The organism is Wolbachia endosymbiont (group A) of Cydia amplana (assembly GCF_964028495.1).
Taxonomy (GTDB): Bacteria; Pseudomonadota; Alphaproteobacteria; order Rickettsiales; family Anaplasmataceae; genus Wolbachia; species Wolbachia pipientis.
The window spans coordinates 1,151,235-1,264,178 of record NZ_OZ034792.1 but is presented as its reverse complement, the minus strand read 5'-3'; the positions used below and the strand labels follow the sequence as shown (position 1 = coordinate 1,264,178).

Annotated in this window: 105 protein-coding genes, 6 tRNA genes and 8 pseudogenes (1 of these 119 cut by a window edge); 60 read left to right on the top strand and 59 right to left on the bottom strand. The window is 35.6% G+C overall.

Going from position 1 to position 112,944, the window contains the following annotated elements:
- The first annotated feature begins 403 nt into the window (after positions 1 to 403).
- Positions 404 to 1,222, top strand: a complete 819-nt coding sequence (locus ABWU40_RS06275) for a transporter associated domain-containing protein (protein WP_007549273.1) — start codon at positions 404 to 406, stop codon at positions 1,220 to 1,222.
- Between the two features lie 66 nt (positions 1,223 to 1,288).
- Here the strand turns inward: ABWU40_RS06275 and ABWU40_RS06270 are convergent, their stop codons facing one another.
- Both ABWU40_RS06270 and ABWU40_RS06265 read right to left on the bottom strand, forming a co-directional pair.
- Complete coding sequence (locus ABWU40_RS06270; RefSeq protein ID WP_233395610.1) at positions 1,289 to 1,633, bottom strand: hypothetical protein; 345 nt, start codon at positions 1,631 to 1,633, stop codon at positions 1,289 to 1,291.
- 14 nt (positions 1,634 to 1,647) lie between these two features.
- A complete protein-coding gene (locus ABWU40_RS06265) occupies positions 1,648 to 1,941 on the bottom strand; it encodes a hypothetical protein (protein WP_006280049.1) in 294 nt (97 codons plus the stop codon).
- Between the two features lie 133 nt (positions 1,942 to 2,074).
- Between ABWU40_RS06265 and purM the strand changes: the two genes are divergently transcribed.
- Positions 2,075 to 3,112 carry a phosphoribosylformylglycinamidine cyclo-ligase gene (gene purM, locus ABWU40_RS06260; protein ID WP_141456643.1) on the top strand — a complete coding sequence of 346 codons (1,038 nt, stop codon included), beginning with the start codon at positions 2,075 to 2,077 and terminating at the stop codon, positions 3,110 to 3,112.
- Here purM and purC read toward each other — a convergent pair.
- Positions 3,109 to 3,831 carry a phosphoribosylaminoimidazolesuccinocarboxamide synthase gene (gene purC, locus ABWU40_RS06255; protein WP_015589337.1) on the bottom strand — a complete coding sequence of 241 codons (723 nt, stop codon included), beginning with the start codon at positions 3,829 to 3,831 and terminating at the stop codon, positions 3,109 to 3,111. The genes purM and purC overlap by 4 nt on opposite strands.
- Before the next feature lie 74 nt (positions 3,832 to 3,905).
- Between purC and trmD the strand changes: the two genes are divergently transcribed.
- The 5 genes and pseudogenes from trmD (at position 3,906) to terL (ABWU40_RS06230) (ending at position 9,372) form a co-directional block, all read left to right on the top strand.
- Positions 3,906 to 4,616, top strand: a complete 711-nt coding sequence (trmD, locus tag ABWU40_RS06250) for a tRNA (guanosine(37)-N1)-methyltransferase TrmD (RefSeq protein ID WP_007549279.1) — start codon at positions 3,906 to 3,908, stop codon at positions 4,614 to 4,616.
- A complete protein-coding gene (rplS, locus tag ABWU40_RS06245; protein ID WP_006279489.1) occupies positions 4,600 to 4,977 on the top strand; it encodes a 50S ribosomal protein L19 in 378 nt (125 codons plus the stop codon). The genes trmD and rplS overlap by 17 nt, the downstream gene beginning before the upstream one ends.
- An 83-nt stretch (positions 4,978 to 5,060) precedes the next feature.
- Complete coding sequence (gene pstA, locus ABWU40_RS06240; RefSeq protein ID WP_353279181.1) at positions 5,061 to 6,311, top strand: phosphate ABC transporter permease PstA; 1,251 nt, start codon at positions 5,061 to 5,063, stop codon at positions 6,309 to 6,311.
- Between the two features lie 6 nt (positions 6,312 to 6,317).
- On the top strand, positions 6,318 to 7,115 hold the full coding sequence (locus tag ABWU40_RS06235; RefSeq protein ID WP_141456644.1) for a phosphoribosylformylglycinamidine synthase subunit PurQ: 798 nt from the start codon (positions 6,318 to 6,320) through the stop codon (positions 7,113 to 7,115).
- 793 nt (positions 7,116 to 7,908) lie between these two features.
- A pseudogene (gene terL / locus ABWU40_RS06230) lies at positions 7,909 to 9,372 on the top strand (phage terminase large subunit).
- 143 nt (positions 9,373 to 9,515) lie between these two features.
- Here terL (ABWU40_RS06230) and ABWU40_RS06225 read toward each other — a convergent pair.
- Positions 9,516 to 10,541, bottom strand: a complete 1,026-nt coding sequence (locus ABWU40_RS06225) for an LD-carboxypeptidase (RefSeq protein WP_015589333.1) — start codon at positions 10,539 to 10,541, stop codon at positions 9,516 to 9,518.
- On the bottom strand, positions 10,541 to 11,158 hold the full coding sequence (lipB, locus tag ABWU40_RS06220; RefSeq protein ID WP_141456645.1) for a lipoyl(octanoyl) transferase LipB: 618 nt from the start codon (positions 11,156 to 11,158) through the stop codon (positions 10,541 to 10,543). The genes ABWU40_RS06225 and lipB overlap by 1 nt, the downstream gene beginning before the upstream one ends.
- A gap of 251 nt (positions 11,159 to 11,409) precedes the next feature.
- Between lipB and ABWU40_RS06215 the strand changes: the two genes are divergently transcribed.
- From ABWU40_RS06215 to ABWU40_RS06205, 3 genes are all read left to right on the top strand, one after another.
- Positions 11,410 to 11,643 carry a DUF6290 family protein gene (locus ABWU40_RS06215; RefSeq protein ID WP_012673333.1) on the top strand — a complete coding sequence of 78 codons (234 nt, stop codon included), beginning with the start codon at positions 11,410 to 11,412 and terminating at the stop codon, positions 11,641 to 11,643.
- Positions 11,619 to 11,882, top strand: coding sequence for a type II toxin-antitoxin system RelE family toxin (locus ABWU40_RS06210; protein ID WP_080717643.1), 264 nt, complete (start codon positions 11,619 to 11,621; stop codon positions 11,880 to 11,882). The genes ABWU40_RS06215 and ABWU40_RS06210 overlap by 25 nt, the downstream gene beginning before the upstream one ends.
- Before the next feature lie 235 nt (positions 11,883 to 12,117).
- The gene (locus ABWU40_RS06205) at positions 12,118 to 13,311 is read left to right on the top strand and encodes a phage portal protein (RefSeq protein WP_141456646.1); all 1,194 of its coding nucleotides are present in this window, start codon (positions 12,118 to 12,120) and stop codon (positions 13,309 to 13,311) included.
- A 54-nt stretch (positions 13,312 to 13,365) separates the two neighbouring features.
- On the opposite strand, the gene ABWU40_RS06200 is transcribed toward ABWU40_RS06205, so the two are convergent.
- Complete coding sequence (locus ABWU40_RS06200) at positions 13,366 to 15,909, bottom strand: AsmA-like C-terminal region-containing protein (RefSeq protein ID WP_353279180.1); 2,544 nt, start codon at positions 15,907 to 15,909, stop codon at positions 13,366 to 13,368.
- Between the two features lie 3 nt (positions 15,910 to 15,912).
- Positions 15,913 to 17,400 (bottom strand): murein biosynthesis integral membrane protein MurJ, encoded by a 1,488-nt coding sequence (murJ, locus tag ABWU40_RS06195; protein WP_015589329.1) that lies wholly within the window; start codon positions 17,398 to 17,400, stop codon positions 15,913 to 15,915.
- Positions 17,401 to 17,550: 150 nt separating this feature from the next.
- On the opposite strand from murJ, the gene ABWU40_RS06190 reads away from it, so the two are divergent.
- The 11 genes from ABWU40_RS06190 to ABWU40_RS06140 all read left to right on the top strand — a co-directional run bounded on the left by ABWU40_RS06190 (position 17,551) and on the right by ABWU40_RS06140 (position 28,900).
- Positions 17,551 to 17,626 (top strand) — tRNA-His (locus ABWU40_RS06190).
- A gap of 187 nt (positions 17,627 to 17,813) precedes the next feature.
- Positions 17,814 to 19,736, top strand: a complete 1,923-nt coding sequence (gene mnmG, locus ABWU40_RS06185) for a tRNA uridine-5-carboxymethylaminomethyl(34) synthesis enzyme MnmG (protein ID WP_141456648.1) — start codon at positions 17,814 to 17,816, stop codon at positions 19,734 to 19,736.
- Between the two features lie 8 nt (positions 19,737 to 19,744).
- A complete protein-coding gene (locus ABWU40_RS06180) occupies positions 19,745 to 21,412 on the top strand; it encodes an aminopeptidase P family protein (RefSeq protein ID WP_015589327.1) in 1,668 nt (555 codons plus the stop codon).
- A 121-nt stretch (positions 21,413 to 21,533) separates the two neighbouring features.
- Entirely contained in the window at positions 21,534 to 21,899 is a 366-nt protein-coding gene (locus tag ABWU40_RS06175; RefSeq protein ID WP_064125381.1) for a hypothetical protein, read from the top strand.
- Positions 21,900 to 22,296: 397 nt separating this feature from the next.
- Positions 22,297 to 22,941, top strand: a complete 645-nt coding sequence (locus tag ABWU40_RS06170; protein WP_015589325.1) for an alpha/beta hydrolase — start codon at positions 22,297 to 22,299, stop codon at positions 22,939 to 22,941.
- A 5-nt stretch (positions 22,942 to 22,946) separates the two neighbouring features.
- Positions 22,947 to 23,753 (top strand): SDR family oxidoreductase, encoded by an 807-nt coding sequence (locus ABWU40_RS06165; protein WP_015589324.1) that lies wholly within the window; start codon positions 22,947 to 22,949, stop codon positions 23,751 to 23,753.
- A gap of 232 nt (positions 23,754 to 23,985) precedes the next feature.
- Positions 23,986 to 24,270 carry a transposase gene (locus tag ABWU40_RS06160; RefSeq protein ID WP_041573518.1) on the top strand — a complete coding sequence of 95 codons (285 nt, stop codon included), beginning with the start codon at positions 23,986 to 23,988 and terminating at the stop codon, positions 24,268 to 24,270.
- Positions 24,271 to 24,291: 21 nt separating this feature from the next.
- On the top strand, positions 24,292 to 24,633 hold the full coding sequence (locus ABWU40_RS06155; protein ID WP_141457343.1) for an IS3 family transposase: 342 nt from the start codon (positions 24,292 to 24,294) through the stop codon (positions 24,631 to 24,633).
- A gap of 238 nt (positions 24,634 to 24,871) precedes the next feature.
- Positions 24,872 to 25,036 (top strand): IS3 family transposase, encoded by a 165-nt coding sequence (locus ABWU40_RS06150; protein WP_081600771.1) that lies wholly within the window; start codon positions 24,872 to 24,874, stop codon positions 25,034 to 25,036.
- Between the two features lie 214 nt (positions 25,037 to 25,250).
- Entirely contained in the window at positions 25,251 to 27,827 is a 2,577-nt protein-coding gene (gene polA / locus ABWU40_RS06145; protein WP_353279179.1) for a DNA polymerase I, read from the top strand.
- Between the two features lie 50 nt (positions 27,828 to 27,877).
- Complete coding sequence (locus ABWU40_RS06140) at positions 27,878 to 28,900, top strand: hypothetical protein (RefSeq protein ID WP_015589322.1); 1,023 nt, start codon at positions 27,878 to 27,880, stop codon at positions 28,898 to 28,900.
- 36 nt (positions 28,901 to 28,936) lie between these two features.
- Here the strand turns inward: ABWU40_RS06140 and ABWU40_RS06135 are convergent, their stop codons facing one another.
- The 4 genes from ABWU40_RS06135 to ABWU40_RS06120 all read right to left on the bottom strand — a co-directional run bounded on the left by ABWU40_RS06135 (position 28,937) and on the right by ABWU40_RS06120 (position 31,314).
- The gene (locus ABWU40_RS06135; protein WP_141456649.1) at positions 28,937 to 29,716 is read right to left on the bottom strand and encodes an exodeoxyribonuclease III; all 780 of its coding nucleotides are present in this window, start codon (positions 29,714 to 29,716) and stop codon (positions 28,937 to 28,939) included.
- Positions 29,716 to 30,423 carry a uroporphyrinogen-III synthase gene (locus tag ABWU40_RS06130; RefSeq protein WP_353279178.1) on the bottom strand — a complete coding sequence of 236 codons (708 nt, stop codon included), beginning with the start codon at positions 30,421 to 30,423 and terminating at the stop codon, positions 29,716 to 29,718. The genes ABWU40_RS06135 and ABWU40_RS06130 overlap by 1 nt, the downstream gene beginning before the upstream one ends.
- 244 nt (positions 30,424 to 30,667) lie before the next feature.
- A complete protein-coding gene (locus ABWU40_RS06125) occupies positions 30,668 to 31,159 on the bottom strand; it encodes a hypothetical protein (RefSeq protein ID WP_015589319.1) in 492 nt (163 codons plus the stop codon).
- Between the two features lie 70 nt (positions 31,160 to 31,229).
- Positions 31,230 to 31,314 (bottom strand) — tRNA-Leu (locus tag ABWU40_RS06120).
- 62 nt (positions 31,315 to 31,376) lie between these two features.
- Here ABWU40_RS06120 and tldD point away from each other — a divergent pair.
- From tldD to ABWU40_RS06105, 3 genes are all read left to right on the top strand, one after another.
- Positions 31,377 to 32,795 carry a metalloprotease TldD gene (gene tldD / locus ABWU40_RS06115; RefSeq protein WP_141456651.1) on the top strand — a complete coding sequence of 473 codons (1,419 nt, stop codon included), beginning with the start codon at positions 31,377 to 31,379 and terminating at the stop codon, positions 32,793 to 32,795.
- A 55-nt stretch (positions 32,796 to 32,850) separates the two neighbouring features.
- Positions 32,851 to 32,991, top strand: coding sequence for a hypothetical protein (locus ABWU40_RS06110; RefSeq protein WP_153296798.1), 141 nt, complete (start codon positions 32,851 to 32,853; stop codon positions 32,989 to 32,991).
- 90 nt (positions 32,992 to 33,081) lie between these two features.
- A complete protein-coding gene (locus ABWU40_RS06105; protein ID WP_015589317.1) occupies positions 33,082 to 34,329 on the top strand; it encodes an IscS subfamily cysteine desulfurase in 1,248 nt (415 codons plus the stop codon).
- 34 nt (positions 34,330 to 34,363) lie between these two features.
- Here the strand turns inward: ABWU40_RS06105 and ABWU40_RS06100 are convergent, their stop codons facing one another.
- The 5 genes from ABWU40_RS06100 to ABWU40_RS06080 all read right to left on the bottom strand — a co-directional run bounded on the left by ABWU40_RS06100 (position 34,364) and on the right by ABWU40_RS06080 (position 39,095).
- Positions 34,364 to 35,263, bottom strand: a complete 900-nt coding sequence (locus ABWU40_RS06100) for an Rpn family recombination-promoting nuclease/putative transposase (protein ID WP_353279177.1) — start codon at positions 35,261 to 35,263, stop codon at positions 34,364 to 34,366.
- A 291-nt stretch (positions 35,264 to 35,554) separates the two neighbouring features.
- Positions 35,555 to 36,718: a 1-deoxy-D-xylulose-5-phosphate reductoisomerase gene (dxr, locus tag ABWU40_RS06095; protein ID WP_015589315.1), complete on the bottom strand. Its 1,164-nt coding sequence runs from the start codon at positions 36,716 to 36,718 to the stop codon at positions 35,555 to 35,557.
- A gap of 82 nt (positions 36,719 to 36,800) precedes the next feature.
- Positions 36,801 to 37,298 carry a hypothetical protein gene (locus tag ABWU40_RS06090; RefSeq protein ID WP_007548965.1) on the bottom strand — a complete coding sequence of 166 codons (498 nt, stop codon included), beginning with the start codon at positions 37,296 to 37,298 and terminating at the stop codon, positions 36,801 to 36,803.
- A 320-nt stretch (positions 37,299 to 37,618) separates the two neighbouring features.
- On the bottom strand, positions 37,619 to 38,320 hold the full coding sequence (locus tag ABWU40_RS06085; RefSeq protein ID WP_141456653.1) for an ABC transporter ATP-binding protein: 702 nt from the start codon (positions 38,318 to 38,320) through the stop codon (positions 37,619 to 37,621).
- Entirely contained in the window at positions 38,313 to 39,095 is a 783-nt protein-coding gene (locus tag ABWU40_RS06080; RefSeq protein ID WP_015589313.1) for an MlaE family ABC transporter permease, read from the bottom strand. Before ABWU40_RS06080 ends, ABWU40_RS06085 begins: the two co-directional genes overlap by 8 nt.
- 339 nt (positions 39,096 to 39,434) lie before the next feature.
- Here ABWU40_RS06080 and rpmF point away from each other — a divergent pair, with 339 nt between their 5' ends.
- Genes rpmF through ABWU40_RS06065 form a run of 3 tightly spaced genes read left to right on the top strand, consistent with a single transcriptional unit; the run spans position 39,435 to position 41,614 of the window.
- Positions 39,435 to 39,617 carry a 50S ribosomal protein L32 gene (gene rpmF, locus ABWU40_RS06075; protein ID WP_041573607.1) on the top strand — a complete coding sequence of 61 codons (183 nt, stop codon included), beginning with the start codon at positions 39,435 to 39,437 and terminating at the stop codon, positions 39,615 to 39,617.
- Between the two features lie 10 nt (positions 39,618 to 39,627).
- On the top strand, positions 39,628 to 40,665 hold the full coding sequence (gene plsX / locus ABWU40_RS06070; RefSeq protein ID WP_015589311.1) for a phosphate acyltransferase PlsX: 1,038 nt from the start codon (positions 39,628 to 39,630) through the stop codon (positions 40,663 to 40,665).
- Positions 40,658 to 41,614: a beta-ketoacyl-ACP synthase III gene (locus ABWU40_RS06065; RefSeq protein ID WP_141456654.1), complete on the top strand. Its 957-nt coding sequence runs from the start codon at positions 40,658 to 40,660 to the stop codon at positions 41,612 to 41,614. The genes plsX and ABWU40_RS06065 overlap by 8 nt, the downstream gene beginning before the upstream one ends.
- A gap of 735 nt (positions 41,615 to 42,349) precedes the next feature.
- Here the strand turns inward: ABWU40_RS06065 and ABWU40_RS06060 are convergent.
- From ABWU40_RS06060 to mnmE, 3 genes are all read right to left on the bottom strand, one after another.
- Complete coding sequence (locus ABWU40_RS06060) at positions 42,350 to 43,366, bottom strand: NAD(P)/FAD-dependent oxidoreductase (RefSeq protein WP_174516794.1); 1,017 nt, start codon at positions 43,364 to 43,366, stop codon at positions 42,350 to 42,352.
- 168 nt (positions 43,367 to 43,534) lie between these two features.
- Positions 43,535 to 43,622: transfer RNA gene (locus ABWU40_RS06055), tRNA-Ser, on the bottom strand.
- Positions 43,623 to 43,669: 47 nt separating this feature from the next.
- Entirely contained in the window at positions 43,670 to 44,998 is a 1,329-nt protein-coding gene (gene mnmE, locus ABWU40_RS06050) for a tRNA uridine-5-carboxymethylaminomethyl(34) synthesis GTPase MnmE (RefSeq protein WP_015589308.1), read from the bottom strand.
- Between the two features lie 222 nt (positions 44,999 to 45,220).
- Between mnmE and nuoI the strand changes: the two genes are divergently transcribed.
- The 4 genes from nuoI to infC all read left to right on the top strand — a co-directional run bounded on the left by nuoI (position 45,221) and on the right by infC (position 48,463).
- On the top strand, positions 45,221 to 45,703 hold the full coding sequence (nuoI, locus tag ABWU40_RS06045) for an NADH-quinone oxidoreductase subunit NuoI (protein WP_041573606.1): 483 nt from the start codon (positions 45,221 to 45,223) through the stop codon (positions 45,701 to 45,703).
- Between the two features lie 115 nt (positions 45,704 to 45,818).
- The gene (locus ABWU40_RS06040) at positions 45,819 to 46,034 is read left to right on the top strand and encodes a hypothetical protein (RefSeq protein ID WP_144054593.1); all 216 of its coding nucleotides are present in this window, start codon (positions 45,819 to 45,821) and stop codon (positions 46,032 to 46,034) included.
- Positions 46,031 to 47,932: a threonine--tRNA ligase gene (gene thrS, locus ABWU40_RS06035; RefSeq protein ID WP_141456657.1), complete on the top strand. Its 1,902-nt coding sequence runs from the start codon at positions 46,031 to 46,033 to the stop codon at positions 47,930 to 47,932. The genes ABWU40_RS06040 and thrS overlap by 4 nt, the downstream gene beginning before the upstream one ends.
- A gap of 12 nt (positions 47,933 to 47,944) precedes the next feature.
- Positions 47,945 to 48,463: a translation initiation factor IF-3 gene (gene infC / locus ABWU40_RS06030; RefSeq protein ID WP_015589305.1), complete on the top strand. Its 519-nt coding sequence runs from the start codon at positions 47,945 to 47,947 to the stop codon at positions 48,461 to 48,463.
- Positions 48,464 to 48,491: 28 nt separating this feature from the next.
- On the opposite strand, the gene nuoF is transcribed toward infC, so the two are convergent.
- Together nuoF and ABWU40_RS06020 are read right to left on the bottom strand one after the other, a co-directional pair.
- On the bottom strand, positions 48,492 to 49,754 hold the full coding sequence (gene nuoF, locus ABWU40_RS06025; protein ID WP_015589304.1) for an NADH-quinone oxidoreductase subunit NuoF: 1,263 nt from the start codon (positions 49,752 to 49,754) through the stop codon (positions 48,492 to 48,494).
- A 19-nt stretch (positions 49,755 to 49,773) separates the two neighbouring features.
- Positions 49,774 to 49,846 (bottom strand) — tRNA-Lys (locus tag ABWU40_RS06020).
- 327 nt (positions 49,847 to 50,173) lie between these two features.
- Between ABWU40_RS06020 and ABWU40_RS06015 the strand changes: the two genes are divergently transcribed.
- The 4 genes from ABWU40_RS06015 (at position 50,174) to ABWU40_RS06000 (ending at position 52,956) form a co-directional block, all read left to right on the top strand.
- Positions 50,174 to 50,249, top strand: a tRNA-Ala gene (locus ABWU40_RS06015).
- 206 nt (positions 50,250 to 50,455) lie between these two features.
- Complete coding sequence (locus ABWU40_RS06010) at positions 50,456 to 51,943, top strand: magnesium transporter MgtE N-terminal domain-containing protein (protein ID WP_015589303.1); 1,488 nt, start codon at positions 50,456 to 50,458, stop codon at positions 51,941 to 51,943.
- 109 nt (positions 51,944 to 52,052) lie between these two features.
- A complete protein-coding gene (locus ABWU40_RS06005) occupies positions 52,053 to 52,421 on the top strand; it encodes a hypothetical protein (protein WP_015589302.1) in 369 nt (122 codons plus the stop codon).
- Positions 52,422 to 52,524: 103 nt separating this feature from the next.
- Complete coding sequence (locus tag ABWU40_RS06000; protein WP_174516792.1) at positions 52,525 to 52,956, top strand: hypothetical protein; 432 nt, start codon at positions 52,525 to 52,527, stop codon at positions 52,954 to 52,956.
- A 77-nt stretch (positions 52,957 to 53,033) separates the two neighbouring features.
- Here the strand turns inward: ABWU40_RS06000 and ccmE are convergent, their stop codons facing one another.
- Genes ccmE through ABWU40_RS05960 form a run of 8 tightly spaced genes read right to left on the bottom strand, consistent with a single transcriptional unit; the run spans position 53,034 to position 59,982 of the window.
- Positions 53,034 to 53,426, bottom strand: coding sequence for a cytochrome c maturation protein CcmE (ccmE, locus tag ABWU40_RS05995; protein WP_141456659.1), 393 nt, complete (start codon positions 53,424 to 53,426; stop codon positions 53,034 to 53,036).
- Complete coding sequence (locus ABWU40_RS05990; protein ID WP_167482792.1) at positions 53,410 to 53,547, bottom strand: hypothetical protein; 138 nt, start codon at positions 53,545 to 53,547, stop codon at positions 53,410 to 53,412. The genes ccmE and ABWU40_RS05990 overlap by 17 nt, the downstream gene beginning before the upstream one ends.
- Positions 53,544 to 54,416, bottom strand: a complete 873-nt coding sequence (locus ABWU40_RS05985) for a biotin--[acetyl-CoA-carboxylase] ligase (protein ID WP_141456660.1) — start codon at positions 54,414 to 54,416, stop codon at positions 53,544 to 53,546. Before ABWU40_RS05985 ends, ABWU40_RS05990 begins: the two co-directional genes overlap by 4 nt.
- A 17-nt stretch (positions 54,417 to 54,433) precedes the next feature.
- On the bottom strand, positions 54,434 to 55,798 hold the full coding sequence (locus ABWU40_RS05980; protein WP_015589298.1) for an NADH-quinone oxidoreductase subunit N: 1,365 nt from the start codon (positions 55,796 to 55,798) through the stop codon (positions 54,434 to 54,436).
- Positions 55,795 to 57,237: a NuoM family protein gene (locus tag ABWU40_RS05975; protein ID WP_015589297.1), complete on the bottom strand. Its 1,443-nt coding sequence runs from the start codon at positions 57,235 to 57,237 to the stop codon at positions 55,795 to 55,797. Before ABWU40_RS05975 ends, ABWU40_RS05980 begins: the two co-directional genes overlap by 4 nt.
- Positions 57,238 to 57,240: 3 nt before the next feature.
- The gene (gene nuoL / locus ABWU40_RS05970) at positions 57,241 to 59,091 is read right to left on the bottom strand and encodes an NADH-quinone oxidoreductase subunit L (protein WP_015589296.1); all 1,851 of its coding nucleotides are present in this window, start codon (positions 59,089 to 59,091) and stop codon (positions 57,241 to 57,243) included.
- 4 nt (positions 59,092 to 59,095) lie between these two features.
- A complete protein-coding gene (gene nuoK, locus ABWU40_RS05965; RefSeq protein WP_010962953.1) occupies positions 59,096 to 59,404 on the bottom strand; it encodes an NADH-quinone oxidoreductase subunit NuoK in 309 nt (102 codons plus the stop codon).
- Positions 59,395 to 59,982 carry an NADH-quinone oxidoreductase subunit J gene (locus ABWU40_RS05960; RefSeq protein WP_015589295.1) on the bottom strand — a complete coding sequence of 196 codons (588 nt, stop codon included), beginning with the start codon at positions 59,980 to 59,982 and terminating at the stop codon, positions 59,395 to 59,397. The genes nuoK and ABWU40_RS05960 overlap by 10 nt, the downstream gene beginning before the upstream one ends.
- 224 nt (positions 59,983 to 60,206) lie before the next feature.
- Between ABWU40_RS05960 and ABWU40_RS05955 the strand changes: the two genes are divergently transcribed.
- Positions 60,207 to 60,620 (top strand): hypothetical protein, encoded by a 414-nt coding sequence (locus ABWU40_RS05955; RefSeq protein WP_015589294.1) that lies wholly within the window; start codon positions 60,207 to 60,209, stop codon positions 60,618 to 60,620.
- 100 nt (positions 60,621 to 60,720) lie between these two features.
- Positions 60,721 to 62,637, top strand: a complete 1,917-nt coding sequence (locus ABWU40_RS05950) for an ATP-dependent helicase (RefSeq protein ID WP_015589293.1) — start codon at positions 60,721 to 60,723, stop codon at positions 62,635 to 62,637.
- A 154-nt stretch (positions 62,638 to 62,791) separates the two neighbouring features.
- Here the strand turns inward: ABWU40_RS05950 and ABWU40_RS05945 are convergent, their stop codons facing one another.
- From ABWU40_RS05945 to ABWU40_RS05915, 7 genes are all read right to left on the bottom strand, one after another.
- Positions 62,792 to 63,004, bottom strand: coding sequence for a hypothetical protein (locus tag ABWU40_RS05945; RefSeq protein ID WP_065094389.1), 213 nt, complete (start codon positions 63,002 to 63,004; stop codon positions 62,792 to 62,794).
- A gap of 162 nt (positions 63,005 to 63,166) precedes the next feature.
- On the bottom strand, positions 63,167 to 63,388 hold the full coding sequence (locus ABWU40_RS05940; protein ID WP_022626388.1) for a hypothetical protein: 222 nt from the start codon (positions 63,386 to 63,388) through the stop codon (positions 63,167 to 63,169).
- Positions 63,389 to 63,413: 25 nt separating this feature from the next.
- Entirely contained in the window at positions 63,414 to 63,548 is a 135-nt protein-coding gene (locus tag ABWU40_RS05935; RefSeq protein WP_255324781.1) for a hypothetical protein, read from the bottom strand.
- Between the two features lie 33 nt (positions 63,549 to 63,581).
- Positions 63,582 to 63,785, bottom strand: coding sequence for an IS5 family transposase (locus ABWU40_RS05930; protein WP_007549940.1), 204 nt, complete (start codon positions 63,783 to 63,785; stop codon positions 63,582 to 63,584).
- Positions 63,786 to 63,876: 91 nt separating this feature from the next.
- On the bottom strand, positions 63,877 to 65,043 hold the full coding sequence (locus ABWU40_RS05925) for an aspartate kinase (protein WP_015589292.1): 1,167 nt from the start codon (positions 65,041 to 65,043) through the stop codon (positions 63,877 to 63,879).
- A 200-nt stretch (positions 65,044 to 65,243) separates the two neighbouring features.
- Positions 65,244 to 65,759 carry a hypothetical protein gene (locus ABWU40_RS05920; RefSeq protein WP_246039562.1) on the bottom strand — a complete coding sequence of 172 codons (516 nt, stop codon included), beginning with the start codon at positions 65,757 to 65,759 and terminating at the stop codon, positions 65,244 to 65,246.
- A 252-nt stretch (positions 65,760 to 66,011) separates the two neighbouring features.
- Positions 66,012 to 66,689, bottom strand: a complete 678-nt coding sequence (locus tag ABWU40_RS05915) for a hypothetical protein (protein WP_246039560.1) — start codon at positions 66,687 to 66,689, stop codon at positions 66,012 to 66,014.
- A 135-nt stretch (positions 66,690 to 66,824) separates the two neighbouring features.
- Between ABWU40_RS05915 and ABWU40_RS05910 the strand changes: the two genes are divergently transcribed.
- Positions 66,825 to 68,099, top strand: coding sequence for an APC family permease (locus ABWU40_RS05910; protein ID WP_141456681.1), 1,275 nt, complete (start codon positions 66,825 to 66,827; stop codon positions 68,097 to 68,099).
- Positions 68,100 to 68,312: 213 nt separating this feature from the next.
- Here ABWU40_RS05910 and ABWU40_RS05905 read toward each other — a convergent pair.
- From ABWU40_RS05905 to ABWU40_RS05895, 3 genes and pseudogenes are all read right to left on the bottom strand, one after another.
- Positions 68,313 to 68,628: pseudogene (locus ABWU40_RS05905) on the bottom strand (transposase).
- Between the two features lie 359 nt (positions 68,629 to 68,987).
- Positions 68,988 to 69,257, bottom strand: a complete 270-nt coding sequence (locus ABWU40_RS05900) for an IS110 family transposase (RefSeq protein WP_007552972.1) — start codon at positions 69,255 to 69,257, stop codon at positions 68,988 to 68,990.
- 320 nt (positions 69,258 to 69,577) lie between these two features.
- Complete coding sequence (locus tag ABWU40_RS05895; protein WP_015589289.1) at positions 69,578 to 70,030, bottom strand: hypothetical protein; 453 nt, start codon at positions 70,028 to 70,030, stop codon at positions 69,578 to 69,580.
- 140 nt (positions 70,031 to 70,170) lie between these two features.
- Here ABWU40_RS05895 and ABWU40_RS05890 point away from each other — a divergent pair, with 140 nt between their 5' ends.
- Positions 70,171 to 71,205, top strand: coding sequence for an aspartate-semialdehyde dehydrogenase (locus ABWU40_RS05890; RefSeq protein ID WP_010962945.1), 1,035 nt, complete (start codon positions 70,171 to 70,173; stop codon positions 71,203 to 71,205).
- Positions 71,206 to 72,018: 813 nt separating this feature from the next.
- On the opposite strand, the gene ABWU40_RS05885 is transcribed toward ABWU40_RS05890, so the two are convergent.
- A complete protein-coding gene (locus tag ABWU40_RS05885) occupies positions 72,019 to 72,513 on the bottom strand; it encodes a Smr/MutS family protein (RefSeq protein WP_012673308.1) in 495 nt (164 codons plus the stop codon).
- A gap of 92 nt (positions 72,514 to 72,605) precedes the next feature.
- On the opposite strand from ABWU40_RS05885, the gene rlmB reads away from it, so the two are divergent.
- From rlmB to ABWU40_RS05870, 3 genes are all read left to right on the top strand, one after another.
- Complete coding sequence (gene rlmB, locus ABWU40_RS05880) at positions 72,606 to 73,370, top strand: 23S rRNA (guanosine(2251)-2'-O)-methyltransferase RlmB (protein ID WP_015589288.1); 765 nt, start codon at positions 72,606 to 72,608, stop codon at positions 73,368 to 73,370.
- Between the two features lie 79 nt (positions 73,371 to 73,449).
- Positions 73,450 to 74,172, top strand: coding sequence for a Bax inhibitor-1/YccA family protein (locus ABWU40_RS05875; RefSeq protein ID WP_353279176.1), 723 nt, complete (start codon positions 73,450 to 73,452; stop codon positions 74,170 to 74,172).
- Positions 74,173 to 74,709 (top strand): cytochrome c oxidase assembly protein, encoded by a 537-nt coding sequence (locus ABWU40_RS05870; RefSeq protein WP_015589286.1) that lies wholly within the window; start codon positions 74,173 to 74,175, stop codon positions 74,707 to 74,709.
- 253 nt (positions 74,710 to 74,962) lie between these two features.
- Here the strand turns inward: ABWU40_RS05870 and ABWU40_RS05865 are convergent, their stop codons facing one another.
- Complete coding sequence (locus ABWU40_RS05865) at positions 74,963 to 75,664, bottom strand: ankyrin repeat domain-containing protein (RefSeq protein ID WP_227738557.1); 702 nt, start codon at positions 75,662 to 75,664, stop codon at positions 74,963 to 74,965.
- Positions 75,665 to 75,779: 115 nt separating this feature from the next.
- Between ABWU40_RS05865 and ABWU40_RS05860 the strand changes: the two genes are divergently transcribed.
- Positions 75,780 to 76,757 carry a quinone oxidoreductase family protein gene (locus ABWU40_RS05860; RefSeq protein ID WP_015589284.1) on the top strand — a complete coding sequence of 326 codons (978 nt, stop codon included), beginning with the start codon at positions 75,780 to 75,782 and terminating at the stop codon, positions 76,755 to 76,757.
- A gap of 348 nt (positions 76,758 to 77,105) precedes the next feature.
- Here ABWU40_RS05860 and ABWU40_RS05855 read toward each other — a convergent pair whose 3' ends face one another.
- The 3 genes from ABWU40_RS05855 to ABWU40_RS05845 all read right to left on the bottom strand — a co-directional run bounded on the left by ABWU40_RS05855 (position 77,106) and on the right by ABWU40_RS05845 (position 80,229).
- Positions 77,106 to 77,741 carry a transposase gene (locus ABWU40_RS05855; protein WP_081600764.1) on the bottom strand — a complete coding sequence of 212 codons (636 nt, stop codon included), beginning with the start codon at positions 77,739 to 77,741 and terminating at the stop codon, positions 77,106 to 77,108.
- Positions 77,725 to 78,054, bottom strand: a complete 330-nt coding sequence (locus tag ABWU40_RS05850) for a transposase (RefSeq protein WP_141456678.1) — start codon at positions 78,052 to 78,054, stop codon at positions 77,725 to 77,727. Before ABWU40_RS05850 ends, ABWU40_RS05855 begins: the two co-directional genes overlap by 17 nt.
- 252 nt (positions 78,055 to 78,306) lie before the next feature.
- Positions 78,307 to 80,229 (bottom strand): hypothetical protein, encoded by a 1,923-nt coding sequence (locus ABWU40_RS05845; protein ID WP_353279175.1) that lies wholly within the window; start codon positions 80,227 to 80,229, stop codon positions 78,307 to 78,309.
- Between the two features lie 155 nt (positions 80,230 to 80,384).
- On the opposite strand from ABWU40_RS05845, the gene ABWU40_RS05840 reads away from it, so the two are divergent.
- The 6 genes and pseudogenes from ABWU40_RS05840 to terL (ABWU40_RS05815) all read left to right on the top strand — a co-directional run bounded on the left by ABWU40_RS05840 (position 80,385) and on the right by terL (ABWU40_RS05815) (position 85,799).
- The gene (locus ABWU40_RS05840) at positions 80,385 to 80,600 is read left to right on the top strand and encodes a hypothetical protein (protein ID WP_006279848.1); all 216 of its coding nucleotides are present in this window, start codon (positions 80,385 to 80,387) and stop codon (positions 80,598 to 80,600) included.
- 82 nt (positions 80,601 to 80,682) lie between these two features.
- A complete protein-coding gene (hflK, locus tag ABWU40_RS05835; protein WP_006279849.1) occupies positions 80,683 to 81,717 on the top strand; it encodes an FtsH protease activity modulator HflK in 1,035 nt (344 codons plus the stop codon).
- Positions 81,718 to 81,719: 2 nt separating this feature from the next.
- Positions 81,720 to 82,592, top strand: coding sequence for a protease modulator HflC (gene hflC / locus ABWU40_RS05830; protein ID WP_015589224.1), 873 nt, complete (start codon positions 81,720 to 81,722; stop codon positions 82,590 to 82,592).
- Positions 82,593 to 82,595: 3 nt separating this feature from the next.
- A complete protein-coding gene (locus tag ABWU40_RS05825) occupies positions 82,596 to 84,089 on the top strand; it encodes a DegQ family serine endoprotease (protein ID WP_015589225.1) in 1,494 nt (497 codons plus the stop codon).
- A gap of 117 nt (positions 84,090 to 84,206) precedes the next feature.
- Positions 84,207 to 84,311: pseudogene (locus ABWU40_RS05820) on the top strand (WPE palindromic element domain-containing protein); the annotation flags it as partial.
- Between the two features lie 77 nt (positions 84,312 to 84,388).
- Positions 84,389 to 85,799 (top strand): annotated as a pseudogene (gene terL, locus ABWU40_RS05815) (phage terminase large subunit).
- 4 nt (positions 85,800 to 85,803) lie between these two features.
- Here the strand turns inward: terL (ABWU40_RS05815) and ABWU40_RS05810 are convergent.
- The 4 genes from ABWU40_RS05810 to ABWU40_RS05795 form a co-directional block, all read right to left on the bottom strand.
- The gene (locus ABWU40_RS05810) at positions 85,804 to 86,169 is read right to left on the bottom strand and encodes a hypothetical protein (RefSeq protein ID WP_285520314.1); all 366 of its coding nucleotides are present in this window, start codon (positions 86,167 to 86,169) and stop codon (positions 85,804 to 85,806) included.
- Between the two features lie 328 nt (positions 86,170 to 86,497).
- A complete protein-coding gene (locus ABWU40_RS05805; RefSeq protein WP_353279174.1) occupies positions 86,498 to 87,637 on the bottom strand; it encodes a hypothetical protein in 1,140 nt (379 codons plus the stop codon).
- 21 nt (positions 87,638 to 87,658) lie between these two features.
- A complete protein-coding gene (locus ABWU40_RS05800) occupies positions 87,659 to 87,886 on the bottom strand; it encodes a hypothetical protein (protein ID WP_353279171.1) in 228 nt (75 codons plus the stop codon).
- A 93-nt stretch (positions 87,887 to 87,979) separates the two neighbouring features.
- Positions 87,980 to 89,077, bottom strand: coding sequence for a hypothetical protein (locus ABWU40_RS05795; RefSeq protein ID WP_353279173.1), 1,098 nt, complete (start codon positions 89,075 to 89,077; stop codon positions 87,980 to 87,982).
- A 544-nt stretch (positions 89,078 to 89,621) separates the two neighbouring features.
- On the opposite strand from ABWU40_RS05795, the gene ABWU40_RS05790 reads away from it, so the two are divergent.
- The 3 genes from ABWU40_RS05790 to ABWU40_RS05780 all read left to right on the top strand — a co-directional run bounded on the left by ABWU40_RS05790 (position 89,622) and on the right by ABWU40_RS05780 (position 94,337).
- Positions 89,622 to 90,911, top strand: coding sequence for a hypothetical protein (locus ABWU40_RS05790; protein ID WP_410530041.1), 1,290 nt, complete (start codon positions 89,622 to 89,624; stop codon positions 90,909 to 90,911).
- A 93-nt stretch (positions 90,912 to 91,004) separates the two neighbouring features.
- Complete coding sequence (locus ABWU40_RS05785; RefSeq protein WP_353279171.1) at positions 91,005 to 91,232, top strand: hypothetical protein; 228 nt, start codon at positions 91,005 to 91,007, stop codon at positions 91,230 to 91,232.
- 21 nt (positions 91,233 to 91,253) lie between these two features.
- Positions 91,254 to 94,337, top strand: coding sequence for a hypothetical protein (locus ABWU40_RS05780; RefSeq protein ID WP_353279170.1), 3,084 nt, complete (start codon positions 91,254 to 91,256; stop codon positions 94,335 to 94,337).
- A 180-nt stretch (positions 94,338 to 94,517) separates the two neighbouring features.
- Here the strand turns inward: ABWU40_RS05780 and uvrB are convergent, their stop codons facing one another.
- A complete protein-coding gene (gene uvrB / locus ABWU40_RS05775) occupies positions 94,518 to 96,425 on the bottom strand; it encodes an excinuclease ABC subunit UvrB (RefSeq protein ID WP_141457217.1) in 1,908 nt (635 codons plus the stop codon).
- Between the two features lie 395 nt (positions 96,426 to 96,820).
- A pseudogene (locus ABWU40_RS05770) lies at positions 96,821 to 97,093 on the bottom strand (transposase); the annotation flags it as partial.
- A 133-nt stretch (positions 97,094 to 97,226) separates the two neighbouring features.
- On the opposite strand from ABWU40_RS05770, the pseudogene ABWU40_RS05765 reads away from it, so the two are divergent.
- The 3 genes and pseudogenes from ABWU40_RS05765 to ABWU40_RS05755 all read left to right on the top strand — a co-directional run bounded on the left by ABWU40_RS05765 (position 97,227) and on the right by ABWU40_RS05755 (position 99,511).
- Positions 97,227 to 98,048 (top strand): annotated as a pseudogene (locus ABWU40_RS05765) (IS982 family transposase).
- An 11-nt stretch (positions 98,049 to 98,059) separates the two neighbouring features.
- Positions 98,060 to 98,308, top strand: a complete 249-nt coding sequence (locus tag ABWU40_RS05760; protein ID WP_182309100.1) for a transposase — start codon at positions 98,060 to 98,062, stop codon at positions 98,306 to 98,308.
- 214 nt (positions 98,309 to 98,522) lie between these two features.
- Positions 98,523 to 99,511 (top strand): annotated as a pseudogene (locus ABWU40_RS05755) (IS630 family transposase).
- 230 nt (positions 99,512 to 99,741) lie between these two features.
- Here the strand turns inward: ABWU40_RS05755 and ABWU40_RS05750 are convergent.
- The 3 genes from ABWU40_RS05750 to ABWU40_RS05740 are packed head-to-tail and all read right to left on the bottom strand — an operon-like array spanning position 99,742 to position 101,507.
- Entirely contained in the window at positions 99,742 to 100,128 is a 387-nt protein-coding gene (locus tag ABWU40_RS05750) for a cytochrome c-type biogenesis protein CcmH (RefSeq protein ID WP_015589263.1), read from the bottom strand.
- Positions 100,112 to 101,152 carry a hypothetical protein gene (locus tag ABWU40_RS05745; protein ID WP_015589262.1) on the bottom strand — a complete coding sequence of 347 codons (1,041 nt, stop codon included), beginning with the start codon at positions 101,150 to 101,152 and terminating at the stop codon, positions 100,112 to 100,114. The genes ABWU40_RS05750 and ABWU40_RS05745 overlap by 17 nt, the downstream gene beginning before the upstream one ends.
- A 7-nt stretch (positions 101,153 to 101,159) precedes the next feature.
- A complete protein-coding gene (locus ABWU40_RS05740) occupies positions 101,160 to 101,507 on the bottom strand; it encodes a ferredoxin family 2Fe-2S iron-sulfur cluster binding protein (RefSeq protein ID WP_353279169.1) in 348 nt (115 codons plus the stop codon).
- Positions 101,508 to 101,736: 229 nt separating this feature from the next.
- Between ABWU40_RS05740 and ABWU40_RS05735 the strand changes: the two genes are divergently transcribed.
- The 4 genes and pseudogenes from ABWU40_RS05735 (at position 101,737) to tnpC (ending at position 106,207) form a co-directional block, all read left to right on the top strand.
- Positions 101,737 to 102,066, top strand: coding sequence for a hypothetical protein (locus tag ABWU40_RS05735; protein ID WP_227738555.1), 330 nt, complete (start codon positions 101,737 to 101,739; stop codon positions 102,064 to 102,066).
- Between the two features lie 12 nt (positions 102,067 to 102,078).
- Positions 102,079 to 102,351 carry a 30S ribosomal protein S15 gene (rpsO, locus tag ABWU40_RS05730; protein ID WP_006279944.1) on the top strand — a complete coding sequence of 91 codons (273 nt, stop codon included), beginning with the start codon at positions 102,079 to 102,081 and terminating at the stop codon, positions 102,349 to 102,351.
- A gap of 14 nt (positions 102,352 to 102,365) precedes the next feature.
- The gene (gene pnp, locus ABWU40_RS05725) at positions 102,366 to 104,639 is read left to right on the top strand and encodes a polyribonucleotide nucleotidyltransferase (protein WP_141457247.1); all 2,274 of its coding nucleotides are present in this window, start codon (positions 102,366 to 102,368) and stop codon (positions 104,637 to 104,639) included.
- A gap of 205 nt (positions 104,640 to 104,844) precedes the next feature.
- A pseudogene (tnpC, locus tag ABWU40_RS05720) lies at positions 104,845 to 106,207 on the top strand (IS66 family transposase).
- A gap of 265 nt (positions 106,208 to 106,472) precedes the next feature.
- On the opposite strand, the gene ABWU40_RS05715 reads toward tnpC, so the two are convergent.
- The 3 genes from ABWU40_RS05715 to rpmE all read right to left on the bottom strand — a co-directional run bounded on the left by ABWU40_RS05715 (position 106,473) and on the right by rpmE (position 109,288).
- A complete protein-coding gene (locus ABWU40_RS05715) occupies positions 106,473 to 107,936 on the bottom strand; it encodes a hypothetical protein (RefSeq protein WP_015589260.1) in 1,464 nt (487 codons plus the stop codon).
- A 315-nt stretch (positions 107,937 to 108,251) separates the two neighbouring features.
- Positions 108,252 to 109,046, bottom strand: a complete 795-nt coding sequence (locus tag ABWU40_RS05705; RefSeq protein ID WP_141457245.1) for an NAD kinase — start codon at positions 109,044 to 109,046, stop codon at positions 108,252 to 108,254.
- 38 nt (positions 109,047 to 109,084) lie between these two features.
- Positions 109,085 to 109,288: a 50S ribosomal protein L31 gene (rpmE, locus tag ABWU40_RS05700; RefSeq protein ID WP_007548602.1), complete on the bottom strand. Its 204-nt coding sequence runs from the start codon at positions 109,286 to 109,288 to the stop codon at positions 109,085 to 109,087.
- A 128-nt stretch (positions 109,289 to 109,416) separates the two neighbouring features.
- On the opposite strand from rpmE, the gene fabD reads away from it, so the two are divergent.
- The gene (fabD, locus tag ABWU40_RS05695; RefSeq protein ID WP_353279168.1) at positions 109,417 to 110,397 is read left to right on the top strand and encodes an ACP S-malonyltransferase; all 981 of its coding nucleotides are present in this window, start codon (positions 109,417 to 109,419) and stop codon (positions 110,395 to 110,397) included.
- Between the two features lie 39 nt (positions 110,398 to 110,436).
- On the opposite strand, the gene gpmI is transcribed toward fabD, so the two are convergent.
- The 3 genes from gpmI to purH all read right to left on the bottom strand — a co-directional run.
- Positions 110,437 to 111,957 (bottom strand): 2,3-bisphosphoglycerate-independent phosphoglycerate mutase, encoded by a 1,521-nt coding sequence (gene gpmI / locus ABWU40_RS05690; RefSeq protein ID WP_015589257.1) that lies wholly within the window; start codon positions 111,955 to 111,957, stop codon positions 110,437 to 110,439.
- Between the two features lie 33 nt (positions 111,958 to 111,990).
- Positions 111,991 to 112,062: transfer RNA gene (locus tag ABWU40_RS05685), tRNA-Asn, on the bottom strand.
- Between the two features lie 699 nt (positions 112,063 to 112,761).
- Positions 112,762 to 112,944: the 3' end of a bifunctional phosphoribosylaminoimidazolecarboxamide formyltransferase/IMP cyclohydrolase gene (gene purH, locus ABWU40_RS05680; protein WP_015589256.1), read on the bottom strand. Its footprint extends 1,329 nt past the window's final position; 183 of the gene's 1,512 nt are visible here — the last part of the coding sequence; its start codon lies beyond the right edge, outside the window — the gene reads right to left on this strand; the stop codon is at positions 112,762 to 112,764.

Genomic DNA, 112,944 nt, shown 5'->3' with positions numbered 1-112,944 from the left:
ATCTATTCTATTTATTCTTTTGTATATTAAAGTATAGCAATAATAATAGTTCTATCAATAACTTGTTACTAACTTAAAATTCAGTAAAAATTGGCGTTGTTCAACTTGTGGATAAATATGTGAGTAACTTTCGTATATTATTGATTTTCTGTTATGATTTATGTGTATAAGTAAGGTGTTTAGAGTGTTAGTAATTTTCTTTTATGGAAAATACTTTACCATCATGCATTGTTACACAACTATGTATATGTTGTTGAAAAAGTTGTTGATCAATTGTTGGTATTTTATATCAACAAATAATTCACAAATTAATTTGACATTATTCACATGCTTATTAAACATTTAATAACAGTTTTCTTGATAAATCTAATCTGAAAACGTTTTTGCCATTACAGGGAATAAATTGAGTAAAAAAAGAACCTTAGTAGAAAAAATAGCATATAGAATTTTTCTCTTCCTTTTCAAAAAAGCTTCTGTGTTGAAAAAGTGTGCGACTGAGGCATTAATGAAAGATCTGCCAGACCTTAATATATTTAATGGTCTATTAAAATTCCGCGATTGTGGTATAATGGATATAATGACTCCACGTACAGAGATATGCGCAGTAGACATTGAGTCAAGCGAGCGTGAAATAATAAAGAAGATAAAAAACACTTGCCACACTAAAATACCAATTTATAAAAATAACTTTGATAACGTAATAGGCTTTTTTTATGTAAAAGATGTTATTTTTAATAGGGATAAAAATTTTAATCTGAAACATATTATACAAAGCGTAATATTTGTTCCACCCTCGATGAAGACAACTAATCTTTTTGTTAGGATGAACTCTTCTAAATCATGCTTAGCTATCGTATTGGATGAATATGGTGGAACTGATGGTTTAATTTCAATGACTGATCTTATAGAGGAACTAATACCAAACATTGATAGTGAAAACGAAATAAATTCAGAATATACCATTACTGAATTGTCTCAAAATAAGTTTGAAGTATCAGCAAGGGCTCTTATAAAAGATATAGAAGAGGATCTAAAAATAGAATTACGTGACCCTGAAGAAGACTATGTTACACTTGGTGGTTTGATTCTTTCGATTGCTGGTAAAGTGCCTTCTGTAGATGAAGTCATTAAATATAAAAATGGTATGAAGTTTATCATCAAAGATGCAAATGAGCGCTACATTAATAAAATAGTACTAGACTTAAGTGATTACAAAAATTAGATTTGGTACCCCTTGTCGGGGAATGCCTTGACACGAAGAAAAAGTTGTAATAACCAAATATGCAACTCAAGTTATAGTTAAACCTATTTCCAGCAAATTATTTTCGCAAGTATAATGCATTTCAGTGTTATAGTACTCTAATAATAAAGAGGTCATATAGATATTAATATCTTTTGTATTTAAATTAGTGTCATTTTTTTTGATTAATTTGTCTACTAATGATTTGCTTATTGGTTTGTGTTCATTTAGAATTTTTATAGTTAATAGCATTTTATCTTCTGTTTGACTCAGTAAAACAGATACTAGTTCAACTTCCGCCACTGCACTGGCTATAGTTAGCACCATATTAGAAATTATCTTATTTATCTTTTCAATTAAATCTTCCTTATTTTTTGCAGAGTATGCGTCTATTTTCCACGTAAGCTTTACTTTTTTTTTAATAAATAATTTTCGATATTAGATTTGGTCTTATCAAAGCTATAATTATCCATTGAAGAAGAATATGCCTGCTTCATAACTTTATGTTTATATATTAAATCATCGGAGCTTTCTTTAAGAAACAACAACGCTTCCTTCTGCGCATCAGCATCATTCTTATCTATTACTTCAAGCTCTTCTACGCCAAACGTTATTCCATTCATAGAGTTAGCAAAGTCATGAAGCAGCCGTCCTGATAGCAGTTCCGTTATTAACAGTATGTTTTTGGTATTTTCGTTCATTGGATAATTATAAATGATTTAAGTTACCCTATATTGGTAAGTATATAATAGTCAATTAAGAGAAAGTTTCGTTGCACTTTTTATATCAAGGCATTAATATAGTATTAACAATTTTAAAATTTATAAAAGGATTATGAATACTTATACCAGATCAGGAATAGATATTGAACTATATAATAAGTTAATAAAAGAAGTCAAGCCTATTGCTCAAGAAACTACTAGAGAAGAAGTAATCAGCGAAATAGGTTCATTTTCTGCGTTATTTGATTTTGCTGCACTAAGTAAGAAGTATGACCATCCAGTACTCGTTTCCTCAACTGATGGAGTAGGTACGAAACTGTTGATAGCTCAAGAAGTGAATAAACATGATACTATAGGTATAGATTTAGTTGCAATGTGTGTAAATGACTTACTTGCACAAGGAGCAACGCCTTTGTTTTTCCTTGATTACTTTGCAACAGGCGTTTTGACCAAAGATGTTTTATTATCTGTGGTTAAGGGCATTGCAGAGGGGTGCAAGCAAGCTAAAATAGCATTGGTTGGTGGGGAAACTGCAGAAATGCCTGGAATGTATGGTAATAATCACTATGACCTTGCAGGGTTTGTGATTGGTGTAGTTGATCGAAAGCAAATTCTTCCAAACTGTAGTATGATGAAAGCAGGTGATTATATAGTTGGCTTAGAGTCAAGTGGAATTCACTCAAATGGGTTTTCTTTAGTGCGCCATGTTTTCAAAAGCTTAGGTATAAATTATAACGATACATCTCTATGGAATAATAAATCTTGGAGTGAAATACTACTTGAACCAACAAAAATATATGTTGATTCTTTGCTGCCTATCATGTCACAAGTAAAAGGTATTGCGCACATCACGGGTGGTGGTTTGGTAGACAATATTCCGCGAATTCTTCCAAAAAACTTATTTGCAAACATAGACATTAATTCCTGGAAATGGCCAGATATATTTTTATGGCTAACAAAGGAGGGTAAAATAGAGAAGAAAGAAATGCTAAAAACATTTAATTGTGGTATTGGTATGGTATTGATCGTAAGTTCTGAGAATATGCAAAACGTGAAAAATCATTTCCAAAAACGTGGAGAAAAAATTGAAATTATTGGAAAACTTGATGAGGCATGTAACCCTCCACTTGATAGAGTAGTATTTAGTTAACCTAACTTTACTGACAGTCTTTTTGCAACTTCTAGGTATGCTTCCTTTAAATCTCCTAAATTCAAACGAAAGACGTCTTTATCTAGCTTTTTATAAGTATTTTTATCCCATAACCTGCAGTTATCAGGGCTGATTTCATCGGCTAAAATGATTTTAGTACTGTCATTTATCAATCTGCCAAATTCCAATTTAAGGTCAACTAGATCTATGCCTGCATTTGAGAATAAATCAGTTAGGATTTCATTGATCTTTAAAGTTGTAGTTTTTACTTCATCCATTTCTTTGCTAGATAGCCAATCAAAATACAGTATGTGATTTTCATTTACCATTGGGTCGGCTAGGTCATCATTTTTGTAAAAAAACTCGATTATAGGAGATGCAAGCCTCTCACCTTCTTTGATATTAAAACGTTTGCAAAAGCTGCCAGCTGCAACATTTCTAACTACCACCTCAAGAGGTATTATCTTGAGCTTTTTGACTAGCTGTTCTCTTTCATTCAGAGTTTTTATAAAATGCGTGCTAATTCCTGCTTCTTCGAGCTTTTCCATGATAAAAGCACTAACATGATTATTAATTATTCCTTTGCCCTCAATAATTTCATATTTTTCCTTATTGAATGCTGTGACATCATCTTTAAAGTGCTGTATGACAGTTGATGAATCTTCAGTTTCAATAATGGCTTTCGCTTTACCTTCGTATATCGTTTTATTCAGTGACATGTTTAATTTAACTATATATTATATCAATTTACTGTTCTTAGAGTATAGCCCCAAATAACTTAAAATAAACCTTAATGGCATTCAATGTTACAATATTAACCATATTTCCAGAAATGTTCCCGGGGTTTTTGAACTATTCTCTTGCCGGAAAAGCGTTAGAAAAAAAAATATGGAACCTTGAAGTAATAAATATTCGTTCTTTTGCGAAAGATAAACATTCAACTGTGGATGATGTTCCATATGGAGGTGGAGCAGGAATGGTTATGCGTTCTGATGTAGTTGGTGATGCAGTAGATAGTATGCTCTCTGTTCATAAAAACACTAAGTTTATTTACATGACTCCATCTGGAACTAAGTTTAATCAGAATATTGCCAGAGAATTATTAGAGTTTCCTCATATAACAATATTGTGTGGTCGATTTGAAGGTATTGACCAAAGGATAATTGATGCGTATACTCCTTATGAGTTAAGTATTGGAGATTATATACTTTCAGGAGGTGAGCCAGCTGCAATGGTGGTTCTTGATGCATGCATTAGACTTCTTCCAGGTGTAGTAAATAATACCGATAGTATTACTGAAGAAAGTTTTAATTATGGTGGTGGTGTACTTGAATATCCTCAATATACTAGACCTGAGCAGTGGAAGGGATATAAAGTACCTGAGGTTTTGTTATCTGGCAATCACAAAAAAATAAGTGATTGGAGGCAGAAGCAGTCTCATGTTATAACAAAAAAGCGTAGGCCTGAATTATTGAGTGGAGAGATAAATGACAAATTTACTTAAAAAATTTAACGAACAGCAAATGCAAGTGTTAGCTAAAGAAATACCAGAATTTCGTCCTGGCGATGATTTGAAGGTCACTTTTAAAGTAGTTGACGGTACAAGTGAACGTATACAGATATTTGAAGGTGTATGTATATCAAAAAGGAACCGCGGGTTACATTCTTCTTTTGCAGTCAGAAAAGTTAGCCATGGAGAAAGTATAGTGTCTCAGTTTTTTGTTTATTCTCCTGCACTGGTTTCAGTGCAAGTGACAAGAAAAGGAAAGGTTCGTAGAGCAAAACTGTATTATCTGTGCAAACTATTTGGAAAAGCTGCAAGGATCAAAGAACGTACTACTTATGTTAAAAAGAAATCTAAGTAGATACAATAGGGAATGACATCAACGGTTATTAAACTGGACGTTTGTACAGCTGTGGGCTTGACGATGGGATCCAGGAAAAATAAATGAGTATAAAGAAAAAATTCCTTAAATTACTTCAGTCAAGGCGTGTACATGCTCGTATAAAAAGGAAAAATAAAAAGAACAGAGCGCTACGCTTTTGTTCTTTCACGGCACTAGTTATCTCACTTGGCTGTCCTGTGTGTATATTGTTGAGTATATTAGTTAACTCTTACAGTGCCTTAACAGTAACGAAAATTTTATTGCCAGTTGAAATAAATGCTGATCTTACTTTGGCGAGTAATCCTAGTGATTTGCGGTATAAGTCCATTGGCTTACTCAACAATTCTTTACGTAAGGTGTTTGGAGGAACTGATTTTAAAGACGGTGACGAAATTTTAAGTCGTAATTCTTACAAAGAACTAGAGAAATTTTTTCGTAAGAAAGTAAAAGATAGTGGTGAATATGAGATCTGGTTTACCGCGTCAAGTATAATTAATTCAATAAATAAAGATAAATATTTGAATGATCGTTATGCTAAATTACTTGATTGGCTAAAAGAAAAGAGGAGAGTGAAAAAATTTTTTAATAAGTCTTTATTCCTTAAATCTGACTCTCGTGAACCTGAGAATGCAGGGATTTTAGGAGCGTTTATCGGTTCATTAATGACAATTATAGTGTGCCTAGCATTAGCATTACCAATAGGAATTATGTCGGGCATCTGTCTTTACGAATTTATGCCTAAAAATAGGCTAATGACTAATATTGTAGAAATTAGCATAAATAATCTTGCTGCAGTGCCTTCAATAATATTTGGTGTAGTGGGCTTAACTCTCTATCTTGGCATATTTGGGCTACCACGCTCTTCACCACTTGTTGGTGGAATGACTCTTTCATTTATGATGTTACCTAATATTATAATTGCAACAAAAAATGCCTTTGCGAATGTTCCTATTACGATAAAAGATGCAGCGTTTGCGCTCGGTGCACCTCACATCAAGGTGATATTAGATCACTCTTTACCGATTGCGTTACCAAGAATAATACATGGTACTGTGCTTGCAATTGCAAGGATTTTAGGTGAATCTTCTCCTTTACTTATGATGGGTATGGTGGCATTTATTGCTGATACACCTACGTCCTTTTTCGATCCGGCAACTGTTCTACCTGTGCAAATATACATATGGTCAAGCAATCCTGAAATTGCATTTGTTGAACTTGCTGCTATCGCAATTATAGCTTTATTATTGGTGTTATTTGCGTTAAATTTAGTAGCAAATTTTGTAAAAAGGAAATTCGAATTTTTTAATTTTTAGCAATTCATGAAAATCACAGTCCTATCTGGTTATGGCTTAAATTGCGAAAAAGAAACTGCATTTGCATTTATGGAATGTAGCAGAAAACTTGGTATTGGTAATATTGAAGTAAAAATCGTTCACATTAACGATATCATAGATAATCCAGGTGAACTGAAATTAAGCAATATACTTGCAATTCCAGGGGGTTTTTCCTATGGTGATGACACTGGTGCTGGTAATGCATTTGCTTTACGCATTAAAAACAACTTGTTGGATGAGTTTCAAGAGTTTTTATCTCAGGACAAGCTGATTATAGGAATATGTAATGGTTGTCAGATATTAGTAAAATTAATTCCAGAGTTCTCTAATCTAGCTTTAATCCATAATGATATAGGCAATTATCAATGCCGTTGGATTAGAGTGAGAGTTAATTCAAAGAGTAATTCTGTTTGGCTACGGGGCCTGAGTGAACTATATCTCCCTATTGCTCATGGGGAAGGCAAATTTTTTATGGATCAAGATACTTTGAACCAATTGATTGAGAGCAATTCCGCCGCATTACGTTACATTGATGAAAATGGCAACTACGCTAACCTACAATTTCCTCACAATCCAAACGGATCTACATACGATCTGGCAGCTTTATCAGATAAAAGTGGGAGAGTATTGGCTTTAATGCCCCATCCAGAAAGGGGAATATTTTTTACTCAGCAAGATAATTGGCCTCTTGAAAAAGAAAAATGTAAACGTTTAGGAGTGGCTATGCCAAAATATGGTGATGGAATGCTTATATTTGAAAATGCACTGAAGTATTTTTGTTAAAATTTATTGATAGGGATTTATGGTCGAAATTATCCCCTGATATTGCAAAAAACTTGCTTGACAAGCCTTGCCAGTCCCCTTATCATGAAACTGAAGCTATTTATTTATCTTCTCTGTACAGATTAAATGACAAAAAAACTCACGTATCTGGCGTCCCATGTTTAATTTTTTGCACTATGTGCATCTTATGTCTTTATAAAATTTCTAGGTTTTTACCTAATATAAGCTGAAATGCGCTTATAAAGCATTTAAAACATCAAAAAACGCCGATTTAAAAAATGGATAGTGAATAACTAGCTACCCTAGGGTTTCTTTTGCCTTTTTTTCTGTTTAGTAAATTTCTTAATGTTTATAATTTAGATTAGTTGCGGCTTAAAAGCAACTGAATCGCGGTTATTAAACGTTTAGAATAAAAAAACGCCATACTTGAAAGTATAATGTAAGTAATTAGCCAACCACGGGGCTTCTTTTGCCTTTTTTTTATTTGGTAAATTTCTTAATATTTATAGCTAAACAACAACCGTCATCCCGCTACTTATTAGCGGCTGAGATACCGCAGCAGTATGACGGTTCGCGGCGGCATAGTAATTCGTCATCCTGCTGCTTGTTAGCGGGATCTATGCTTTGAGATACCGCGAATGAATCGCGGTATGACGGTGTAGATGATGGTTAAGTAATTCGTCATCCCGCTGCTTGTTAGCGGGATCTAGAGATACCGCGACGTCTCACCTATAGCCTTCAGTGCTCCTTTTTTTGTCATCCCAGCGTCACGCGTTGGTTTCAACATTATATCATGAACTTTCTAAAATTCATTGAACTGTGCTTTCAAACGGTGGTGCCGGGGTGTGAGTATAATGATTATCAGTATATAAAAGTCATAGCAGACAGACTTGAAGCGGCAAATGTTGGCAAAATGAGGCGAATAATATTCAATATGCCTCCGCGTTCAATGAAGTCCCTGTGCGCTAGTGTTGCGTGGCCCGCATGGATACTGGGAAATCAGCCAACTGCAAGAATAATAGTTGCAAGCTACTCTCGGCTGCTTAGCGAAAAGCACTCGCTCGATACAAGATGCATAATGCAGTCTAGTTGATATAGAGAGCTGTTTCCAGAGGTAGAACTATCCAAAGATCAGAATACCAAATACAAATTTCAAACAGTGCAGAGAGGATACAGAATCGCAACGTCCGTTGGAGGGACGTTAACAGGTGAAGGTGGTGATTTCATCATCGTGGATGATCCACTGAGTCCCGCCCAAGCTTTGAGTGAAACGTTTAGAAAGCGTGCTACAAATTGGTTTGACCAGACTCTAGTAACCAGGCTCAACGACAGAAAAAAAGGAGTAATTGTTCTTGTGATGCATAGGCTACATCAGGAAGATTTGACCGGACACCTTCTCTCCAAACCGAAAAACATATGGAACCATACTTGTTTACCGATGATATCTGAAAATAAGGAGATTATCTATTCAATCAAAAAGCCAGCGCCTCCTTTTCTTGTTCCTGTCACCCGAGTAACTACAAATGAGTACAAAAGCTGGATTACAGCATCAAGTGCTAGAATGATACCACCCGTAATATTATACTCAAGAGAAGAAGGTCAGTTGCTATATCCCCTCGATGGAGGAAAAGAAGAAGTTGAGATGATAAAGGTTGAACTTGGAAGTTACGCTTTTGCTGCACAATATCAACAAAACCCTCTGCCACTTTCAAGTGGTATAATTAAACGAGAGTGGCTGAAGCGCTATAGAAATTTTTCTGATAGTCTCTCATATGTTACTCAGAGCTGGGACACTGCAGTTTCAACAAGCAGCATGAGCAACTTTAGCGTCTGCACCACCTGGACAAAAGTGGGCAATAAATTCTATTTACTCGATGTATATCGCGCAAAGCTTGAGTATCCAAAGCTTAAAGAGCAAGTTCTGTCACTAGCTGCAAGATGGACACCGCACGCAATTTTAATCGAAGCAAAAACAAGTGGTCAGCAATTGGTGCAAGAGCTAAAGACAAACAGTGATTTACCAATTATCGAAATAGTACCACATGATGACAAACTCACTCGATTTTATCAAATTGTTCCGATTATAGAGTCTGGCAAGGTTTTTCTGCCGCACCAAGCAGTATGGCTGAACGATTTTGAGTATGAGATTTTAATGTTTCCTGAAACTCGACACGATGATCAAGTGGATAGTACCGTGCAATATTTGCAGTGGGTGAGAGATAGTAGCTCTAGGGTCGCAGCTTTACGGGCATTGTGATTTAAGCCTACCAGATCCAAGTAGTCAGCTACTTGCATGACACCCTAACAACCGTCATCCCGCTACGTGTTAGCGGGATCTCTTGTTAGCGGATGAGATACCGCGAATGAATCGCGGTATGACGGTTAAGTACGTGTTAGCGGCTAAGAGATACTGCGGCGGCATGACGTAGAGCTCGCGTTAGCTATAAGATTAGCTAAATTCTGCACGTCCATAAAAAACAAACCTTCTTTTTCGTCTTGAACGCTAATAATAGCGTGAGTGTTAAAAGGTAAAGGATCATTTGTATGTCCATGGCCTACCCCTTTCATTGTAAATACAGGAAAGTTAACACTTTTTGCAAACCTTTCTTTTACAACTTCAACAAGGTTATCGTTATAGCAGTTAACGAAATCCCCAAAGATTACTGCATGTACTCCATCAAAGATGTGAGCTTGTTTTAGGTGATCTAAACTGCGCTCTATTGCGTATGGGTAGACTCTTATGTCCTCTAAAAATAGAATTTTACCTTTCGCATTTATTTGCCAAACAGTTCCTATACTGTTTTCAACTAAAGTCATATTACCACCGATGATTTTAGACTTTAATCTGCCATCTTTTAGTCTAATGCCATTATTTATCATCTTTAGCTTATCAAATCTGATAGAATCCTGCTTGTTAAGAATTAACTCTTTCAATTTTTTAACAGAGCTTTCAGAAATGGAGTTATTTACTATCATTTCCAACATGGTGCCGTGAAGAGTTTGCCAATTATATTTAGCTTGTAGATAGGTGTGCAAGGCAGTTATATCGCTATAGCCTATGAGGATTTTTTTGTTTTGAGCAATCCTTTCTTTTTTATCATTGGGTAACTTTTCTAGATAGGGAATTAACCGAGAAGCCCCTTCTCCTCCTCTGATACACCAAATTATTTTACTGTCATTAGTTAGTGCACTAATCAAATCATTTGCTCTGAATTCATCAGAGTTGGAATAAAATGGATTATCATTACTATATATTTTCTCCGAAATATGGGGATTAAAATCCAAAGCTTCTACATATTCTTTTATAGTAGTCAGATCTGATTCTTTTCCCTTCGAAGAAGGAGCAATAATATCAACTTGGTCGATTGCATGAATACCTGTGTTAGCACATAAAGTGAGAATGAAATATAAAAGGTAAACAATCATTAAAATATCTTATAAAACTCTTTTTTTAGTATATCATCCAATTCAGAGAGTGGAACTTTCACTCCTAGTTCTTCCATTGACGTGACGCCATAATCTTGCAGTCCACAAGGAATAATACCCTTATAATGAGAGAGGTCTGGAAAGACGTTAAGCGCTATGCCATGATAAGTTACCCATTTTCTTAAACGGATACCAAAAGCTGCAATTTTTTTTTCTACTCCGTTATGGTTTACCCAAATACCTATTCTATCTTCTCTAAACTCTCCAAGTATATTAAATTGCTTTAAAACATTTATGATCCACTTACTTAGATCTCTAATATATAGCTTTATATCGCATTTGTTTCTTTTTTTAAGGTTTAACATTAAATATATAATGCGCTGTCCTGGACCATGATATGTGTGTTTACCACCCCTTCCTGTTTTATATATGGGAAATAGTTTTTCAACAATATCATCAGCTGTTGCACTGATTCCTGCAGTATAAAGTGGAGGGTGCTGGAGTAGCCATACCAATTCGTCTGCTGAATTATTGTGAATTTGTTGAATTTTCTCTTCCATGGATTTTACAGCACAGTTATAATCAATAAGCTGATTAGATATTAGCCATTCTGTCATATTCTATTTCTTTTTTTTTAGTATAGCAGTTCGTTTTTTCCTGTTATTCCAGTGTGTGACACTGGGCGCAGCCTTTCTTATTCCTAATATACTTAATACTAACTTCTGTGCTATTTCTCCTTAACAAACATAGTACATGACAAATGTTTAATTATTTGTCAACACAGGTCCTCTTTACGTATAGGCAACTTTTTTTATTGAAAAATTCAGAAAAATGTTGTATAATTATTAGTAGATTTTAGGTAAAATATATGGCAAACTCAAAATTTAGCATAACTTTCAACAACGAAATTTCAGAGTGTCTTGCTGGACTGGCTAAAATAAGAAATAAGTCCATTAAAGAACTAGCAGAGAAGCTAATACAAGAAGCAATTGAAAATGAGGAAGATAAAATACTAATTGAGCGTGCTGCTAGACGTAATGTTTCAGGTGTGAAGAAAATTAGAAGTGAGGATGTAGACTGGAATACAATATTATCTTCATAGAAAGCGTTCTTGAGAAAGACCTTCCAGCTCTTCCAAAAACAATAAGATTAAGGATCATAAATGCGATAAATAAGCGCCTTACAGTTGATCCCATTAACCTTGGTGAGCCATTATATTACAGATTTAAAGGACAAAGAAGATTAAGGGTAGGTGATTATCGCGTTATCTATTCCGTAAATATTATAAAATATGAAGTGGTTATCACAGAGATAGGACACAGAAAAGATATTTATAAGTAAGTACATCATATAAATATTAAATATATTTTTACTCCTTCCTGATTCATTTTCTACCTTAGGTGGCTTCGCTCAGCTCAAAAAAAAAGCTCATTCTTTTTGCTACCCCTTATTGTGCCTGCCATTTAACTACTGTGTAGAGATTGCTCTCAAACATAATGTTCGTACGTTAGTATATCCTTCCTGTGACACCAATTGATATAATTCTACCACAAATTCAATTTTTTAGGAGGCACATATGAATTTCAACATCTTTCAAAGAAAAAAAAGCGCAGTATTTACTAAATATTCTGCTTTGCAACTAATGATGGAGCCAAGTTGGAGTAAGCGTGATTATGTAAGTTTTGCTGAGGAAGGTTACATAAAAAATGTTATTGCCTTTCGAGCAATCAATATGATTGCAAGTGCTGCATCTTCGGTACCTCTTACTCTCTGCCAGCTTACTGAACAGGGAAAATCGCAACTAAAAGCCCATCCATTACTGAAATTACTTTATTCTCCTAATCCAATGACATCAAAATCGGAATTTATTGAGGGGATTGTAACTTATCGGTTAGTTAACGGCAATTCTTATATATTGATGGTTGAGTCGCAGAACAATAGAAAACCACCAACAGAGCTTTATCTTCTGCGCCCCGATAGGGTTGAAATTGTTCCAGGGAGAAATAACGTTCCTTATAACTATCGTTATGCCATAAATAACAACAGTTATGACTTTAAAGTTGATAAACTAACCGGACGTTCAGCAGTGTTGCACCTAAAGACCTTTAACCCTTTGAATGATTGGTATGGGTTATCACCAATTGAGGCGGCTGCATATAGTATAGATCAGCATAATCAGGCTGGTGCTTGGAATCAAGCGATGTTGCAAAACGGAGCAAGACCAAGTGGTGCAATAGTTGTAAAATCAGCAAAAGATGGAAGTGGTGGAAGTTTAAGTCAAGAGCAGTACCAACGCTTAAAAGCACAGATAAATGATCATTATTCAGGTCCTGTCAATGCTGGGAGGCCGATATTGCTTGAAGGAGGCTTGGAGTGGAAAGAAATGAGCTTATCACCAAGGGATATGGATTTTATTGAGTCCAAACACAGTTCAGCTCGTGATATTGCCCTGGCTTTTGGCGTTCCGCCGCAGTTGCTTGGCATACCAGGTGATAACACTTATAGCAATTTAGTCGAAGCACGCTTGTCCCTTTGGGAACAGACGGTTTTACCAACGCTAGAAAGTATTATCTGTCACCTGAATTCTTGGCTAACACCAAAATTTGGTGAAGATCTGTGCTTGTCGTACGACAAAGATGCAATAGAGATTCTCATGGAAAAGAGACAAAAGTTGTGGAAATACGTAGAAAACGCAAGCTTCATGACGCTCAACGAAAAGAGAGAAGCATTTGGCTTGCCACCACTGCCAGGTGGTGATGAGTTAGGTTAAGTTTGTACCCGTTCAGATGAGTTCATTGTCTCCTAAACCGTACGCCTAAGTAAATCAACTATTTTTCTTGCCAACCAGAGCGGTGAAGATTTGGTCTACATCAAAACTCATCTTAGGACGCCAAATAGGGCCATCCAAATGCATATCGATATAGATTGGATTACTATAATTTGGTGGTATGAAAAAGAACCTGAATATAGAAGCTAAAGCGAAGTTAGATAAGGTTAAATTAGAAGAGATTGACCCTGATGCTTGATCAATCCCGAATTGTAAACTAGTTGAACATATACCACTCTTAATACTTGCTTTTCCGCTAATATTTTCAAAAGATGTTTTACCGTTATATATATCAACATAAGCAAGTGTGGAAATTTCAGATTTATTCTTACTGCTTAACAAATTAGTGATAAATGAATTGAAATCTACATTAGTAACTTCTATTCCTTGCGCTTGTAAGTTTACATCTCCTGATAAGTTACTAGCCCAATCATGAAAACTTTTTCCTTGAGTTTTGATTTCACCATTTAAGCTTACCTGACCATTTACATTGTCAATTCCTATAACCTTACCAATCTTTTTAGTGTCCAAATTTACAATAGAAAACCTTGTATTTATTGAGTCTGATCTTAAATAACCCTGAAAAAACACTTGCCCGTGTTCTAATACGTAACTTGCCTGCCTGATAGTGATAGTGTTGTTTCTCATTACCGCATCCAAATTAAAATCTTTTAAAACATTCTGCTCGGTTTTAAATTCTGCAGTATTGATTTGCACATTTGCATCAAAGCCTTCTTTATCATCCAAAAAATCAAGCTGCTTTGTTGACCATTGAATTTGATCTATCTCATTTCTTGAATTTCTTTTCGTCTCTACTAAATTCGGTAATTTAAAGATATTTCCATTAAATTTACTGCCCGTAAGGTTAACATCTAATAAAGGTTTGGCGTATTTTTGATCTGCTAATATTTTTGCATTACCGGTAATATCGAAATCTTCTCCAGATAGTTTTATTTTATCTGCAACTAGCTTACCTTTTTCCATTTTCAGCAAAAAATCCAAATTTTTAATTTTCGTATCATTCAATGTAAGGTTATTAACACGGGCCTTTATATTTGCATCATACTGAAAATTTTTCAGCCATTGCATTTTAGGTAAACTGCTAAATAATGAATGATCATATTTATCTGCATCAAGATTATGCATGCTAAATTCACCATTGACCACATTGTGTTTTTTTGTATGGCTTACTCTAATTGACCCTTGCAAGGATTCCTTATTATTTAGCAGTCTAATGTCTGAGATAGATAATATTCTTGGTGCAAGGTGCAGTTTAGAACTTAGTGTAAATTGATTTTTCTGGTTTTCTTTCATCTTTATAGAAGGGAAAAAACATGAAATGAATGACTCAAAATCATTTCCTTCGACTAATAAATCACCGTTGAATTCAGATAGGACATTATTGTTTGAGATCTCTCCTGATAAGTAAGATATATTATTGATTCCAGGAAATTTAAGAAGCGTATTAACTTTTACTTTGCCATCAGTGGATTTTAGTACAGCACGGAAATTGTCCAATATTTTGTTTTGATATTGAATGTTAGAAGCTTCCATATTAAAATTTAAGCTCAAGTTCTTTGGCACAACTGCTCTAAAACATTCCAGAAGATCCTTCATATTCATTGTTCTTTGTGAATCATTTTGTATGGAATCTAAATCAACTTTACTGAAGCTAATATTGAAATTAGTGTGATTGCCTTTTCTATCATTTTGTATTGTACCGCTGGCTTGCATGCTTTTGGAATCAATTTTTAAGTCAGTTGCCGTAAACTCACTTTCATTAAGACTTATATTGGATGATATCTTGATATTTTCGCTAGGAATAACACAAGAGAGAAAGCTAAGATTAATGATTTTTGCTAAATCACTCACAGAACCGGAACTGTTATTAATTGTTAATGTTAAATTACCCTGGAGTTCTTCTTGATTTCTATTACCTGTAAATAGCAAATTTACAAAATTTGATTCAACACTAATGTGTACATTCCTTTTTGTGATATTAACCTTTCCTGAAAAATCGTAATTATTATCACCTACCTTTACTTTACCAAAAAACTGCTTATTTTTTTTTACAGCAACTTCCTTTATGTTAACAATATCAGCGAAATCATTCTTGAAACTTACTTGGCTGTCTTTTATTACTATATCGACTGTGTTACCACTGGCGTTTGTATTTATAATATTAAGTAAATTTTCTTTGTTGCTTTTCATGCCAAACAATGTGATTGACTTTGGTTGCAACGAAAATAAAAACAACGATAGGAACGATGGCCTTATTTCAATTTTTCTTACACTAATTAAATCTGACAACTTTTGCTCTTTATTTTCGTTGTATTGTACGTATACATTATAAATAGTGAGCTTTGGGGTAATCAACGAAACTTTAATTTTTCTCCCAATATGCACTTTAGCATCATACGTCTTCTCTAACTCTTTTATGATATATTTCCTGTAGCCACTCCAATCCTTAAAAGTTGCAGCAACATGCATGAGAATTAATAGCAGTGAGATTGATAATATAGCATATAAAGAAAGTCTCATAATTTACACATGCTTAAAGTTTCCCTTAAATATTAAATAGAGAATACCAAAATAAACAATAACACTCAAAGCTATTAAAGTCGTTAAATAAACAATACGAGCCAACATTTTATCAAAAAATAATCCTGCCAACAAAGAATTAAAAATATAAAGGGCTATTGACATGACTGCCGTTGCTACAAAAATTTTCATGACATTTAACAATAACGCTTGGCTAACCTTATACATTTTATTTATTGTTAAATAACTAATTAATAGAATAGAGTTTATCCAAGTGGAAACGGAAGTAGCAATAGCAATCCCCGTATGCTGATACTCGTTCATTAACAAAAGGTTTAGCACTACATTAATTCCAAGACACATTAGCGAAAATATGGTTGGTATTTTCAGATTGCCTTTAGCAAAAAATGTAGGTAGCAATACTTTATTTATAATAAATGCAGGTAAAGAAAGAGAAAATGCTATTAAAGTGGGAACAGTTTGCTGCACTGCATAATGATCAAACCGGCCGTAAGAAAAAAGCGTAAGTAAAATTATGTCGGGAATAATGATAAAGGCAGCAGTTGTTGGCATAATTAACATTAATCCTATGTTGAGAGCCTTGTTCTGTATTTTGACTATATTTTCAGTATTATCCACCTGTTTTGAAATTAAAGGAAGAAGCACTGTACCAATTGCAGTACCGATTATTCCCTGCGGTAGTTGATTTAGTCTATCGGCATAATATATATAGGACACCGCATTTGGTATAAAACTCGCCATGATTGTATCAATCCATAAGCTTATTTGAGTTACACAATTGTTGATAATTGCAGGTACCACACGCTTAAAAAACAACCTTACTTCATTGCTTAATTCAAGGCTAAAAGAAAAAGCTGCCTTTAACTTGTATGCACTAAATAGCATCAGCAACAATTGAAAAACTCCTCCTATCAGAACAGCTATAGAAAGGTTGTGCGCTGGAGTTTTTACGTAAGGCACAAATAAACTGATGATTAAACAGAGATTCAAAACAATTGGTGCAATAGCTGTTGAAGCAAAATGCTGCTTTACTTGCAGCATTCCACCAATAAGTGATGCAATTGAAACAAAGATTATGTAGGGCATCATAATTCTTGATAAAGTAACAGTAAGGGTAAACTTACTTTGGTCAAATCCAGGAGCAAAAATTTGAATCATATAAGGGGAGAAAGTTTGCATAATAAGGCAAAAAATTACTAAGATAATAAACGTAATGGATATTACACTACTTGCAAAATTAAATGCCTTTTTATTATCATATGATTCTGTCGAATATAACGGTATGAATGAGGTAGTGAACGCTCCTTCTGCAAAAAATGCTCGAAATAGATTGGCAAAGCGAAACGAAGAAAAAAATATGTCTGCAAGAGAGTTCGCACCAATAACCGTAGCAATTAATACATCCCTTATTAACCCTGAGATCCTTGAAATAGCCGTAAAAAAACTAAATGTGAAAATACTTTTAAACATACCACTACTTCATTAGTGTCAATACGATTAACTATAATGGTAAAAGTATCAATGAAAATATTTATTGGCTAAACTTAAAACCCTCTGCAAAAAGAGAGTTAAATAATCAATTGACTATTTGCGCTCTTATGTTAGAAATTTTATATCTTGGCGGGCGTAGCTCAGTTGGTAGAGCGTCAGTTTGTGGTACTGAATGTCGCCAGTTCGATCCTGGTCGCTCGCCCCACTAAAACCCGATAATTTGAAAAACCGTCATCCCGCTGCTTGTTAGCGGGATCTAGAGATACCGTGACGGTATGACGTGAGTTAGCTATACATTGGCCACTGATGATTGAAATAGTTAATTACTGTAAAATTTGACATTAACCGCTAATAGTTAGAATATTAGTAGAGTAAGAATTACTCAAGAAGGCATGCATAAATATGATGTAGTAGTAGTAGGTGGTGGTCATGCAGGGTGCGAAGCTGCTGCTGCTGCAGCTCGCCTTGGTGCAAACACGCTGCTTATAACTCATAAAATTTCAACTATAGGGGAAATGTCCTGCAATCCAGCAATCGGAGGAGTTGCAAAGGGTGTTGTAGTCAGGGAAGTTGACGCTCTTGATGGAATAATGGGAAGAGCAATCGATCAAGCAAGTATACACTCAGTCATTTTAAATAGCAGCAGAGGTGCAGCAGTATGGGGCCCGCGTGTACAGGCAGACCGAAAATTATACAAGCAAGCAATACAGGAAATTATTCTAAATTATAATAATTTGACGGTAAAAGAAGAGTCGGTTGACGATTTTCTTATAGAGAGTAATAACAATGGAGAATTGTGCATTAAAGCTGTAATAACAAGCTCAGGGGAGCATATACTGACAAGCAAAGTCGTTTTAACTACAGGGACTTTCCTGCAAGGTGTGATTCATATAGGAGAGCAAGCAACTCCTTCAGGGAGAATGGGAGATAAGTCTGCCGTAGAACTTGCAAATACGTTGAAGAAATATAATTTCAAATTAGGTAGACTGCGTACCGGAACTCCACCAAGGCTCGATCGTGGCACTATAAACTGGTCAATATTGCAAGAACAAGTGGGTGATAACCCACCTGTGCCGTTTTCTTACTTAACAGAAAAAATTAACCAACCTCAGGTATCATGCTTTATTACCCATACTAATGAAAACACGCATAAAATAATCAGAGAAAATCTCCACAGGTCAGCTTCTTCATATTTAGATGACGTTGTTGCACCAAGATACTGCCCATCAATTGAAGTTAAAGTTAAAAAATTTGCAGAAAAAAGTAGTCATCAAATATTTCTAGAGCCAGAAGGCCTGAATGATGATACTATATACCCGAACGGAATTTCAAATTCATTGCCTATTGAAGTGCAGTGTGAAATGATAAAGAGTATCAAGGGACTTGAAAATGCAGAAATACTAAGACCTGGATATGCAGTTGAGTATGACTATATTGATCCACGAGAACTAAGCCATACTCTTGAAACTAAGAAAATTAAAGGCCTATATTTTGCTGGCCAAATTAATGGCACTACTGGATATGAAGAAGCAGCAGGGCAAGGAATTATTGCCGGAATTAATGCAGCACTCTCTGCATCTGAAAAAAAAGAAAGCTTTGTTCTTCATCGCACAGACTCATATATCGGCGTAATGATAGATGATCTAGTCACCAAAGGGGTGATCGAACCTTATAGATTATTTACCTCACGTGCAGAATATAGGCTAGCTATCAGGTCAGACAATGCAGATAGAAGATTAACACAAAAAGGTTATGATATTTCCCTTGTTTCGCATGAGAGATACTCTGTTTTACAGAATAAACTTGAATCCATTAAGCAGCTTGAAGAGAAGTTAGGGAGTCTGACGATTACTCCTGAGCAGCTTAGGTCTTATGGTATCAAAATATCTTATGATGGGATAAGAAAAACGGCACTAGATTTACTTAGCTATCCAAACATCGACTGGAATAAATTACAAGAAATATGGCCGGAGTTAAGCAGCATCACGCGCTGGGATGGCACCGCAATGGGTAGCATAACTAAGAATGAAATATGCGAAGCGGTTGAAATTGAAGCAAAATACAAACCTTATCTAATAAGACAAGAAGCGGATATGAAGTTTTTACGAGAGGAAATTAACACTCAAATTCCAATTGATTTTAACTATTCACAAGTTAAAGGCCTGTCAAGTGAAGTAATAGAAAAGTTGCAGACGATAAAACCAGCGACGATTGGCATTGCAAAGCAAATACAAGGCATCACTCCTGCAGCGATAGTGAGCATATTAGTGTATTTGAGAAACAGGAAAACGAAAGTGGCTGCTAATTTTGTGTGAGGTGTTCTATGTCAAAAATCGAAGAATTTCGTTCTTTTATGCGTGCAATAAATGCTGAGGCGTTTATGTTGCACACCAAAGATGAATATTTAAATGAGTATTCAGAGGAGCTAACAAAGCTGTGTGGCTTCACAGGAACAAATGGGCTGCTCATTGTTACAAAAAACAACAAGTGCCCATTTTTTACGGATGGACGCTATATCACACAAGCTCACAATCAGCTCGATCAGGGCAATTTTCAAGTATATAATATACAAGAAGAGGATCCACGCGAATGGATAAAAGCAAACTTAACATCGACTGCCTCACTAGGTTATTATTTGCAATATTTTACCATAGAAGATATAAGAAAGTATGAGAATATCTGTAAATTAATACCCTGTTTAGCTGGAAAAAAAAGTGACTATCGAAAACAAGCAGTGGTTTTACATTCTATTGAACATGCTGGTGAAAGTAGTAAGGACAAATGTGAAAAAGTTGCCAAAAGCATAGATAAAGAAGCTGAAGCAGTGCTTTTAACTGATCCAAATTCAATTTCATGGTTATTAAATTTAAGAAATGAAAATGCTAAATATACTCCATGTATATTGGGCCGTGCTATATTGTATAAAAGCGGTAATGTTAATTTGTTTATTCAAGATAAAGAACATTCAACTATAGAAGCAAATTTAGGCAATCATATAAATATTTTTGATATTAGTGAGCTAGAAAATTCGCTGCACAAGCTAAATTCAATAGTCATGGATCCAAGCACAACTCCAATGAGTATCATGGCTGTAATAAAAGATAAACAGGTAGCTGAGAGAGAAGATCCTTGTCTAATTTATAAAGCAGCAAAAAACCAAACTGAAATAGCTGGGGCTATAAATGCGCATATCAGAGATGGAGTGGCAGTTACAAATTTTCTATCTTGGCTTGAAAATAATGTTGGTACAGAACTTGAAGCTGAAGAAAAGATTTTAGAATACAGAAAAGAGCAGAATTTGTTTAAACAATTGAGCTTTCCAACAATTTCCGCATTTAATGAAAATGGTGCAATAATTCACTATCGTGCAAGCAGTAAGACGAATAAGGTAATTCAGAAAAATGGACTATATTTGATTGACTCTGGTGGCCAATACCTTAGTGGCACAACTGATGTGACAAGAACTGTAGTAGTTGGTAATCCGACCAATGAGCAAATAATCCACTATACAATAGTGTTGAAAGCTCACATTGCTATAGCAAGTGTCATCTTTCCCCCCGGCACTACTGGTGGAGAATTGGATATATTGGCACGTACGCATTTATGGAAATTTGGAATGGACTATATGCATGGTACAGGGCATGGAGTAGGAAGTTACCTATCAGTACACGAAGGACCACAAGCAATATCAAAAAGTAATAAAGTGAAACTCACGCCAGGGATGATACTTTCCAACGAACCTGGCTATTACATTCCGGGAGAGTATGGAATAAGAATTGAAAATCTGATATATGTTGACAGGCAAGAGAATGGCTTCTTAAACTTTAAACAACTGACCTCTATTCCATATGATAGAAGACTAATAAATGTGCAAATGCTTACTAAGGATGAAATTGAATGGATAAATGGCTACCATCAATTTGTCTATAAAAACTTAGAAAATAGCGTAAAAGATAAGGAATGGTTAAAGAAGGTATGTGACCCTTTATAAGCAAAGGAGCATTTTTTATTATTTAAAAAGTATTAATGCAATTGTGACAGGTATTTTGTATTGTTTTTAATTTTAAAATAATATATAATAAAGAACACGTATTTTTAGGTAGATTATAATTATGATAGACAAAGGGCAAGAAGATGAATTTATGAAGCAGTATATGGATACTTGCAAAGAGCAAATAGAAAAATTAGCCAAGGATCCTGAATTGCTTAATCAGACTTTAAAACCATTTATGCAAATGTCTCAGCAGCTTATGGCTGGCGGTATGTTAGAAGGGGCTATGCCTGGCATGATACCTGATTTGGGCAGTATGGATGTTAACAAGATGATTGCTCAGATGAAGGAAATGATTGACTACATAAGAGGTAACTATAAGGAACTAATGAAAGAGCATAGCTCGCAGATTCAAGAGCTTGATGAATCCAGTAAAAAGCTAAGAGGCTTAGTTAAAAAATTGATAGAAAAGATCGAAAGTAAATAAATAACATCTGGATTTCTGTCATTCTATATACAACTTTCTAGTTGGACGGTAAGTCGAGGTCAATTATTGATGCCATGCAAGTAGTGTAGCTACTTGCATAGCATTTATACCAGTTTTCGTAAATAAATAAGGTACGTTGCTTAAGGCTGCAGTTATAGTGAGGTATTTTTTCTAGTTTGTTTTCTTATTTCTGAGGTTTATAGCTAAGGTTTTCCCTACGTCATACCGCGATTCATTCGCGGTATCTCAGCCGCTAACGAGTAGCGGAATGACGGTTTTTCAAATCGTCGATGAACCTAAGTTACTTTATCTGTAGTATCGGGAACGTAATTGCACATTGGTTTTACAAATTTGAAAATTAGTGTTAAATAAAAATATAAACGCAAAAGGAAAAGAAATGATTGAACTTAAAGGCCCAGAAATTTGTGCAGGCGGAAATAAGAAAAATTTGATTATTTTTTTACATGGTTGGGGCTCAAGTGGCGATAATTTCATTCACCTTGCTAAAGTTATGAGCAAGTTTTTACTGGGTTCATATTTTGCAGTACCCAATGCTCCGTTTGAAAGAGAAATAGGTGATGGTTATCAGTGGTTCAGCTTGGAAGATCGTAGTGAGGAAGCGCTATATAATGGAGTAAAAAATGCTACATCAATTGTAAATCATTTCATTGATACAAAATTAAAGGAGCTTAATTTAAAAGATACGCAACTTTCTTTAGTTGGATTTTCTCAAGGAGCAATGCTTGCAATACATACAGCTCTCACCCGCTCTCAATCCTGTGCATCAGTTGTTGCATACTCTGGTAGATTTCTTTCACCTTCAAAAACTGCACCAGAGATCAAGTCAAAACCTAACATATGTGTTATCCATGGTGATGCTGACGACGTGGTACCTTTTTCGTCCCTCGACTTAGCGGTTAAAGCTCTGAAAGAAAATGGAGTAAATGTTGAAGGACACCCAATTCATGCATTAGGGCATATTATTAATGAAGAGGGAATAAAATTAGGAGTAGAATTTATCAAGAAGAATTTTAAAAATTAATTTTCATGCACTTGTTTTGCTTTGGTTATGGATATGTAGCTAAATTTTTATCGAAAAAACTACTGAACTTAGGTTGGAAAGTTAGTGGCACATCAAGAAGTAAAAATATACAAGATGTAATCCTCTTTAATTATGAGAAAGTTAGTCAAGATCTGCTTAAAAGCGCAACGCACGTTTTAATTTCTATTCCTCCAGATGGCGATGATGTTGTGGAGAGATACGGTGATTGCCTGCAAAATGTAAAATGGCTTGGTTATTTGTCTGCAACTAGCGTCTATGGTGATCACTCTGGTAATTGGGTGAATGAGGAATCTGAAACAAAACCTATAGAAATCAGAGGAGAAAAGCGTCTTAAATCTGAAAGGAAGTGGCTGAATAGCAGATTGCCTGTACATATTTTTCGTTTAGCTGGAATATACGGCCCTAGTAGGAACGTGTTAATTGACTTGCAGCTTGGCAAAGCAAGAAATGTGAAAAAAGAAGGGCATTTTTTTTCTCGTATTCACGTTGAAGATATATCAAATATTTTATTTTCTTCCATGCAAAACATAAAACCTGGTGAAATATACAATTGTGCAGACGATTTACCCACTACACAATCTGAAGTGGTAATATATGCAACCAAACTTCTCAATGTTAGCCCTCCAGAACCAATTGAGTTACCAGATTATGCACAGAGTTTTTATTTAGGATCAAAGAGAGTAAGTAATGTTAAAATTAAAAAAGATCTTAATGTCTCTCTAATTTATCCTAACTACAAGGTGGGATTAGAGAGTTTGCACGTAAACAAAACTGAAATCACATCAGAATGATAGATAGGCTTATTGTCACTGCCATTAAGTTAAGGAAAGAATGGTTAAAAACTGAACTAAAAAGTCAGAAATAATTAAGGATTTATGACAAATGCTGAAACAGAATAGAGTAAACTTTAAAGCAGATAAACTCTGAAGTGTAAATTACTTAACAAATAGTGACCTTACCCAGAAAAAGTGGAGAGAAAGAAAGGAGTTTTTTCGGGTAAAATAAAATTTTGGAGGATTAGAAATGGTAAGAGAATATACGGCAGAATTCAAATTGGAAGCTGTTAAGCTGGCAAATGAACAAAGAAAGGTAGGTCAACCAGTTGCAAAAGTAGCAAGAGATCTAGGAATAAGGGATAGTGTATTAGGAAAATGGATGAAGAAATATAACGAAAAAAAGTCAGCGGCAAATGCATTTCCAGATGTAGCACCTTATGACAAAGAGAGATTTGATTTACAGAAAGAGTTAGCAAAAGTAACAAGAGAAAGAGACATTTTAAAAAAAGCCCTGGCCAGTCAAAAAGAGTAAAATATTTTTTCATAAAAGAGCATAGTAAACACTATAAAGTGCAGGAGTTATGTAGGGTTTTCTGCTAGTGGCTACTATAAGTGGACTACAAGGAAAATAAGCAGTAGAGAATCAGCAAATAAAGAGTTATTAGCAGATATTCAAAAAATATATCAAGCTTCTAAATGTAGATATGGAGCTCCTAAAATTCATGCTGAATTAAAGGCTTTGGGTAAAAGTTGCAACTTAAAAACAGTGCAAAGTATTATGCAGAAAAATGGTATTCAGGCTATATTGAGAAGAAAATTTAAAATTAAGAAACAACAAACGGACAGTAGCTCCCAATATATTAGACCAAAACTTTATTGTCGATCAACCAAATAAAGTATGGGATTACTTATATAAAAACCAAAGAAGGATGACTATATTTGGCAACAATAATCGATCTATATTCACGCATGGTAGTTAATGAGCAGTTCAATAAATAAACAATTGGTTATGGACTCTTTATTAATGGACGTTAACAAGCGTAAACCTGCCAAAAATCTACTATTACATAGTGATCAAGGTTCACAATATACTTCGCAAGGTTATCAATATCTCTTATCCATAAAAAACATAGATGAGTCATAAAGGTTGTTGTTACAACAATTCTGTTGTGGAAAGCTTCTTTAGCTCATTGAAAAGAGAAATACTTATTGATACTTCACAACACTCTGCTCAACAAACTAGAACTGCAATATTTGAATACATAGAAATTTTTTATAACAAACAACGTCACTATTAACTATTGCATTCCAGAACAATTTGATGCATCATTCTTTTTGTAAAAAACATTCCAAACTTTCTCTCCACTTTTTCTGGGTAAGGTCATATGTGTACATCCCCATCATGAATGCTATTTTCGGTAAAATCTCTTACAACGCTCAAAAGCAGAAAAACAAAAACTTGATTTTCTCAGCTAAATAGTGGACCATCAAAAGCACGCATAAATATCTACAATGAAAGAAAAAACTTTCACAATCATCGATGGCTATGGTTTTCTTTTCAGAGCTTACTATGTACTACCTCACTTAATTACCACAACAGGAATGCCAATAGGTGGTGTATATGGCTTTCTGAATATGGTTCTTAAGTACATTGCCCATTCGGACTATTTAACTATAGCACTTGATGCAGGAAAAAAGAATTTTAGGCACGATTTATATCCTGAGTACAAAGCGAACAGAGTAACGCCTCCTGAGGATCTAACTCCACAGTTTACCATACTGAGAGAAGCGGTAGAAGCTTTTAACCTCAGCTATGAAGAGATTGAAGGTTATGAAGCAGATGATATAATCGCAACACTAGCTGCAAAATACGCCAACCACCAAGACTTTAAAGTGGTAGTCGTTTCATCAGATAAAGATTTATTTCAACTCTTGAACCACAATATTTTAATATTCGACCCCATTAAAAATATATATATAGATGAAAAACAAGTAATAGAAAAATTTGGTGTAAACTCACACAAGCTTCTTGATTTATTTTCTCTAACTGGTGATGCATCTGACAACATTCCAGGCGTTCCGGGAATAGGTCCGAAGACTGCAGCTAAATTACTAGATGAATTTGATTCATTGAATAATATTATAGAGAACATTGATAATATCGAGCAAACGAGGATTCGTAATATTCTCACCGAACATAAGGAAAAAGCTCTAATTTCAAGAGAACTTTTATCACTATGCGAAAAAGTAGACCTTCAACATGATATTGCAAAATATGAAGTCCATTCTCCAAATATGGAAAAACTATTATCCTTTTTAAAGAAGTATGAATTCAATTCTTTAATAGGTAAAATGGAAAAGCTTTTTTCCTATAATGGGTCTAGCACAAAAGAGAAAATAGAATATAGTAGTGAAGAGTTAGAGAAATTTTTGGAGCATTGTAGATATGAAGGCAGAATTGCAATTCATTGCCACTTTGAAGACAACTTATTAAATAAAATTTCCTTATCTTATAGCGAAAGTAATATTTTTTATATAGAGCAAGACAGCATACAAGATGCACTTATTACAATTAACTCAACTTTACTCTCAAATGGAGTGCTTAAAATAATACATAACATTAAAGAGATCAGGAAAATCTTCCCTGCAATAGAGAAGATGTTAGATTCAGTTGATGATTTGATGATAATGTCGTATAGCTTGGATACAGGAAAGCATGATCACAGTATTCCAAACATAGTTGCACATAATTTGAGTGGAGATGTAGAAATTTTCTCGGCAAAAACTTTAATAGCAATTCGCGAAAAGCTAAAGCAAAGGTTGTTTCAGGAAAAATTGTTCACAATTTACGAGCGCTTCGATAAGCCACTTATGAAAGTAATATTTGATATGGAGAAAAATGGGATATTACTGAACATACAAAAATTACAGGAATTGTCCGATAAATCTCAGCAGGTAATTGCCGTGCTTGAAGATGAGATATATAACTTAGCAGGGGAAAGATTTAATATTGCGTCGCCAAAACAATTAAGTGATGTTTTATTTAATAAAATGGGGCTTAATAAAAAGAAAAAGTCAAAAAAATCTGGATCGTATAGCACCAATTATGAAGTTCTAGAGGCACTCGAAGAAGAAGGGGTAGAAATCGCAAGTAAAATCTTAAATTGGCGACATTTAAGTAAATTAAAAGGCACCTACACTGATGCGCTAATAAAGCAAGTTGATTCCATTGATGGTAGAATACACACAAGCTTTTCAACGACTGCAACTGCAACTGGAAGGCTGAGCTCCAGCAATCCTAATTTACAGAATATTCCTATCAGAAGCGAAGAGGGAAATCTTATCAGACAAGCATTTATTGCGCCAAAAGGGCATAAGATAATTTCTGCTGACTATTCACAAATAGAATTGAGACTCCTGGCACACGTTGCAAACGTTGCAGCATTTAAAGAAGCTTTTGCAAACGGACAAGATATTCATGAGATCACCGCTAGGCAAGTTTTTGGAGTGCAAGAAATAGATGAGCAATTAAGACGCAAAGCAAAATCCATCAATTTTGGAATTATATATGGCATTAGCCCATTTGGTCTTGCAAAGCGGCTTGGAATTACCATTGCGGAAGCTGCTGAATACATTAATTACTATTTTTCCTGTTACCCAGAAATAAAGGCCTATATGGAAAAAGCAGTGTCTATCGCAAGATTGCATGGTTATGTAGAAACTTTGTTTGGCAGAAGATGCTTTGTAAGAGACATAAACAATACAATTCCTTATATAAGACAATTTGCAGAAAGGGCAGCAATAAACGCACCACTGCAAGGAACCGCTGCTGATATAATAAAACGTGCGACAATTCAGCTTTTTGATCAATTGAAAGTAGGTAAAATAATCCTCCAGGTTCACGATGAACTACTGGTTGAAGTAGAAGACGAAAAGGTGCAAGAAACAGCAAAACTTGTGAAAAATATAATGGAAGGTGTAGTAGAAATTTCTATACCACTTGAAGTAGAAATAAAAGTTGGCGACAACTGGGCTCTTAATTATGACTTAAACATGGCGGATTCTAAGAGTATAGATTATTTGAATTAATATGAAAAATATGCTACAATTGAAGTATAGTAAATGTGAGTAACTCAGTTATGACAAAAATATTAACTCCACAAACAAAGAATTTGGAACCTTCAAATCAGGTAACTAACAAAGATGAGAAAATTTTTGAAAAAGAGGAACATCAGGTAATCTATGATTACTTTGTAAAAGTATTAGAAGGTAAAGCCGAATTAAAGGAGAACAAAGAAATAACTGATTATTTTATATCAGCTTATAAGGACATACTACTTAATAATGTCAATCCAAAAGATATAAAACCACTCAGTGAAGAGAATTTTTCTCAGTTTTTACTTTCCGTATTTGAGAAAATTAGAGAGAAAAAATTAGCTAATGAGGAGAATCTCAAGAATGGTAAAATAAAAGAAGTAGTAGATGACTGTGTAGCTGATATACGCGGTACAGAAGCTAAAGATTCATCCATAAAGTTTGTATTGGAAATGCTGCTGCTGCTAATTGGAGGGATCAAAATAGACCCGAAAAATATTTCTGGCTCCTTTATGGATGGGATGAAAGAAAAAATACCATTCTTAGGTAAAGACAAGAAAGAAGAGGATGAACCACCACTCAGTGATGAAGAGATGGTAACAACGTTCTTAAGCAAGATCTTTTTTCCTGTCCTTCTTTCCACTATTCCAATGTTAATTTTTGGTCCTACTACACTCGGAGTAGTTCTTACTGCTATCGGCACAATATTTGCCATAAAAGGAGGAGTGGAGGTTCTTTTTTCAAATAACAAAAAAGGTACTTTGTATGACCCTAGCTCACAAGATAAAGATGATACAGAAAAGAGAGCAAAACTGAATGGAAAAATTCTCGAGGGCATTGATGATATTTTAAAAACCCCAGTTACAGAAGTTGAGAAAGGCACCTCTGTTTCTGAACAAATTTCCCAAGGAAAAGAAAAGAGTGAACAACAACCTGTTCCTGAGCAAATTTCCCAGGAAAACAACAGGGGAAACGAAGAAAGCAAACAGCAAGATCAACCTTGGACAAGAAAGGAAAACAAACGAAGGGAAGAAAACACAAGCAACAAACAAGCAGGGATTACCTAAGTTTGCCAAAAAGTGAGTTGTGTAAGAGGTCTACTATTATTCTATAGCACATACAACAGGAGTATGGTCAGACGGATTTTCTAGCTTACGCAATCTATCATCTATGTAGCATGTTTCCAATTTATCTACAGCTTGTGGTGATAACAGCATATAATCTATTCGCATTCCTTGATTATTTCTGAGTGAATTGCCTTGATAATGCCACCAAGTGAATTGTTGCAAATTTGGGTGAGATATTCTAAACGCATCTTTAAACCCAAGATTCAAGATCGCTCTTAACTTCTCACGTTCTCTTATATGAAAGCACACTTGGCCATTCAATAAGTTTGAATCAAAGACATCAATTTCATCCGGTGCAACATTATAATCGCCAGCTATAATAGTTAACTCTTCATTCTTTAACAAAGTGCTCATCCTTTCATATAGATTATCAAAAAACTTGAGTTTATATTCAAATGCTTGAGAGTCCGGGCTTTGACCGTTTGGAACGTATACACTTCCTACCCTTACCTTATGATTGGTGTGTTTTATCACACACTCTATATAACGTGCTTCTTGATGACTTTCCACAATGTCAATTTTAAACTTCTCCAGTATCGGATATTTAGATAAGACACAAACGCCATTTCTTGCAACTTGTCCATAGATAGCATATTCATATCCTAACTTTTCTATCTCTGCGTAAGGAAATTGCTCTTCTGTACATTTTATCTCTTGCAGCAAAATTATATCTACCTGACTATCAACTATAAAACTACAAAGTTGGTTAACTCTTTTGCGTATAGAGTTTACGTTCCAAGTTGCAATCTTTAGCATCAACAATCCTTATTAATTATATCAATTAAACTCTCCCCAGTAGGCAACCTCGATGTTATAATTTTTTTCCATTTGATTAACTTTAAACTATCAGCAATGTTTTTACTCATGGTATATGCAGTTATATTGCTCATCACATGAGATAGCCCACTTTTTAGAACTAATGAACAAAATACCCTTGCTGTCTGTGAGGAAAAAAAAGCAACACTATCAATTTTACCATCCAACAGCAAATTTTTACACCTATTAGTTAGACTCCTTTTAATAATTGTTTTATAGAGTACAACTTCTCTTATGTTAAAATCTTCTTCAGATAATCTCTTTTTTAGATCACATGATACTTCTTGTCCCCTTATATACAAGAACTTTATTGCGTTTGAATAATGAGCTTTTATGAATGATATCAGAACATCAACGTTGCTGTCTGCTGAGATTATATCAGAAAATCCCAAATTTTTTGCAGCCTGCATGGTTGAATTACCAACTGTAATAATCGGAAAGTCATCCTCTTTGCATATTTGACTAAGAGCCTTTACACTGTTTTTACTTGTAGATATCACAACGTCAAATTCGTACGCAGATATATCAGGATTTAAGTACTTTATTGTGAATACTGGTTCTATAAAAACTTTGTATCCATACTTTCTCAATATATTTCTTGTATTGAACGAGTCCAATAAAGGCCTCGTTAATAAAATAGACTTCATTCTGATTTATTTCACTACTAGTAAAATAGTACCCTTTATACACAAATTACTGAATAAAAACTTTTATTTTGATAGCTTGAGCAATTATTCAAGTAATTGATGTGGAAGTAGGAGTACTAAGCGCTCCTACCCCAATAAGCCCACAATTTCTGCTTACACTTTTTTGACGCTAATTACATCGAACTCTTTTGAATGGCTCTCTTCAGTGGAATTATATAGCTAATATTCCTGTATAAGTTAATACTTAAGCTGCTTTTGCAGTTAGGGAGTGGTCATCAGTAGGTTTTTTTGCCTGTGGTTCGCTAATCCTAGTCCGAACGATATTAGTTGCCATAAAGGCACAGCCTAGAATAAAAAAGGCAGTGGAAACAAAAGGAATGATAGGAGATTCAAAGGGCAATATAGGTGTAATTCCTCCTATTAAAAACAAAACGTTAGATGTAATATCAAGACAGATCTTCGTTAGTTTTTCTTGTCCAGGAGTGTTTTCTACACCAAGCTGCTTATTAAGATCACGCTGCCTAAAATGATCAGCTAATGACCATATGTTTAAGGTAGATGAAAGTACACTTAATATAGTGCAGGCAATACTAAAATACAGACTTAAGACAGGAATATTCAAGACCAATGCCGCTATGTATCCAATGAAAGAGATAGTAGATAGTGTAGTAACTAAGCGTTTCGAGTAAGTTCGTACCTTCTTTCTGCAGGCTAACTTATTTTTTTCACTATACATAGCATGAATATTACCTAATATGTTATATTATAACATTAATTAATTCAATAAGCAATATGGAAGCTAAGAGTGCCCGAGAGAAGACTTGAACTTCCACAACTTAAAAAGTTACTAGCACCTGAAGCTAGCGCGTCTACCAATTCCGCCACCCGGGCTTTTTATAGTTTACTATGTTAAAGTTAAATAATATACTTAAACAATTTTTAGTTCAAAGGTAATGCCAAATCTAGATCAAATATTTTTTGCTCAAAACAATGTTAATATTAATAACGTATATAAAATAGTCAATAACGCTTTGAGCAATAGCGATGGTGGTGAGCTGTTTCTAGAATTTTGCCAGTCGGAGTCCCTGGTTTTTGAGGATAACATATTAAAACACATGGACTTGAATACTAGAAGGGGATTTGGTTTAAGGTCTTTTTGTGAAGATAGTACATCTTTCGTTTGTTCTTCTGAGATCAGCGAAAAAGAAATTAGTAATGCTGCTTCTATGGTAAAAAGCTCAGTGTCTTTAAACAAGACAAATTCAATAAATTTAAACGAAGAGACAAAAAGCCTATATTCGAGGATTAACCCTATAAATGAAATGGATCTGAATTCAAAGATTAAGCTACTCAATGAGGTTAATGAGTATGTAAGGTCCAAAAATAACTGCGTGAAGCAAGTAAAAATAACTCTAAGTGGAGAATGGCAAGTTGTACAAATAATAAAGGGTGATCACAGATTAAGCGATATCAGGCCTCTGGTACGTTTTAATGTGCTAGTCATTGTAGAAAAAGATGGCCGTACCGAAAGAGGTTCTGCAGGGCATGGTGGAAGGGACTCTTATAGTAAGTTTATTTCTGAGAAAAAGTGGAAAGAAGTTGCAAACCAAGCGTTAGAACAAGCACTGGTAAATCTTGAAGCAATTCCAACTCCAGCCGGAGAAATGACAGTCGTTTTAGGTCCAGGCTGGCCAGGAATATTGTTACACGAAGCCGTGGGTCATGGACTTGAGGGCGACTTCAATCGCAAAAAAGTCTCAGCATTTTCAAATTCTGTGGGTAAACAAGTAGCAGCTAGTGACATCACAGTAGTTGATGACGGAACTCTGCCCAATTTGCGCGGCTCTATCAGCGTAGACGATGAAGGCACTCCACCCAGTTATAATATATTGATAGAGGATGGGATCCTAAAAGGATACATGCAGGATCATATGAACGCTAAACTCATGGGTGTAAGCCCAACTGGTAATGGTAGAAGAGAAAGTTATAAAGAAGTTATTATGCCGCGCATGACAAACACCTATATGTTGCCCGGAAAGTATACACCGAAGGAAATAATATCTAGCGTAAAGAAAGGTCTATATGCAGTAAATTTCGGTGGTGGGCAGGTTGATATAACGTCAGGAAAATTTGTTTTTTCATCTTCGGAAGCTTACCTAATAGAAAATGGCAAAATTACACAGCCAGTAAAAGGAGCAACACTAATTGGTGACGGTCAAACAGTGTTGAAAAAAGTATCTATGGTTGGTAATGACTTAAAGTTAGATCCTGGTGTTGGCACATGCTCGAAAGATGGACAAAATGTGCCCGTTGGAGTTGGTCAGCCGACACTCAAAGTCGACGCAATAACTGTTGGTGGAACTGAGATATAGATAAGGGCTAAAACGGATTCCAGCGCACGGCGCACAGCTGTACAAACATTATGATTTGGAAGCAATTGCCACCAATAGGGTGTCATCCCAGTGTCTGGGCACTGCCTTTGTGTTTGAGGCAAAACTGGCTATAACATTTAACACACTGCTTTCGCAAATAAATGTTCGTACAGTTATGTGTCAGCTACTTGGATGACACTTTTGTACTTGATGCAAGATTATATCTTGAAAAAATTAAGTTTTAATGCTATAAAATAATTGTAAATTTTGTCTCCGTGGTAGCTTTATGAATGTTGAAAGTAAAAAAATACACGATGCTAAAATAAAATTACCAATATTTCTTGATTATCAATCTACTACTAAAGTAGATCCCCGTGTTTTAGAGGTGATGATACCTTACTTTGGTGAGTTCAGTAATGCACACTCTCGCAGCCATTCATTTGGTTGGACTGCTGAAGAAGCAGTGGAAAAAGCAAGGAAACACATCGCTGATCTGGTGAACGCAGATAGCAAAGAAATTATCTTTACCTCAGGTGCAACTGAGTCAAATAATACGGCAATCAAGGGCGTTGCTCACTTTTATAAAAATAAAGGAAATCATATAATAACTGTCTGCACGGAGCATAAGTGTGTTCTGGATTCTTGTCGGCATCTGGAAAATGAAGGCTTTAAAGTTACATATTTGCCTGTTAAGCAAAACGGAATTATAGATTTATTAAAGCTTGAGGAAGCAATTACTGATAAAACAATCCTGGTTTCAGTGATGATGGTAAATAATGAAATCGGAGTAATTCAGCCTGTAAAGGAGATTGGTGAAATATGCAGGAAGCGTAATATATTTTTCCACACAGATGCAGCTCAAAGCTTTGGAAAAGTTCCAATTGATGTTAATGAGATGTGCATTGATCTTATGAGTCTCTCTAGCCACAAAATTTATGGGCCTATGGGAATAGGTGCATTATATGTCCGTAGAAAGAATCCTCGTGTTAGGCTGATACCACTAATTAGTGGTGGTGGACAGGAAAGAGGCATGCGTTCTGGAACAGTTCCAACACCTCTTGCAGTTGGTTTTGGTGAAGCGGCACGTATTGCTAAAGAAGAAATGAAAAAAGAAACAACTAGAGTGGAAGAATTAAGGGATATTTTGTATAACAAGATAAAAGAAGCGTTTCCTGATATCGTTTTAAATGGTGATTATGAAAATAGAATTCCTGGCAACCTAAACTTGAGCTTTCCCTATGTTGAGGGTGAGTCTCTCATCATGGCAATCAAGGATTTAGCAGTAAGTTCTGGTTCTGCGTGCACGTCTGCGTCTCTTGAGCCTTCCTATGTCGTACGGTCGCTAAATAATGGCCATGACCTTGAGCATTCATCAATTAGATTTGGCCTAGGCCGATTTACAACTAAAGAAGAAGTTTTGTATGCAGCAGATCTTGTTGCTAAAAATGTTGGCCGACTGAGAGAAATGAGCCCACTTTGGGAGATGGTACAAGAAGGAGTAGATTTGAACACCGTGAAATGGGACTCTCATTAAATGTGTCCGTTCCAACTGCAAATGCACTTTGAAATTACTCTGTACCGTTCACACTTAATTCTTCAATCTCACTAATAGAAAGGCCAGTAAATTTGACAATAGTGTTGACATCAACATTGTTAGCCAGCATTGCTTTTGCGACTTCAATTTTCCCTTCAATTTTCCCTTTCTCTATACCTTTTTGTATACCTTTCTCTTCAGCAAGATCAAGTCTGTATTCAAGAATAGCTTCTTCTTTGCGTAGATCCATTATCCTTTCTTCATAGGCTACTAAATCTTTTTCGTTCCAACGAAACTTGTCTAATTCATCATATGCTAGCTTTATTATTGGCGCTTTTTCTGCTATCTCTTTTAAGTCCTCTTCTGTTGTTTCTTCTGCGTATTTAAAAAAGAAACACCACCTTTCTACTATACTTTCTAACTGCTCTACTTTATTTTTTGCGAATTTAGGCAACTCAATAAAGACAAACTGAAAATCTTTTAAGTAATGGCCGTTAGTTTTTATATCACGTATATTGTGAGTAGAAATATAATCAACTTCTTCAGGAAGTAAGTTACAATTTGATATAGCAATAAAGAAAACCTTCTTTAAATCAATGTACTTACCAGATTTATCAGCTTGCCTTGAGTAAGCCTTAGCAGCATATAGTTGAGCTCGTTTTTCGAAGCCTTTATCGCGAGTAAGCTGCATTTCAATCACATACCTGGCCCCACTAGAATCCCTGCAAAGAACATCAACTATACTTTGTTTATCAGATGCAATTTCAGGATCCATTATAGTACTGAGGAATTCCACTTCTTGTATAGTATTTATCTCAGTAAACCCTAAAATATCATTCAAAAAATGTATGAGAATATTCTTATTTTTTTCAGTGCCAAAGATTCTTTTAAAGGTTAAATCCAGCTTAGGGTCGAGAAACTTAGATAAAGCCATAGCCAAAGTGCTTAAAAATATTAATAATTATACACTATTATTAACAATTATTCAACCATATTTTTGAAGATAGCTATAGCTATGCCGCCGCGAACCGTCATACCGCCGCGGTATCTCTAGATCCCGCTAACAAGCAGCGGGATGACGAATTACTTAACCGTCATACCACCGCGAACCGTCATACCGCCGCGGTATCTCGGCATAGATTCCGCTAACTAGTAGCGGAATGACGATTGTGTATCGTGCTTTGCTAAAAAAAAAAATCACAGAATGCAGTCTGGTTACATTACTCTAGCTATACGCAACAACTTTACTTTCAACAATTTTGTGAGCAATAATACGACTTTCACAATCAATATTTATTATATCAGATAGTGAATTAATATCAGTATAACTATCAAAACTTTCCATTGTTGATTCCACTACTTCTACTATTTTTAAAAAGCCGATTCGTGACTTCAAAAATTCATTAACAGCTATTTCATTTGCAGCATTGAGCACAATACTGTTTGTTTGTGGAGCAGAAGAGTTTAACACTGCCATGCTAAGCTTTAGCGCAGGAAAACGCTTATGGTCTGGTTCTTGAAAGGTCAATTTTCCTTGCTTTGTTAAATCTAATTTACGATTTAAAGCTGATCTTTCCGGCCAAGACAAAGCATATGAAATGGGAATTGCCATGTCAGTCTCTGCAAGCACAGCAAAGTTGAACCCATCCTTATAAGTTACAATTCCATGTACTATTGACTCAGGATGCACTATTGCTTCAATTTTATCCGGGCTGATGTTAAACAAGTTATGTGCTTCTATTATCTCTAGTGCCTTATTCATCATTGTTGCGCTATCAATCGAGATTTTCTTTCCCATATTCCAAGTGGGGTGACTAAGCGCCTGATCTACTATGACATTTCTTAATTGCTCAGAACTATAATTTAAGAATGGTCCACCAGAAGCAGTAAGTATGATCTTTTCTATGCATTTGTCGTCATTTTGCAAAATTTGAAAAATTGCGTTGTGCTCAGAGTCAATAGAGATTATTTGTACGTTTTTTTCTTTAGCTTTTTTAAGTAATAACTTTCCACCGCAAACAATGCTTTCTTTGTTTGCCAATGCAATGACTTTGGTACCGCTTTCTATAACCTCCATAACTGGCTCAAGGCCTGCAATGCCAACTATTGCAACAACTGAGAGATCAACAGGTATGGTAGCAATATTTGTAGCACCAATTGCTATTTTTACATCTGTACCAAGTAGATTTTCTTTTAAATCTTTGTAAAGCCTTTCATCGGAGATAGCAACATATTTTGCATTTAGCAGTTTTGCTTGGTGTGCCAGTAGAGCAAAGTTCGAATGGGCACTTAGTGCTTCCACTTGGTATTCTTCTTTTCTCTTTGAGAGCAAATCTACAGTCTTTTTTCCAACACTTCCTGTTGACCCTAAAACTGAAACCTTTTTCACTAAGACAAACTCATGTTAATTATAACAACAGCAACTTTTCTTATTAGGCCTTCTCGCATACTATTCAGCAGTTTTTAAGCGTTTAACCAAGTTCATGTCCGTGGTCATCGCCAACAGATGGTGAAGGACCAGGTGAAAAAGATTGACCATGGTGATCACCTGCATCATGCATGTCTTGCAAACCATCAGCATTATGAGCTATTTCGTTATTGGCATGAGGGTAATCATCTGAGTGATGTCCATCATCACCATGAGCCATATCCATTCCTTCTGATGGCATATCTTCCCCACCTCCACCTGAAAAATATTCTGCAAGGCCTTCAAGAAATTTTATGCCAAACATATTACCTGATTTTCCAAACAGCGTTACTAGACTACTACCACTCACCAAACCTTCAAACACGTTACTATAAGCAGCAATTGCTCCTTCATGAAAGTTGAACAACCATTTCATTCCATCCACGACTGTTGAAACAGAGTCACTATGACCAAGACCAAAACCACTTTTCTCACCAGCAGCCTCTTGGTGTTGCTGCTGCGCTTGCCATTCTGCAATATTTGGACCTTGAGCTTCACTCATAAATTTTTACTCTCAACCTTAAGCTATTATTTTATCACAAATATTGCAAAATATCAATAGAGCTTTTGAATATAGCTAATACAAACAATTTCTGTCATCCTATATATAGCTAAACTGACTTACGACAATTTGAAAAACGACAAATTCGTCATTCCGCTACTAGTTAGCGGAATCTATGCCGAGATACCGCGAATGAATCGCGGTATGACGTGTTAGCTATAGGATCCAGTTTGAAAAAAATCTGAATTCCAATGTCCACTACCTTTTACAAAGTTAAAACTTAAAAATATGACTGTTAGCAATAGTGTATATATCTTTAGCTATATATAATGAATGAATTTTTTTATATATTCGTTATTAGTATTTTGTATTTCCTGAACAGTTCCATGGGAAATGATCTCCCCTTCATATAATACTGCTATTTTATCAGCTATTTTAAATGCGCTATGAATATCATGTGTAATCGTGATAATTGTAGGGTTAAGATCTCTAGATAATTTTATTATTATCTCGTTTACTATATCTGACATAATTGGGTCCAATCCTGAAGTTGGTTCATCCAAAATAATGATTTCTGGATTGTGTGCAATCGCCCTTGCAAGTGCCACTCTTTTTTTCATTCCACCTGATAGCTCTATTGGAAACATATCTGCTATGCTTTCCTCCAGTCCAACATCATTTAACTTCTCGATTGCTAGCTGTTTTGCCTCTTTTTTGCTGATATTAAAGCGCTTTTTATAATTAAAAGATATATTTTCCCACACTGTAACGTAGTCAAATAAAGCGGAATTTTGAAATAAAACCCCAAATTTATTTTTGCTTTTACTATTTATTTTAACAGACCCTGAGTCTGGAGCAAGCAAGCCGATAATTGTTTTTGTTAATACAGATTTGCCGCTTCCTGAGCCACCAAGTATGACTAATGATTCCCCTTTTAATATATCAAAATTTAGATCTTTTAGTACTGTCCTATCATCAAAAGATAATCTTAAGTTCAATATTGATATTATGGGGTTACGCATGTATCAAAGTAATCATGTAGTTTGCTAAAATGATCAGTATGGACGATAAAACAACAGTTGATGTTGTAGCAACACCTACTCCTCGTGCACCTTCTTTGCAATGGTAACCGTAATAGCAGCTTGAGACAGAAATTATGGCGCCAAATACAGTTGCTTTTATTAGCCCAGTTATAAAATCATACGTATTAAAGAACTGAGCTGTGTGTTTAATATATATATTTAAATTGTGGTTAAATTCGAAGACTGCAGTGATACATCCTCCAAATATTCCTATTAAATCTGCACATACTGTAAGTATGGGAAATACTATGATTGACGCTAAAATCCTTGGTGCAATTAAATATTTAAAAGGGTTGATGTTCAAGGTTGTAAGTGCATCTATTTGCTCGGTGATGCGCATTGTACCAATTTCTGCTGCAACTGATGATCCAACCTTTCCTACCATTATTAAGCTGATCAAAACTGGTCCTAACTCTTTAATGATAGTGATCGTAACAAGTTTGGGTATTATCTGTTCTTGGTTAATTAATGGGTCACTCAAGCTACTTTGTAAAACTATTGCCGCTCCTATAAAAACTCCAGTGAGCCCAACAATTGGCAGAGAGAAAAAGCCTATCTCTATAATTTGTCTTGCTATGTTGCTAAAATAATATGGTGGCACAAGGCAGTGGTATAGAGATTGAATAAAAAATATGAATGCACTACCAAGCCTTAACAAAAAATTGATAAAGTACCTACCAATTATTCTAACACTATTTATATCAAAAAAGCTCACTTTGTATTCATTTTAGCTAGAGGTTAGTCTTACTGATTTTATTAAAATTTTTATTAACTTTATCGCAAAGTATAGCTGAGATATGTTTTAAGTTCAATATACTTGATGTTTTAATTTAAAGCTTAACCCAAGAAAGGTTTCCCTACGTCATACCGCAATTCATTCGCGGTATAGATTCCGCTAACGAGTAGCGGAATGACGGTTTTTCAAATTGTAGAGCCACTTTAGCTATAGAACTCAATTACATAAGCAAACCTTACTTATTTTACTATCCCTGTTTACTTCCTGTAAAAAACATGTTACTAATGAATTGAATTTTGTAGTAGAATGGAGGAAGTTTTGGCAGTTCCAAAAAGAAAAAAGTCAAAGTCAAGGCGTAATATGCATCGTTCTCATCATGCTATTGAGCCTAAGAATATTGTGGTATGTTCAACAACTGGGGAATTCATGTTGCCTCATAACGTAGCAGTTGATGGCAGTTACAAAGGAAAACGGGTTTTCATCAAGCAACAGGCAGAGTGACTATTATGATATGTTACCTACGGTCAATAATAATATAGTTATTGCACTTGACGCTATGGGGGGCGATTTTGCGCCTCTTTCCGTAATTCATGGTGCTGGTTTTTTTTTAGACAACCTTGTTGACCCAGGCATTAAAGTTTTTTTTCATATTTATGGAGATAAGGAAGAAGTATCTCCTTTGCTTTCAAAATACAAAAAAGTAAGTAACAATTCTGAGTTTACTCATTGTTCTGACAATGTTCTTGCAAATGATAAGCCATCTTTTGCACTGAGGCATCGTAAAGACTCAAGTATGAAAGCTGCCATTGAGGCAGTAAAAAAAGGTAAAGCTTTCGGAGTGGTGTCTTCAGGCAACACCGGAGCATTGATGGCAATTTCCAGATTTATTTTAGGAACATTACCAAACATTTATCGTCCTGCTATTGCCTCTATCTGTCCAACTAAGACAAAAAGCTTCGCTTTGCTTGACCTTGGTGCAAATGTTGATTGTAATGCCGACTCATTATTTCAATTTGCGTTAATGGGTAGTATATTTGCAAAAATAGCATTAAAAATTGACAATCCTGAAGTTGCTTTGCTAAATATCGGCACAGAAGAAGTTAAAGGTAATGACTCAGTGCGCGGCGCTTTTGAGTTGCTTAAAAACGCTCCAGGCATTAATTTCAAAGGGTATATAGAGGCAAGTGAATTTTTAGAGGGTAGTATAGATGTGATTGTTGCTGATGGTTTTGTTGGCAATGTAATGCTCAAAACGGCTGAGGCAACCGCTAGTACCTTTATCAATCTAATAAAGCAGGAAGTATTCAATTCGTGGATAGCGAAAATGCTTGTTGGTATATTGTTAAAATCCAAACTAAATAAAGCTTTAACGCGTTTTAATCCCAAAATTAGAAGTGGAGCTATGTTTTTAGGGCTGAATGGTATCATCATTAAAAGTCATGGAAATTCTGATGCTATTTCTTTTGCCCATGCCATAAAATTTGCAGTAAATGCAATTAGTGAAAATTTAAATCAAAAGATAATTAACGGGGTAAGTCATATTGAATAAAAGTTTCATATTAAGCACTGGATCTTACCTACCAAGAAAAATGTTGAGTAACAACGAAATTGCATCGATAGTTGAGACGAGCGATGAATGGATAAGGCAGAGAACAGGAATAGTTCAAAGGCATATAGCAGATGAAGGAGAACTAACGTCAGATCTAGCTGTAAATGCAGCAAAAAGTGCTATAGAAAAAGCTAAAATTTCAGTAGATGAAATTGACTTGATTATAGTTGCTACAACAACTCCTGATAAAACTTTTCCTAGCTGTGCAACGATTGTACAAAGTAAGTTAAAATGTAAAAACGCATTTGCTTTTGATGTACAAGCAGCATGCTCTGGTTTTATATATGCAGTTACAGTTGCTGATTCGCTCATAAAATCTAACAATAGAATTAAATATGCATTGGTTATAGGTGCTGAAATAATGTCTAGGATTGTTGATTGGGAAGATAGGTCAACTTGTGTACTCTTTGGTGATGGTGCTGGTGCAGTGGTGATGAAATCAGAAATGGGTAGAAGCGGCATCATATCAACAAACTTATACTCTGACGGCAATGTGGACATACTATGTACGAACGGAGGGGTATCCTCTACTGGTGATTCTGGAAAAATATGCATGAATGGAAGAGAAGTGTTTAAACATGCAGTGGATAAGTTAACAGCCTCAGTAGAGGAAACTCTGAAATGCAATAATTTGAAAATCACTGATATTGACTGGTTAATTCCCCATCAAGCAAACATTCGTATTATTGAAGCAGTAGTAAAGAAATTAGATTTTCCTATAGAGAAAGTGATTAATACCGTTGATAAGCATGCAAACACCTCAGCGGCATCAATTCCACTGGCCTTAGACTATGCAATACAAGAATCAAAAATAAAATCAGGAAATCTGGTACTGCTGATTTCAATAGGTGCAGGCCTGACCTGGGGTTCCGTGTTGCTGCACTATTAGACTTCCTGCATTACCTCCTGTCATCCAAGTACCCTCTTTGTCATTCCAGTGCCTCTTTCTCCTGTCATCCCAGTAGCCCCTTCGGTGTCATTCCAGTCTGGAATCCAGTTCTTATTGTACATTCACCTGGTGTAAAGTTAAGTTTCCTGGATCCCAGTGTCAGCTACTCGGATGACAAAAAAAGGAGCACTGGAATGACAGCAGTCCTACGTCATACCGCGATTCATTCGCGGTATCTCTAGATCACGCTAACAAGCAGCGGGATGACGGTTGTCGTTTAGCCACAAATATTTAAGAAATTTACCAAATGAAAAAAAAGGCAAAAGAAGCCCTGGGGTTATTATCCGCTTTAAAATATTGGCGTTTTTTATGTTTTAAACGCTTGACAAGCAAGATTTAGCTGCTTTTAATTGCAACTAACCTGCGCTGCAAATGTTTAAGAAATTTACTAAGCAGAAAAAAAGACAAAGAATCCCCGAGTTAGCTAGTCTTTTACTATCTCTGTCGAGTATTGGCATTTTTTGATGTCTTCTAACGCTTTATAAGCGCGTTCAGCTTATTTAGATAAAAATCTAGATGTAGATGAAGTTTTGTAAAGACATACAGTATCTATATACTGTAAAAAATTGAACATAAGACGCCGATACATTAAGTAATCCTTACCTTTTAATCTGCAGATTGGCGAAAGCAAATACAATAGCTTCAGTTTCATGATAAGGGAGCTGGCGAGGTTTGTCAAGGAAGTTTTTCTTTCCCGTGAATTCCCTTCGAAGTCGAGTATTGAAAATTGACTGGAGAATTGTGGATTACTTTGTATATGTCATGACAAGCCATGGCACTCTCAGCAAAACCACTTAATATTAACTTTAGTTTGCCTGAATAAATAGCTATATCTCCGATTGCATATATCCTATCTCTACTGGTTTTAAGTGTAGCTGGGTCGACAACTATGCGGCTATGTTCTAACTGTATACCCCAATTGTTTATTGGACCAAGATTCATTGACAATCCAAAAAATGGCAGCAAAAAATCAGCGGATATTTCTTTTTCTTCCTTAGAGGCAATGTTTTTTACTATCACTGTGCTCAATTGCCCATTACCTCCTGCTAGTTCGTGTAATTGATATGGCACTACCAGTTCTATCTTTCCATCACTTTCAAGTGATTCTAATTTATTTCTAGTTTCAGGAGTGCAGCGAAATTCCTTTCTCCTATGTATCACATAAATTTTCTTCGCAACTTTAGAAAGTTCTACAGTCCAATCAGCCGCAGAATCACCCCCCCCTGCAATGACTATAGTTTTATCCTGAAAATCAGAAATTTTATTTACACTGTAAAATACAGATTTATTTTCATATTCTAATATACCATTCAAGGGCGGACGGTTAGGTTCAAACATTCCGTTACCTGCAGCAACAATAACGGCTTTGCATTTTACCTCTGTACCTGTATTAGTTATGATAATAAAGCTTTGATCGCAGTTATTCGAAATCTTTTCTACTTTTTGACTTAAATGGTAAATAGGCTTAAATGGCGAAGCTTGCTCCATTAGCTGCTCAATTAATTTTTGGGCAGTAATTACAGGATAACCAGGTATATCATATATTGGCTTTTCTGGGTAAAGAGCTGTGCATTGTCCTCCTGCTTGATCCAAAACATCTATTATATGACATTTCATATCAAGCATTCCCGCTTGAAAAGCAGTGAATATTCCAACAGGTCCTGCACCTATTATTACTATATCGGTTTTCATATTCAGATGGTGATCTATTTATAGATATTAGCTTTCTTTGCTAACAAGGTCAATTTACAAAGGGATGTATTTTTAAAAGATGTGGCTAGATTAGACAAGATTTCCAGCGTTATGAACCACATAGTCCAAATAAGCTCTAAAAATCAGCTAGCATAGCGAGATGCTGTGCGGACGGAATGGGATTCGAACCCATGGTACGCTCATCACGTACGTCAGTTTTCAAGACTGGTGCCTTAAACCGCTCGGCCATCCGTCCATTTCTTTTCTATCACAACATTTGATTTTAAGCAATCTATAAAAGCTTTACTTGCCCACGCAAAAGTTGCTAAACACACTACTCAATATTTCCTCAACATCAATAATTCCAATCACCGCACCAAGTTCAAATGCAGCAAGCCTCAAATCTTCAGATATCAACTCAATTGGATTATCGATATTAAAACGTTGTAAATGTTCCAGTGCTTTCTTCATGTGATTCCTATGTCTTTGCCGAGTGATTACAGGGGTGTCTCTATCATGCCCAAATTTTTCCTCTGCCTTCTCTTTTATGAGAGAGATCAATTTGTTTGTACCTATTTCCTTTAGAATAGAAATGGGTAAAAGATCTATGCCATTAATTTTTATATTGTGATTATTGATAACATCGTCAGCTTTGCTCAATACATAAATAGTATCGCTATTTACAACGTTGCAATTGATATTATGACGCTGTTCAAAAGGAAATAGTTCTATTCTTAAATCAGCTTCAAAAGACCTCTTTTTCGCTCGACTTATACCTTCTGATTCTATTGGATCTGAACTCTCACGAATTCCAGCAGTATCAGAGAGAATGATTGGGTATCCGCCAATGTCAATATGAGCTTCAAGTATATCTCTTGTTGTGCCTGCATATTCAGAAACAATAGCAATATCACGCTTGGCTAAGAAATTAAACAGAGTTGATTTACCGACATTTGGTTTACCAGTTATTACAATATGTAAACCCTCACGCAACCTTTCGCCCCGTCTATTATCATTTAAATGCTCTTGTATCAATCGCACGAGAGATTGCACTTCATTATTAATTTTTTCCAACTCACTTTTTTCTGCCCAAATGTCCTCTGGAAAGTCTATATATGCTTCGATTTTGGATTGTATCGTTATCAATCTTTGCCTCCAATTGCTGTATAGTCTCTCCAATTCTCCTGATATCTGCTTAATCGCTTGTTTAGCTTGCATTTTCGTCTCAGCGTCAATTAAGTCTGCAATTCCTTCTATTTGAGTTAAGTCAAATTTACCATTTAGAAAAGCCCTAAGTGAGAATTCTCCAGGCCTGGCCATAACGAAAATTTTTGATAATTCCTCCAAGATGATTTTTATGACTGCCTTACTTCCATGCACTTGTAACTCTATAACATTCTCGCCAGTGAAACTGTTTGGAGCAGGGAAATAGATGATTATTCCATTATCTATCAATTGATTGAAATCATCATATAGATCAACTAAAGTAGCAAATCTTGGTTTAATTTCTTTCTTAATATGAAAATGATTTAAAGCTTTAAGCGCGTAATTGCCTGAAATTCTGATTACTGCAACTCCTGACTTACCAAATACGGTCGACAAAGCGAAAATAGTTTCATTTGTGTTTGTCATTATTTATATAAACTACTTAGCAATATTACACTTAAGAAACCAAAATACCTAATTTGAAAATATTCAAAATTTTTATCTATCTTGCTAGTTTATATTAATGCAGTACTATCATACTAGTGAATGTATTATATAGAAAAGCTGTAAAAGTCACCCAGGTGAAAATATTTATTTTGAAAACTGATAATATGATTTATAATGACTGACACAAGTTTTAAATATTTTATGCTCAAGAAATTAGCTTGGTATTGGTCTTTTGCAGAGTTAATCAAAGGGTTTGCTATTACATTGAAATATATGTTCAAACCAAAGGTTACGTTAAGATATCCTATGGAGAAGGGCCCTTTAAGTCCAAGGTTTCGTGGTGAGCATGCGTTGCGTAGGTATCCAAACGGTGAAGAACGGTGCATAGCTTGTAAATTATGCGAAGTTATCTGCCCTGCTCAAGCAATAGTTATTGAAGCAGAGGAAAGAGAAGACGGTAGTCGTCGCACCACACGCTATGATATTGACATGACAAAATGCATATACTGCGGGCTTTGCCAAGAGGCATGTCCAGTTGATGCAATTGTGGAGGGTCCTAACTTTGAATTTGCTACTGAAACGAGAGAGGAGCTAATGTACAATAAAGAAAAGTTATTGCGTAATGGTGAAATTTGGGAAGACGCAATTGCACTCAGGTTAAAAAAGAATAGACCTTATTATTAATGTTCAGAGCTTATAACCCTGTTATCCATTATGATTTAGGGGCAGTGCCCACTAGGGGTGGTGTCATCCAAGTAGCTGATACACAACTGTACGAACATTTGTTTGCGAGGGCAGTATGTTAAATGTTATGGCCTGTTTTGCCTCAAACACAAAGGTGTCATCCCAGTGCTTGACACTGGGATCCAGGTATAAAAATATTTGCAAATTGTGCAATGGACAACAGATTTTAGGAGCATACGTTAAACTAATTTCCATTATAAAAATAAGATGGATCCCAGTGTCACGCACTGGGATGACAAAGAGAGGGTTAGACAAAAGGGTCGATAAATGATTAGGATTACTTTCTCAACCGAACAAAAAGTAAAAGAATACAGTGGTAAAGTCACTGGCTTTGATATACTACAGCCGAATGTTTTAAAGGAAGCAGTTGCATTGAAAGTAAATGGTGAGTTATATGATCTCTCACGTGAAATTGAATCTGATACAGAGATAGAGGTAATACAACTGAGTGACGAAGCGGGTTTAGATATAATAAGGCATGATGCTGCTCATATAATGGCGCAGGCAGTGAAAGAGCTATTTCCTAATACTCAGATTACTATCGGCCCAACAATTCAGGACGGTTTTTACTATGATTTTGCTACAGATCGTACCTTCACTACGGACGATCTTACCGCAATAGAAAAGAAAATGAAAGAGATTGTAAAAAGTAACCACAGATTTGTTCGAGAAGTTTGGACTCGCAAGCAGGCAATTGATTTCTTTAGTGGTATAGGCGAAAAATATAAGGTTGATATTATCTCATCCATACCAGAGGGTGAAAACCTAACTGTTTATAGGCAAGGTGATTTTATTGACCTATGTCGTGGTCCGCACTCACCATCAACCGGCAGAGTTAAAGCGTTTAAACTTATGAAAGTAGCGGGTGCATACTGGCGAGGTGATGCAAAGGGCCCAATGTTGCAGCGAATATATGGCACAGCATGGAGAAATAAGGATGAATTAAACGCTTATCTTGAGTGTCTCAAAGAAGCAGAGAAACGTGATCACCGCAAAATTGCCAAGGATATGGATTTATTTCACATCCAAGAGGAAGCTGTTGGGCAGGTTTTTTGGCATGAACAAGGATATATTCTATATAATGTTCTTGAGTCTTACATCAGAAAGAAGCTAATAAATAATGGCTATTTTGAGGTAAAAACTCCTATTTTAGTAAGCAAAGAGCTGTGGGAAAAATCTGGACATTGGGATAAGTTTCGTGAAAATATGTTTATTGTTGATGAATCTGAAAGCAAAAAGCTAGCAATAAAACCCATGAATTGTCCTTGTCATGTGCAGATTTTTAATTCTCACACCAGAAGCTATCGTGATTTACCAATACGTATGGCAGAGTTTGGCACATGCCATAGAAATGAAAGCTCAGGCTCATTGCACGGACTGATGCGAGTGCGTGGTTTTACGCAAGACGATGCACACATTTTTTGTATGGAAGAACAAGTGAATTCTGAGACTATAAAGTTTTGTGACCTTTTAAAAGAAGTATATTCAGAGCTTGGGTTCAATGAAATTTCTGTGAAATTTTCAGACCGTCCAGGTATTAGAGCAGGTAATGATGAAGTATGGGATAGAGCTGAAAAAGCGCTGCTTGAAGCCGTTAAAGAAGCGGGCTTGAGTTATAAACTTAATCCTGGTGAAGGTGCATTTTATGGTCCAAAGCTAGAGTTTGTTTTAAAAGATGCAATAGGCAGAAGCTGGCAATGTGGAACATTGCAAGTTGATTTCATTTTACCAGAACGTCTGGGAGCTTTTTATATAGGGGCAGATGGACACAAGCATCACCCTGTTATGCTACATAGGGCAATTCTTGGGACTTTTGAGCGTTTTATTGGAATTTTGATAGAAAATTATGCAGGAAAATTTCCAGTTTGGCTTGCTCCAACGCAACTTGCTATTCTGACCATTACAAATGAGGCTGACGGTTACGCCACAGAAATCAGCAATGTCTTAAAAGAACAAGGTGTGAGAGTCAAGACTGATTTGACCAATGAAAAAATTAGTTATAAGATACGTTTGCATAGTCTAAACAAGGTTCCTATATTGTGGATTGTAGGCAAAAATGAAGTTACAAGTAAAACTGTGTCAGTGAGAAATTTAGGATCGGAAAGACAGGAGTCTTTTTCTTTGGAAAAGGCTAATGAATCGCTGTTAAAAAGTATTAATTTGAATTAAGGGAGTTAAAGTTTGCAAGTTAAAAAGAACAATAAAAACAGAATTAATGGATTCATCACAGCTAAGGAGGTACGCTTAGTTGATCACAGTGGTGAAATGGTCGGAATCGTGCTAATAGAACGAGCTTTGGAACTTGCACAGGGTGTTGGTTTAGACTTGGTAGAAATTGCACCTGATTCAACTCCTCCAGTATGTAAAATACTGGATTATAGCAAACAAAAGTATGATATAAAAAAGAAAGCAAGTGAAGCAAAAAAGAAACAAAAAACATTAACTATAAAAGAAATTAAACTGGGTCCCAATATTGGTGATCACGATTACGGAACAAAATTGCGTCAAGCAAGAGACTTACTTGCCCACGGACATAAAATCAAAGTTACAATGAGATTTAAGGGCAGAGAGCTTATAAACACTGAAGTTGGATTGGAAAAATTAGAACGGCTAATTAGAGACACTGAAGATATCGCAAAGGTAGAATTAGCACCTAAAAGGGAAGGGAATCAATATTTTTTAGCTCTGGTTGCTAAGTAGCAAGACGGCTTAAGAAGTATAAGTAGAGTTAAACTATCGCTCTCTCTTTGATAACATGGCGAAAATGTCTTATTAATCCTTGAATCGGCCAAGCTGCAGCATCGCCAAGCGCGCAAATTGTATGTCCTTCTATTTGAGTTGTAAGGTCAAGCAGCTTATCTATTTCATCAGGTTTAATATCTCCTGCCACCATCCTCTTCATAATCCTCCACATCCATCCAGTACCTTCACGGCATGGTGTGCATTGCCCACAGGACTCATGCATATAAAAGTGTGATAACCTCTCTATTGCAGCTATTATATCAGTTGATTTATCCATCACTATTACAGCAGCAGTACCAAGCCCTGATTGTGCAGTTCTTAATGAATCAAAATCCATTTCAATAGTATCGCATATAGATTTTGGAATTAATGGCACTGAAGACCCACCAGGTATTACAGCAAGTAAATTATCCCAACCCCCTCGCACTCCACCTGCGTATTTTTCAATCAATTCACGTAATGGAATTCCGAGCTCTTCTTCAACATTACACGGGTTGTTTACGTGCCCTGAAATACAAAAGACCTTGGTACCAGTATTATTTGGTTTACCAAGAGATGCAAACCATTCTCCTCCGCGATTCAGAATATCTGGAACCATGGCTATAGTTTCAACGTTGTTTATTGTAGTTGGGCAGCCAAAAAGTCCAACACCTGCAGGAAATGGAGGTTTCATGCGAGGAAAGCCCTTTTTTCCTTCAATTGATTCAAGTTGAGCTGTTTCTTCTCCACATATGTAAGCTCCTGCACCCCTATGGATAAACACATCAAGATCATAGCCTGATTTGCAGGCATTTTTTCCAATTAAACCTTCTTTATAGGCTTCCTCAAGTGCCTTTTTTAGAACTAAATATTCATTATAAAATTCACCCCTGATATAAATATATGCAACTGATGCGCTGATCGCTCTGCCGGCCAGGAGAATTCCCTCAAGTAACTTATGTGGCTCATATCGCAATATATCTCTATCTTTACATGTACCAGGTTCTGACTCATCTGCATTGACTACTAAATATGTTGGTTGTTTTTTTGGAAGATTTTTGGGCATAAAGCTCCACTTAAGGCCGGTAGAAAATCCTGCACCTCCTCGACCTCTCAAACCAGATTTCTTTACTTCATCAATGATTTTTTCTGATCCTAAATCTAGTAACTCCTTTGTTTTTTGCCAGCTACCACGTTTTTTTGCACCCTCAAGTAGTGGAGTTTCTTTACCATTTAGGTTGGTGAATATTTTGTCTTGTTCTTTTAGCATGTTTTTCAAAATTTGTGAGTGATCCCGACGCGATTCGAACGCGTGACCCACTGATTAAAAGTCAGTTGCTCTACCGGCTGAGCTACGGGATCATTTCATTTTTCAGCTATACTAAACATCAATACAGTTTTTATCCATTTTAATCAAACTAAAATTTTCATGTGTGGTTAAATAAATTATATAATATACTGCGTTAGTGATAATTTAGTTAAAAAATTTTTAAAGGAAAACTTCTTGTTAATTTTCAATTCACAGATTCATTTGGCAAAGCTTATAGTGTGATGTAAAAATCTGAGAAGACAAAAAGATAGAGAATTGTACATAACTGCAGAATTTGTGCACTATTTAGCAATAGCCTAACAGATAAATATTTCTTGCATTTCAGCCTGAGTGATTTATGCTTTAAGCAAGAATTACCTGGGGGTATAGCTCAGCTGGTAGAGCATCTGTTTTGCACGCAGAAGGTCAGCGGTTCGATCCCGCTTGCCTCCACCAGTCTATATTAGCTCTAGCCGCCACAAAACCTGTCAAAGCAGCTTATTTTAATCTATGAGGATTTTATACTACTTCCCTGAAAATCCCTATTTCTTTTCGTAACTTTTCTCTACACAAGTAATGTTGGTTATTACAATTGTAATATATACCAACTTAACAATAAATTAATTGTTAGAATACTAACAATTAATTTATTGGTAACGCCTATGAGTGGAAAAAAGCATGTTTTTAAGATGGTACCTGGAAAAGAGGTGTTTAGAAAAACCCCGACTAAATTGATAAAGTGGCCTGAAGGTTATGATCCTACAATGTCTATTAAAAAAGTTGAGCTTGTATCGCTGGATGATAAAAACGATGTAGCACTAGGCTTATTACCTATAAAACTTTGCGGCAGTTCTTGCCTAGACAGTTACATATGTCTGGAGGAAGAAAATGAAGGAAATCTGGTAGCCAAAGATTATAAAAGTGATTCTAACTTAGATTATGTAAAAAGTAACCATACATTTGTATATTACGGTAATGAGTTGGCTAAGTTATCATATACAAGAGAACTTGTGCAGCCTTTCAAAACTATGTGTAGCAGTTCTATTAAATCAAAAAAATTGGAATACAAATATGTAACATGGGAAGATTCAGATACTGGCAACAATAAATATTATTTTTCAGACGAGGCAGGAAATATAATCGATTCACCTGACAATGAGGTATTACAAGACATTATGTTATACTACGGTGAGAGACATATAAGAGATGTGCTACTGTTGCTATCAAGCACGTTTACCAAAGTTTTTATTCAGGGCCTAACAGACGACCAACTAAAAACTCTTACCAATACTCTTAGTAACGAGCAACTGCAAAAAATAATTCCTGAACTGAGCTCAAGCCAACTACAGACCTTAGCAAAGAACTTAACAGATGAACAACTCCAAGCTTTAGTGGATCATCTAACCAATCACCAATTACAAACTCTTGCTCAGGAACTAAATCCAGAAAAGTTACAAATAATTGTTCCTATTTTAAATGATGCTCAGCTTGAAGCTCTAGTTAGAGACTTAAATCCAGAGCAAGTAAAAGAAATTTTACCTCACTTAAAAGTGGATCAGTTCAAAGCACTTATTAAAACTTTAAATGACGAACAATTTACAGTGCTTGCAAAAGACTTGGCTGAGCACCACTTGACAATACTTTCTAAAGAATTAGAAGGTGACCAGTTGAAAGCTTTAGTAAATAGTCTGCAAGAAGACCAACTGAAAGACTTAGTTAATAAGCTTGATCATGATAAACTTGGCATAATTGCTCAGGATTTAACTGATTCTAATAGGATCCAGATTATCATTAAGTCTTTAGCTAACAACCCAGAAAAACTTCAAGCTTTTGCTCGCAATATGTCTAATGAGCAGTTTAAGGAACTTTTGGATAACGTGGGTGCAGAAGAGCTTAAAGATATCATTCACAAACTGCCTTATGAGAAAGTGACAGCTGTGATTGGTGATCTCGGCAGTAAGGATCAGTCTAAAGCTATTATTGATGCATTAAAAGAGAAACTTGAAGAGCAAAATGGAAAGATAGGAGAGCTTATGGATAAGATTGACCAGATGCTTCCTGAGCAAAGTGAAGCAAATTGGGATAATGCACATCTATCACCTTACGTCTTTCAAGATACTAATACTGAATTTACAGTAATAGATGTTTAGTGCGAACTTGGATACTTATAAATTAATGTTTATAAGTTAAAAGAAAAAACAGTTTGCATGTGAAACTAAAAAATAATTTAAACTTTAATAATTTATGGAGGTAATTTATATGAGCAAGAACTCGCAAAACCTTGTACAAAATGAGGATAATTTTACTACTGGTAATAAAGAAAAACTTATAAGCGCTCTTGATCTTATTATACTTAAGACAGGTACTGATAAGGATATACAAGACCTTGGCAAAACAGCAAGTGGTCATACTGTTAAAAAAGCAGTTGATGCATTAGTTAATAATATAAATGAACAACTTATTAGTGGGTTGAATATTATGTTAGGAGAAGAGCAAGCTAAAGTTAAAAGTTTGGAAGATATTATAGGCAACGATGATGCAGGATTAAAAAAAGATCTAAGTGAGTTAGCAGGTAAGGTAAATAGTATGTTACCTGAGGAGGCACCAACCCATCCTGATATATTGTAGTAGTTAGGAAAGTAACAGCCTGATACAGGCTGTTACTCTTTCCACATACCATTTCAGTGTAGCTGAGTTGATTTTAAAAGTATAATTTTTTATAGGAGTTAATATGAGTAATTACAGTGTAAAAGAAAGCGAAAAAGACTATGAATCAATAGGAAGAATAGTCGAAGACGAATATAGAATAATAGATGACATAGAAGTCAAAATTAAGCCTAAATCTTTTGAGAGCAATAAAGAAAAGAATGCGTCGGTTGGTTATGTTCACAAAGTTCTAGACAAACTAATCACAGAATTAAACGACACATTTGTTTCTGACTTGGATTACCAATTGAGGCTTAATGCAAACTATGTTCAGAATAAATTGAGTAAGGATTTATATGATTTGGACAAGGTAGTTATCGATACTAGTAAGAATTATGAAATTTTGGAAAAAAACTTTAATAATCTAAGAGAAGAAGTTGAAAAATTAAAAATAGGAACGGTTAGTGATGACAACATAGATGAATGGGAAGCACCAACTCACCATGATATATTATAGTAGTTAAGAAAGTCACAGCTTGCTAGCAGGCTGTGACTCTCTCTACATACCGTTTCAATACAGCCAGGTTAAGGAATCTATTTTAAAACTTTCGGCATATAGTTCTCATCATGTTTTGCAAACACCGTATCTGCAAGAAAGGTATTATTATCAAACATTTTACCTTGCACAACAACACCACTTTTTTCTGAAAACATTGGTGGAAGTATTCCCTGGTATTTTACCACAACGCTTTTGTTAAAATCTGTCATTTGAAAAACTACTTCACTTTCGCTCCGTATCACACTATCTTCAACAACCATTCCACCAATATGGATTGGCTTTTGACTATTTGGTAAAACTATTGCCTCACTTACTGTATAGAAAAATGAGATATTTTCTTTGAGCGTTGTTAAAATAAAAAAGACTATGCAGCTTAAAAAGCAGAAAATTCCTGAAGTTATAAGTAATCGCTTATGTTTCTTCTTCATTATTATCTTTCAGGCTTTCTAGAATTTTTTTACTTTTAATATAGCAAGAAATGGTAAAAATCAGTTCTCCGGTAATCAACGTAAAACTAATAAGGTAAGCAAAAATTACATATGTATTCATAATGCACTGCCAATAAATAACTCACCTGCATCAAAATAAATTAAGCTTCCATCCTTTTGCTGCAACACCAATTTACCACTTTTATCTATATCAGCAAAAATTCCTTCATACAATTTGTCAGCTAACTTTACACTGATTTGTTCATGCATTTTGAATGCTTTTTTTAACCACATTTCTCTTATAGCATAAAACCCATCAAATAGCCATTGCTTTCTTAGCTTATTAAAATTTATTATTAATTTTTTTAGTAGATCTATGTTAGACACAGACTCACCGTAATTGCTAATGCACGTTGTTCCTGGAAGTGGTGCATGATTGACATTAATTCCAATTCCTATAATGAGCCAATTCGAATTGGATCTTTTTTCAAGCAATATTCCACTTATTTTCTTGCCATCGATTAGAATGTCATTTGGCCATTTATACTGGAGATTTAGACCATTTATAAATGACAGTATAGTATTTCCAACAGCAAGAGCAGTAACAAAAGTCAATTCTGTTAATTTGCTGACATCCGCAATTTTATTCACCAAACCCCTCTCTGTCATCCCAATGCCCTCTGATGTCATCCCAGTGCTTGACACTGGGATCCATTCTTCTTTTTTTCTAGATTCCAGCGTCACGCGCTGGAATGACACCGAAAGCTGGCTTTCATTAAGATAATCGTTAAAGAGGTTTATTACCAAACTCGCATAAAAATTACCCTCTGGAGAAATCCAGTTTTTTCCAGTGCGCCCTCTACCCTCTGTTTGTTTATCGGCAATAATAACGGTTTCATTTGATATTCCTCTCCCAATTAAATCCAACGCTTCTTTATTAGTGCTTGAAACTTCTTTGTAATGATGAATATGAAAACCCTCAGGGATCACCTTGTCAGTCCTTTAGTTCAATGAGTGAGTAAAACGTACAAGAAAAGAACGAGGTTGATCAGTGAAGCCACTGAAGTAATAATGAATAGACCCTTAGAATAAGCAACCTTATTACCACTAGCTTTATCAAAATACATAACTTTCATGATATTTAAATAATAGTAGCATGATATCACACTCGCTATTACAAGGATCAAGGACAGGCTGATAAAGCCAGAATTTATTAAACTTTTGAATATAAAAAATTTAGCGATAAAACCTGCAAGTGGAGGTATTCCCGACATCGAGAGTAACAGCACAGAAAGATGAAATGCTACAATTGGGCGTTTCTTCCCTATACCAGATAAATTTGCAATATCACAATCGTCATCGTCAATTTGTACGAGATATGAGAATAGCCCTATGCTTGTGATGATATATATCACCAGATACATTAAGGCACTATCTGTTCCTGCTTGTGTAAAAATAGAAAGTGAAGCAAATATAAAACCAATGTGACCAATTGAACTGTAAGCAAGCAGCCTTTTTAAGTTTTGCTGACGCAAGGCCCCAAAAGCTGAGATAAGCACAGACAATGCTGAAACGTATAAGAAAATAGGCTGAACATAACTTTTTACATTTACTAACTCTTCATTCATCAATCGAATTAAAAATGTTACAAGTGCAGCTTTTGGAGCTGTAGAAAAAAACGCAGTTACTATGGTAGGTGCACCTTGATAGACATCTGGAGCCCACATATGAAAAGGAGCAATAGCAAGCTTGAAACACAAACCAATTAGGATAAAGACTAATCCAAAAACTATTCCATAAGTTATCTGATGGCTTTGCAAGAATGAACCGAGCTCAGAGAAATTGACTTGTCCTGTATATCCATAAAGCAGCGACATTCCATATAGCATAATGCAGGAAGATAGTGCACTAAGTGTAAAATATTTCACTCCTGCTTCACATGAATAAGCTGAATCTTTATTAAAGCTCGCAAGAACATACAAAGATATACTCATCAACTCAAAAGCTAAATAAAAAGAAATCAGACTATTTGCTGAAACCAAAGTTATCATGCCAAATAGCGCAAAAAGAATCAGTATTGAAAATTCATATTTATAGTCATATTTTGATAAATTCAGCATCAAAAGTATTAAAATTCCTGTGCTGAGAATTAACCCTTGGGCTGACCTGATGTATAAATTGAGTTTTAACAACGAATTAAAGAGAAAAATTTCATTGTTTTCTGCCGAAATAATTAAAATAATCAAAGTTACCACTGTGCAGCCAAGTGCTAATAAGTTGATAGTTCGGCGGTTAAATATAATTCCAAGCAGCAGCAACACTAACGAGGAGATAATAGAGAACGTTTCCGGCAATATCTGTATATAATTCATAGCGCATTATATTTGACTAACAAATTTGCCATACATGGCTTCAAATAATTCAGTGCAAGGGTTGGGTAGAATCCAAGCAAAATAACAAACACTGCAAGCAGAATTAAGACAGAAAATTCTATGCTATCCAAGCGGTTATTTAATAATTTAGAATAGCTAACCCCCCATATTATTTGCTTACATAAATTCAGCATATAAACTGCGCTTAAAATAGTGCCAAGTGCGATAAATCCTGTAAAAAACCCTATGCTCTTAAACATTCCAACCATAGCCAAAAACTCACCTATGAATCCAGATGTTCCAGGTAGCCCTATTGAAGCCATTGAAAATAAAATGAACATAAAACCAAATTTTGGCATTGTGTTTACTATGCCAAAATATTTTGCAATCTCCAAAGTTCCAGTTCGAGTATATAGCATTCCAACACACAAAAATAAAGCAGCAGAAATAAGGCCATGACTAATCATTTGAAATATGCTACCCAGTACTCCTTCCTCACAAAATGAAAAGAGGCCAGCAGTAACGATCCCCATATGTGCTATTGAAGAATAAGCTATTAACTTCTTTATATCATCTTGAGCAAACGCAACTAGAGAAGCATATATTACCGCAATAATGCTCAGCACAACAACGAAATTTGAAAAATACAAACTTGCCTGAGGAAGCATTGGAATAGAAAACCTTAAAAATCCATATCCCCCCATTTTAATAAGCAAGCCAGCTAAAATCACAGATCCAGAAGTTGGTGATTGCACATGCGCATCAGGAAGCCAAGTGTGAAATGGAAACATCGGTACTTTTATTGCAAAAGAAATAAAAAATGCAATCCATAGCAATGACTGCACTTCAAGATCAAGACTTGGCACTAATGTAGCTAATTTTTGTATATTAAACGTCCCAAAAGTGCTATAGATGTACACCAAGCCAAGTAGGAATAATAATGAGCCAGTTAATGTATAAAGAAACAACTTAAACGTTGCATATACCCTGTGTTTTCCTCCCCAGATGCCAATAATAAAGAACATTGGTATTAAAACAGCTTCAAAAAACACATAAAAGCTTATAGCATTCAGTGAAACGAAAAAACCGACTACAAAACTCTCAAGCAGTAGAAACAATGCCATATATGGACTGAGGGTCGTATAACTCATTTTGCAGTTGTAGAGTATACAAATTACAAACAAGAAAGTTGTAAGCAGAAGGAAAAGCAACGATATACCATCTATCCCTATTCCAACATTTCTAATTGGGTAGCTGACAAACTGAAAGTCCGCATTGTTATAATCAAATTCTATACAAGCTACAATGCTAAGCAAAAATGGAAGTACAGCAAAAAATAGGGCAAGGAATCTTAGGTGTATAGATTGATGATTAATCCTGATTAAGGATAAAATCAACGCTCCTATCAGTGGAAGCAAGAATATACTAAGTAACAACACCTTCTATTTAATTCCAATAATATATAAAGCACCGATTATTAAAGTAACAAACATAATAAGTGCATAATCAAATATATAACCAGTTTGCAACTTTATAGAACTTTTTGAACATTCATTAACCAACCTTACAACACCATTTGGTCCAAATGAATCAATAGCCTTAACATCAAACTTCCATAGAAGCCTAGATATAAACCTTATTGGTACAATTATAACAAACTCATACACCTCATCAAAGTACCATTTATTCTGCAAAAATTTAAGTAAAAATTTACTCTTAATTTGCCTAATTACTTGATATTGGTAAATTAGGTACGCAAGTGCTATTCCACTTAGGCTCGCCAAGGTTGGCAGTAGTTTTATAAAGAAATTATGAACTCCATGCTCATCAACCACCACTAAACTTGATTTCCAAAACGCATTACTAGTTATGTTCAAAATATTTGCTCCCCACACTCCAGAAAATACCGATCCAAAAGCAAGTATCAGTAATGGTATAAGCATAATCTTCTGTGCTTCATGTATATTAATTTTACTTTGTTTTTGGCTGTGGAACACAAGAAGCAATAACCTCCAAGAGTAAAACGCTGTGAAGAATGCAACAACTAAGCTTATTACAAAAGCAAAGCTATCCGTGCTATAAGCATGTTCAATTATCAAATCCTTTGAGTAAAAACCTGCAAATGGAAATATTCCAGAAAGCGCAAGAGACCCAATCCACATGAGAGTGTAAGTGCAAGGGATTTTCTTCCAGCAATTTCCCATTTTCTGAATGTTTTGCTCATGATGCATTGCATGAATCACATTGCCAGCACCAAGAAATAGTAGAGCTTTAAAAAAAGCGTGGGTCATTAAATGAAAAATAGCAACATTGTAAGCAGAAAGCCCACATGCCATGAACATATAACCAAGTTGACTGCAGGTTGAATAAGCAATTATTTTTTTTATATCATTCTGAGTAATCGCAACGGTGGCTGCAAAAAAAGCAGTAAGTGCACCAACGATAACTATTAATTCTCGTGCCACATTTGATAACTCAAACAATGAAGAACATTTTGCTATTAAAAATATACCGGCTGTTACCATCGTTGCTGCGTGAATGAGTGCAGAAACAGGGGTTGGCCCTTCCATTGCATCTGGCAACCAAACATGTAAACCAAGCTGTGCAGATTTACCCATACAGCCAATAAAAAGTAATATGCATATTATATGAATTACTTTGAATTCACAGCAGAATGCCCTAATGTTCTGCGCGCCAAGAAGATCAGCTGTGTCAAAAACTTCAGTAAATTTCAAAGAGTGAAATGTATAATAAATAAGAAAGATTCCAATCAATAGTGCAAAGTCTCCTACCCTATTCACAACAAATGCTTTAATTGCTGCATTATTTGCAGAATATTTTTGGAACCAAAATCCTATGAGTAAATAAGAACACAGGCCAACTCCTTCCCAGCCAAAAAAAAGCTGCACGAAATTATCGCTTACAACCAGCACAATCATGCAAAATGTGAACAGCGATAGGTAAGAAAAAAACCTCGACTTCCCATGCTCCATATAGCCGATAGAATAGAGATGCACTACCAGCGAAACGGTGGTAATAACAATCAGCATTAAGGATGAGAGAGCATCCACACTAATTGCCCAATTTACTTTTAATACACTTAATGAAAATAAAGGAAATAAACTCAAGTGATAATTTTCAGAGAAGGTAAGAAAAACATACCAAGATAAAACTGCAGATATTCCAATCCCTGCCGTTGTAATTAACTGACCAAAAACATCCTTTCTAAAAAGTGCTGCAAATAGTGAACCAAAAAGTGGCAAAAATACTATTAATTTCAGTATATCCATCATACTTTCATTCTTTCATTAAGTTCGCTTGTTCAACATCTATATTGCCACGGCTTCTATAATATACAACCAATATTGCAAGTCCAACTCCTGACTCTGCTGCCGCAACAGTCAACACAAACATCACAAAGATTTGCCCAACTATATCATTCATAAAGGCAGAAAAAGCAACTAGATTGATGTTAATCGCCAACAATAATATTTCTATTGATAACAATATATTGATTATGCTCTTACGGTTGATGAAAATACCGCACACCCCAACAGTGAACAAAATAGCAGCAACTATCAAAAAATGATTTAATCCTATTTCCATTCCACTCCTTTTCCAAATTTAGCCTTAACCAATTTTACAGATGAAGATTGCGTCAATTGCTTTAATACATTCTGTTTTTTAACTCCTTTTTTCTTGTCCTGCAAAGTAAGAGCAATTGCACCGACAATTGCAACAAGTAGCAAAATTCCAGAAAGATGAAAAGCGTACATGTAGTCGGTATACAGCAAATTACCAATAGCTTTCACATTATTGGTATTATAGTTTATAACATTGCTTATATTCGGTGCTGAGCTGCGGATTACAAAGCTGATGACTAGAAAAAACACAACACACAACATAGCACCAAGAGTGCAATGCTTTGCAAAACCCTGGCGCAACCTTATGTAGTCAATATCGAGCATCATAACTACAAAGAGGAACAACACCGCAACCGCACCGATGTATACTATCAGCACCATCATAGCAATGAATTCAGCTCCAAGGAGAATAAAAAGCACTGCAGAGTTAACGAAGGTGAAAATTAAAAATAATACTGCATGCACAGGATTTCTTACACTAATTACGCATACAGCAGATAAAATGCTAAGAATTGCAAAAAAATAAAAGAAAAAAGGCATCGATACTTTAACTGCAACAATAGTTACTAATTTAAAGTAACTATCGTGGTAAAGTCAATATTATATTAAACGTTTAAAAACATTGTACTACAAAGCTCCAGCTCCATTTTAAATTATTATATAGAGCATTTTCTCAGTAATGCAATAAACACTTAACTTGTTCTTGATAATTTTAATTTATTAACGTATAATATATGTATATTCATAATTAATGGCAGCGCGAAATGTACAACATATTTGGTTATTTCAAAACTTGTAACACACAAAGTGGTAAATTAAATAGTGAAAGTTATCAGTACACTACAAGAGATTACATGACAATTTACTTCAATAACACACTAGCAAGTTTCAGTAGATCATGGAGAGAATTTAAAGAAAAAGCGTATGGATTTATGTATGATATCGGAACTTGGTTGAAAGAAACATATGAAAATCTCACTGAACGACCTGCAACGCATAACCACTATGCCTCAAAGTTCCCTGTTAAAGTTGAAGAAAGAGAAATGGAGGAGCTAAACCGTACATATAAGTCATTCCAAACTCCACCTATCCACCTAACAAACAGCAGCCTAGATCAGATCAATTTATCGTTACCCACCACATCCAAGCTGCCTAACAAAGGTATATACAAAACGTAACACTTGAGTGAAGCATTCTTTAACTGTTCTATTCAATAAAACCTTTACAATATTTCAATCATAGGTTTAACTTTACGAAGTTATAATCTATAGGGCTACGATGAACGATTATCTCTCACTGCTAAATCCAGAACAACAATCAGCTGTAACTAACATAGATGGACCAGTTTTGATACTGGCAGGAGCCGGGACGGGAAAAACAAGAACGATTACTTCAAGAATAGCACACATAATTAGAAACGGTCACGCTTATTCTGATGAGATATTAGCAGTTACATTTACAAATAAAGCAGCAAATGAGATGGTATCAAGGGTACTTGAGCTAACGGGCACAAACATACCATGGCTTGGCACTTTCCATGCAATTGCAGCAAAAATTTTGCGCATGCACGCAGAAATTGTGGGCTTAAACCCCAATTTTACAATCATTGGTGTGGATGACCAATTACAGGTAATAAAAAATATTATCAATGAAATAAATCCTGATTACCTATCAGAAAAATGTAAGACCATTATGAATATTATTCAGCAATGGAAAGAGAAGTGCTTATTGCCATCTGAAGTGGAAGATATTCAATCATTTAGGCCAGTATATGTAACTGCACTCAAGGTCTATCACCAGTATCAGGAAAGGTTGAAATTCCTTAACTCTGTCGATTTTGGTGACTTATTGCTATATAACATACAACTCTTTAATCAAAAGACCGAAGTTCTGTCCTACTACCAAAACAAGTTTAAATATGTCATGGTAGATGAATATCAAGATACAAATGCGATACAATATCTTTTGCTAAAATACCTTGCAAAAGAGCACTCAAATATTTGCTGTGTAGGAGATGATGACCAGTCGATATATAGTTGGCGTGGTGCAGAAGTTGAAAATATTTTGAAGTTTTCTGATGATTTTAAAAATGCAAAAACCGTTAAACTAGAGTGTAACTACAGGTCAACATCCCACATACTTGCAACTGCGTCATATGTTATCAATCACAATAAGACTCGCTTAGAAAAAAAATTGTGGACAACAAACATTGAAGGGGAAAAGGTAAATCTAATAAAATTATGGGATGGGAAAGCTGAAGCAAGGTTCATAAGCGAACAGATATTGAAACTCAATAAATACAGATTTAGTGACATTGCAGTCCTGGTAAGGGCCACTTTTCAAACTAGAGTTCTCGAAGAGTATTTTATAAAATATTCAATTCCCTACAAGATTATAAGTGGCGTAAAATTCTACGAACGTCAGGAAGTCAGGGATATAATTGCATATTTAAGACTTGTTACAAACAATAACGATGACTTAGCTTTCGAAAGGATAGTAAATCGGCCAAAAAGAAGCATAGGAGCTACAACTCTAAAGAAAATATACACGACTGCTCAGGATAACAAAATTTCTTTTTTTGAGGCAGCAAAAATATTAGTTAATAGTAATCAGGTAACCGAAAGAATTAAACTCTCACTCAACGATTTTTTAAATAAAATTAAAGCTTGGGAAGAAATAGTAAGCGTAAAACCACTGCATGAATTCGTTAAAATCGTAGCAAACCAATCAGGATATATTGAAATGCTTGAAAATGAGGAGGTAACAGGCTTAGCACGAATAGAAAATGTTAAAGAGCTCATCTCATCTTTAAAAAATTTCGATAATGCCACAACTTTCTTGGAGCATATAAGTCTGGTGATGGAAGTGGATAATATGAATAACGATGACACCGTATATGTTATGACTCTTCATGCAGCCAAAGGACTTGAATTCCCGTGCGTGTTTCTACCTGGTTGGGAAGAGGGATTATTTCCTCATCAAAGATCTTTTGATGACAAAAGTGGTAAAGCTTTAGAAGAAGAAAGGAGACTCGCATATGTTGGCATAACCAGAGCCAAAGAAAGGTTAATCATTTCATGTGCAGATAGGAGGGAAATTAACAACCAGTGGCAACCGATGCGCACTTCTCGGTTCATTAAAGAATTGCCAAGAGAAAATGTTGAGGTAATTAAAAGCAACATTGCCTACTGTTGAAGCTATAATTGCAGATAAACATATCTTACAAATCTGAATTACTTTAACTATATGTTTCTCTTGGCAAAAATTCTGTAACCGTTCACACTTAATTCTTCAATCTCATACCAATTTCTATTACATAACAAACAAATAGACAATAGAAGTGAGAAGGTTATACTAAGGCAGTATAATGATGGAGTTTTGGAATGGCATTGGTATCAGGTTGCAATTTTAGCTTACATTGTGCCAATCTTTCTTCAATTGCTGCTCGCATAAATTCTGCCTGTCTTTTAGTTCTGCAGTGCACTATCGCATCATCCACATATCTTTCAAATGGTACTGTTGGGTGATTTTGTTTCATCCATATATCAAATGCATGGTGCATAAATATGTTTGAAATGATTGGGCTTATTGAACCTCCTTGCGGAACTCCTTTTTTCCCTAACTACCTTACTGCCATCTGCTTGCTGAATAGGGGATTTCATCCACCTTTCAACATACAGTATGACCCATTTGCAGTCTGTGTGCTTCTTGATAGCCTGCAGTGCTAAATTGTGGTCCAGATTGTCGAAAAATCCTGTAACATCAACAGCTTTCTTGGTAATCGTATCCTGTCTCCAATAAACAGCGGTTTTGCTATGTATCCTTGATCAGCAAAAAACTTACGTAAAGTTGGAGCCTTGTATTTAGCTTGAGTGAAAAGATTTAGAGCACCATCACGATCTTGAACACTTGCACTATGAACATCAGCCGCAATAATTAAGCCCACTGTATCTACAACAATATGACGTTTTCTACCCTTTATTTTTTTTCAGCATCATATCCTCTGGATCCCCTTTTTGAGTGGTTTTTACTGATTGACTGTCAATTATTCCTACTGAAGGTGTTTCATTTTTACCAAACATTTTTCTTACCTCTTTTACTAGCATATTATGTATTTTTTCCAATTTGCCATTACTACGTCACCTGAGAAAATAGTCATACACCGTCTTCCATGGAGGAAAATCTTTCGGCAGCATTCTCCATTGACAACCACCTCTCATTATATACCTTATTGCATTAATAATTGTTCTGATATTGTGCTTTCTTGGCCTCCCTATCTTTCCTTGTGCAACATGTGGCTCCAAAATTTCCCATTCCTTATCACTTATATCACTTGGATACAATTTTCCCTCCTATTTTTTACTTACACTATCATATTTTTTTCCTCATTCCTTTTCAAGACATACTCTTAGACAACTGGACGTCAAGCCTATCCTAGTGCTGCATATCAAGCTCATACTCAGTATGTAAATCTTTGACTAAAGCTACAGCGCATTCTTTTTGAACAATTATACTGATTTTGATTTCAGATGTTGTGATAGCAAGTATTTCTATCTTTTTTTCGCTTAAAACCTTGAGTGTGCGGTGCATCACTTCAGTGTTAGACATAACACCAATACCAATTATTGAAATTTTAGCTACATTATCGTTTATAGCATAATTTTCATTCTTATTCAGTAACTTTTCCATTGAATCAATATCAAATTTGGAGATAACAAAACTTGACCCATGTATCATATCAATTTTAACGTTTGCTCCTGCTATATCTCTTAAAGTACGCAAGTTATTTGCAAGGTTAGTGAAAGTTACAAGAGCTTCATTAGTGCTATAAGTTATTCCAGTAATTAAGTATCTCTCTAGTACATCCCTTTTGTGTAGCACTGTGGTGCCTTCTACTTCCTTAAAAGTGGATAGCACTTGCACTTTAATGTTATGTTTCATTGCAAGTTGTACTGAACGATTATGCAGTATTTTAGCACCAGATGACGACATTTCCAACATTTCATCGTAAGAGATAAATTTGAGCTTGCGTGCCTTTGGAACAATTCTCGGGTCTGCTGTATATATTCCATCAATATCAGTAAAAATTTCGCAAGTTCTAACACCAAAGGCTACCGCGAAGGCAACTGCTGATATATCAGAGCCTCCTCTTCCAAAAGTAGTGATTCTATCATCATTTATACCCTGAAAACCAGCAATGATCGCAGCAGTATAACCCTCAGCAAAAGATCTTTTCACACGTTCAATCTTTATTGTTTTTATTTTAGACTCAGAATAAAAATCATCAGTTGCAATTGGTAACTGCCAGGCAAGCCACGATTTAGCATTAACTCCGATCGATTGGAGAGTGATAGCTAATAGACCGCAAGAGATTTGTTCTCCTGCTGAAAGCATAACGTCATACTCTGATAACTCTTGTCTATAACTTAAATTTGAGATTTGCCTAGCCTGAAAAACCATTTGGTCAGTAAATCCTGCAACAGCAGATACAACAACGATTACATTACAACCTTTCTCAATATCGTTTTTTATCAAATTTGCAACTCGGTTTAAATCAGTTAGCGAAGTCCCACCAAATTTTTTTATGATTATTTTGTCCATAGTTACAATATAACTCTCTTCTGAAGAAAAATATAGTTTTTGTAGAGATAGCAGCTTGCAAGCCATTCAGAAAAGGGAAGACAAAGCTATAGAACACGTCATACCGCCGCGGCGCTAACTAGTAGCGGAATGACGAATTTGTTGTTTTAAAATTGTCAGTAAATCTAAGTTAGTTTAGCTATATAGCACGAACTAAACCACTAAGCAGCAGAAGACCTTGCATGACCTCCAAAAAATGCTTTTACTCTTTCAAGATAAGTAGGTGGTTCTGCAGGTATTTCTATATTATACATTGAATAATACACTGCTTCCTTTATACTATCATCTGTAACTAATTCCCTTAATTTTTGCTTTATGGCACCTCTTTGAATACTTTTTCCATACTCTTCGTAAAATTTTATGTAAAGCTCTTTAAAGACAAATTCTCTTATTTCTATTATTGATTGGTTAATGTTGCTCTTCACCTCATCGCTTATATTATTTTTATCCGCATAATCTTCGGAGTAAAAATCTTCAAACTTGTCTACCAAAATTTTTAATTTTTTATAATTGCAATATTCTTTTAAAAATCTTTCAGTAAATTTAGGTGTTAATACGTTCACTGCTCCATTTATTTGAACCAAGAAATTATTTTTCGCTTCAAGACAACTAAGCGAATAAATAATACGATCGAACATTCCCAGAGTACATAAACCAAGTCCATCCTTTAAATTCATTAGTAATAGTGAATTCACATCTGATTTTTGATTCTTAGCAGCAGTTGAAACTAAGTTTGCAGCTTGTGTGAGAGTTAGTCCAGTTTTTGATTCTTGCCAAGCTGCTTCATTGGAACCATTAAAGTTAAGATAAAGTTTTAATTGCTCTTTTTGCTCAGTTGTAAGCTCATCTGAATTATTTATGTAGTCTTCAAACTCTTTATTGAGTACATTTGGTTGAGCTCCAAATTTCTGTTTTAACTCTTGAGCGCATTAGAGAATACTATGTTCAAAACTACTTGTGTGAACGCTCTGACTGCCAGTGCCCACATCACTTACATTAAACAAAAAGCTTAGCTGCTTTACATTCAAACCCAAAGGTGAGAAAAGCCTCACTAATGGATACTTTATCAATTCAAGAAGTGCCACTGGAATTAGCAGTGCATAATTTAACAATAATAAACCAAAATTAAATATAAGAAACCCACGTAGAGCTGATACCTTTGATGCAATATACAAAAATGGAAGCTGTAGGTAATATATCAAGTGTATACTGAAGAATAAGATTTTGTCCTTTAATTTTATTGTTGGATCTTTATAAACCTCAAACAACATGCTATTGCTATCAATATTGTTGTTTTTAAAGGAGGTATAGTTGTTTATGATCTTCTCTTGCAAGGGAAGAAGCATTTTATTCAGGCAAATAAACGCAGCAATAACAATAAAACCTGTAGCCAAAAATGCTAGTGCAGGGCTAGAAGTGCTTGTAGATAAATAGGCATAAAGACCATCAACAATTAAGTTTTTGTATAATCTTTCAAAGGGACGAACTAGAATCGGGTCAAGGATATAGTTAACAAGAAGATTTAAATAATACACGAGAAACAAAAGTGCAATCAAAAATGCAATAATACTACAAACAACCAAAAATGCTTTTAATCTCGGATTCATAACCCCCTCTTAATAATCTGTTAATATAATCTATTTTAGGAATAAATTGAAAAAAATGCAAGTTTTTATGTTAAAAGATCAATTGAAATTTCTGAGTTTAGGGTATATTGTTAATCTATTTAGATAAGAATTATTGTGTCAAATAAAATAGGTTTTTGGGCTATTTTTGCCTTAGTGATTAGCAGCCAAATTGGCTCTGGAATTTTTATGCTTCCAATTAGCCTTGCTCCATATGGCATGTATAGCCTTATAAGCTGGATAATATCAGGGCTTGGTGCTATATCTCTTGCTTTAGTTTTTGCCTCACTCTGCGCAAAATTTCCGGAAACGGGTGGCCCTCACGTCTATGTAAAGCATGCTTTTGGCCCTGCTGCAGCTTTTTTTGTTGGTTGGACGTATTGGGTGATCTCATGGGTTAGCACAACAGCCGTAATAGTTGTGGGTGTTGGTTATCTTACACCATTTTTCCATGAAGATATTCAAAACGTACATCTGTTTTTAGAGATGTTATTACTTACAATTATTACACTAATAAATTTTAGAGGAGTAGCTACTGCTGGACGTGTTGAGTTTTTATTGACGGTGATAAAAATTTCTGTATTGCTTGTAATACCTATAGCAGCATTGTTTTTTTTTGATAGAAATAACTTCATCATAAGTGAAGAAATATCAAATCTTACAACATCGCAGATTCTTGCACGTTCTACACTTATTACTCTATGGGGTTTTATTGGAGTTGAATTGGCAACAGCACCTGCAGGGTCAGTTGATAATCCAGCTAGAACAATACCAAGAGCTGTGGTACTTGGAACAATCTCTGTTGCTGTTGTGTATTTTATCAACAATCTTGCAATTATGGGATTAATAAATGGCAATGATTTAGCAAGTTCAAGAGCACCATATGTTGACGCAATAAAAATTATGGCCTCTGGCAATTGGCACTTGATTATTTCTATAACTGCGTTCATTTTTTGTGTTGGTACTTTAAACGCTTGGGTACTAGCTAGTGGACAAGTGGCCCTTGGCCTTGCAAAAGATAAACTGATGCCACAGTTTTTTGCTCAAAGAAACAAGCACGGTTCTCCTTTCTGGGGCATAACAATCAGCTCCGTTGGCACTTCAGTTCTACTAATCCTCACTTCAAGCAACAATTTTGCTAAGCAGATCACATCAATTATCGACTTTTCTGTAGTTTCATTTTTATTTGTTTACCTTGCATGCAGTCTTGCTTTTCTCAAAGTTATTGTGCAAGAAAAGAGTTGTTACAAATTTTTAATTGGCAGTATAGCAACAACCTTTTGCTGCTGGGTAATATTTGAAACTTCTGTGAATACCTTGCTGATCGCAAGCTTATTCACTGCAAGTGGCGTACCTCTTTATTTATTTTGGTATCGCAGAGTTTCTGTATAGCAAATGTTATGTATCTGTTCAGCAGAGTGGCAAAATAAGGTAGACGAGAAAAGACAACTATAGGAAGAAATGGGTGTCATGCCAGTGCGTGACACTGGCATCCAGTTCTTTCGCGCAGTTCCATCAAAAACGTTGTAAAGGATTAATCGCTTTCGTGTTTACCAACTTAGTGCCCAATCTGGATCCCAGATACTGTCTCTGCTGTCAAACAAATTATCCAACAAAATTACAATTAAATGGTTGATTCTTTTTAAGAATACCAAAAAAGACATGCATTAATTTTCGCATTAACGCAAGAACTATGACTTTTGGACATTTGCCTTTACTTGCTAGACGCTGACAAAACTTTTGAAAATGATTATTATGGTTTTTGACTACTATAGCTGGCATATAAAGAGCTTTTCGAATACGCTCAGATCCTATTTTGCATATGCAACTTCTCTTACTTACTGACGATCCCGATTGATAATGTCCTGGCAGCAAAAGCTGTAAATTGTTTAGCATTGTCAAAGTTATCAACTGATGGCATTTCTGCGACAACAGCAACAGCAGTAAGATATCCTATACCTTTTATAGTCTTAAGGTTTTCCACCATATTTTTTAGATGTGGATAGTTATTTATATGCTCATTAATTTCTTTTTCGAGAACAATAATTTGCTCCTCTATTGCCAAAATTACTTTAGATATAGCTTCTTTGCAACTGGAATGCATATTTTTGTTTTCCAAGCGATTTGTCTGTTGCACCTTATCATCTTTTAGCGATTGCATGCAACGCCCTCAAATGCCTCATTTCAGGTGCAATGGGCTTCCAAAGAGCAGGTTTGTTGGCGATACAAAATCTAGCTATCATAGCTGCATCTGATTTATCTGTCTTATTTCTGAGCAGCTCACTTTTGCCAAAAGCTTTCTGGGTTTACTATACTGACATTATGTCCTAAATCATGCATAAAAGTAGCCAAATCTTCTCCATACCAACTAGTTGCTTCAAGACATAAATGAGTAAGATTTGCTCCATGGCCATTGCACCAAACTACAAGTTTTGCAAAACCATCTTGATTATTTTGAAAGACTTTGTGTCGTTTTTTACTGTCCACTAACAAACAAACATCAAATTTCTTTTTTGAAATATCCACACCCAAAATAGCATTTACTTGCATAAAATTGCCTCCAAGACTATAAATAAACTGAGAGTTTAGACTAACCTTGTAATACGGGATATAATTCCAAAAGATACTGTTCAGTCTTTAACTCTATGGGAGGGAAGCAAAATCTGGCTTAATGGCATTAGTGTCGCATCAGCTTCACCCTCCCTGTGAGGTATTTTAGCTCTAATGCCTCACATCATAAAGATACAAGTGTCACGCACTGGGATGACGAGAAAGGAGCACTGGAATTTTTGTTTCAATATTTGTACATGAGCCATGCATCTGAACAGATACAATGTTATAACTAGAGATAATTTTTAAATGATTGATATTTATGAACTACGACTTTTCTTGTTGTCCACTTGTTCAACATTACCCTTCTCAAGTTTACTATCTACTTCTTTTGTGTGTTCATCATCTATACTAGTTTCATCTTTTATCTTACTAGGGTAATCTTCCTGCGATTTTTTATATGCTTCCATGTTGTCATATATAGGGTTACTGATGATTTCTATTTTTTCAGGTGTGAAAATCCTTGCTAAAAATCTCCTTATTATTGGTATTGACCTTAAGAGATCTCTTAGCTTTGAAGATTCTTGTCTTTTGTTTAGAGACTGTTGGTCTATTTTAGAGGTTTTTACACCATACTTTTTATCATCAAAATTTATTGTAGGCTTTCTTTTATTTGAAAGAACACTTTGGGCCTTTGATCCATTGGTTCCTTCAGGCCCTTGAGGTGTAGACATTGCAGGTTTAACCTTAGTTTCATCGTATTCCTTACTCATCTTTCATTTCATTATGTAATATTACTAATATTGCATAATAATAGCTAAATTACAATTAATTGCAAGGTAAAAATATTAAAACAATTGTAAATTTTGTCAGTAAAAATATAATAGAACTTTAAAATTAGAGGTTCATCTATATGAGATACAAAATTGCTGTTATTGGAGCAACCGGAAGAGTAGGGCGTGAGGTATTAAGCACGCTTGCTGAATTTCAAGATGAGGCGATAGATTGCGTTATTGCACTTGCATCGAAAAAATCAGAAGGGAAGAAGGTGAGCTTTGGTGACAAAGAGTTAACAGTTTTATGCCTTGAGGATTATGACTTCGTTGGAACTAATGTAGCCATTTTCTGTGCTGGATCTCATGTTTCTGAAGAGTATGTACCAATTGCAACACAGGCTGGATGCATCGTGATAGATAACAGTTCCCATTTTAGAATGAAAGAGGGTGTGCCACTCATTATTCCAGAGATTAATAAAGAAAAAATTATGGAATATAAAAACCACAACATAATATCCAATCCAAACTGTACTACAATACAGATGCTGCTAGTACTACATCTATTACACCAAAAAGCAAAAATAAAGAGAATCGTTGCTTCAACTTATCAATCAACTTCTGGTGCAGGCAAAGCAGCAATGGATGAGCTCTATGACCAGACAAAAAAAATCTTTATGAACGAAGCTAAAAAACCCAAGATATTCTCTAAGCAAATAGCATTCAATTGCATTCCCCATGTAGGAGAATTCATGGAAAATGGTTCTACAGAAGAGGAATGGAAAATGCAAGAGGAGACAAAAAAAATTTTAGAGGAAGATATAAAAGTTACTGCAACTTGTGTAAGGGTACCCGTCTTTATCGGTCACGCTATGGCAGTAAATGTGGAATTTGATCAACATATCACTGAAGAACAAGCTCGTGAAGTGCTAAGTGAAGCCGAAGATAGTGGAGTTTTAGTGTACAACAGGCGTGAAGATAGTGAATACATAACTCAAATTGATGTTGTACAGGAGAATGCTGTATATGTATCGCGTATTAGAAGAGACAATACTGTTGAGCACGGATTAAATATGTGGATAGTGGCTGACAACCTGCGCAAAGGCGCAGCATTAAATATAGTGCAGATTCTTGAGATTTTGATAAGAGAGCATTTGTCAATCAAGTGCATATAGAGCGCACGTACGTTGTAATTCGAAGGAAATTGTATATCACATGGCAGCGCGTGACGCTGGAATGGCTTTGTTGCATCGCTACTTATGAAAGGCTAACTATAATTAGGATTATAAGCAACTTATTGAAAATCTTGTTTTTTTTGCAATCAATCTGATCAAATTTAAGAATAGTAACTTGTTATTTATATTAATAAATTTAATTCTATTGAAAATAGCTAAAGCATTGAAATTCTTGAATTTTAGCCGGATTAGTGAGTGGTAGTGAAATTTCTTTTACTCAAATTTAGGTATTCACTGACCGTTCTTGTTATAAATACCAGAATAATAAGCTACTGATATTCTCCACCTTTTTTATCTTTAATCCATCATAGCTAGCGATGCAACAAAGCCGGCTGGATTCCAGTGTCAAGCACTGGAATGACACCATTTGCTGTGCAGTTTACCTTCAAAAATGAATGTTCGTACAGCTATGGAATAAATCGCGGTATGACGGTTCGCAGCGGTATAGTAACTCGTCACCCCGCTACTTGTTAGCGGCTGAGATACCGCGGCGGTATGACGTAGAAGCTATACTTTTATACTCACCAACTCAGTATCCAATCTGGATCCAAGTAGTCAAGCTATTCGGATGACACCCTCATAAAGTGAAATGAGATCCCGCTAACACGTAGCGGGATGACGGGAAAAGAGGTACTGGGAGACATCCTTCCTGGTAGACCCAAATCACAATGTTCGCACAGTTGTGCGTCACGCGCTGCCGAACACTGTATGGTTATACAAGAAAAATTAAGGCTTAAAAGGAAACTTAAGCAGCTAATAGGACCTAAGCCTTCTTAATAAAACATAAAAAGCTCCTTTACCACCATGTTTTTTCGTAGCTTGCTGGTAGTATAGAACCATATGCTGGATTTTAGTATCATTTAACCACTTATTTAAGTTATTCTTTATAGTGTCTGTTTTATTTGTTGCACTGCCGTATCCCGTAATTACCAATAAACATCTATTCCCTGCTCGATAATTTTTGATAATAAAATCTATCAATTTACAGTAAGCATCCTCTATATTATAGCCATGCAAATCGAGCTTGTCGCTTATAAAATATTTACCCCTATCAACTTTTGATTTTGTGTTTTGGTCAAGACAAAATGATGAGTTACCATTATTGGTATTAAGAAAATTCCCTTGTAAGTCGGAGGTACCTTTATCAACCATAGACTTTATATTTACTTTATGATCAACTTTCAAAGTAACTTTTCCACATTTTATTGGCTTAACATTTTTTTGCCAATCCAACTCATCGTCCGACATAAACGCATTAATCGAATTGTATAATTTTACAACAATATTCAAACATAGTAAAATGTTGCTTATTCTATAAAAACCAGATTTTCGATAATACGATGAAATCGTCAAAAACTAATGAGAATTTTTGGCTGTATGGAAAGCACACCTGCATGTCAGCACTGAAGAATAAAAATAGGCGGTGTATAGAACTGTTAGTAACAGAAAATTTCTATAGAGAACACGAAAAAGAAATTAAGCAATGTGCAAATAGTAAGGGCATTAAAGTTCGATTAGTAGAAAACAAAATACTTAATGACGTTTTACCCAAAGGTGCTAATCATCAAGGGATTGCTTTAAAAGTTGCTCCTATCCTTCATAACTTAAGCATCGAAGAAGTAGCTGAAAGCTCAAACGACAGCTCTACTATAGTCATTTTAGATCAAGTCACTGACACGCACAATATTGGGTCAATTTTAAGAACTTCAGCTTGTTTTAATGTCAATGCATTGGTTTTACCACATAACCACTCACCGAGTGAAAATGCATCTATTGCAAAAGCAGCAAGTGGAGCTTTAGATATCGTTCCGCTAATATACGTTACAAATATAGTGAAAACTATGGAGTATTTAAAAAAGGTCGGCTACTGGTGTTACGGGTTTGATTGCAATGCTAAAGAAAATATAGATGAAATAAAGAGCTTTGAAAAAAAAAGAGTAATCATTTTTGGCTCTGAAGAGAAAGGGGTACGAAGACTAGTTAAAGAAAACTGTGATTATCTTTTAAAAATCCCAATATCAAACGTAATTGACAGCTTAAATGTTTCAAATGCAGCAGCAATAGGCCTATATTCTATTTATATTAAAACAAATGCCAGCGCATAGCTGTTTATAATAAAAACACTTGATAAAAATATGGTTTTATATTATAATGTGTTAAGTAATGGATAAAAGGAGTTATATTATGTCTTATATGAGAAATGAACAGGATATTCGCTCTCAAGGCGCTTATTATAGTGCTGGGCTTAGAAGTTACCTAACTAAAGTATATAATTACATGGCTTTAGCTTTGGGCGTCACAGGGCTTGTTGCATTCCTAACAGTGTTTTCTGGTCTTTTTCAGGTGATTCATTCTAATCCCGTCCTATCGCTTGTGGTAATGTTATCTCCAGTTGCATTGGTGTTCTACATGTCTTATAGAATTCAACACCTAAGTGCTCAGTCTGCCGTTACTATATTTTTCTCGTTCTCAGTGTTAATGGGGCTTTCCTTATCTTATATTTTTATAGTTTATACTGCAGAAAATATAGCAAGGGCGTTTTTCATTACATCAATCATGTTTGGCTCTATGGCTTTATATGGTAATACTACAAAAAGAGATCTTACAAGTATGGGCTCTTTCTTGATTATGGGAATCTGGGGGTTAATCATTGCGTCTATAGTAAATTTATTCCTTGGAAGTAGTCCTCTCTACTTTGCAATATCGTTTATATCAGTAATAATATTTACCTTAATGACTGCGTATGATGCTCAAAGAATCAAGGACGTTTATTATAAACATAATGACGGATCAGAAGTTGCTACTACTAAATTGGCAATACTCGGTGCAACTAATCTTTATTTTGACTTTATTAATATATTTCTCAATCTACTCAGGTTACTTAACTTGTTCAACAATAGGGATTAGATGTTTTCCTTTTTAAGGAAAGGCAGTAAGAATTCTATAGTTTTCTTTCTAATATCTCTAGTTGTATTGATGTTATGTCTTGCATATGCATCGGTGCCTCTATATAGCATTTTTTGTAAAGCTACTGGGTATGGTGGCACAATAAGAAAAGTAACTAACACAACAACAAATATAACTAACCAAAAGATCAGGGTCCATTTCAATGCTGATATAATGTCCGATCTACCTTGGGAGTTTAAATCAGAAACTAACTACGTTGACGTAAACATAGGAGAACAAAGTTTAGCGTTTTATTACGCAAAAAATCTATCTGATCAGCCTTCATTTGGTATGGCGGTGTATAATGTTACGCCTTTCAAAGCAGGTAAGTATTTCAATAAAGTTGCATGCTTTTGTTTTGAAGAGCAAATGTTGCTAGCAAAACAAAAAGCAGCTATGCCCGTATCTTTCTATATAGATCCTGAGATAATGCTTGATAGTAATACAAAAGATTTGAGCGAAATAACACTATCATACACGTTTTTTAAGCTTAAGTAATAAACTTTTTCCTATTGTCACCCAAGCAGCGTGAGCTATAGCTAAACTGACTTAGATTTACCGACAATTTGAAAAACTGTCATTCCGCTACCCGTTAGCGGGATCTATGCTTTGAGATACCGCGGCGGTATGACGTAATCCGATAAGGTAAACCTCGTCATCCCGCTACGTGTTAGCGGGATCTCCGCGGCGGTATGACGTGTTAGCTATAGAAGGAGTGCGTTGTTATTCAAATAATGATTATGCAACAGATCTATTGAATTGAGCAGGAGTTCTTATTTGCTTTTTGCGCACCGACTACTTGTGTCTCAGTGCTTGGTGTTATCAATTCCCATCCTTCATTCTTTGCTTCACAAGCATTCCAATATTGAGCCAATTCCTTATTATTTTTTACAGAATCTGGCATTTTTTCATGAGGTTTTTTTTCCAATGTATGCTTAATTAGAATCTTACAGCAATCTTTGCATTCAATTGACTTCTCTGCATCATATAATTCAGTAACACAATCTAAAGCGGTATTTCCACCGTAGTGTTCATGTGGGCTATCACTTACCCCCGCTTCTATGAGAGCCTTTAACACGTCTGGAGAACGAGTCAAAGCGCAGGCATGTAAATATCCTTTTTCATTTTGCACGTTAGTACCTGCTTTTATTAAAACTTGCGCTAGATTTGGTAAAGCGTGAGGTTTGTTATTAATAGCAATAGAAAAAAGACTATCTACTGGAAAGCCATCATAGTCTTTCAAATCAAATTTGTGATTAATATCAAAACCTTTTTTTTCCCAAGAAGCATATAAATATTCATAATAGTTTTCTTTGCTTGAAGTTCGCATTCCACTTTCTAGCCTTTCTTTTATTTTTTTTATTATATTACTAGTATCTAAACCGTTATCTTTATCCACTTTGTACAACACATTATACAAAACACTATAAAGCAAATTTTCTCTATCCATCATAATTTATACCTTAAAACTATTAATATGCACTTATATAGTATATAAACTCTAAATAACATTTTGCAAAATATTAATTGTTAGATAACATAATCAAAGTTTTTATCTTACATTCATCATGGTTAGAGCTATACAAATTAAAAAAACTGGGGGACCAGAAGTATTAGAATTTGTAGATAAGAATATAGGTGAGCCAAAAGGCGAGGAAGTCTTAGTGCGTCACACAACTATCGGCTTAAATCGTTATGATTTAGAGCACAGAAAAGGTACGCGCAAAATTAAAAATTTACCATCAGTGCTTGGGGTAGAAGCAGTGGGAGTTATTGAAAAGCTTGGTAAAAAAATCAGTGATGGGTTGAAGGTCGGAGATAGAGTTGGATATTGCACAGCTCCTCCAGGGGCATATTGTGAAAAGCGCATTATACACCAGAAATATCTGATAAAAATCCCAGATGACATATCTGATGAAGTTGCTGCTGCAGTGCTGTTTAAAGGTATGACAGCTCACTATTTAGTTAATCAATCTTATAAAATCAGGCCTGGTGCTTTTGTGCTAGTTCATGGAGCTAATGGTGGCTTAGGGCAAATAATATGTCAATGGGCGAAGGATAAAAAAGGTGTAGTGATAGGTTCTGTAAGCTCTGATGAAAAAATGAAGATAGCTTTACAAAGTGGCTGCACATACGCAATAAACTACAATGATAAAGACTTCGTTTCTAAAATTATGGAGATTACGCAAAACAGAGGAGTAGGTGCAGTATATGACCCCATAGGTTACGCTACAAGCAAGCTCTCTTTTGAATCTTTAGGCAGGTTCGGCATATACGTTTCCTATGGGCAGATATCAGGTAACGCTCCTATTAGTTTTTCTTTACTTAGTTCACGCTCGTTATTTGCAACTGGAACCTTAATATATCATTATAAGCATGATAGATTCACATTAGTGCTTACCACAATGGAAATCTTCGAGATGATAAGAAAAAAACTTTTAACTGTACGGATCAATAAAAAATATAAATTTGATGAAATAATTCAAGCCCATCGCGATATGGAAAACAGAAAAGCAAGTGGGTTAAATATTATCAAAATCTCTTAAATAAACTAGTAATTTAAACTAACCATTCATTAAATCATATCAACTAGAACTTCACATATTTAATTCTCCTTTTGAGGGAATTAAAAGCATATAGCTAAACTGACTTAGGCTTACCGACAACCGTCATCCCGCTACGTGTTAGCGGGATCTATACCGCGAATAGACTTCTTGCATAACCCAAATTAAGTAGAAAAAGGTATCATCCGAGTAGCTGACACTGGTTCCTTTATGACGGTAGTAGCCCCCCTTCTCCTGTCATTCCAGTACCCTCTTCTTGTCATCCAAGTAGCATGACACTGGGATGGCTTTGTTGCATCACACTTTATGAGATGGTGATTTATGGTAAATTCATGTAACTATCTCAAATTTAGCCATACCAATATCAGTGAATTTATTAAGCAAATAGCATTTGATTAGCAGTTCTTTTTCTCGATTTATCTCAGATTTATTCCTAAAACTAAATCCGAATATTTGCTTTAATCTTGAGAAAAACCCTTCAATATAAGATCTTTTCCCATAATTTACTTCTTTTTTCCATTCTTTCATGCCATCTTCACCGTATAATTTTATTAACCTAATAGCAGCATTCCTGTCAGACATATAATCTATTTCTGGATGTTCTGCCGCATTGTTTATTGGTGGAATTTTTGTCTTTATATCATATTCGTTACACAACTTATAAAACTTGTGCCTATCACATGCTCTATCTGCATATAGTGCTTTTATGGCATGCTGAAAATCAACTTCTTTTAGCAAATCACAAGCTCCATAGTGATCAGAGTAGACACCGTTACTGTATTTTACAGCTATGGCTTTTTTGTTGTTTATATTCAACATTACGTGCAATTTTCTCGTTTGCTCATAGCCACGATATTTTCTGTCAGTGCTATTTTCCTTGCTGTGACCAGGAGTGTTGTTGTATATACTAATTCCTGTACTGTCTATAGCAATTTCGATATCTTCCATATTATTTTCTGCAATCATTTATCTTAATATTAAGTTTCTTAAACCTTCTTGATGCTTGTGAATAGCTGATAACTGCCAAATCTCTTCCTATTTGTTGCAAATACCCTTTTATAAACCCGACTGTTTGTCTTAAACCAATTCTAAAGAAACTGACGATTATATGCACCAAAATCACAACTTTATCACTATAAATATAGTTGCCGCCCTGCATTTTTGGACAATTCTCGTACCAATTTTCTATGGCGTCATTGATATAACAAAAAATGCTTCCTCTTTCTTGGAGAAATTTGTTATATTCATGGCAGTTACTGACTCTCATTTTTTGTGGCATATTTTTTCTTCAACAGTTAAATGGCTATTTATAATGAATTTTGTCAGTAACTGCCAGTTCTTTTCACTTGAGCGATGCAACAAAGCCATCCAAGTGTCAGCTACTCGGATGACACCTTTCCTAGCAGAGAAATCACAATGTTCATACGGTTGTACGCATACCGCTGGGATCTAGGATTTTTCTATAATTTAAAAACAAAAAAGGATGTTACTCATTGAGTAACATCCTTTTGGAGAAGGTGGATAGCTTTGTTTAGTTCGTTTTCACAGCTGTTTGTGCAGCTTGCTGTTGAACGTCAGTGTCAACAGCTACTTTCGTAGAAGGCTGTCCCACCAGTTTGTCCAGATGACCTGTCTTTCTTAAGTCAGCTTGGGTTTTTGCCTTGCCATTTTCAGTAAACATTGTATGTGTTGGAGAAGAAGTTGGTGAATTGAATCCACTATCAGAACCATTACGATTACTAAAAGAATTGTGTAATGTAGATTCAGTTTTAGCACTTAAACTAAATTCTTTTAAGTTTTTCTCCATTGCTGCCCCAACTTCATCTTTACTGAAAGATTGTTCCAATCTTTCTAATGAGCTTGTTGGTGTAGAAGGACCAGATGAACCTCTTGCACTATCAAAAGAATTACTGCGAGTTAGAGTTCCTTTATTCGAATTACCAAAATATTGGTTTACTTTAGGATCACTGAGAACATCTTCACTGAAAGAACTTTGTCCATTTAAGTTAGTCAATGAGGCGCTTCTAGTTGGTACTTCTGGAGTTCCTACCCTAGTAAGGTTGCTAGTACTATTACGTCGTGCAACTCCTGGTCTTCCTCCTATTGTTGCAGTTTTATTAGTATTCTCAATTGGAGTAGGAGTATCAACGTAAAAAGTGCTATTTCCTATTTTTCTAGGCAACGTGTCTGATTCAGAAAGAACTTGATATTTAACTTCAGAAGTTTTTTCTGACTTTTTGCCACTTTTGAAAGGTGATGAAACCCTATCCCAAAGTGAAGAAGGTGCTTTTACTTCTTTATGCTCCGCAGGATTTAACAATTCCGCTTCGCTGCTAACAGTACTGTCAGTCTTTACAGAATTTAGTGAATTGCTTTTTGACAAGCTGTTAGATTGTTCAGAGCCTTTTCTTCCCAGTGAAGAGAATGATGATGACACAGACCTAGTTAAACTTTTGACAGAAGGCCTGTTAGCTTTTTTCTCTGCTCTGTCAAACATATTGCTTACGCTTGAGTACAAATGATTTTCTCTACATTCTTTAATAACCTTCTTAATTTCATCGTAATGTTCAGAGAAAACACTGTCGATGAAATAACTACCTTTAGGTAATGACCTTTGTGTTAACAAGTTATGCAAGCTTTTTTCATTTAAACTATTAATGAATTCTTTCTGTACTTGCCATCCAGAAGTATGTTCAATCTCCCCTGATTTTGCCTTCTCTGCCATTTTTAAATCAATTTCTGACGATATTCCAGAAAGTACATTTTTCACTAACCCAGAATTATTTCCTTTATCAGCAAAAATTGCTTTCATATCATTTCTTATTTCGTCAGATTTCTTAATTGCATCTGGAGTAAACCTTTTTACCTTATCTAAATAGTCCGTCTCACCAGATGCCTTATGGAATTTATTTGCCACTCCTTCGCCTACAAAACTAGCGCCTTTTTTCAGTGAATCTACTGAATGTTCATAACCTTCTTTCACCTTATCTTTAACATGCACAGCACCATCTCTAACTTTTCCGGCAGCGTATGTTGATGCGTCCTTAACTTTCCCAGCAGTATATTTTGCCCCATCAACTGTTTTTTCTGCTGACCACTTGAGCCCTTTATATCCAGATTGAACTGTTTTTACAGCGACTTTTACAGCGAAATATAAAGCAAGACCAACTATAGCACCTGGTATAGCAAGTGTTGCACCAACTGCCAAAAGTGGTAGTACTGCCGTAAATAATCCACTTGCTGCACTTACTACAAGAATCTTATCTCCTTGTTTCATCTTAGAGAATTCTGTATCCCCTTTTAACAGGTCAGTAATTCTTTCTTTTAGCTTCTTGGGATCATTAGCAATATCTGAATTTGGTAGATTTTGCATCGTTTTATTCAAATCAAAACTATCTTCTGGTTGGTTTTGTTGAGTTCCAACAGAATTTGAATTTTTTTCATTATGTAACATTTTAAACCTCACTATTAATTAAATATATTATAATTGTATTCCTTGATTCTTAAGTTAGTGTTAAATTGATTGCCAGTATTTATTTGTCTTCAAATAATTTCGCTTGACGTGTTTTGTGGTAACATAGAAAATTAGGTCAAGAAGCTGCAGCATTTATGAAGTATAGAAAAAGAACACTCATCTTTTTGGCTGTTATAACTTTAATAATAATAGCTTTACTATTTAGGTATAATTCCCATTTTCACAAAGACGTAGTGCACTTAAAGAGTGACAACAAAGAATTCAAAAAAAAGCCAGAAAATTCCATAGAGTCGACCATATTACATAGAGAAAAGGAAGTGTACGATCATGTTTTCCATCCTGATGATTAATTTGTAAATAAAATAGCAATTTATGTTTGCATTTTCTTATTAAAGAAGTAATATTAGCGTATTAATTATAGAATCAATCATTATGTTTGATGATAATAATCCTTGGAATCTGGGAAAGAAACCGGTAGGGAACAAAACTCCTAATAATGAAGATATTTTAAGTAAAGCTGTATCTGATATAAGGTTCTTTCTTAATGGATTAACCAGAAACAGGGGCAAAAAACCTTATTTCATCATTTTCATTATTTTGCTGTTCTATGCTTGCACTGGCTTTTATATTGTCCATCCTAGTGAAGAAAGTATAGAACTTACCTTTGGTAAATATTCTAATACGGAAACACCTGGTTTGCGTTATCACTTCCCCTACCCTATTGGCAAGGTTTTTAAAGTGAACGTTAAGGAAGTAAATCGTGAAGAAATTGGGGTAAGTAGTTCTTATGGGCGAGATACAGATCGCGGTGAAGGCGTGATGCTAACTGGAGATGAAAATATAGTCAACGTTAACTTCGAGGTTCAATGGCGCGTTAGAGATGCTAAGGACTATTTATTCAAAGTGCGGGATTACAAACCCGGTTTCAGTGTTAAAAATGCTGCTGAAAGTGCCATGAGAGAAATAATAGGTAAAAACACGATCTCTTTTGCACTTGGTCAAGGCAGACCAGAAATTTCTAGAGATACTAGAATTCTATTGCAGCAGATTCTTGATGGATACCAAATGGGTATAGAGATTTTATCTGTTCAAATGAAAAAAATTGATCCACCAGAAAAAGTAATCAGTTCGTTTAGAGATGTACAAAGTGCTCGTGCAGACAAAGAGCGTACTATAAACGAAGCATATGCTTATAATAATGATATTATACCTCGAGCAAAGGGTGAAGCGATAAAGATAAAATTAGATGCACAAGCATATGAAAATGAAGTAATAAATGAAGCAAAAGGTAATGCAAATCGCTTTTTATCTCTTTATGAGGAATATAGACAGAATCCTTCTCTCGTTAAGAATCGTATTTATCTTGAAACTATGGAAAATATTTTCAGTAAGGTAGACAAAGTTGTTGTAACTGATGATCTGAAAGGTATGTTTTCTTATTTACCTCTTACAAATTTAGGAAAATAACCATGAGTAGTAATATTAAAATTGTTTTTGTTTCTGTATTTGTTGTTTTATTGATTGCTTTATCTAATTCAATATTTGTTGTGCAAGAAACAAAGCAAGCAATAGTTATACAACTGGGTAAAGTTGTAAGGGATGTTAGGGAAAGTGGCTTATATTTTAAGTTGCCATTCATAAATAGTGTAGAGTTTCTTGATAAAAGAGTTTTAGATTTAAGTCCTGACAAAACTCCAAGAGAAGTGATAACTGCAGATCAAAAACGTATTATAGTAGATGCGTATGCAAAATATAAAATAACGAATCCTATTACTTTTTACCAGGCTGTGAGGAATGAATCAGGTCTGGTTAGAAGATTATATCCGGTTATAGAAGCTCACATAAGAGAAAATATAGGCAGATTTTCGTTGATTAGCTTGTTGAATGAAAAAAGATCAGAGGTTATGCAATTGATTCAGCGTGGAGTTTATTCTGAAGCTGAAAAATTTGGCATAGAAATAATAGATGTAAGAATTAAGAGAGCAGATTTACCAGAAGAAAATAGTTCTGCAATATTTCGCCGTATGCAAACTGAAAGGGAAAAAGAAGCAAAAGAAATTAGAGCAGAAGGAGAGCAAGCTGGGCAGGAAGTTAGATCAAAAGCTGATAAATTAAAAAGGGAAATTATCTCCAGTGCAGTAAAAGAATCGTACGAAATAAGGGGCCGTGGTTATGCTGAAGCAACTAGAATTTATAATGAGGCATTTAAGGTTGATGAAGAGTTCTTTAACTTTTATCGCTCTATGAGCGCTTACAGTAAATCATTTGCCGAAAATAATACTAAATTTGTACTTTCACCAAACAATAACTTTTTAGATATTTTAAATAAAGGATGGAAATAATTTATGAAAAGTAAGGCATTTATTTTATCTATATTTGCATATTTTCTAATTGCGTTTTCTTCGTATGCTAATATGTTTGATTGGAATGCAAAAAAGGTCGTTGATGCTAGCACTACTGCATGCAACTGTAATCAAGGACTTGCCGATTTAGTGGAAGAACTCATTCCTGCGGTTGTAAATATTTCAAGCGAACAAATCATCAAACAAGAAAATAACAGCAGAACTAGAGTTCCATCTATGCCAGGAAATAATTTTTTTGATGATTTTAGAGAGTTTTTTGAGCATTTTGATCAGTTTTTTATGGATAGGGGCCCTAGTGTTAACAAAGAGGTGGTGTTGCTTGGTTCTGGGTTTATTATAGATAAAGGTGGAACTATAGTAACCAATTATCACGTTATTAAAAACGCCAAAGATATCACAGTTACTATGAACGATAATACTTATTTCAAAGCAGAAGTTTTAGGCTATGATGCAAGAACTGATCTTGCTGTGCTTAAGATTAATTCTGATAAAGATCTTTCTTCTGTTGCATTTGGTGATTCTGATAAAGCAAGGGTTGGTGATACGGTTATGGCAATAGGTAACCCATTTGGTTTGGGTGGCTCTGTAAGCACAGGAATTATATCTGCAAGGTCCAGGGACATTAGTATTGGCACTATGAATGAATTTATTCAAACTGATGCTGCAATTAATAGGGGTAACTCTGGAGGACCGTTATTTGATTTAAATGGAAAAGTTATAGGTATTAATACTGCTATCTATTCTCCATCTGAGTCTGGCGGCAATGTGGGTATAGGTTTTGCCATACCATCTAATTTAGCTATGTCAATTATTGACACATTAAAAAGTGGCAAAAAAATAAAACATGGTTGGCTTGGTGTGCAAGTTCAGCCTATAACGAAAGAATTTGCTGAGTCCTTGGGTTTAAAAGATATAAAAGGCGCATTGGTTGCAAGTATAGTAAAGGATAGTCCTGCAGAAAAAGGTGGGATTAAAGTAGGTGATATATTATTAGAATTTGACGGTAAAAAAATCGATAGAATGACACAATTACCTCAAATGGTTTCAAGAGCTGGACCTGAGAAAAAAGTGCAAGTTAAGTTACTTAGAAAGAGCAAAGAGGTTAATATTAAAGTTGTGATCGGAGAATCTACAAATGATGGCCAAGATAACAATCAAGAAGAAAATAAATCAACATCTGATTATGTAACCGGTTTAACTGTTTCAAATCTGCCAAAAGAATCAAAAGAAAGTAAAAATAATGTACCTACAAAAGGTGTGATAGTTACCAATGTAGATAGTAACAGTAATGCCACGTTGCGTGGTATTAAAAAAGGAGACATTATTATCCAATTAGATGGAACCGATATAGAAAATACTAATGATTTTCAAAAACAAGTTGATTCAGCAGTAAAGAAAAACGGTAAAGATTCAATAATGTTGCTCATTTACCGCAATGGAAATCAATTTTTCGCTTCAATAAAGTTAAAGAAGTAATTTTATTCACTAAATTTACAAAACAGTAGTGTTGTAAGCTCGCTACTGTAACACTTCAATCTTATAAAATAAATTAAAATCTACACTAGATTTCTTGCATAACCATATAAAAAACCAAAGGATGTCATCCCAGTGCCCAGACACTGGAAACTTCACTGTAATGAGCACATTGAGCAGCTGTATAATAAAAACTGGATTCCAGTGTCAGCTACTTGCATGACGCCGTCATAAAGGAACCAGTGTCGGCTACTTGGATGACACCATAGGGGTTACTTGGGTGATACTATAGGAGGTCTAACATGAACTTTCTAAAATTCATTGAACTGTGCTTTCAAACAGTGGTGCCGGGATGTGAGTATAATGATTATCAGTACATAAAAGTCATAGCAGACAGGCTGGAAGCAGCGAATGCTGGCGAAGTAAGGCGCATAATATTCAATATGCCTCCGCGTTCAATGAAGTCCATATGTATGAGTGTTGCGTGGCCCGCATGGATACTGGGCAACTGCAAGAATAATAGTTGCAAGTTATTCTAAGTTGCTTAGTGAAAAACATTCGCTCGATACCAGGTGCATAATGCAATCTGATTGGTATAAAAAGCTATTTCCAGAGGTAGAACTATCCAAAGACCAGAACACTAAATACAAATTCCAAACAGTACAGAGAGGATACAGAATCGCAACATCAGTTGGAGGAACATTAACCGGTGAAGGTGGTGACTTTATTATTGTGAATGATCCGCTTAACCCTGCTCAAGCTTTGAGTGAAACATTTAGAAAACGTGCCACAAACTGGTTCGATCAGACTTTAGTAACGAGACTCAACGATAGAAAAAAAGGAGTAATTGTGCTTGTGATGCATAGGCTCCACCTGGAAGACTTAACAGGGCACCTCTTATCCAAGCCAAAAAACATATGGCATCACATTTGTTTGCCAATGATTTCTGAAAAAGTGGAGATAATCGACTCAATTATAACACAAGAAAAAGGTTTATATTCAAGAGAAGAGAATGAGTTATTATATCCCCTGGAGGGAGGAAGAGAAGAAGTTGAGATGATAAAAGTTGAACTCGGGAGTTACGCTTTTGCTGCTCAATATCAACAAAACCCCCTGCCGCTTTCAAGTGGTATAATAAAACAAGAGTGGCTAAAGCGCTATAAAAATTTCCTTGATAATCTCTCACATGTAACTCAAAGCTGGGACACTGCAGTTTCAACAAACGATTCCAGCGACTTTAGCGTCTGCACCACCTGGGCAAAAATAGATAATAAATTCTATTTACTTGATGTATATCGAGCAAAGCTTGAGTACCCAAAGCTTAAAGAGCAAGTTCTGTCACTAGCTGCAAGATGGGCACCACACGCAATTTTGATCGAAGCAAAAACGAGTAGTCAACAATTAACACAAGAGCTAAAAGCAAATAGCGATCTACCGATTATTGAAATTGTGCCACACAATGACAAACTCACTCGATTTTATCAAATTGTTCCGGTGATAGAGTCTGGCAGGGTTTTTCTGCCGCATCAAGCGGTATGGCTCAATGATTTTGAGTACGAAATTTTAATGTTCCCAGAAGCTCGCTACGATGATCAAGTGGATAGTACGGTGCAATATCTGCAATGGATGAGAAAAACTAACACCAGTGCTTTCAGGGTCAGGGATTTTGGTCCCAACCCTAATAAAACACTTGGGTGGTTAAGATATATCTAAAAACCTAAATTTCTTTCCCCAAAGCTTCTGACGTATGCTTTACCTGTTGCGGATGTTTAAGCTCTGAAGAGACACTTCCCTTATGTTGCACATCAGGAGAACCCATAGAACAAAAACCACTATCTCTATCAACTTTTTTAGAACTAGAGTTATCAGATCTATACTCTACAGGTAGTACCTCCCCTTTCCCCGAAATAGTACCTTGTGACGGGCCTGGATCACCATCTAGAGAACTTACAGGAGAAGTCTCTTTTGAGGGTGAATTATTTTCTGCTCTTACTCTATTTGGTAATGAAAGTCGTTTAGAAATAGGTGGCTTTTTACTTACAGAACCCCCAGGAGCACTTACACTTGAAGATATCGAACACACCGAATCACGCCCTTCATCATGTCGCTTAAGGTTTACGTCATGTTGCTTCTTAAAATGTGAAAAGAAAAATTTTTTTATTTTTTGAACACCACCCCCATGTTTCTTCGGAGATTTACTATCTTGTGACTTTGCTTCAGAATACTCATCACTACTTTTTCGATCACTTTCATCAGTAACTTGCTGTTTTTCAGGTTCCTCATTACAAATGTTCTCCGTATCTTTTAGAGAGTCTTCAGAATTTAAGAATGTTGAACTATCCCATGCTCTAAAAGAAGGAATCGATGATGATCTTTTCTGATCCTGAATATTAGCCTCTGTTAGCGTACCTTCACCACAACTTCGCTTGGGAAAACTCCTGTGTCGGTGATGCTTCAGCTAATAGCGTTCGAGGAAGCCCAGGATCAATCTCTATTTGACCATCTTTATTGATTACAGAGTTTTCTATAATTACAGGAATTAAAAGAGCAATCTGTCTATTGGAAAAAGCATATACACCACCAAATCTACCTGATCGTGTGGTTTCAGTTTGACCTTTAATATCAGTCAAAAGATCATAACCAAATTGAGCATTAATCTTATTTGCCTCACCACGATTTAGGTACCTTGAAATATTACCCTCTTTGATTGTAGGTATAAAAGCAAAGCGATCTCCATTACTTATCTTGTCTTTATCGATAAACTCATCATAGTAATACCTGTGGATTGATATTTCAGTTAAGCGAAAGATTAGCTCGCCTATAGCATCCTTGTAGTGTTTAGCTTTCACTTTTAAATTATCACTGTGCTGAAGGTAAAAATTATACCCCACCTCTTTTTTAGAAGCTTCTGTTATATTTCTAATGAAACCAATATTTTCAACATCTTTAACATATACCTTATTGCCATCAATATGATAGAAATCTGAATAACTACAACCATGCTCCTCCATTTGTGCTTGAAGTGCCATCACAAAATACGTTTGCAGATTTGGGCCATTAAACAACAGACATTTTATATAACTAGATGACGGATCCATTTTTGCCTGCTTTATACTTGCGTTTAAAGTCTCTTCAATGCGTTTTTTACCAAGATGATGTTTTTCATCAATTTTCTTAATCACTCGGTCTTCGACATCATTTTCAAATTCCTCAGCAAAGTGCACCTTGAGATTAAAAATTACTCTAGAGTCTATAGGAACTGTGAGCTTAGTTATTCTTGTTTTCTTGTCATACTTTAACCATTTCTTATCAAAGTGAAATGGAAAAGATTCAAGATCAAAAACGTGACAAGCTACAAACTCATCAGAATAATATTCTCTTACTAAGTCTCTTGCCATCTGTGATAAGTACCTCTCTGCAGAGCGCCGACCACAATTAAACTTAACGACGATATTATCGCCCTCCACAACAAAATTAGTGTTGACTTTAGAGCCGTAATTACTAACGTTAAATGCATTAACCAGCTCCTTAACAAAATCTAAACTAGTCATAACTCCTCCCCTATCAAAATATTACTTTTCTTTATTTTTACTCCCAGCCTTATCAGCTTTAGTACCACTCATCCTCGTATAAGGATACTTACCACAATCATCAAACCTACTACGACCCTCGTGCATGTCTGGTCCACCACCTTCTCTAGGATTAGCTTTTAGCCAGGCAGCAGAATCATACTCACCAGAGCCTACCTTAAAACGAGGATCTCCTTGTGAACTAGAGCTCGCTTGTTGTTTTTTATCCATAATACCCTCCGTTAATAAAAATATTATGTAATCTATATATTATAAATAAATCATAAGTGCAACAACTTTTTTGCATTTTCATAAATTTTTTTTTCATTTCCCTTTATAACCTCCTTTAGGCTGAACATTTATAGAATTAAGTTCTGATTCTGGTGAAATTTGATCCTGCTCAGCAAGTAATTCACCGCAAATTTTATCTATATCAATTGTTTCTTTGCCAGTATTACTACTCTTTTGTCCACCAATTGACCCTACTGTTGGTGTCTGCCCGCTAATATTCATGCTTTTCTTTTCTGATTTTTCACTAGACCGCCCTGTCTTTTCAACAAATATTGGCCCCTTCTCCGCAGGTTTCTGTGGACACACCTCTTTCTTCTGTTCCTCCGGCTTCGCTTTTTTCTCTTCTTTGTCCACTTTTTGTTTTTGTGAATTTTCATGAGATTTTCTTTCAAGCTCAGTAAGACGCAATAGATGTTTCAAAGGATCTGACACAATTTCAAGTTCTGGTTTGCTCAGAACAACCGGCCTTACAAATCCTGGTGAAATTTCAAAAAGGAAAACTGGCACTTTAGGTTTTTCTCTTTCATCCACTTTCATTTCTACGTTTTCGCAAACTTCTTTATTTTCTTCCTTTAATGATGTTTTTTCTGCTTTTTTATCTTCTTTTTTTGTAGATGCCTCTACCGCAGCCGCCAACTCAACTCCAAACATCTCTGCGAACATTGTAACAATCCATCCGACAACAGCCATTTGTAACCTGAGTTTCAGATCTTGCAATGCAGTTAATCTTTCTAACGCCCTTGCAAACTCTTCTTCTGATAACTCACCACTGCCTAATTTCTCCTGCAATTCTTTTATCTCTTTGTCCAACCTCTGATTGAAACTTAAATCGCGTGCAAAAATCTTCTTGATTAACTCCTTAAGCTTATCACGCAAAAACTTCATTATCGTAGCAATCAGGTTTTTTTCTTTCTTCTCCTTGAGCATTTGGTAGATTTTCGGATCATCTACATCTACTTCAAAAAGGGTAAAGAGAGATTCAAAGAAATTCCAGAAATCTCCGAGTACTCTTCCTTTTTCACCAGTGAAGTAATTCTCATCATCACCTTGCCCGATATGTAGCTCTGCTTGAGATGATATTTCATCGGTACAACTAGAAGCCTGACGCTCACACTCGAGCCTCCTGAGCAAATCTTGTCTGGTGAGCTCCTCTACGCACTGCCTCTATTGTCTGATATAGCTAAAGTGACTTACGATAATTTGAAAAACAAAAATTCGTCATTCCGCTACTTGTTAGCGGAATCTATACCGCGAATGAATCGCGGTATGACGTAGGACTGCTGTCATCCCAGTGCGTGACACTGGGATCTCGTTCCTTAACTTTATAGTGTAAATTATTTCAAATTGTGTCTAGCTGCAAGTATAATAATTTCCATTTATAGATAAAGTATGTTGCAAATGTTATGCCAAAGAGTATAATAAAATCTATATCAAATACTTTACAAGAAAAAGTGGGATAGAGGCAAAAGCAAATATTAATAAGGATAATTTAAGAAAAGTGCATGCTAGAGTTTGAAGAAGCAGTAAAAATAAAAAATATTATTGAAAGGTTAAATAGCACATGTATATATATGGTGTAAAAATGTAAATAATTTTATTGACATCTTTACATTAATAGTTCTTAAATATTTAGTACTGTAGAATTAAATTATTAAGTTTTATGAAGGAAGTAAAAATGGCGGAAAGCTTTTCAGGTAACAACAGAGGCAGTAATTTTATTGAGCAGGCAAAAATAATGGAAAATTTTTCAGATAATAACGGAAACGGTAGCTCGATCTTCCAAGGAAAAATCAGGGAGCAAGATTTCTCTGCAGAGCAGAAGCTAAATGAACTAAAAGCAGCCATAGAGGAGCTCACCAGACAAGATTTGCTCAGGAGGCTCGAGTGTGAGCGTCAGGCTTCTAGTTGTACCGATGAAATATCATCTCAAGCAGAGCTACATATCGGGCAAGGTGATGATGAGAATTACTTCACTGGTGAAAAAGGAAGAGTACTCGGAGATTTCTGGAATTTCTTTGAATCTCTCTTTACCCTTTTTGAAGTAGATGTAGATGATCCGAAAATCTACCAAATGCTCAAGGAGAAGAAAGAAAAAAACCTGATTGCTACGATAATGAAGTTTTTGCGTGATAAGCTTAAGGAGTTAATCAAGAAGATTTTTGCACGCGATTTAAGTTTCAATCAGAGGTTGGACAAAGAGATAAAAGAATTGCAGGAGAAATTAGGCAGTGGTGAGTTATCAGAAGAAGAGTTTGCAAGGGCGTTAGAAAGATTAACTGCATTGCAAGATCTGAAACTCAGGTTACAAATGGCTGTTGTCGGATGGATTGTTACAATGTTCGCAGAGATGTTTGGAGTTGAGTTGGCGGCTGCGGTAGAGGCATCTACAAAAAAAGAAGATAAAAAAGCAGAAAAAACATCATTAAAGGAAGAAAATAAAGAAGTTTGCGAAAACGTAGAAATGAAAGTGGATGAAAGAGAAAAACCTAAAGTGCCAGTTTTCCTTTTTGAAATTTCACCAGGATTTGTAAGGCCGGTTGTTCTGAGCAAACCAGAACTTGAAATTGTGTCAGATCCTTTGAAACATCTATTGCGTCTTACTGAGCTTGAAAGAAAATCTCATGAAAATTCACAAAAACAAAAAGTGGACAAAGAAGAGAAAAAAGCGAAGCCGGAGGAACAGAAGAAAGAGGTGTGTCCACAGAAACCTGCGGAGAAGGGGCCAATATTTGTTGAAAAGACAGGGCGGTCTAGTGAAAAATCAGAAAAGAAAAGCATGAATATTAGCGGGCAGACACCAACAGTAGGGTCAATTGGTGGACAAAAGAGTAGTAATACTGGCAAAGAAACAATTGATATAGATAAAATTTGCGGTGAATTACTTGCTGAGCAGGATCAAATTTCACCAGAATCAGAACTTAATTCTATAAATGTTCAGCCTAAAGGAGGTTATAAAGGGAAATGAAAAAAAAATTTATGAAAATGCAAAAAAGTTGTTGCACTTATGATTTATTTATAATATATAGATTACATAATATTTTTATTAACGGAGGGTATTATGGATAAAAAACAACAAGCGAGCTCTAGTTCACAAGGAGATCCTCGTTTTAAGGTAGGCTCTGGTGAGTATGATTCTGCTGCCTGGCTAAAAGCTAATCCTAGAGAAGGTGGTGGACCAGACATGCACGAGGGTCGTAGTAGGTTTGATGATTGTGGTAAGTATCCTTATACGAGGATGAGTGGTACTAAAGCTGATAAGGCTGGGAGTAAAAATAAAGAAAAGTAATATTTTGATAGGGGAGGAGTTATGACTAGTTTAGATTTTGTTAAGGAGCTGGTTAATGCATTTAACGTTAGTAATTACGGCTCTAAAGTCAACACTAATTTTGTTGTGGAGGGCGATAATATCGTCGTTAAGTTTAATTGTGGTCGGCGCTCTGCAGAGAGGTACTTATCACAGATGGCAAGAGACTTAGTAAGAGAATATTATTCTGATGAGTTTGTAGCTTGTCACGTTTTTGATCTTGAATCTTTTCCATTTCACTTTGATAAGAAATGGTTAAAGTATGACAAGAAAACAAGAATAACTAAGCTCACAGTTCCTATAGACTCTAGAGTAATTTTTAATCTCAAGGTGCACTTTGCTGAGGAATTTGAAAATGATGTCGAAGACCGAGTGATTAAGAAAATTGATGAAAAACATCATCTTGGTAAAAAACGCATTGAAGAGACTTTAAACGCAAGTATAAAGCAGGCAAAAATGGATCCGTCATCTAGTTATATAAAATGTCTGTTGTTTAATGGCCCAAATCTGCAAACGTATTTTGTGATGGCACTTCAAGCACAAATGGAGGAGCATGGTTGTAGTTATTCAGATTTCTATCATATTGATGGCAATAAGGTATATGTTAAAGATGTTGAAAATATTGGTTTCATTAGAAATATAACAGAAGCTTCTAAAAAAGAGGTGGGGTATAATTTTTACCTTCAGCACAGTGATAATTTAAAAGTGAAAGCTAAACACTACAAGGATGCTATAGGCGAGCTAATCTTTCGCTTAACTGAAATATCAATCCACAGGTATTACTATGATGAGTTTATCGATAAAGACAAGATAAGTAATGGAGATCGCTTTGCTTTTATACCTACAATCAAAGAGGGTAATATTTCAAGGTACCTAAATCGTGGTGAGGCAAATAAGATTAATGCTCAATTTGGTTATGATCTTTTGACTGATATTAAAGGTCAAACTGAAACCACACGATCAGGTAGATTTGGTGGTGTATATGCTTTTTCCAATAGACAGATTGCTCTTTTAATTCCTGTAATTATAGAAAACTCTGTAATCAATAAAGATGGTCAAATAGAGATTGATCCTGGGCTTCCTCGAACGCTATTAGCTGAAGCATCACCGACACAGGAGTTTCCCAAGCGAAGTTGTGGTGAAGGGTTAGAGAAGCATCCCAGGCAAGGATCAGAAAGAGAGAAAGAAACAGAGCCTTTTCGGGGGGTGCTGGGGGAAGAGATAGGTCAGGCTAGTACTTCTTCTCAGCAAACGGACATGCCATCCAGTTCATACGCGTACATAGATAAACGAGATGAAAGTATGCCAGAGGATTCGTACTTTTTGCCATCAACGTTAACTTCTTTTCCACGTGTTATAACTCCTCCAGTTCATTACACAATATCGACGAAACCAATTCTACTTACGACAAAGAATGATCAAAAGTCCTCAAGTCTTGAGTTTTCTGCACGTTCTCCATGTTTGAAAGATGTGAACATTTTGGGTATGAAATCTGAAGAACATGATAAAAGCGAGCAAGGGGCTTGCTCACAGGTGGGTGTGAGAGCATTGGAAGGTGATCAGGCAGATGATGAAAGTATGCTAATAAAGATTCAGGGTCAGCAAGTGAGCTATAGGCCATCATTGACTCCTTTTCCTACAGCATGGAATGATTCAATGTCCTTAAATTCTGTGGCTTCTAATGAGGAACCTGAAAAACAGCAAGTTACTGATGAAAGTGATCTAGAAAGTAACGATGAGTGTTCTAAAGCAAAGCCACAGAGTGAATCTCCGAGTAGCCGGAAAGGGTCAGAAAGTAATTCGTTTTCAGGTAGTAGCACTCCATCAAAGGTACGACAATCTAGTATATTAGAGTCTCTAGAGAACACGTCTTTTGGTGGTATTCCAGAACACTTGCCACAAGATGCCGTAAGCAAGCCAAATGTGCCCGGGGACCGTAGTTCTAAAATTTCTGTAGATAGTGGTTTAGGGTCGCTTGAGCGGCCACAGTCGAATTCTTCTATAACTACTAGTACTGTTCCAGGGATATCTGAATCAAGGAAAGATCTAAATCCTCCCGTAGACAATAAGCGGCCACAGTCACTGCCACTTGCGGATTTTTCTACTTGTGCTAGTAATGAAACAGTAAAAGCTTTTTTGTGTTTTCTAGATTATTTTTCTTCTTCTGAAGGGAAGAAGCAACTACCCTTACTTCTTTCTTCTGAGGCGGGAAAGCAGTTATCCTCGATTTCGGATCCTCGTGAACAGGAAAACCTACTAGACTTTCTTTTTTCTACTGAGGGGAATAAGCAACTATGCTCGCTTTTTTCTTCTGAGAATAAACAACAACTGCATTCACTTTTTTCTCCTAAGGGAAAAGAGCTGCTGTTTTCACCTTCTCCTGAGGGGCAAAAGACGATACCTTTAGTTCTTTCTCCTGAAGGGAAGGAGCGATTACCCTTACTTTTGTCTCCTGAGGGAGAGCGAATATCCAAACCTTTCTCTCCTGAGGCAGGCAATATAATATCCTTACTTATTTATTCTCGTGTAGAACCTAAAAATATGTCACACCGTTCATTTCGTGACAAATTAGCAAAATGGCTTCACCGTAATTCTTCACTCTCAAAAGTGGCTTCTCCTCAAGAAAAACCTCTTACTAATGACGAGAAGAAGGAACTACGCCCATTTCTTTGTCCTAAGCTGCAGAAGAAACTAGATTCCAACTCTCTTGAGGATGCACAGTTAAAATACTTGCTGTATACTCCTGGTGGGAAAGAGAAGCTAAACTTACTCCTTTCTTCTCCTGAGAAGGAGGGAAAGCAACTACACCCAGGTTTACCTTCGGAGGCAGAAAAAGGCTTACTTTTTAAGTTCTTTGATGAACAAGAAATTAGTGGTAACACTTCTACAAATTCTAAAAATAGTGGTTATTCAGGATCGTCTTCACAAAAATCGACTAGTGATACTGGAAGTGATGAAGATGGACTAGAAGCTAGTGGTGGGTCGTCAGTCTCATCGAACTCCAGTACTTCCACTGTTAGAACTAAAATGGATGCTACTAAGATCGAGCAATACTTGCAGGAGAAAAAAGTTAACAGTTGTACCTAATCCACTGCTCTCAGCCACCTAAGTGTTTTATTAGCTGACCCTGAGAGCACTGGTGTTAATTTTTCTCATCCATTGTAAGTATTGCATGGTACTAAATGTTTAAAAAGTATTAATATAAAGATATCAATAAAATTATTTACACTTTCATGCTATGCCCATAGCATCATATATTACTTAACCTTACAATAATTTTTTTATTCTTGCTGCTTCTTCAAACTCCAAATTTTTAGCATGCTCTATCATTTGCTTTCTCAAATCATCCTTATTAGTATTTACTTTCGGTTCTGCTATTGCCCTCTCCTGTAAGGTGTTTGATATAGGTTTTATTATAGTCTTCGGGATAATATTGTGCAATATATTATGTTCTTCTTGTTTTTTTCTTCTTCTTTCGGTCTCTCTCAATGCACGATCTAAAGAACCAGTGATTTTATCTGCATACAAAATTACTCTACCTTCAGCATTACGTGCAGCACGACCAATCGTTTGAATTAATGAAGTTTCCGATCGCAAAAATCCTTCTTTATCAGCATCCAAAATTGCAACCAACCCACACTCTGGAATATCAAGACCTTCCCTCAGCAAGTTAACACCTACTAAAACATCGATTTCTTTAGATCTCAATTTGTATATAATTTCTATTCTCTCCAGCGCAGCAATATCAGAATGCAAATAACTCACTCTCATATTCAATTCACTCATATATTCAGCTAAATTTTCAGCCATCTTTTTCGTCAATGTAGTGATTAAAACACAAAATCCCTTCCCTATTGTCACTTGTGCCTCATGAATTACATCATCAATTTGACTCTCTATTGGTTTTACAATGCAGATTGGGTCTGTAAGCCCTGTTGGACGGATAACTTGCTCTATAAATACATTATTGGTCTTTGCCAACTCATACTTTCCTGGAGTGGCTGAAATGTAAACAGTCTGCGGCCTAACTCCCTCCCACTCTTCAAATTTTAATGGACGATTATCAAAAGCGGAAGGGAGCCTGAAGCCATAGTCAATCAATTTCTTTTTACGCGCCTCATTACCACTGTACATCGCACCAACCTGAGGAACGGTGACATGACTCTCATCAACAAATAAAATTACGTCTTTGGGTAAATATTCAAACAAAGTAGGCGGTGGATCCCCAGCTTCCATTCCATAGAGATAACGCGAATAATTTTCAATACCTTTACATATTCCTGTTGTTCTCATCATTTCGATATCAAAATTAGTGCGTTGCTCGAGGCGCTTTGCTTCAACAATCTTATTTTGCGAGTAGTAATAATCCAAGCGTTCATGCAGCTCTTTTTTGACTAGTTCAATTGCCTGCAACAAAGCCTCACGCGGGGTTATGTAATAGCTATTTGGAAAAATGGTGATTTTATTTACGCCTTTGGTAACATTGCCCGTTATAGCATCAACTTCAGAAATTTCTTCTATTTCATCGCCAAATAACGATAAACGCCAAGCTTTATTTTCATAATGGGAAGGAAATATATCAATAATATCGCCGCGCACTCTGAAATATCCTCTCTCAAACCTGGCATCAGAGCGCTTGTATTGAAGATCAGTTAAGTTGCTCAGGAAATCATTAATACGAATTTTATTTCCAACACTAAGCGGTATGATCATGCTGCGGTAGCTCTCAGGCGAACCAAGACCGTATATGCAGGAAACACTGGCAACTACGATCGTATCCCTGCGCTCCAAAAGGGAGCAGACGGTGGAATAACGCAGCATCTCAATTCTTTCGTTAATTGCAGAATCTTTTTCGATATAAGTATCAGTTTGTGGTAAATAGGCTTCAGGTTGATAATAATCATAATAAGAAATGAAGTATTCAACAGCATTATGGGGAAACAATCCTTTCATTTCCTCATAAAGCTGTGCTGCTAAAGTTTTATTGTGTGCCATAATTAATGCAGGCCTGTTTGTCCTTGCAATAACATTTGCCATAGTAAAAGTTTTCCCAGAACCAGTAACTCCAAGCAAAACCTGATCTCTTTTATTGCTATTTAGCCCTGCAATTAAGCTATCGATTGCCTGTGGTTGATCCCCAGCCGGTTGAAAATGTGTAGCGATTTGAAATTCCATAGACTTTACTTACTATCTTTGATTCATTGTATAGTAAACACTATATTGCTTTTAAGATAAGTTGTATAGCTATCGTAAAGCCATAAAACATTAACCAACAATGTCATGCAAGTAGCTGACACTGGAATCTTGTTTCAATGTTAAACAAAATACCATAGAATTCAAGAAGACAATTCCTAAAAAATCCCTACATCCAAAAAAAGGCAAAATGCTGCTTGAATAAGCTAAATTTTTTTAGATGCAAAAACAATAAAACATAGTTGATACTAAAGTTATAGTACTCCTATGACAACGTTACAAAAATTAAGGAAATGGATAGCTCTGATCAATTGGAATAGTATTTTCAGGTACCGGTGGTCAATATGACATTTTTAAAATAAAGATTTAGAACCTGTTTAAAATCTTCTCAATAGAAGAGAAATGAAGGAAAGAACGACCATTTGTAGGCTAGTGTTAAGTTTTCGCTCGCAATTTTTCCACAATCGTCTGCATTTTTCTAACCAAGCGAAAGATCGCTCTACAACCCATCTTTGTGGCAATACAGCAAAGGAATGTAATTCACTTCGTTTTATTACTTCTACAGTTGCTCCAATAATCGTTTTTATTTTAGTTGCAAAATTTTCTCCTGTATAACCTGCATCGACCAGTATATTTTTAACTTCCGAGAGGTTTTCTTTTGCGCTTTCAACCATTCTCACAGCACTGCTAACCCCAGTTGTAAATTAGAAAAAATAGAAAAGGTAAGGAAATAGGGTAAACTCCGAGGTATTTGATATTCATTCCTAAAATAGGAGGTTACCAATGAAAGAGAAAGTAACAGAAATCTTTTGTATAGTCGATGATTTTTGCAATACAGTCGATGAAAATTTTGCAGAAAAACTTCTACCAAGTGGCAAAAAACCAACCAGGACGCCAGAGATTACGCATTCAGAGATTTTTACCATAATATTGCTATATCAAGTGCGACAATTTTAAAATTTTCTATGTGCATTATTTGAAATTATTATACGAATCAGCGTTTCCAAAATTGCCATCCTATAGTAGGTTTATCAGGTTAAAATCGCGGATTTTATGGTATTTAGCGCTCTTAATGCAATGGTTTTGCGAACAGTCAAAAGTGACAGGGATTTCGTACATAGATGCAACATCTATCGCTGTTTGCCATCCAAAAAGGACCTCGAGAAACAAAGTTTTCAAAGGGTTGGCAAAGATTGGAAAGACTACTTATGGGTGGTTTTTCGGTACATCTAGTAATCAATGAAACTGGCGAAATTCAAGGGGTTACGGTGATAAAAGGCAACGTTGATACCTGTGCCAAATTTAACTAAGAAATTGACTGGATTATTGTTTGGAGATAAAGGATATATCAAAAAAGATCTTTTTCACGAATTATTCGATAGAGGGTTAAAGCTTGTAACCAGTATAAAAAAGGGTATGAAAAACTCATTAATGGCGCTAAATGAGAAGATTTTGTTAAGAAAAAGATCGATTATTGAGACAGTTTTTGGCTCTCTGAAAAACAAATTTGAGATTGAGCATACTCGCCATAGATCACCGATAAATTTTTTGGTACACATTTTTTCTACGCTTGTTTCATATTCCATACAGCCGCTGCATTTCTAAGCTTTACTTCGTTGGCTAATCCGCAACTGGGGTATATAGGGTTGACACCAAGGCAATATTCTTCTGGAGAAGTTGATCGGCATGGCAGCATATCAAAGATGGGACCAGCGGAATGTAGAAGTATGTTATATGAAGCTGCACAAACAATGCTTACAGTTACCAAGAGGACATTTAAATTAAAAAACTGGGGTTGCGAAGAAAAAAGGAATGAAAAAAGCAATTGTAGCAGTAGCAAGAAAATTAGCTGTAATTATGCATAGGATGTTGGTTGATAAAACAGAATTTTATTATCAATAAACATCAAAAGAGCATAGGACAATAATTTTATTGAAAATAAAGATAGCAATGCCGATGGAAGGGACAAGCAAGAACTTAGTTAGACTTCGTGGTAATACCAATTCCCGCTACACAAGTAACGGATAGACAATAATAGAAAAAAAGCCATACTGAAGTAAGTAAAGTAGCGAGGTTTAAATGGCATTAAGATCAAAATTATTGGATGAAAAAGTGGTGGAATCAGCAAAAGAAATGCTGAAGAAAGTAAGAAATAACGCATATGTTGCAAAAAAACTAAATGCTGTAATTGCAGCAAAAAAGCACAGTATAACAGCCGTAGCAAAGATATGCTGCATTTCAAGAAAGGCACTTACTGCATGACCTAAAATTTGGCAGAGAAGAAAAATTATTTGCTCCGCCTCAACGCCGTAGAAAAACTATATTGAATCAAAGTCAACGTGAACAAGTTGAGGTGTGGATAGAGGAAAACCCCAATATTACTATAAAAGAAATGAAAATAAGAATTCAAGAAAAGTTTGGTTTGAATATCAGCAAATCTACAGTACACCGTAATATGCAAAGAATGAAATTCTCATATATCACACCAAGACCAGTGCATAACGGACAAGATAAAAGTAAACAAGAGGAATTTAAAAAAAAATCTTAATGAAACTATTGTCATGTATCCTGAAAAAGAGCTATTTTTCTTCGATGAATCGCGGTTTGGCACACATTCAAAGATTGGACACGGGTGGTTTAAAAAAGGCATTAGGACACAGGTTAAGGTAAAACTAGGTAGGCAAAATTTTTATCTCTATAGTGCAGTTAATCCCAGAAATGGAGAAAGTTCTAGCTCAAACGTCAATACTGATTGTATGAATATATTCCTTGAGCAGATGTCACAATATTTAGGAACAAGGGAGGCATTTCTTATCATGGATTGTGCTAGTTGGCATAAGTCAAAAAATTTAAAAGTACCTAAAAATATCGACATTATATACCTACCACCATACTCACCTGACCTCAATCCTGTTGAGAGGTTTTGGTTATATATAAAACAGAACATTTTGCGTAACAAAATCTACGACACAATTGCTTTGCTTGAGAGCGCTTTGTGCAAATTTATTACCTCTCTTTCTCACTCCACAATTAAAAAACTCTGCAATGCCGCTTATTTGATTCACTAGTAATGAGAATTGGTATAAACATGTTGCCGTCCACTTCCGCCTAACAAGTATAATGCGGCTTGACAAATTTATTGTCATCTCAGACCGCGGAGAGAACCATATGCTACTTTTAACTTATGTAAAATTACCAAGGATTATGGAGAAGATATGCTGTTTTGATTTGTGTGAAAATTATTGTTGACTTATGTGCAATTAGAGAACCTAAGTCACTTTAGCTATATATAAAAGGTTTAAGTGGTTGTATTGATGTATCTTTGTATTAAAAAACACCCAATAAGCAGAGTTGTAAGTGGAATAAACCACAAAATGTAAGTGCTAGATTTTATAGGCGGTACGATTATAATTGAATTGCCGTAAGAATTTTTTAACTCTGAGATTATCTCTTCATCTGTGTATCCATCATTGATTTTTTTACGAATTGCTTCTCGCATATCATACGCGATCTGAGATCCAGATTCAGACAATGATTCGCCAGAACATATTGGACACCTTATTATTTCAAATAAACTGGTTGCTCGTTTTTCCATGCTTTTATCTCTGAGTTTATTATCCAGAGTAAAAGCGTTTACGCCTGAGTGGAATATCAATATGAAAAGTAAACTAACTACTGCTCTCATCCTTGGTTAATTGGGTTATTTTACTGAGCTGGTTCATAAAATCAGTGGTGGATAACTTTCCAATAAAGCTTGACCCTACATCATCATCGTACTTTATTGAAAATTGAATCCCATCATCAGTTGTTTTTTCTGATAAGGAAGACATTAATTTTTCAAACGCATCTGAAGTTTTTGAGTCACCAATCATAAACGAGATTAATTCTTTATAATTTGATATAGCCACGTTGATTTTGTCTTTAAATGAAGACGTAACCAAATTATAATTTCGCACTCCACCATCTGCAGCAAGAGAAAAATTATTACTTTGAATTAAAAATTTCTCTATGTTGAAATTAATTCTGGAAGCTGAGATGTGGTTTACAAATTCGTAATCAAATTTAGTGTCGATACTAAGGTAACTTTCAGGACTTGCAGTATTTTTATACCGATAAGTATAAAAATCAAATCCTAGTTTAGTATTTCCACTTGGTTCTTTATCGAGGTGAAATTGAATGTAATTGCTTTTATCATTCACTTCAGTTATAACACTTTGCTGATTTTCTAAAACATCACATTTTAATCCATAATCTTCGTAACGAAGTGTATCTATATAGTCTATCACGGTACTATTTTTGTTGAATCGCAATGAAGATGGTAAATCGTTTAGTCTAACAACAAAGTGGCTGCTATCGTTTGTGTGGCATTTTATATTCTTTTTCTCATCATCATGAACAGCAATGTTGACTTCATTGCTTGGTATGTAGATATATACTGATTTATCAAACAATCTATTTTTTATCAATAAAGCATCAGATGAGATGGTTAATTGCTCATTGGAAAATTTTGGGTTTGTCACACGGAAAATTAGGTTAGAAGGAAATCCACTAAAATCATGTGAAATATCAAATTTTTCGTCGTTAATGTATAGTATTGTTTCAGCTAAAAGATTTTTTACCTTACATGCAGAAAAATACCAAAAACCACTATACGCTACAGGAATAAACAAAAGTAAAGAGATGATAATATAGATAAAAATCTTACGCATGATTCCCCTATTTATCTAATGATATGTTTCTTGTACCCCTTGGTATGGTTACACACAAGCCGTCGATATCTTTTGTGATTTTTATTTGGCATCCAAGCCTCGACGTCTCTGTTAAGCCGAAAGCTAGGTCTAACATATCATTTTCCTCATCAGATATAGGGTTATGTATTTCTACAGCATTATAAAACTTTGGATCAACAATTACATGGCATGTAGAGCAAGCAAGAGAACCTTCACATGCACCTTCAAGCAGATCTGGATCACTTCTCTGGGCTAAATTGAGCAGAGTTTCTCCCTCTGCAGCTTCATAGCTTTTCTTACTCCCATCAGGTAAAATAAAAGTAACAGATGGCATATTATTCCTATTAAAATCCTTACTAATTTCTTTATATCCTACAGGTAATAACTAATATTTGCAAACTCTTTACAATTCCAGTACCTATATTTCTTGTTATCCAAGTATCTCCTTTAGCATAGATCCCGCTAACAAGCAGCGGGATGACGATTGTCAGGGTGTCATCCCAGCGCCCCTATGATGTCATTCAAGTAGCTGACACTGGTTCCTTTATGATGGTAGCGCCCCTATGATGTCATTCCAGTGCTCCTTTCTCGTCATCCCAGTGTCAGCTACTTGGATGACAGAGGGGGGTGGGATGACAGAAGATGATGGAGTGACAGGGAGTAATACAAAAAGTTTCGTCATCCCCATTGAATCGGCTTTAAAATCGATGTTCAAAGTTGAAATTTCCCTAGAAGATGCGGGGAAAATCAGAAAAGGTCAGGAAGTTGTATTAAATAACTTGCGTAATTTAAAGAATCATGATATTTGTTGTACGGTGGTGGGTAGTGTACCTATTGCAATCTGCAGTTTTATTTATGGTTGTGTGAAACCTATTCGTGTTTTTAATATTTAAAATGAGGTTTAGATGTCGATAACATCCGAAAAGAAAAAGAGTTTGATAAATATATATGCAATTAAAGAAGATGATACAGGCTCATCTTTTGTACAATGTGCAATTTTGACCGAGAGGATCAGTAACTTAACTGAGCATTTTAAAGTGCACAAGCATGACCATCACTCTAAGCGTGGTTTACTTATATTGATAGGTAGAAGACGCAAGCACTTAAATTATATAAAGCGTAAATTTGGTAATGAAGCCTATCAGGAATTAATAGAGAAGTTAGGCATTAGAAAATAATCGAGGAATTTAATATGTTTAAAATTATAAAAAAATCTATAGAGTGGGGTGGTCGTGCCTTATCTTTAGAAACAGGAAAAATAGCACGCCAAGCTCATGGTTCAGTAGTTGTAAATTACGGTGATACTTCTGTTTTAGTAACTGTTGTACGTAAAAAGAAGGAAGAAAGCGTTGATTTCCTACCTTTAAATGTGCAGTTTATCGCAAAAAGCTATGCCATGGGTAAGATCCCTGGCGGGTTTTTTAAAAGAGAAGGCAAGCCATCTGATAGAGAAACTTTAATCTCAAGAGTAATAGATAGAAGTATAAGACCACTATTCCCAGAAGGATTTCATGATGAAATTAGTGTGGTGTGCAATCTATTAACTTATGATACAGTCAATCCTCCTGAAGTGCCAGCATTGATTGGTGCTGTTGCAGCTCTTGCAATTTCTGGTGTTCCCTTTCACTTTACTATAGCTGGAGTGATGGTTGGTTGTGATGAAAATAATAACTATATACTCAACCCTTCTGTTCAAGAGATGAAAGCAAGCAGCTTGGATCTGTTTTTGTCTGGTGATGAAAATTCAATTTTAATGGTTGAATCAGAAGTGAAAGAGCTCTCTGAAGAAAATGTTTTTAATGCAATAAAATTTGGCCATGAACACCTTAAGCCTGTCATTAAGCTCATAAAAGAGTTTGCTGATACAATTGGCAATAAACCTGAGAGCTTTGCCCCTATTGATGCATCAGATATAACACAAGAGCTCGAAAAATACGGTAAAGATTTTGAAAAAGCATATTCGCAAACAGTAAAACAAGAGCGAGTTCAAGCTCTAGAAGCGATCAGAGAGAATATATTGAATACTCTTAAAGAAACTGGAAAAGACGAAAAGTTAATTACGTATGCAGTAAAAAATTTTGAAAGATCTTTAGTACGTGAAATAATTAGGAAGAAAAGTGTAAGGATAGACGGTCGTAAGCATGATGAGATACGTCAGATAGAAGTTGAAGTTGATATTCTGTCCAAAACTCACGGTTCTGCACTATTTACAAGAGGCAATACTCAGGCACTGGTTGTTACTGCTCTTGGCACCACTCAAGATGAGCAAATTGTGGATGATATTGAAGGGGATAGACGTGAGCATTTCATGTTGCATTATAACTTTCCCTCATTTGCTGTTGGAGAAACTTCTGCTGCGCGTGCACCAGGAAGAAGAGAAATCGGTCATGGCAAACTTGCTTGGAAAGCAATTCATCCTGTTTTACCCGATAAGTCTGAATTTCCTTATACAATAAGAGTAGTGTCCGAAATTTTGGAGTCTGATGGTTCTTCTTCTATGGCAACAGTTTGTGGGACTTCTCTTGCTTTAATGGATACGGGTGTGCCAATAAAGGCCCCTGTTGCTGGAATTGCTATGGGTCTCATCAAAGATAAAGACGAGTATGTAATACTTTCCGATATACTTGGTGATGAAGATTATCTTGGTGATATGGACTTTAAAGTAGCAGGAACTAGTGAAGGGGTTACGGCGCTACAAATGGACATGAAAATTTCTGGTATAAGCTTTGAAATTGTTGAAAAATCTTTAGAACAGGCAAAAGCTGGAAGATTACTTATTTTAGAAAAAATGAATGCAGTGATTTCAGAACACAGTGATGATGTCAAAGACCATGCACCAAGGATGTTATCATTTTACATAGATAAAGACAAAATTTCTGCTGCTATAGGTTCTAAGGGGAAAAATATACGCAGTGTGTGTGAAAGAAGTAATGCAAAAATTGAAATAGGAGATGATGGTAAAGTTTCTGTTTTTGCTACGAGTGGCACTGAAGCTGAAATTGCAAAGAGTATGATGATTGATTCAATAACAGAACTAGAACAAGGTTCTATAGTTGATGTCAAGGTTGTAAGAATAGAGAAGTCTATTGTAGAGCTTGAATTTCTTAATGGCAGAAAAGGAAAAATGCACATAAGTGAAGTAGCTAATGAACATATAGATTCTATAGAGAGCGTACTTAAACAAGATGATACTTTCAAAGCACTAGTAATTGACTTCGAAAAAGGTGGGTGTCCAAAGTTGTCAAGACGTCGGGTTGATCAAGAGACGGGAGAGTTTTTTGAAGGTGAGCTTTACAACGAGGAAAGGAAAGATGGTCCAAATGACAGGGATAATTATTACAATAATTCATTTAGTAGAAAACCTGGAGGAAGTCACCATAAGAGGCCTCCTCGTCCTCGTTCTGGTTTCAGCAACAGAAATAGGCCGAAATTTGGTAATAATGATTCATCATCAGGTTTTTATTAAGAGTAAACTTCTTGCGTTACCTCTCGTCATTCCAGTGCTTAATACTGGAATGACACCCTTTCTGGTGAAGGTTGTTCTCAAATCACAATGTTAGTACAATTGTGGTGTTAGCTATAGCTAACCCAAGGTATCCGTTCAGCGGAGTGGTAGAATAAGGTAGACAAAGTGATCTAAAAAGATAATCATAGAGCAAAAGTGAGGTAATGTGGTAAACCTTTTAGAACTTTGCAAAAATTTACAGCAAAAAATAGAAAAACTGAAAGCAGAGATAGAAAACTTAAAAGCAGAAAATAAAGCTTTAAAGATAGAGAACGCTGAATTAAAGGAAAGGCTTGGTTTAAACTCGAAAAATTCATCTCTACCGAGCTCTAAAGAATTGTACAAAACAAAAAAGGACAAGCCAAAAAGCGAAAGGAATGTTGGCGATCAGGTTGAGCATAAAGGAAATTTTCATGCTACAATGGAAGCGGATAAAGTAGTAAAAATAGAGTCGCCTAATATTTGCGAATGCGGAGGAGAGCTTGTAATATGCGAAAAACCTTATGTTCACCAAAAAGTTGATCTTCCGGAAATTAGGCCTTATGTAGTAATTGGAACATGGTCGTTGTTGGAGATGCAGAAAAAGAAAAAGTAGCAAGTTACCAGAAGGTGTTACGCCAGATACATTTGGTCCAAGGGTTAAGTCTATAATTGCAGCACTCAGCGGATTTTACAAAAACTCAAAGCATGAAGTGGCTAGTATCATAAATGACATTTTTAATTTGAACATAAGTGTTGGCAGCATATCAAATAGTGAACACAGAGTTGCATTAAAATGCGAAAAAACATATGAGCAAATCGAACAAGAAATAAGCAGAAGTGAGGTTTTGCATATCGATGAAACCAGTCACTATAACAAAGGAAAACTTGGCTGGTGTTGGATGTTTGCAAGCAATACGGCAAGTTTTGTAAAATTGACAGAATCAAGAGGAATGAAGGTTTTGCAAGACAGCACATTTTGCAATCGCAATAGTTTGATAGTAACTGATAGATATTCAGCCTACAACTACTTTAATGATAAGAAAAGGCAAATCTGCTGGGCTTATTTAATAAGAGATTTTGAAAGGCTGGCTCATAGCTGGAACATTGAAGTTAAGATTCTTGGCTGTTATGTAAGAGATGTCACTACTGAATTATTTGCACTAAAAAAAGCTTTACTAAAAAATGAGATAGACATTTTAAGATTTGCCAGACGTGCAAGAAAATTGCGAAAACGTACAAGGTATTATTTGAAGGAAATATCTCGCTTACCTGAAGCAATTGGAGCTTCTCGAGTTGCAAAGAATATTTTGAAATCTGAAAGAATGATGTGGAAATTTTTAGATGACCCAGAAAATATTCCGCTGACAAATAACCATGCTGAACAGCAAATTCGGCATTATGTCGTTTATCGCAAAAATTCATATTTTACCCAATCGAAGCGGGGAAATGCATTCCTTGAACGGATAATTTCATTATACTTGACATGGAAACAAAGGGGTCTCAATCCTTTCCAAAACCTCTTATCTATCATCTCTTACACCGCTTAGCTGAACGGATACACGTGAATGTTGCAATTACAAAAGCGATCTCTACTAGGAGGATGTCATTTCAGTGCCCCTGTGATGTCATTCCAGTGCTCCTTTTTTTGTCATCCCAGTGTCAGCTACTTGGATGACAGGGGAGGGAGGTGCTACCCTGACAATCGTCATCCCGCTACGTGTTAGCGGGATCTAGAGATACCGCGAATGAATCGCGGTATGACGGTCTGCGGCGGTATGACGTAGGGCTGCACTAGCTATATCATGCATTTTATTAACCGACACTATAAACAACATCCTTACAATTATGAGATTGAACCACAACTTGCTCAAGCGTTAAGCTGCTGCGTTTAGCGTCTTTACCGTGGTTTTCCCCAAGAACATTTGTTCTTTCGTGTTTTATTTCTTCAATGAATTTCTTGTTAACGCTTTCAGGGTCAATCTTTTCCTGCGAATATATAAGATTAGTGCAATTTGTTTTTCTATAATAATGTATGCCAAAACCCACAATGAGTAATGCAAGTATACCAGAACCTATAAGTAATGATAATCCTATGTTATTAGTCAAAGGGTTTTGGTAAAATTTTTGTACACCATTAACACCATGTGTTGCAAGTAGCCCTAGAGGAAACGCTATATTTGCAGCAACTACACCAGTAAATAATGCAGTAAATATTGGTCTGTCGTTAATTACTGATTTTATTTTATTAGTTCTAGTAATTACTTTTTCGTCAATGTTAGTGAAGCCTTGTTTAGCTTCCCAAGCATTAAGTACAAAATTTGAATGAGTGCCATTGCTATATTCCAGTCTTACAGATTTTATAGCTTTATCTTTTGGCTGGTGCTCCAACACCTCAGCTAAAATTTTATCCGCATCTTTTTTTTGAATGGAATGTTCTTCAGTATCTATAAATTGCCTTGTTGCAAAAAATATTGGACCAATTGCAAGCAATGCAGCAAGTGCGATAACTGGTATAGTGATATATTTTGGGCTGTTTGTAAAAAATGCAATAAATTTTGCTTTATCTTGTAAATATAATAAAGCTGCAGATATACTGAGTATAATAGCACTTGCACCAAAAATTATAAAACCCTTCTGCTGCATGGCATACTTTGCTCTTGGCAAGAATCTGTTTGTTTTTTTATTTGTTGTGCTACCTATATCAGAATTTAGTGACAAAGACTCTTCAGAGTCATCTTTGCTTTTATACGATGGTAAAGTATTTGAAGACGCACCTAAATCATCTTTTGAGTTTTGACCACCTATTCCACTGTCTAAACTCTTTTTCGAAGATTTTGCATTTGGGTCTATAGCTGCATAAATATGTTCTTCTGATCCATTACCAGATAATCCTCCTAAACCTAAACTTGCTGTTTGTGATACCCAATCATGAGTCTCACCTTTTGTTTCTTCTAGGGAAGGAGGTAGTACTTCAGTACTAAGACCAAACAAATTTTTGTCTTCTTTGTCTTGTAAACCTGGAGCTTTTGGCAAAATCGGTGGTGCTCCATCACCATCTTTTTGTCGATTTACAGATGCATAAGTAGGATCCACTTCCTCATCATCTGATTCTTCATGTGACATTCCCTGCACACGTGGTACTACATTCAGTACACTTGAGATAGCATTTCCTGCTTCTTCAGGCGATGGTGGATCTTTTAGTGTTATCTTGCTATTGTCACCTGTTTGTTCGTAAGAAGTTAATTTTACTGTTGATTTTTCGACTGACCCATGCATATTCACTCCAAAGTTAATTACTATGCTGCATTGATTACGCTATAGTTATTAAGATGTAGTAAATACCAATTTACAGATAATGTATCTGTTTAGCAGAGTGGCAAAATAAGGTAGACGAGAAAAGACAACTATAGGAACAAATGGGTGTCATCCCAGTGCCCAGACACTGGGATCCAGAAAATTTGATTGTGTACTATACAACATTTTTGATCAAAAGCTGGATTCCAGTGTCAAGCACTGGAATGACATCACAGGGGCACTGGAATTTTTGTTTCAATATTTGTACATTAGCCATGTATCTGAACAGATACATTATTAGTATAGAAATTGTCTATCAAAGATTCTTTCATTCAGAGGGTAATCTTTGTCAAAAAGCAAAGTGATTGTGTTCTCATGGTCTTTTTGTATTTTTATCTGTGATATATCATGAAATTCTTTGTAATCTGATACTACAAGTGCTGGACGGTTTTTTGTGTCGTTAATGTCAATTTGTACGATTGTATCGTTTGATATTAACGCTCCATTCCAATGCCTTGGGTAATAGCTATTGATAGAGGTTAATGCAAGTAAATTTGAATTTAGCGGCAAGATTGGGCCACCGGCAGAGAAGTTATATGCAGTGCTACCTGTGGGAGTAGATAATATTACTCCGTCCCCTCTAAATTTTTCTACTTTTAGCTTATCATTAATAGTGATATTCATTTCTACTATTTGGTTTGCTTTTCTAAAAACATATACCTCGTTTACCGCTATGTAGTGATACCTCTTGCCACTTGTGTCTGTTGCTTCCATTTTTAGCAAAGTTAACTGAGTTGAAGTTGCATGTTCTATATGATCAATTAAATCTTCACTGCGGCTAAAGCATTTATTCATCAAAAACCCAACATTGCCGGTATTTACCCCATACACATGCATGTTTTTATTTTCTATAACGTAATTATGCAAGGTGCGTAGCATAAAGCCATCACCGCCAACAACTATCAATAGATCGATTTCGGACTTATTTTCTTCTGTTATATTGATAAAATTAAGTTTCTTTAATAGTTTAGATACTTCCTGCGATTTTGGTGATGGAGAAGCAACATAGCCTATATTCTTGTATTTATGCATGCTTCAGTAAACTCTCTAAAACTTAAAGAGGAGGAGAATTAGAAAATGCTTCCATATTTATCGTTAAACTTAGCTAATTTGCTAGTTTTACTTGCTAACCCGCTTGTCAAACTTCCAGTCCATGCAGGGTGAGTAAGAGGATCTCTATCAAGTTTTACCCTATCTCCCTCCTTTCCATAAGTGGAACGAGTTTCAAACTCTTGACCGTCTGTCATAACTATAATAATTTTATGATAATTCATTGTTGTTTATAAACTTTTAGTCAGTTAACATTCTAGTGAACTTAATTCACTAAGTCAATCATTATTCTAAAATATTGACAAAAAATAAATAAAATGTTATACTTAATAAGGAATAAGTAATAATTATCATGATTTTCGCTTTCCCTGGTCAGGGCTCTCAGTTTGTAGGAATGGGCAGGAGCTTATATAGTGAGTTTTCTGTTGCAAGACAAGTATTTAATGAAGTAGATAGCATATTGGATGGAAAGCTGTCTAATTTAATCTTCAACGGTCCTATTGAAGAATTAACCATTACAGAAAACGCTCAGCCAGCTATAATGGCAGTATCAATTGCAATGCTACGTGTTATGGAGCATGTGTTTGGCAAATCTCTTTTCACTGATCACAATGTTAAATATGTTTGTGGGCATTCAGTTGGCGAATATACAGCGCTGTGTGCTGCAGGAGCGTTAACGCTTGAGTCTGCAATCAAGCTGCTGAAAGTTCGCAGCGAAGCAATGCATGAAGCTTCACTGAAATGTAAAGGCGGAATGGTTGCGTTGCTTGGAGCAGAGATAAATGAAGTGGAAGATATATTGAAATCAGTTCAAATTGACGGAATTTGTGAAATTGCAAACGATAACGGTGGCGGACAAGTGGTTATAAGTGGCACTAGAGAAGCTCTTGAAATGTTACCCGATTTATTCAAAAACTCGAGTGTGAGGAAACTAATTAAATTACAGGTTAGTGGGCCTTTTCATTCATCTCTTATGAAACCTGCTGATGAAAAAGTTTTGGAGTTTTTGAAGGGTATTAAAATAACCCGTCCTATAGTTCCTTTGATATCAAATGTTACAGCTAAAGAGGAGAGTGATCCCAAAGTTATAAAAACTTTACTCGCCAAGCAAGCTGTAAGCAGAGTGAAATGGAGAGAAATGGTTTTGTATATGTTAAGCCGTGGCATTAACAAATTTGTTGAAATTGGCCCTAATAAAGTTTTATCTAATTTGGTCAAAAGAATTGACCAATCTATCAGTACAAAAAATATAGATAGTATTGGTGATATTGACAGCTTCTTTAATGAATCATTAGTACTAACAGCGAAAAATTTAAAAGTTGGATTAAGTTAAAACACATCTATTTGATGTCATTCCGGTGCATAACGCTGCCTAGCTGGAATGACAGAGGGTAATGCAAGAAATCAACGAACTGCCTGTCATTTCGTTTGGTTTTTTAATTCCAAGTAGCTGTAAAATAGTAGGGGCAATGTCAGATAACCTTCCGTCTCTTAGTTTTAGATTATCGCAAGACACAATAAATGGCACTTTATTTAGAGTGTGTGCTGTGTGAGGTGTATTATTTTCTTCATCGAACATACATTCCACATTACCGTGGTCTGCAGTGACAATTAATGCGGTGTTGCTTGACTTTTTAACAGCACTCAGCACTTTCGCAAGACAATCATCTACAGCTAGCACAGCTTTCTCGGCTGCTTTTATATTACCTGTATGCCCTACCATATCAGGATTAGCGTAATTTACAACTATCAGTGCGAATTCTTGGGAGTGAATTTTTTCTACAAGCTTTTCTGTGAGCTCGAAGGCTGACATTTCGGGCTGCAAATCGTAAGTTTGAACTTTTGGTGAGGGAATGAGTATTCTTTCTTCACCAGAGAAAGGTTCTTCTTTTCCACAATTGAAAAAGAAAGTCACATGAGCGTATTTCTCGGTTTCGGCGATACGTAATTGTTGCAATTTATTGTCTGCTATTGTTTGTCCTAGAGTATCAGCGAAAGAAGTAGGAGGAAAAATATGAGGAATTTTGAGATCTTCTTTATATTTCATCATGCTTAGAATTGAAGAGAGTTTTGCTACCTCAATATAGTCTGTTTTGCCTAGCAAAATACTTGCTAATTGTATCATTCGATCAGCACGAAAGTTAGCCAACAGCACTCCATCTTCTGGTTTTATACCTTGATAGTCACCTATTACTGCAGGCCTGACAAACTCATCAGTTATGTTATTTTGATAATTTTCATCAATCAACGATACTGCATTATCATGACGAGGTGCCTTTGCAAATGCGATAGCCTCATAAGCTTCAATTGTTCTCTCCCACCTGTTATCACGGTCCATAGCATAGTAACGCCCAGAAACAGTAGCAATTCTTATGTCATTTCCCTTTATACTCTTTATAAATTCTTGAATGCATTTTTTTCCTGAATTTGGCAATGTGTCTCTGCCATCTAAAAATGCATGTATCACCACTTTGATTCCATGCTGTGATATTTTATTTGCTAAAGTTGAAATATGCTTTTGATGCGAATGAACACCGCCATCTGACACCAATCCCACTAGATGGCATATACCATTCTTACTTTTTAGATCATTAATAAAACTTTGTAGATTTACATTGTTTTCTATTGTTCCAATCTCTTGATTAATGCGCTGAAGGCTTTGCATTACTACTCTACCACTGCCAATATTCATGTGGCCAACTTCTGAGTTACCTATCTGACCACCAGGTAACCCAACATCAGTTCCACAGGCGGATAAACTGCATTTTGGATAATTAGAGCTAATGTATTGCCAACAAGGTGGATTTGCGTTGCTAATAGCGTTGTATTTATTATTCTCTATTCCATTTCCCCAGCCATCTAGTATACATAAAACCACTGATTTAATGTTCATATAAAATCAACACTAGAATTTCACAGAGAAACGCTCCCCGGGCCGGATTCGAACCAGCGACCAATTGGTTAACAGCCAACTGCTCTACCACTGAGCTACCGAGGAATAAACCGTTTTTAATTTACCATGTTGAACGTTGGTTGTAAACGTTTTTTGTGTAGACTTTAAGTCCAACTGGTCACAGAAACGAAAAAACTTACTTGACAAACTCCGCCAGCCCCCTTATTGTAGTATTAAGAGTATTTCTGACTCAAAACTTGTTTTTGATCCGCGCGGGTTCAATAACAAAAATTCAGTAAAAAACTTGGAGTATCTATTGGCGGATTACATAAAATTATAGCGGCTGCATGTCTTTTTAATTTTTTCTACATTCAGCCAAATCGCGCTTATTTTAAGCGTTAGCACATTATTACAGCGCCAATTTAAAGTATTAGAGGGTCAAAACTCGCACCACGGGGCTTCTTTGCCTTTTTTTTTATTTGGTAAATTTTTTAACGTTTGTGGCTAAGCGACAGCCGTCATCCCGCTGCTTGTTAGCGGCTGAGATACCGCGGCGGTATGACGGTTCGCAGAGGCATGACGGTTCGTGGCAGCACGATAAGCTCGTCATCCCGCTGCTTGTTAGCGGGATCTCTTGTTAGCGGCTGAGATACCGCGGCGGTATGACGGTTTGTGGCGGTATGACGGTTCGTGGCAGCACGATAAGCTCGTCATCCCGCTGCTTGTTAGCGGGATCTCTTGTTAGCGGCTGAGATACCGCGGCGGTATGACGGTTTGTGGCGGTATGACGATAAGACACAAAGCCTAATGGAAAAAACTGCGAACGCCAGTGAAAAACATAGCAATTTTATTTTCATTTGCAGCTTTTATCACATCTTGATCTTTTAGCGAGCCACCGGGCTGAATTATAGCTGTAATTCCATGTTTTGTGCTTTCTACTATGCTATCTGGAAATGGGAAAAATGCATCTGAAGCAAGCACCGCACC

Excerpts from the sequence above, each read along its gene's own strand:
- ABWU40_RS06265 (WP_006280049.1), bottom strand. The coding sequence starts at position 1,941 with ATGAACGAAAATACCAAAAACATACTGTTAATAACGGAACTGCTATCA.
- purM (WP_141456643.1), top strand. The coding sequence starts at position 2,075 with ATGAATACTTATACCAGATCAGGAATAGATATTGAACTATATAATAAG.
- purC (WP_015589337.1), bottom strand. The coding sequence starts at position 3,831 with ATGTCACTGAATAAAACGATATACGAAGGTAAAGCGAAAGCCATTATT.
- trmD (WP_007549279.1), top strand. The coding sequence starts at position 3,906 with ATGGCATTCAATGTTACAATATTAACCATATTTCCAGAAATGTTCCCG.
- rplS (WP_006279489.1), top strand. The coding sequence starts at position 4,600 with ATGACAAATTTACTTAAAAAATTTAACGAACAGCAAATGCAAGTGTTA.
- pstA (WP_353279181.1), top strand. The coding sequence starts at position 5,061 with ATGAGTATAAAGAAAAAATTCCTTAAATTACTTCAGTCAAGGCGTGTA.
- ABWU40_RS06235 (WP_141456644.1), top strand. The coding sequence starts at position 6,318 with ATGAAAATCACAGTCCTATCTGGTTATGGCTTAAATTGCGAAAAAGAA.
- ABWU40_RS06225 (WP_015589333.1), bottom strand. The coding sequence starts at position 10,541 with ATGATTGTTTACCTTTTATATTTCATTCTCACTTTATGTGCTAACACA.
- lipB (WP_141456645.1), bottom strand. The coding sequence starts at position 11,158 with ATGACAGAATGGCTAATATCTAATCAGCTTATTGATTATAACTGTGCT.
- ABWU40_RS06215 (WP_012673333.1), top strand. The coding sequence starts at position 11,410 with ATGGCAAACTCAAAATTTAGCATAACTTTCAACAACGAAATTTCAGAG.
- ABWU40_RS06205 (WP_141456646.1), top strand. The coding sequence starts at position 12,118 with ATGAATTTCAACATCTTTCAAAGAAAAAAAAGCGCAGTATTTACTAAA.
- ABWU40_RS06200 (WP_353279180.1), bottom strand. The coding sequence starts at position 15,909 with ATGAGACTTTCTTTATATGCTATATTATCAATCTCACTGCTATTAATT.
- murJ (WP_015589329.1), bottom strand. The coding sequence starts at position 17,400 with ATGTTTAAAAGTATTTTCACATTTAGTTTTTTTACGGCTATTTCAAGG.
- mnmG (WP_141456648.1), top strand. The coding sequence starts at position 17,814 with ATGCATAAATATGATGTAGTAGTAGTAGGTGGTGGTCATGCAGGGTGC.
- ABWU40_RS06180 (WP_015589327.1), top strand. The coding sequence starts at position 19,745 with ATGTCAAAAATCGAAGAATTTCGTTCTTTTATGCGTGCAATAAATGCT.
- ABWU40_RS06175 (WP_064125381.1), top strand. The coding sequence starts at position 21,534 with ATGATAGACAAAGGGCAAGAAGATGAATTTATGAAGCAGTATATGGAT.
- ABWU40_RS06170 (WP_015589325.1), top strand. The coding sequence starts at position 22,297 with ATGATTGAACTTAAAGGCCCAGAAATTTGTGCAGGCGGAAATAAGAAA.
- ABWU40_RS06165 (WP_015589324.1), top strand. The coding sequence starts at position 22,947 with ATGCACTTGTTTTGCTTTGGTTATGGATATGTAGCTAAATTTTTATCG.
- ABWU40_RS06160 (WP_041573518.1), top strand. The coding sequence starts at position 23,986 with ATGGTAAGAGAATATACGGCAGAATTCAAATTGGAAGCTGTTAAGCTG.
- ABWU40_RS06150 (WP_081600771.1), top strand. The coding sequence starts at position 24,872 with ATGAGTCATAAAGGTTGTTGTTACAACAATTCTGTTGTGGAAAGCTTC.
- polA (WP_353279179.1), top strand. The coding sequence starts at position 25,251 with ATGAAAGAAAAAACTTTCACAATCATCGATGGCTATGGTTTTCTTTTC.
- ABWU40_RS06140 (WP_015589322.1), top strand. The coding sequence starts at position 27,878 with ATGACAAAAATATTAACTCCACAAACAAAGAATTTGGAACCTTCAAAT.
- ABWU40_RS06135 (WP_141456649.1), bottom strand. The coding sequence starts at position 29,716 with ATGCTAAAGATTGCAACTTGGAACGTAAACTCTATACGCAAAAGAGTT.
- ABWU40_RS06130 (WP_353279178.1), bottom strand. The coding sequence starts at position 30,423 with ATGAAGTCTATTTTATTAACGAGGCCTTTATTGGACTCGTTCAATACA.
- ABWU40_RS06125 (WP_015589319.1), bottom strand. The coding sequence starts at position 31,159 with ATGTATAGTGAAAAAAATAAGTTAGCCTGCAGAAAGAAGGTACGAACT.
- tldD (WP_141456651.1), top strand. The coding sequence starts at position 31,377 with ATGCCAAATCTAGATCAAATATTTTTTGCTCAAAACAATGTTAATATT.
- ABWU40_RS06105 (WP_015589317.1), top strand. The coding sequence starts at position 33,082 with ATGAATGTTGAAAGTAAAAAAATACACGATGCTAAAATAAAATTACCA.
- ABWU40_RS06100 (WP_353279177.1), bottom strand. The coding sequence starts at position 35,263 with ATGGCTTTATCTAAGTTTCTCGACCCTAAGCTGGATTTAACCTTTAAA.
- ABWU40_RS06090 (WP_007548965.1), bottom strand. The coding sequence starts at position 37,298 with ATGAGTGAAGCTCAAGGTCCAAATATTGCAGAATGGCAAGCGCAGCAG.
- ABWU40_RS06085 (WP_141456653.1), bottom strand. The coding sequence starts at position 38,320 with ATGCGTAACCCCATAATATCAATATTGAACTTAAGATTATCTTTTGAT.
- plsX (WP_015589311.1), top strand. The coding sequence starts at position 39,628 with ATGTTACCTACGGTCAATAATAATATAGTTATTGCACTTGACGCTATG.
- ABWU40_RS06060 (WP_174516794.1), bottom strand. The coding sequence starts at position 43,366 with ATGAAAACCGATATAGTAATAATAGGTGCAGGACCTGTTGGAATATTC.
- mnmE (WP_015589308.1), bottom strand. The coding sequence starts at position 44,998 with ATGACAAACACAAATGAAACTATTTTCGCTTTGTCGACCGTATTTGGT.
- nuoI (WP_041573606.1), top strand. The coding sequence starts at position 45,221 with ATGCTCAAGAAATTAGCTTGGTATTGGTCTTTTGCAGAGTTAATCAAA.
- ABWU40_RS06040 (WP_144054593.1), top strand. The coding sequence starts at position 45,819 with ATGTTAAATGTTATGGCCTGTTTTGCCTCAAACACAAAGGTGTCATCC.
- thrS (WP_141456657.1), top strand. The coding sequence starts at position 46,031 with ATGATTAGGATTACTTTCTCAACCGAACAAAAAGTAAAAGAATACAGT.
- nuoF (WP_015589304.1), bottom strand. The coding sequence starts at position 49,754 with ATGCTAAAAGAACAAGACAAAATATTCACCAACCTAAATGGTAAAGAA.
- ABWU40_RS06010 (WP_015589303.1), top strand. The coding sequence starts at position 50,456 with ATGAGTGGAAAAAAGCATGTTTTTAAGATGGTACCTGGAAAAGAGGTG.
- ABWU40_RS06005 (WP_015589302.1), top strand. The coding sequence starts at position 52,053 with ATGAGCAAGAACTCGCAAAACCTTGTACAAAATGAGGATAATTTTACT.
- ABWU40_RS06000 (WP_174516792.1), top strand. The coding sequence starts at position 52,525 with ATGAGTAATTACAGTGTAAAAGAAAGCGAAAAAGACTATGAATCAATA.
- ccmE (WP_141456659.1), bottom strand. The coding sequence starts at position 53,426 with ATGAAGAAGAAACATAAGCGATTACTTATAACTTCAGGAATTTTCTGC.
- ABWU40_RS05990 (WP_167482792.1), bottom strand. The coding sequence starts at position 53,547 with ATGAATACATATGTAATTTTTGCTTACCTTATTAGTTTTACGTTGATT.
- ABWU40_RS05980 (WP_015589298.1), bottom strand. The coding sequence starts at position 55,798 with ATGAATTATATACAGATATTGCCGGAAACGTTCTCTATTATCTCCTCG.
- nuoL (WP_015589296.1), bottom strand. The coding sequence starts at position 59,091 with ATGATGGATATACTGAAATTAATAGTATTTTTGCCACTTTTTGGTTCA.
- nuoK (WP_010962953.1), bottom strand. The coding sequence starts at position 59,404 with ATGGAAATAGGATTAAATCATTTTTTGATAGTTGCTGCTATTTTGTTC.
- ABWU40_RS05960 (WP_015589295.1), bottom strand. The coding sequence starts at position 59,982 with ATGCCTTTTTTCTTTTATTTTTTTGCAATTCTTAGCATTTTATCTGCT.
- ABWU40_RS05955 (WP_015589294.1), top strand. The coding sequence starts at position 60,207 with ATGTACAACATATTTGGTTATTTCAAAACTTGTAACACACAAAGTGGT.
- ABWU40_RS05950 (WP_015589293.1), top strand. The coding sequence starts at position 60,721 with ATGAACGATTATCTCTCACTGCTAAATCCAGAACAACAATCAGCTGTA.
- ABWU40_RS05945 (WP_065094389.1), bottom strand. The coding sequence starts at position 63,004 with ATGCACCATGCATTTGATATATGGATGAAACAAAATCACCCAACAGTA.
- ABWU40_RS05935 (WP_255324781.1), bottom strand. The coding sequence starts at position 63,548 with ATGCTAGTAAAAGAGGTAAGAAAAATGTTTGGTAAAAATGAAACACCT.
- ABWU40_RS05925 (WP_015589292.1), bottom strand. The coding sequence starts at position 65,043 with ATGGACAAAATAATCATAAAAAAATTTGGTGGGACTTCGCTAACTGAT.
- ABWU40_RS05920 (WP_246039562.1), bottom strand. The coding sequence starts at position 65,759 with ATGAATTTAAAGGATGGACTTGGTTTATGTACTCTGGGAATGTTCGAT.
- ABWU40_RS05915 (WP_246039560.1), bottom strand. The coding sequence starts at position 66,689 with ATGAATCCGAGATTAAAAGCATTTTTGGTTGTTTGTAGTATTATTGCA.
- ABWU40_RS05900 (WP_007552972.1), bottom strand. The coding sequence starts at position 69,257 with ATGCAAGTAAATGCTATTTTGGGTGTGGATATTTCAAAAAAGAAATTT.
- ABWU40_RS05895 (WP_015589289.1), bottom strand. The coding sequence starts at position 70,030 with ATGAGTAAGGAATACGATGAAACTAAGGTTAAACCTGCAATGTCTACA.
- ABWU40_RS05890 (WP_010962945.1), top strand. The coding sequence starts at position 70,171 with ATGAGATACAAAATTGCTGTTATTGGAGCAACCGGAAGAGTAGGGCGT.
- ABWU40_RS05885 (WP_012673308.1), bottom strand. The coding sequence starts at position 72,513 with ATGTCGGACGATGAGTTGGATTGGCAAAAAAATGTTAAGCCAATAAAA.
- rlmB (WP_015589288.1), top strand. The coding sequence starts at position 72,606 with ATGAAATCGTCAAAAACTAATGAGAATTTTTGGCTGTATGGAAAGCAC.
- ABWU40_RS05875 (WP_353279176.1), top strand. The coding sequence starts at position 73,450 with ATGTCTTATATGAGAAATGAACAGGATATTCGCTCTCAAGGCGCTTAT.
- ABWU40_RS05870 (WP_015589286.1), top strand. The coding sequence starts at position 74,173 with ATGTTTTCCTTTTTAAGGAAAGGCAGTAAGAATTCTATAGTTTTCTTT.
- ABWU40_RS05865 (WP_227738557.1), bottom strand. The coding sequence starts at position 75,664 with ATGATGGATAGAGAAAATTTGCTTTATAGTGTTTTGTATAATGTGTTG.
- ABWU40_RS05860 (WP_015589284.1), top strand. The coding sequence starts at position 75,780 with ATGGTTAGAGCTATACAAATTAAAAAAACTGGGGGACCAGAAGTATTA.
- ABWU40_RS05855 (WP_081600764.1), bottom strand. The coding sequence starts at position 77,741 with ATGATTGCAGAAAATAATATGGAAGATATCGAAATTGCTATAGACAGT.
- ABWU40_RS05850 (WP_141456678.1), bottom strand. The coding sequence starts at position 78,054 with ATGCCACAAAAAATGAGAGTCAGTAACTGCCATGAATATAACAAATTT.
- ABWU40_RS05845 (WP_353279175.1), bottom strand. The coding sequence starts at position 80,229 with ATGTTACATAATGAAAAAAATTCAAATTCTGTTGGAACTCAACAAAAC.
- ABWU40_RS05840 (WP_006279848.1), top strand. The coding sequence starts at position 80,385 with ATGAAGTATAGAAAAAGAACACTCATCTTTTTGGCTGTTATAACTTTA.
- hflK (WP_006279849.1), top strand. The coding sequence starts at position 80,683 with ATGTTTGATGATAATAATCCTTGGAATCTGGGAAAGAAACCGGTAGGG.
- hflC (WP_015589224.1), top strand. The coding sequence starts at position 81,720 with ATGAGTAGTAATATTAAAATTGTTTTTGTTTCTGTATTTGTTGTTTTA.
- ABWU40_RS05825 (WP_015589225.1), top strand. The coding sequence starts at position 82,596 with ATGAAAAGTAAGGCATTTATTTTATCTATATTTGCATATTTTCTAATT.
- ABWU40_RS05805 (WP_353279174.1), bottom strand. The coding sequence starts at position 87,637 with ATGACTAGTTTAGATTTTGTTAAGGAGCTGGTTAATGCATTTAACGTT.
- ABWU40_RS05800 (WP_353279171.1), bottom strand. The coding sequence starts at position 87,886 with ATGGATAAAAAACAACAAGCGAGCTCTAGTTCACAAGGAGATCCTCGT.
- ABWU40_RS05790 (WP_410530041.1), top strand. The coding sequence starts at position 89,622 with ATGGCGGAAAGCTTTTCAGGTAACAACAGAGGCAGTAATTTTATTGAG.
- ABWU40_RS05785 (WP_353279171.1), top strand. The coding sequence starts at position 91,005 with ATGGATAAAAAACAACAAGCGAGCTCTAGTTCACAAGGAGATCCTCGT.
- ABWU40_RS05780 (WP_353279170.1), top strand. The coding sequence starts at position 91,254 with ATGACTAGTTTAGATTTTGTTAAGGAGCTGGTTAATGCATTTAACGTT.
- uvrB (WP_141457217.1), bottom strand. The coding sequence starts at position 96,425 with ATGGAATTTCAAATCGCTACACATTTTCAACCGGCTGGGGATCAACCA.
- ABWU40_RS05750 (WP_015589263.1), bottom strand. The coding sequence starts at position 100,128 with ATGAGAGCAGTAGTTAGTTTACTTTTCATATTGATATTCCACTCAGGC.
- ABWU40_RS05745 (WP_015589262.1), bottom strand. The coding sequence starts at position 101,152 with ATGCGTAAGATTTTTATCTATATTATCATCTCTTTACTTTTGTTTATT.
- ABWU40_RS05740 (WP_353279169.1), bottom strand. The coding sequence starts at position 101,507 with ATGCCATCTGTTACTTTTATTTTACCTGATGGGAGTAAGAAAAGCTAT.
- ABWU40_RS05735 (WP_227738555.1), top strand. The coding sequence starts at position 101,737 with ATGATGTCATTCCAGTGCTCCTTTCTCGTCATCCCAGTGTCAGCTACT.
- rpsO (WP_006279944.1), top strand. The coding sequence starts at position 102,079 with ATGTCGATAACATCCGAAAAGAAAAAGAGTTTGATAAATATATATGCA.
- pnp (WP_141457247.1), top strand. The coding sequence starts at position 102,366 with ATGTTTAAAATTATAAAAAAATCTATAGAGTGGGGTGGTCGTGCCTTA.
- ABWU40_RS05715 (WP_015589260.1), bottom strand. The coding sequence starts at position 107,936 with ATGCATGGGTCAGTCGAAAAATCAACAGTAAAATTAACTTCTTACGAA.
- ABWU40_RS05705 (WP_141457245.1), bottom strand. The coding sequence starts at position 109,046 with ATGCATAAATACAAGAATATAGGCTATGTTGCTTCTCCATCACCAAAA.
- rpmE (WP_007548602.1), bottom strand. The coding sequence starts at position 109,288 with ATGAATTATCATAAAATTATTATAGTTATGACAGACGGTCAAGAGTTT.
- fabD (WP_353279168.1), top strand. The coding sequence starts at position 109,417 with ATGATTTTCGCTTTCCCTGGTCAGGGCTCTCAGTTTGTAGGAATGGGC.
- gpmI (WP_015589257.1), bottom strand. The coding sequence starts at position 111,957 with ATGAACATTAAATCAGTGGTTTTATGTATACTAGATGGCTGGGGAAAT.